We start from the raw sequence: 115,343 nt of genomic DNA on the forward strand, positions 1-115,343 counted from the left end.
TGAAATTTCGGCTGCAGACAATGCTTCGTCATAAATTTTCAATTCATCATATTGAGCATTCAGCGGTACATCCCAGTAGTTAAGACCAAGGGTGATGATTGCGCCTTCAGGTCGTACAGTAAAAATATCCCTGACAGACGACGCTGTTCCCACCAGCGTGCCATCATAGAAAATGCTGACGAAGCCCTGCTCTACCGAGAATGCCACGTGATGCCATTCATTAAGCGGGAAGGCAACGCCTGAGAGTCCGTCAAACCAGCTGACAGCCCCTTCATCATCCACGTAGTTAGCCCAGACCATAAGCTCTGCATTCCAGCTGACAGGCAGGAAGCTGATCCAGCGATCGGTTTGATTTGCCGCGAAAAAGGCAGGGCTAAAGAACTGCGTTTGTGCGGTATTCAGCCAGAAAGAGACAGTGTACTGATAACTGTCAATGAGGTTGTCCGGCAATAATATGCCGTAAGAACCGTCCAGGTTAACGGCGCGACCCTGTGCACCATCCGAGAATACAGCACTGGCACTGGTGAACGAATTGACGTCCGTAACAGACTGCGCATCGTCATAATTCATCAGTGAGTCTTCCAGGCTGTCTTCAAAGGAGTACCATGCCGTGCGGTTGTACGTAGAACGGGCAATTACTTTGACGTCTTTTGTTACAGACAGCATTTGTCCGTTGATGTCAACGTTGGCTGTAAGCGTAACGACCTGATCGCCCTCATCCACGTTAGGCCGGGTGACTGCACCTGAAGCAGATATAAATTGCGGGTGGCTGGACTCCCAGGAGATAACAGCTCCCCGTGCACCAGTGCTTTGCAAAGACAGGTCGTTTTTCACCTCCAGCATGGCATCAGGGTTTGCCGGATTAGCAAATGCAACATCAATGGCGTTGCTGATATCATCAACCACATCAGCGACGGACCGTTCAGGCAGTTTCGCCGCCAACAGACTCTCACCGGCACCGCTTAATGCAGAGATGACTACTTCAAAACGGGCGTCTTCCACGTTCCACTGCCATTTGGCGACACCTTCATAAACCGTGTCATCATCGATGGTAAGGCGGATCCGCGACGGGTCGTCACTGTATAGTTTATATGTACCGGTCAGCTGCCCCTGAATACTGCGCCCCTGCGAATTTAAGGTAACGTAAACAGATTCGTGTTCGTCGCCATTGCTGTCGTTGCTTTGCAGAATAAGACGGTAATCTCCTGTAACATCCTCTGCATCAGTGACATTCTCTCCGTCAACCGGCGCGTAGCGATGTGGCGAAACGACTAACCAGCCATCGTTGTTAATCCACATCTCATGCACCCGCACGGCATGCGCTTCCGGATTGTCGTAGCGACCTTCTTCATCAGGAAAACGGGTATGGGTGAAGAGCAAATATTTATCCAGCTCTTCATCATATAAGGCTGAATTATGGCCCGGCGCGTTGTAACCGTACTGACTTGAGGTTTCCCCGAAGGCCGATGACCACAGATGACTGCCAAGGAGTTTATTACCGTAATTGTTTGCAACAGTCGCACCGGTCATGTCATTACCTGCAGCATCCAGGTAAGGGCCGTCCGGCGTTCTTGAGCGGGCAACACGGATGTTATAGCCGTCACCGGCTGCAAATCCGGCGTTTGACCAGAACAAATAGTAATAATCGCTGTCAGGGCTGTAGATGACAAACGCACCTTCAATGGCGTTGTAGTTGCCGCCCACAAGGTGTTTACCGTAACCTTGCCCGGCTTCCGGCATACCTGTTTGCTCATCCATCGCCAGTACAAAAATACCGCCGGAGTAAGAGCCGTATACCATCCACAGATTGCCGTCTTTATCGTAAAACGCTGCAGGGTCTATTGCATTGGGATGTACAGCCGGATTATAGGTTTCCACGCCGTCTACGGGGTAGGCGGCCAGTTCGGCTTCATCACGATAGCCCGATCTGAGGAAAACACCTTTATCAACGTAAGGACCCTCTACAGAGTCGGATGTTGCCAGACCCAGATATGAGCGGTGCCAGCAAACTTCGTCACGTTCGGGTGTGTCAGGATTATCCTGTGCACAGTGATTATAATAAAACCAGAACTTACCATCAGGGGCTTGTATAACATCAGATGCCCAACTGCCGGTAAAATCATCGGTCCACGCGATACCTTCCGCAAACTCCGTGGAATAAGTGTTAAATAACGGAGATTCATCCACCATATTATTGGCGCTTAATGACGAGATATATTCCCACGTCTGAAGATCTGTTGTTTTCGCGGCCGCCAGATGTGAACCGAATATGTAGTAAGTACCATCTGCCTTCACAACAGACGGGTCATGTACGCCAATATCCATATATGCACTGCTATCAGTAATAGCAGCCTCAGGATTGGCCAGCGTCTGGTTTTCAACAACCGTGATGGTTTCGGGGGGAGTGCTGTCTTCCCCTGAACCGCCACACCCTGTGACACAGAGGATGCTGCTCACAATGAGCGCCGATCTAGGTTTCATTCTCGTTTTCCCTCAGGATTATTATTGTGCCCTTTACGATGAAGAGCGTTGTCATACGACGAATGGCAAAGTAAAGTGACCAACATCGCAATAAAGTAATACAATAGTATTTTTAAAATATTTACATCTTCTACATTAATATTACAATACTATTAAACAGTTTTTTTACATCTATCCTAATAACTAATAGCTGTTCTAGACGGTCAGCTTTGAGGAAAACTAAAAAATATCAACTTAATATCAACATGTTATACGTAAATAATCGCCACGCCCGATATTGTTAAAAATTTGGTATGGTGAATTCAGGTCACAACAAGGAATTTACATGAAAAGCGTATTGTTATCGTCTGCGGCTCTGCTTCTTAGTGGACAAGTATTCGCACAGAATCCGATCATTACCGATGTGTTCACTGCCGATCCGGCGGCCATGGTGCATGATGGTACGGTATACCTTTACACCGGCCACGATGAGGCGCCCAACAACGATGTCTTTTTCGAAATGCACGACTGGCTGGCGTTTTCTTCCACCGATATGGTGAACTGGAAGTCACATGGTCCCATTATGAAAGCCACTGATTTCAGCTGGGCGAAAGGCGATGCCTGGGCGTCACATATGATTGAAAAGGATGGCAAATTTTACTTTTTCACCACCGTCCGTCACAAAGACGACAAACCCGGCTTTGCCATTGGGGTAGCGGTATCAGACTCTCCGACAGGTCCTTTTAAAGACGCCATTGGCCATGCCCTTGTCACAGATGATATGACCAGACAGACCCCGAATGACTGGGATGACATTGACCCGGCAATTTATGTTGAAGAAAACGGTGATACCTACATGTTCTTCGGAAATCTGGTACCGAAATACGTCAAATTATCAGACAACTTGCTGGAACTGGATGGCGAGATAAAAGTTATCGATGTCCCCGACTATACAGAAGCGTCCTGGGTTCATAAAAAAGGCGATAACTACTACTTCTCCTACGCTTGCGAGTTTCCGGAAAAGATTTGCTATGCGATGAGTAAAAGTATTCACGGCCCGTGGGAGTATAAGGGCATTTTGAATGAAGTGGCGGGCAATACCGAGACGAATCACCAGTCTATTATCGAATTTAAGGGCCGGGATTACTTCATTTATCACACCGGTGCTCTGCCACCAAAAGGCGATAAGCCAAGTGGCGGCCGGTTCCGCCGCTCAGTTGCAGTGGAGCCGCTTCACTACAATAAAGACGGCTCGCTGCAGCGGGTCATTATGACAACAGAAGGTGTTACTCAACCAGCCAGGGAAGATTAATATGCAACGTAATCTACTGAAAATTTCACTGTTAACTGCGTCGATATTGACGGGCAACGCATTTGCTGCCAATCATGAAGTAACAATCAGCGCGAACCTGCAAGACCGTGGTGCTGTCATTAATAAGGATATTTACGGCCAGTTTGCCGAGCATCTCGGCCACGGTATTTATGAAGGATTATGGGTCGGTGAAGACTCGGAAATCCCAAACACAAAAGGGTTCCGGAATGATGTTGTCGGGGCCCTGAAAGACATTAAAGTACCGCTGATCCGCTGGCCGGGTGGCTGTTTCGCCGATGAATACCATTGGCGCGAAGGGATTGGCCCCAAAGATGAACGCCCGGTAAAAGTTAACACGCACTGGGGTGGCGTTGAAGAAACCAATGCTGTGGGTACTCACGAATTCTTCGATTTAGCAGAGCTCATTGGTGCAGATGTCTACATTAATGGGAATCTGGGTAGTGGTACCGTGCAGGAAATGGCGGAATGGGTTGAATACATGACGTCTGATAAAAACTCAACCCTGGCCAATGAGCGACGCGCTAACGGACGCGAAGAACCCTGGGACATTAAATACTTCGGCATTGGCAATGAATCATGGGGTTGTGGTGGTCACATGGACCCTGATTACTATGTAAATCTGTATCGTCAGTACGCCACATTCATCAAAACCCCTAAGGGCAAGAGGCCTCTCCTGGTGGGTAGCGGTGGTGACACTGATAATACGGAATGGACGGACGTTCTGAGTGCAAACATAGACCGTAATATGGATGGTATCAGTTACCATTTCTACACCCTTCCCACCAGCGACTGGCAGAAAAAAGGACATGCTACCGAGTTTGATAACGCCATGTGGTTCAAAACCATGGAGCGTACTTATCGGATGGAAACTTACCTGAAGAATAATATCGACATCATGGATAAGAATGATCCTGACGGTAAGCTGGGCTTTTATGTGGATGAATGGGGTACGTGGTACGACGCTGAAGAAGGACGGGAGCCCGGTTTCCTGTATCAGCAAAATACCCTTCGTGATGCAGTGGTCACCGCGGTAAACCTGAACCTGTTCCACGAATACGCCAGACGTGTTCATATGACGAATATCGCGCAGATGGTGAATGTATTACAAGCGATGATCCTAACGGATGGCGCAAAGATGGTGAAAACGCCTACCTATCATGTTTATAGTATGTACACAGTGTTTCAGGACGCCACGTCCATTCCTTTCAAACTGGATACATCGCGCTATTCAATGAACGGGGAAGATTTACCGGCTGTGACAGGTTCACTGGCAATGGGCACGGATGGCCATATGTATCTGGCCTTAGTTAATATGGACCCGACAGAAGATGCCGACATTGACCTGAACATTGATGGCAAGGTAAACAAAACCTTGTCCGGCAGTATTCTCACCGCCGGTAACATTACCGCAAAAAACACTTTTGACGATCAACATAACTTAGAGCCTAAGCCCTTTAAAGCGAGTGCTGATAAGTTGGTGCTTCCGGCGAAATCGGTGGTTGTACTGACGTTAAACTGATGAGACAGCACAACTAAATAAAAACGGGCTGGTGTGTATTCACCAGCCCGTTTTTTGCTCCTGTACGGCCATAAAAAAAGAGAAGGCACTGCCCTACAACCGGATACCTTCTCTTCAACAAAAAACCTGCGACAATGCGTCTAAGGCGTTATTGCGGCTCCCGCAAATGAAACACCTGACACTTTGTGCCTAAATCAGGTTGCTGGGCTATATTAGTTCCGTCAGCTAACCCGCAGTCACTTACACCCATGGCTTGTTTGGTGTAGCGGTTGAATAACATCACACCGCCGCCATCTGCAGGGCTGATACGCCACTGTGCAGTGGGCTCACCGCAACTCACCATAGACAAATTCGCACCGGGAACGACGGCATTGTCATCTGTACCAATGCACAGCGCATCGTTACCTGCCGTTTTTAAACTAACGTAGCCGGTATCTGTGGGCACAAACTGCCAGAATTGCGCAGGTGTTTTATTGAAGCCCCGCTGCTCTACATTCGCACCATCCGACAGCGCATCATTGTGCACAGACAACGCTTTACCGCTTTGCTCACTCAGGATCACCACGTCACCGGTGGGCCGGAGTTGCCATTGTGAACAGGCGCTGTCTTCATTTTGTTGAAGTACCGCCTGATTTTCTGAAGCAGAACATCCCGCCACCGCAAGAGGCTTACCAGAGTAGCGGTTCGTCAATGTTACATTGCCGTCGATACCACTCTCTACTTTAAACTCCTGACAGAAGTTATTCCGCCACGCAGCTGACTGCACCCGGGCATTCTCACTGATACTGCAGTTCGCCACTTCAAGGAATTTACTGTCTTCACGGTTAGCAAGGCGCACGAAACCGTCAGAAGTAGCATCCAGGATCCACTGTCCGTTAGTTGCTGCACACTGACGCTGCACCGCCCGGTTATCTTGCGGATCGGAAGAAATATCCAGACATAAATCGCTCGTTGCATTAACTAACTGATAGCGCTGTCCCTGTACTCTTGTTACTAACGGACCGTTTTCTCCTGAAGGAGGAGGCACAACGACTCCTGGGGTTAACGGCTCACCGAAATCCGGTAATCCGTCCTTTTGCCATTCAAATTTTTGCGCCCGCAAAGAGCGGGTTGCTGAGCAACCATGCTCAACGGAATCATTACCGTGATAAACCAGCCAGTCTTCCCCGCCATCCGGAGAGGTGAAAAAGCCATTGTGGCCGGGACCGAACACTTTATCTGTCTGCACAAATACCGGATCATCAAATTTCTTCCATGCTGCGGCATCCATCGGATCATCACCAACCAGCTCAAGCATACCCAGTTTGTAATCCGGGGTATTACAGAAGCTGGCAGAGTAAGTCATAAATGTACGACCATCGTGCTGCAGAATTTCAGCGCCTTCAGTTACCTTGCGTCCGCTGATTTCCCAGTCCAGTTCAGGCCGGGTAAGCACAGTGTGAGGCTGGTCAGCCTTGAGCGTCCACGGGTTTTCCAGTTCAGCAATGATGTTCATTTGCTGATCACCGCGCCATTGCGAATAAATCACATACAATTTCCCTTTATGTTCAAGGTAATTGCCGTCGATATTCCACACATCGGGCATCAGCGCGCCTTTATACTGGTATGGTCCCATCGGATCATCGCCGGCACTTTCCAGCACGTTCAAATGCTGAAAGTCCAGCGTACCGTCTCTGCCTGCGGTGTACATCATATACCAGCGATAACCGTCTGGCCCTCTAAGACGGTGAAACTCAAAAGCCCAAAAGTTACAGCAGCGATCAGACTCGGTAGCCGACCACACATTCACCGGCTTTGCATCGGCAAGACCAGCAAGTGTCGGTGACTTGCGCATCACTAATTCAGACGTCCAGGTTGTGGTAGTAAGGTAGTAATTACCATCCCAGTATTCCAACCACGGATCCGCACCATTAGGGAAAAGTGGATTTGTGAACGTACCACTTTTTCGAATATCATTTTTATCTGCAGTTTCACCGGTCGGCGTAGCCGGCGTCGATGAGCATGCAGTCATACCGAAAGCCACCAGCATTGACGCCGCCAGCGTTCTTAACTTCATAGATTTCATTGAGTCACTCATTCCCTTCTACTTCGTACCAAACTCATAAACAATGCGCGTGGAGTACACTTCACCCGGATTGAGTACAGTGCTGGCAAAGTCAGGTTGATTGGGTGAATCAGGGTTGTGCTGAGGCTCCAGGCAGAAGCCGGAACGCAGTGTATGGGTCATGCCTTCCTGCTGAGTGCTGCCATCAAGGAAGTTACCTGAATAAAACTGTACTGCAGGTTCCACGGTGTAGACTTTTAAAGTACGACCTGTTTGTGGCTCATAGACATTTGCCGCTTCAATTAACTCATCGCCCGGCGCGTCTTTAATCACAAAGTTATGATCGAAGCCCTGACCAAGAGCCAGCTGTTTGTCTTTAACGTTAATGTCTTTTCCAATCGCTTTCGGCTGTGTGAAATCAAACGGCGTTCCCTTTACAGATGCAACTTCACCGGTGGGGATCAAACCGCCGTCAACCGGCGTGTACCGGTCGCCGTTAATTTGCAGTTGGTGATCGAGAATGTCGCCTTTACCCTGCAAATTAAAATAAGAATGCTGAGTAAGGTTCACAATGGTGGGCTTATCTGTGGTTGCAGTGAATGCCATATCCAGCGTATTGCTGTTGGTCAGAGTGTAAGTCACCTGCGTGTCCAACTTCCCGGGGTAACCCTGATCGCCATCCGGACTGATAAGCGTCAGTACAACTCCGGCACTGTTTGCTGTGGCAAAGGGAGCCATCTGCCACACCTTCTTGTCAAAACCCTGTACGCCGCCATGCAGATGGTTATCACCATCGTTGGTTGCCAGCTGATATTCCGTGCCATTCAGAGTAAATTTTCCATCAGCAATACGGTTACCGTAGCGGCCAATGATAGCGCCAAAGTAATAACCGGCAGACAGGTAGTCTTCCAGCTTGTCGAAGCCCAACACGATATTGCCGGACTGGCCGCTTTTATCTGGTGTGGCCAAACGGGTAATAGTACCGCCGTAACTGATGACGTCAGCTTCAACGCCGTTGCTGTTCTTTAAAGTAACCTTATAGACCGGCGTGCTGTCTGGCATCGTACCGTACCAGGTTGTAGTAGCAGAAGGTAGATTGTTCACGTTGTCGACTTCCTGTGCCTGTGAAGGGCTGAGCACCAGGCTGGTCATGAGCAACACGGCCATTTTCACGCTGGTTTTAAAACTGCCCTGAAAAAAAGAAGAAATAGTTTGATGTTGATATTCGGATACAGACATGACACACAGTTCCCTAACTAATTTTATACTTTTATATTACAAATAAGATAAGGAAAGCAAGGGGTGATTCTGAATCCGTTTAAAAAAATGTTAAATCCGGACTTTGCCGTCTTTGACCAGGATACAGTCCATTCCCGCCCGTTGAGCGGCTTCCAGACCAATCTCAGTGTCTTCAAAAACGACACACTTCTCAGGCGCAACACCCATTAACTCAGCGACTTTCAAAAACGTCTCCGGGTGCGGCTTACCATGTGTCACGTCTGTTGCTGTAACCAGTGCGTCTAACTTATCTAACAGACCATGATGGTCTAACAGATGCAACGCGTGATTTCTCTCTGAGCCGGTGCCAATGCCGACCTTCATATCCGGCCGGTAGTGGTGAAAGATATCGACCGTTTCTGCAATGAGTTCCGGCATTAAATCCATAGCTTCCCACACGTTACGTTTGTACAAAGCAACCGTATCAGGGTTGTGCGTAAGCCCGTGCTTTTCATTCAGGATCTCTACGGTTTTGCGTGTCGGCACACCGCCCAACCCGTGCATGTATTGCAAATCGAAAGGAATACCAAACTCTTCACAGGTCATTCGCCATGCTTCCATGTGAGCACCCATCGAATCGATTAGCGTGCCATCCATATCAAACACGATGCCTTCGTAGGCACTTAAATCCACCATTTCAAATCCTCAGTTAGTACGCTGTCAGACCCGGACACAGGAAAAAGAAACTGACGCACAGGGCGTCAGTTTCGATAAGGGAGACGGCTCCACCAGCATCATACCAGGGCACGGTATATAATGCAGTATCGCCGCCTTGGAGCTTTTACTTAAATGCCTTGCTTAAGCATGTAGTATGCAGCATTCGAGCGTAATTCAGACTTAAACGAGCGAATCGTTGTGTCAGCGTCGATAACCACAGTTTCCACACCAGCCATTTCTGCATAATCAATGATCATGTCTGTCGTCACAGCCTGGCTATAGGCGGTATGGTGCGCACCGCCTGCATGGATCCATGCAGCAGCAGCTACTGACAGGTTAGGTTTAGGCTCCCACAGTGCTGAAGCAACTGGCAAGTGAGGCGTTTCTGCAGGCTGTTTAACCGTATCCACTTCATTAATCAGAATGCGGAACCTGTTACCCATATCAATCGGAGATACGTTGATCGCCGGCCCTTGTTTGGCTTCAAATAACAAGCGGCCAACGTCACATTTAACACCAATAGTGTGGCGATGAACTTCCAGGCGGGGCTTCGCTGCAGCGATTGACGGACAAACCTCCAGCATGTGTGCACCTAACGCCTGATCTTTTGCGCCAAAATTATAGGTATAGTCTTCCATGAACGAGCAACCACCTTCACGGCCTTGTCCCATTACCTTCATAATGCGAACCATCGCAGAGGTTTTCCAGTCACCTTCGCCACCATAGCCATATCCGTTAGCCATCAGACGCTGTGTCGCCAGTCCCGGCAAGCCGGTTAAACCGGACAAGTTTTCAAAGCAGTTAGTAAAGGCTTTGTAGTTTCCGCCATCCAGAAAACGCTGCATACCTAATTCCAGACGAGCTTCGTTTTTCAGCATGTCAACGTTATAGCTTTCTTTCCACGTGGCGTCGGAGATCACGTAATCCTGATGATATAAATCTAACTGTGAAGCAATATCTGCATCAGATACAGCGTTAACAACATCAGACAACTCACCTAATCCGTGAGCATGCACTTCATAGCCAAACTGAATCTGTGCTGCTACTTTGTCGCCCTCAGTTACCGCAACCTGACGCATGTTGTCACCAAAGCGGGCAACTTTCAGACTCTGACTTTCAGCCCAGCCCAGCGCCGCACGACACCAATCATCAATCTGATCCTGTACTTCCGGGCGCTGCCAGTGTCCAACTACCACCTTGCGCTCTTTACGCATGCGTGTACCGATGAAGCCAAATTCGCGGTCACCGTGTGCACTCTGGTGCGTATTCATGTAGTTCATATTAATGTCGTCCCATGGCAGGGCGGCATTAAACTGAGTGTGTAAGTGCAACCAAGGCTTTCTTAATTCATTTAAACCGGCGATCCACATTTTGGCCGGAGAAAACGTATGCATCCACAAAACCAAACCAACGCAGTCAGCACTCGCATTTGCCTGCTGGCACACCGCATGAATTTCATCCGGTGACTTTACAGTTGGTTTGAATACCATTTTAACAGGCAACTTGCCGCTCTCATTCAAACCGGCAACAATGGCCTGGCTGTTTGCTGCAACATTCTCCAGTACTTTCGGGCCATACAGGTCCTGAGAACCTGTGACAAACCAAACTTCTTTCGTCATCGTCGTCATATTTAAATCCTCTCTATCGTCACGGTGCTTATCAGCTTTGGCCGTAATAGGCATTTTTGCCGTGTTTGCGTAAATAATGTTTGTCCATAACCGCCCGTTTTAACGGCGCTGCATTTTGATCCAGCGTGCGCGTTAAGTAGGCCATTCTGGCAATCTCTTCGAGTAATGCGGCGTGATACACCGACTGGGCAGCACTTTTTCCCCATGTAAAGGGGGCGTGACCAGCGACAATCACCATGGGTGCTTCAGCGGGATCTCTGTCTGCATAGGCATCGGTAATCTGCACGCCGGTTTCTTCTTCGTAATCACCGTTTACCTGCTCATCCGTAAGTTCACGGGTACAGGTAATATCGCCATATACATAATCAGCGTGGGTAGTCCCCAGGCACGGAATGCTCTGTTTAGCCTGAGCCCACGCAGTGGCATAGGTGCTGTGGGTATGAGTAACACCACCAATGCTGTCAAAAGCACGGTATAAATGCGTATGGGTTTTGGTGTCAGATGAAGGCCGCATCGTGCCCTCAACAATGTTGTTTTCCAAATCAACCACAACGATGTCTTCAGGCTTCATGTCTTCATAAGCCACACCGCTGGGTTTAATCGCTACAACCCCTTTATCGCGGTCGATTTGTGACACGTTACCGAAGGTGTAAATCACAAGATTGCGGCGTTGAAGCTCCATATTGGCTTCAAACACTTCACGTTTCAGTTCCTTGTAACTCATGGATTTCCTCCGTCTACATAGGCACCCAGGGTTTGATATTTCCGGTACAGTTCATCGTAAATTCCTGCACGCTCCGGATTGGGTAAGTACTGTTTACATACTGGAGACGCCATCACTGCCTGCGCGGCTTCCACTGTTTCGTAAGCACCAGCGGCAACAGCAGCCATAATGGCAGCGCCAAGGGCACAGCTTTGCTCGCTTTCCAGCACGTCAATCGGGCAATTCCAGACATCTGCACAGGTTTGCATTACGTAGTCTGATTTTTTCGAGATACCGCCGATAACAACAACGGATTCAATGGGCACACCCTCGTTACGGAAACGTTCGGTGATGGCGCGCGCGCCGAATGCTGTGGCTTCTACCAGCGCTTTGAATAATTGCGGAGCGTCGGTACCCATCTTGATACCGGTAATGGCCATAGACACGCTTTGATCTGCATCGGGAGTACGGCGACCATTCACCCAATCTAATGCGGTCACGTCTGTGGCTTTCACTGGCAGTTGTGCAGCGGCCGAAGAAAGACGTATCAGCGCACTGTCTTCAATACGTTTAACCAGATCAATCTGACCGGAGTCAGTCAGTTCAGAGAGCAACTGTCGTGTTGGCCACAATACGACGTTTTTAAACCATGCATAAAGATCACCGAAAGCAGACTGACCGGCTTCAAGACCAATCATGTCCGGAATCACTGAACCGTCTACCTGACCGCAAATACCTTTCACACAGGTATCGCCCAGGTGTGCTTTTGATGTCACCGTGATATCGCACGTAGACGTACCCATGACTTTGGTCAGAACGCCCTGCCGCACATTGGCTGCAACCGCCCCCATGTGGCAGTCAAATGCACCAAACCCCACCGCGATACCAGCAGGCAAGCCTAATTTATCAGCCCACTCGGTTGTTAACTGTCCAGCCACTTCGTCGCTGGCGCGGGTAGCGGGGTTGATATTGTTCACCATGCCATCCAGCAACGGATCGATGCCGGTAAAAAATGCATTCGGCGGAAAACCATCCCACGCTTCGTTCCACATCATCTTATGGCCGGTTGCACAGCGTCCCAGCGTTAGCTTGTCGGGATGCGTTGTGCCGCACATTAAAGCCGTCATCCAGTCGCAATGTTCAACCCATGCGTAAGTTGCTTCTTTCACGGCCTGATCTTGTCTGAAAATATGCAGTGCTTTCGCCCAGTACCACTCCGATGAATAAATGCCACCCATGTGAGACAAATAGTTCACATCGTTATTGTTCGCTGCCTCAGTAATTTCCTTGGCTTCCTTGATTGCTGTGTGGTCTTTCCACAGCACGAACATGGCATTCGGGTTTTCTTTGAATGAGTCAGTCAGCGCCAGAGGCACGCCCTGCTCATTAATCGCAACGGGCGTTGAGCCTGTCGTGTCGAAACTCATGCCAATGACTTTTTCAGCTGTACCGGCAGGCACCTGTTCCCATAACCCGCGAACAACCGCGATCAGACTATCGATGTAGTCCTGAGGATGCTGACGATATTGGTCTCTGGAGGGTTCGCAATAACGCCCTTCAGCCCAACGTGGATAATTGATTAGATGACTGGCTAATTCGGCGCCGGTTGTCACATCAACAAGTAATGCGCGAACCGAGTCAGAGCCGTAATCCAGTCCCAACGTATAGCGAGACATAATTACCTTTCAATGATTGTTAACAACGATAGTCATTGCATTTATTTGTATGATAATATCAACAATGTCGGGTTGTAAAGGTAATATAAAAATAATATTAACAGGCCGGTTTAGCTCTCACCTGCTTATAAAGGCTAAATTTCATACTAAAAAGAGGGTTTACGGGAGCAAAGGACAGAAATTTCAGATTTATTTATCATTTAATATGTTAAGGAAGGTCATGACAAGTCAGTTAGAACAACTTAAAACGATGACAACAGTAGTTGCCGATACCGGAGATTTTGAGGCGCTGAAGAAATATCAGCCTCAGGATGCGACAACCAACCCGTCTCTGTTACTCAAAGCCATGAAGCTGGAAAAATACCGTTCCCTCGGATTAGAAGCCATTGAGTGGGCAAAGCAACAGAATACGACCGGTGATATGGTTAAAATCGCAGCCGATAAACTGGCTGTTCTGATAGGCGAAAAGCTGTTATCTCAGGTACCGGGTCTGGTATCTACAGAGGTAGATGCACGCTTGTCTTTCAACACCATGGAAACTGTTGAAAAAGCGAAAACACTCATTAGCCTGTATGAAGAACAGGGCGTAGATACCTCCCGCATACTGATAAAAATTGCAGCCACCTGGGAAGGCATTCAGGCTGCACGGATTCTGGAATCACAAGGCATTCATTGCAATCTTACTCTTGTGTTCAGTTTCGCTCAGGCCAGAGCTTGTGCGGAAGCTTCCTCCTATTTAATTTCACCTTTCGTCGGGCGAATTCTTGACTGGTACAAAGCAAATCATCCTGAAGGTGATTTTGAAAAAGAAAAAGATCCCGGTGTGAAGTCTGTAAAAGCCATTTACGACTATTTTAAAAGCCATGGATTCAGCACTATTGTCATGGGTGCCAGCTTCAGAAACATTGATGAAATCACCGCTCTCGCCGGTTGCGACAGACTGACAATAAGTCCCGCCCTTCTTGACGAGCTGGCCGGCGTAGACACACCTCTTGTACGACAACTATCGCCTGCTACAGATGTAGTGCCTCAGGACAAGGCGCTGACAGAACACGATTTTCGCTGGCAAATGAACGAAGACAGAATGGCAAGTGAAAAACTAAGTGAAGGGATTCGTCAGTTCGCCCTGGACCAGGAAGAACTTGAGTCTTTGCTCAGCCACCTCGCAAATTAGAAGTAGTTACCCTTTCTGCAGACATGCAGAACCCAACCTTTAGCCCTTTTTTAAGGGCTTTTTTTATGCCACAAAAAAGCGCCCTCAGGTTTCCCTGAAGACGCTTTACCGGATAGAAATGGTTTAAACTAGTAACGCTTTCGCTTTCTCAGCGATATTTTCAGCGGTAAAGCCGAAGTGCTTTAACAACACACCGCCCGGCGCAGACTCACCAAAGGTAGTCATACCAACTACATCTCCTGTGTGTCCTACATATTTGTACCAGTAATCAGCATGGGCTGCTTCCACAGCCAGTTTAGGCACAGACGCCGGTAATACTGCTTCACGATATGCTTTATCCTGTGCATCAAAGTACGATGTGGAAGGCATAGACACCACGCGTGCTGACAGACCTTCACTTTCTAATACTGCGGCCGCTTCCATAGTGACTCCCACTTCAGACCCTGTGGCAATCAGTATGATTTGAGGATCGGCAGCATCTTTCAGAACATAACCGCCTTTGGCGATGTCACCAACTTGCCCTTCGTTCCGTGGCATAGCTGTGGTGCCCTGACGGGAGAACACAAGCGCAGAGGGTCCGTTCTTTTTCAATGCCTGACGCCATGCTTCAGCGGTCTCTGTGGCATCGCACGGACGCCAGGTAGACAAGTTCGGCGTCATCCGTAAGTTTGCCATCTGTTCAACGGGCTGGTGAGTCGGCCCATCTTCTCCCTGGCCGATAGAATCGTGGGTGTACACAAAGATGTCTTTTGCATTCATCAATGACGCCATGCGTACGGCATTTCGCGCATACTCCATAAACATCAGGAATGTCGCCCCGTAAGGAACAAAACCGCCATGTAGTGCAATACCATTCATAATTGCACTCATGCCGAATTCCCGCACACCGTAATAGATGTAGTTACCGGCAGGATCATCCTGCAAGCCTTTTGCATCGGGCCACAAGGTTAAGTTCGAACCCGCCAGATCGGCAGAACCACCAAGTAACTCAGGTAGTTGCCCGGCGAAAAAGCCAATAGCATTTTGTGACGCTTTACGGGTAGCAATCCCTTCCGATGCTTCCTGACACGACATCACGAACTCATCTGCATGCTTATCAAAATCAGCAGGCAGGGATTTTTCAATGACGCGACGTGTAAACTCTTTTCCTTCCTCAGGGTACGCTTCGCAGTAACGGGCAAACAATGACTGCCACGCCTCTTCTTTTTGAGCGCCAGAGGCTTTTGCATCCCATTCTTTATACACCGCGTCAGGGATTTCAAACGGGGCATGTTCCCATTTCAGGAAAGTACGCATTTGCGCAATTTCGTCATCACCTAAAGGGGCGCCGTGACAATCATGGCTGCCAGACTTGTTAGGCGAGCCGAAACCAATCACGGTTTTACAGCATATAAGCGTCGGCTTAGTCGTTTCGCTTTGAGCCTGCTCAATAGCTGCACTGATAGCGGCAGCATCGTGACCATCGACATTAGCAATAACATGCCAGCCATAGGCTTCAAAACGCTTCACCGTATCATCGGTAAACCAGCCTTCCACATGACCATCAATGGAAATGCCGTTGTCGTCGTAAAATGCTATGAGTTTCCCAAGCCCTAATGTACCTGCCAGTGAGCAGGCCTCGTGAGAAATCCCTTCCATCAGACAACCATCACCTAAGAAACAGTAGGTATAGTGGCTCACCAGGTCATATTCCGGCTTATTAAATTGCGCAGCAAGAGTTTTCTCAGCGATTGCCATGCCTACGGCATTAGCAATACCGGCTCCTAGCGGCCCAGTGGTTGTTTCTACGCCCGGCGTATAACCGAATTCGGGGTGACCCGGTGTTTTTGAATGCAACTGACGGAATTGCTTCAGCTCTTCTATAGGTAAATCGTAGCCGCTTAAATGCAACAATGCATATTGCAGCATAGAGCCGTGGCCGTTGGACAACACAAAACGGTCACGGTTTGCCCATTCAGGATTGGCAGGGTTATGATTGTAAAATTGCTGCCAGAGCACGGTGGCAATGTCTGCCATACCCATGGGCGCGCCGGGGTGTCCTGATTTTGCTTTTTGAACTGCGTCTACAGCCAGTGCACGGATGGCATTGGCTGAAGGGGTGCCGGTAAAGGTCATATTTCTCTTCACTTTGTTACTATTATATTATAATTAATATGACAAAGTTAATGTGTAAATACAACCTTTAAAAAGCGTAAAAAGACTTAACAGCGCATCTGTTAAGCCTCTTTATTCAGTGCTGATAAATGATTAGCGCACCGCCTTCTGCATTCAACTCCAGGTTGATTTTTCCGGAGGCGGGGATCTCTGTTTTACTCAGCCCTGCACGGTTGTCAGGTTTATCGTAAATAACCTGCACCGGCTTTCCTTTAAGCATCGGTAGTGAAACTTCCAGCGTTTTCGCTTCCGGTTCTCCATTTACAGCAGCGACATACCATTTATCTTTATGGCGTCTGGCCAGGACTGCATGCTTACCGGGTTCACCGGAGACAAACTTTGTCTCATCCCACACTGTAGGCATGCTTTTTAACGCATCAATGACAAAGTCAGGTTGTTCCTCAAGGTTATTGGGCGTGACCCCGAAATGCTGAACCGGAGAGAAATACAGCACACCCGTTGCCAGTTCAAAAGCATCGGTGGTTGAACGTTTCGTGCCGGCTTTTTGATCTCTGGAGAGACGCTTATTAAAGAACACAGGTGCAAAATCCATCGCCGCGACCGGATTTCGGGTAAACGGCAAAATGGTGGCATTGTAGGCATGTTGATCCAGCGAGGTTTGATGAAACACCAGGTTTTCCGATGCCAGTACCGCTTCCGATGTCACGAAATTCGGATACATCCGCTCCCAACCACGGGGCAACGTACTGCCATGCACCGTAATGGTCAGCCCGTAATCATTCGCATCAGTAATGATATCCTCGTACAGCTTGATGGTTTCCTGCTTGTCACCACCAAAGAAATCAACCTTCAACCCTTTTACGCCGATGGATTGCAGCCATTGCATTTCCTCTCTGCGGGCAGGCGCTGTATTCATTCTGTTTTGCGGTGTTTGGGGTGCATCATTCCACCAGCCATTGGAGTTGTACCACAGCAGAACACCCACGTTTTTTTTTGCTGCATACTTCACCAGACTTTCCATACGGTCCCGTCCGATACGCTGATCCCACCAGTTATCAATGAGTACGTATTCAAACTGAAGTGACGCGGCAAGGTCGATGAACGCTATCTGGTCGTCATAGTTGATGCTGTCGTCCTGCCAGACTATCCAGCTCCACGTCGCTCTGCCCATCTGATAAGGCATCGACGGTTCGTAGTAAGGCTTCACTAAATCAAAAGACGCGGTTGTCTCGACAACAGGGGCAAGGGTGTCACCCAGAGTAATTGTTCGCCAGGGCGTTTGGGCCGGCATTGCCATCGCGGCATAAGTCCCGCCGATACCAGCGTTTTCACCCTCCTGAGGAAAGGCAAGGGGATACACACCCTGCTTGCTACCTTCAGCCAATTTGGCACCTACATACCGGCTATCAACGCCAGTTTCTGATATCAATATCCAACCTTTATCTGCGTTTTTAAACAAAGCAGGAAAGGTGTACCCCACGCCGTTGGCAGAGGGTGTGCCAACAGGTTCATCGAAGGTATATGGTTCTTCATAACTTGGCTTGGTTTGCATCCAGCCAGTTTCCGGCAATGCCTGCGGCGTAATAAACGTGGTGGCATCATCAGGCAAATTGAACGTAGTGGCTTCGCTTAACACTTTCACCCGTGTGAAATCTTCCGGCCCGGATAAACGATACCTGAATGCCACATCGCGATTTGAAACACGGTATTCCACATCCAGCGCGAGATCATGTTGAGCAGCAAACCGCACCGTCATACCATTTGCCACATAATGCACATCACTTACTTTTGAATTATGCATCGTGTATTGCTCATCGTACTTCGCGGTTTCATGACTAAGATAAGTCAGATCCTTTGAGATATCTCCCAGTGAGGTTTTCAGTCCCAGTTCTGATGTTTCAAGAAAGGACTTATCCTGATATGAAACGGAATAAACAGGCTTGTTATCTTTACTGTCTACCGTCACCGATATCCGGCCATCGGGACTTTTCAACGTGACGGGCAGCGCAGCCAGCGCATTTACCGAAAAACATGCGAGTAATATCCCTGCGTAATGTTTGTTCATTATATTCCTTGCTCTACACACAATTAATAATATTGTATTACGATTATTCAAGAATATATCAATGTCAAAACATTTATTTTACAAATGCAGGTTCAGAGTAAAAATGCGCATCCGGTAGTTACGTGACAGAAAGTATCACCCGGCTTTCCTTAATCGCGCCAAAACGCCGGTAGTCAACGCCACCCCAAAGAGGATGAGCACACCACCTGTCATGGTTTGCAGGGACAGGGTTTCGTTGAGGAATAATATCCCCCAGATGATGCCGAATAAGGGGACCAGATAGCCGACAGATATGGCTTTGGCCGGACCGGCACTGGCGATGAGATGGAAATACAGGAGGTACGCAATGCCGGTACCGCCTGCTGCCAGTGCCAGCGCATTCACCCAGGCAATGGCAGATGGCATGGCTTCGGGCAGAGTTGCCAGGGAAAACGGTAGCAGGAAGAGGGATGCCCATATCTGACTGCCGGTGGCAACGACCAGAGGCCGCACACCGCTTAACCATTTTTTCATGGCGCAGGCTGCCACACCGTAGCAGGCAGTAGCGGAACAGGCAGCCAGAATTGGCACAATACTTACGTCACCGCTGCCGGTTTTATGTGCGCTTAATACCACCACGCCGGTAAATCCGGTGAGCAGTCCGGCCAGAGAAGACAGGCGCAATTTATCTCCCAGCCACAACAGTGCCACCAGAGCACCGAACATAGGCGCAGTGGCATTCAAAATGGCATTAATTCCGGCTTCCAGATACAGGCTGCTATAGTTGAACAGCACGAAGGGTATTGCCGTATTGGTTAAACCGATAAAAGCAATTTTCCAGCCGTGAGCCCGGATATCCCGCCATCCTCCTGCGGCCAGCAAAAACGGTAACATGATCAGCGTGGCCATTACGGTTCTGACTTCCACCAGTGCAAATACACCAAACTCAGGTGCAGCCACCCGCATAAAGATAAATGAACCACCCCAAATCGCCCCCAGTATTACCAGGGCGAACGTATCTCTGGCTGACATGCGTTACAGCGCTCCTTCTAAAGCTAATAGTTGTTGTTTTCTGTTCAGTCCGCCGGCATAGCCGGTAAGTTTACCGTTAGCACCTATCACACGATGGCAGGGCACAACGATGGCCAGCGGGTTTTTGCCATTGGCCAGCCCCACAGCTCTCACACCTTTGGGATTTCCGATTGCTCTGGCAATATCACCGTAGCTGCAGGTTTTGCCATAGGGAATGTTGACTAATGCCTGCCAGACCTGTTGCTGAAAGGTGGTACCGGCTGCGGCAAGGGGTAAATCAAAGGTTGTCCGTTTACCGGCAAAGTATTCCTGTAACTGGGCACAAGCCTGCGATGTCATTGCAGACGGTGTTTCTGCGATGTCGTCAGACTCTGTGAAGCGGATAGCGGTTATCCCCTTTTCGCTGGCTATAACCTCTACCACTCCGCAAGGGCTGTGTATTGATTCAATATACATCCGGGTTTCATTATACATCCGGTTTTTCCTGTTTTAGCTGATCGGCCATGTGCCAAAGTTGTAACGTCAGGTAACTGCGCCAGGGCGCTGCTTTTTGCGGTTCGGGATTGAGCTTGTCTGCCACCTTACGGACAATCAGATCACCACTCAGATAGCGGTCGGGATCACTCACGCCCCGCATCATCAAATAGTCAATGGTCCAGGGACCAATCCCTTTCAATGCCAGTAAGGTACTTTCCTTGTCACCCTGAGCGTCGGTTAAGCGGTCCTCCTGAGCATAAAAGCCGGCCAGATTACGCAGCGCCTGCTTTCGGGCACCGGGCATCCGCAAAAAAGTAAGCTCGCTACTGGCTACCGCTTGCGGTAAAGGAAAAGCTCTGCCTTCTCCGGCAGTCTCTCCGAGCTCATTCACCACTAGTGCCACGTTGTTGACTGCCGCCTTAACCGATACCTGCTGCCCCAGAACTGCACGGCAACCGGCTTCGAACTCACTCCACACGCCGGGCAGCCGTAACCCCTGAACAATGTCGCCTGGCGGGATCCCGGCCGCTGTCAGCGCCTGATTAATCAGGTGAGGATCGGCATGTAAATCCAGCACACGACTAAGGTTATCCAGAACGGCTCTGGCTCCCTGCAGAAAATCAGTGACCAGCGTAACAGCAAAGGCAGAGTGCTGCGGCTGATGCTCTGCCACCACGGTTCCTTTGCCATCAGGGCCGCTGAATACACGCCGGTAAGTATTATCAGTCACCGATTCCGTACCGGCTATGGCACGGCCGGAAAGAAAATGCTGAACATGCTCCCAGTTGTAAGGCGGACGATAATACAACATAACCTTTATTACCGGCGTGACATCCCGGCCTGACGCTTTGCTTCCCCGTATCTGGCCGGGTGACATAGACCAGGTTTGTTTCATAGCAGCCTGCAAGCGTCTGGCAGAACCAAAACCGGCGGCAGCGGCAACAGACTCCACAGACATATCAGACTGCTGTAACAGCCGTTTAGCGAACAGGAGTTGCTGATATTTCTGCCACTGTGCCGGCGGCATGCCAAGCCGTGAACTGATAAGTTTGCGAAGGTAACGTTCTGAAATACCCAGCCGTTCAGCAATTGTCGTTACCGGTTGCGGGGGAATGGCACTCAGCAGGGTTTCTGCACGTTTTACGGTAGTATTCACACCATTCCATGCACCCGATAACGGCGCACTGTCGGGGCGGCAACGTAAACAGGGGCGGAATCCGGCGTGCATTGCCTGTGCGGCGTGATAATAGTAATCCACATTTTCTTCTTTAGGCAGCCGCGCGGGACATACCGGGCGGCAGAAAATACCGGTGGATTTCACCGCAACGAAAAACTGGCCGTCAAAGCGGCTGTCCCGTGACAGGCGGGCCTGACGGAAACGTTCAGTATCTTCGGGTTGTATCGGTGTAACGGTCAAAGCCGGTGCTCCTGCCAATATCTTCAATAGCAGGCAGTGTATAGTATTTTCATCATCCGGGTGCGACGAAACCGGCACTCACTGATAAACGGTGTGGCGCCGGGTTTACAACTCAGCGGTACAGCATCTGACCCCGCATCTTTGCCAGTTCAGCCAGCAGACGGTTTTGCAGGGGGTGAGGGACGCCGGATTTGTCCATGGCGTTAATCAGCAAATCAACGGTGTGATTGAAATGGGTTTCGGTAATGTTCATACCGGCATGAACCTGCTCCATGGTGTCACCGGTGTAACTGCAACCACCGCCGCTGACCATACAAATCTGCTCCTCCAGTTTGGCGCGGAAGCGGTCAATATCACTGCCTTCAAAATAAGGAAGAATAACGGGGTCATATTCAATCTCAGTCACGAAGTTATTTACAATCTCCTCAACTTTCTGTTTCCCCCCAAGCTCTGAATACAGTGTCTGACTGTGACTGGCGCACCCGTTCAAAAGCAGCAGGGTACAAATACCGGTTAGCAACTTCACCATAACTGGCCTCCGAGAGATAAGTAAATGCCATTCTGATCCGGTGCGCCGGCGATACTGCCAAGTTCTGCCCACGCCAGGGTGACATTGAAAGATTTAGAAGGAATATAGGTAACGAATACGTCCCACCAGTCTTCTTCTCCCAATCCCAGGTTATCCGGTTTCTGCCGGTATTCGGCTCCCACGGCAACATGGCGGTTAAGCAGCACCCCTACCGAACCTTCCATCATCACTTCATAGTCGTCATCCGCTGTGTGACCGAAGCCCAGCAACCCCATCTGGTTCGCATTTGTCATTCTGGCGGTGAGATTCCACACCAGGTTGTAACCCGCCACAGCGCCAAGGTGCACTTTAGTAGCCGACACATAAAAGTCGGTACCACTGTTGTCGGCACTGCCGAGGGCGTAGGCAATATCATCATCCTGCAATTCTTTGAACTGCACACCGGCACTGATTTGCGGTAAATCAGAATACACCACATCACCCCACAGCCTGACTTTTGCGCCGTAGATGTTCTGCGAAATATCTCCGCCGATGGTGGTCAGGTCGAAGGTTTGTCTGGCAACAGATAACTCAACGCGGTCATACAGTGACACACTGGCGCCGGCAACCTGTAACCGGTAATCGTCCAGATTCACGCGGGTGAGAAAGGCATTGACTGACACTTCGCTGTCGGTGTCGTAGCCGGACAAGGTGGCCCAGGGCACAATACCGCCCCCGCCACTGCCCTCAACCTGATTCAGACCGGCAGTACCGGTAAGCTTGCCGGAACCGGCCAGCGCCGGCAGTGACACACTCAATAACAAAACACAAACCCGTTGCAGCAATGTCATGTTGTCTCCGTTCGTTGTATACCATAGTGCGTGGAACCCAGCCATTCGTACATAGCGGGTACAGTCAGTGGCCGGCTGATGAAGTAGCCCTGTGCAATGTCACAGCCACCGTCTTTTAAAATTTGCAATGAGCGTTCATCCTCTACCCCTTCTGCCACCACACAAAGATGAAACACAGCTGCCAGATTCAGCACGGTACGTACAATTTGCTGATCGCTGTCGTCGCTGGCCAGTTTGAGCACGAAGCTCTTATCAATTTTGATGGTCTGCACCGGTAAGGTTTTTAAATAAGCCAGTGACGAATATCCCGTGCCGAAATCATCAATAGCAAAATGAAAACCCATGGCTTTAAGTGTATTCAGATTCCTGATTGCCAGCGCCGCATCTTCCACTAAATCACTTTCCGTAATTTCCAGTTCCACATCAGAAGGAGTAAGCCCTTTAGCGGCAATCTTTTCAGCCAGACTCTGCATCAACTCAGGGCGCTGAATATCCTGAGTGGATAAATTAATCGCCACAGAAAAAACATAGCCCTGCTGCCGGAATCCCGCAAGGTCGTCTAAAGTGCGCTCCAGTACCCAGGTGGTCACCTGCTCAATCAGACCGGCCTGTTCGGCGATGCCGATAAATTCATCCGGGGGCACAAATCCTAAACTTGCACTGTTCCAGCGGATGAGTGCTTCCACGCTGCACACCCGGTTCGTTTGTAAATGGACTTTGGGTTGATAAACCATAGACAGCTCTGTCTGGTCGCCGGTAAGCACCTTTTTCAGTTCGGTGATGATAGTAAGACGCCGCAGGTACTTGGTTTGCATTTCTTCTTTAAATGCAATGAGCCAGTGATCGTGTTGCTTACTTTCATCCGACAGGATATTAATTTTCCTGAAGACCTCTTCGGTGGTATCTCCGTCTGACGGGCAACTTAAATGAGCAAAAAAGACTTTCATGGGGATCACCAGACCATCGAACTCCACCGGTGCTTCCAGTTGCTGACGAAAGGCATCGATAGCAGTTTCATCCAGCGGCACGTCGGGGACGAAGAGAAAATCACCGCCGGCGAGTCTGGCCGCCATGCCGGGCCATGACAGGGTTCTCTGCGCCATGGTTTTTATGCAGAAGTCTCCGGTGGTATAACCATACAAATCGTTGATGGTACGGATCCCCATAATATTGATACCAAGGATTTGCAGCGTTTCGCCGGCATCCAGGCGCTGGTTGAGCTTTTCTTCAACAAAATGCCGGTTATAGAGCCCGGACAACATGTCGTGCTGAGCCTGGAACAGAATGTGATCTTCCCGTGAACGGATACGGGCTTGCATGGTGTTAAATGCACGGGCAAGTTCGCCGATTTCTGACACTCTGTCGTCCGACTTTACCGGCTCCTGATAATGGCCCTCTGCAATTTCATTTACAGCAGTCACCAGCTGGTTGACCGGCGTGCTGACCCGCCTGGCCAGCACCATTGAAATAGCCAGCGACAACACGATGATGCCCAGAGCAATGACAATCACCACCGTTTGCAGATCCAGCACACTCAGGTACTGCTCACTGACATCCAGCGCGATACGAATTTTGACCGGAATATGGTCGATCCCCGGCAATTCCAGTTCTCTGACTTCATACAGGCTTTCATCCTGCGCCATGATCCGGAACCAGTTAATTTCCCGGTCGCTGCGCACGATAAGCCTTGCCGCAAAATCATGGGGAAGGCTGCTGTTCAGCACACGGGCACTGTTGTCATCTGACGTAATGATCACTTCGGCCTGCACAACCTCGCTTAACAGGGCGAGAAAATTGTCGTCCAGTGCAAACGCCGCCCCCAGATATCCGATAACTCTGGGTGCCGCCACCGGCGCTACCACGGCGTGGTACAAGGTGTCATTCATAAACACGTAATCACGGGTTATTTCACTAGGGTCTATATTGCGGTAGCGTTCGCCAAAGGAGCGATCACCTGACACCAGAATATTATCCGGAAAGGAAGTAATCGTTTCATCCTGAAGATTCAGCATCACCAGAAAATCAAAGTCCTGTCTGGCATCCATGGTCTGCAGGGCACTGTTGATGGTGGGCGGATCGTAACTGGCAAATGCGGCTCTGAATTCATAGGCCGTGGATAACGCTTTGGTTGATGCGTAAAGGGCCTTTGTGCGTTCCTCGACAATGTGCTGCAAAATATTAGTGTCGATGGCGAGCTCTTTTTCCAGATTCTGCTGAACCAGGTCGTCAGTGGCATTCCAGACGGACAGCAGAATCAACCCTGCGGTCAGCACGGTGCTGCCAAGCAGAATGCGAAACAGACTGTGCCGCAGAGACAACGATCTCATCATCAGTTTCCGAACTTCTTACTACCGAAAGTGCGTGACTTTTTCACAGGCTCAGCCGGAATGGTAGCTTTAAGTGTCAGGGTAACAATTTCACTTCCGGCAGACTCATCCAGACTGACCGTTTCCTGCCGGCTTTGCACAATATCCAGTTCCGGGTGCCATAACGTGACGGACTGAACGCCGTCGGGGATCACAACACTGCCATCGTTTCCAGTGATAAACACCCGGGCATTTTCATAAACATAGACGTACCCAATCATCTGGTCATGAATATTGCATCCCAGCGCGACGATACCGGGTTTATCAAATTCCACAGGATCCGCTGACAACCCGCTATACAGCTTAATTTCGAAAGGTTTCGCCTGTGAAAAGCTGTATACATGGTGGCGGATATTGTCGCTGTTTGGAAACGTAACAGACGTACCGGCAGGTACGGCCAGCACGTGAGGCACGAACTGTTTGTCGACCTGATCCATGACCGCTGTGCCTGCTGCAGGAGTGCTGTCAGAAGTCACACTGACCACGGCATTGACCACCGGCTTGCCAGCCGGGTCGACGATGGTCAGGTTTTTCGCCTGCACGCCGCAGGTAATCAATGACAGATAAGCGGCTAAGGTAAGCGCGAAGGTTTTAAACTGCATAAACACGGCACCGGGCATCAGGGCATGGGTTATCTTTTAAACATAATCCATGGGGTCAAAGCGCGCAAACTGTGGCAGGGTATTTTGTCAAAGTTGATAAAATCTTTGCCCGTACGCATAATACTGCGCAAATAATAGCGCAGTTTCACGGAACGAAATTGTCATATAAAACGACGGAGTTTTACTTGTCTACAGGCCTGTCAAAATTGGTTATCCGCGCATGCATGGCATTGATGCTGGCGTGTTCATGTGTTGTCGCCGTGGCTGCAAATGAAGCCTGGCTGGACGACTATGCCCGCTATGTGAAGCGGGAAGCCATTAAATACAACGTGCCGGGCTATGCCTTTGTGTATTATCAGCAAGGGGAAACGCCCAAGGTCTACGTGTTCGGCCGCACAAAGAAAAACGGTGAGATGATTGACGGCGATACGGTATTCCGGCTCGCATCTGTATCGAAATCTTTTACCGCCCTGCTCACTGCAAAGCTGGTACAGCAGGGGAAGATGCGCTGGGACATGCCGGTAAGCGAACTGGTACCGGATATTCCTTTCACCGGACAGGGCATGGATACGCTGCAACTACAGCACATTGTCAGTCAGTCCAGCGGCTTTATGCCCAACGCCTATGATAATTTAATAGAGGCCGACTACTCACTGGAGCGGGTGTTGCAACAACTCGCCATTCTCGACCCGTTGTGTGCTCCGGGTGCCTGCTATACCTACCAGAACGCCATGTTCGGAGCGATTGCCTATTATCTCGGTATGCAAAATACGTCTTATCACCGTCAGTTGGATGAACAGGTGTTTATTCCCCTCGGAATGAAAACGGCCAGTGCCGGCAAAGCTGCACTCATGGCATCAGAAAGCTGGGCCAGACCGCACATTGCCATTGCCCGCGATAAGTGGCGTGAGGGCATGGTTGAAAGCAATTACTACCGGTTCGCACCGGCAGCAGGTGTTAACGCCAGTATTAAAGACATGACCATCTATCTGCAGGCTATGCTGGGGGAATTCCCCACTGTTGTGCCGCCGGAGCTGATTGAAGAAATAACCACGCCGGTGGTGAAAACCACCCGCGAAGTTTACCGTCGCGGCTGGCGGGAGCATCTTAACAGCGCATGGTACGGAAAAGGCTGGCGAATTTACGACTTTGACGGCAAACGCCTGAATTATCACAGTGGCTGGGTAAAAGGTTACCGCGCTGATGTGGCGTTCTCACCGGAATACAAAGCCGGCTATGTAATGCTGATGAACGCCGAGTCCAACATGATTAACTCCACCACAGCGGAGTTCTGGGACCGCTACTTTGAGCAGGCTGATGAGAAGAGAGCGCTCGCACAGACAGAAGAAGCCAGGCCGGCAGCCGGCCAGTAACACTAAGAAAAAAGAAATATTCACAAAAAAGGCAATGTTCACCGGAACATTGCCTTTTCTTTATCTACTTAAAATGCCCCGCTGTTTACGAGCGGGTTTTCATGTACGTGTAACCACTTAAACAATTTTCGTAGAAGTCAGTCCATTTCACCGCTTCACGGGGGTTTAAGTTGCCGCTTGAAATCTGACGGTCAATCATACGTTTCACATCAGACGCCATGGCGCGGGGGTTGTACTGCATGATTTCCAGAACATCCTGCACCGACGATCCTTTTACCACTTCCTCGATGTAGAAGTCTTGCGGATCATCGTCGTAGCTGAAGATATGCACTTCGTTCAGACGACCGAACAGATTGTGCATGTCGCCCATTACGTCCTGGTACGCTCCGGTCAGGAACAGACCAACGTAATAAGGCTCGTCTTTCTTCAGCTTGTGCATAGGCAGAATATCGGTGATTTCGCGGCCTGCCGTGAACTGGTCAATCTTACCGTCACTGTCACAGGTAATATCCACCAGCGAACAGTTAACCTCCGGCTTCTCGTCCATGCGTGTTACCGGCACGACAGGCAACAGCTGATCGATCGCCCATGTATCCGCCGCTGACTGAAATACCGAGAAGTTAGCCAGATACTGGGAAGACAAGCTGTAATCCAGACCCTGAATTTCCTCCGGTACGTACTCCGCAGTGGAATAGTGAGCCTTCAGGCGCGTCATAATGCGCCAGTACAGGGTTTCGATTTTACCCAGTTCGTCCAGAGTCAGTACGCGCAATTTAAACGCATCCATTGCCTGCTCTTTCCACTGGGAAGCATCGTTAAACACTTCCTGCATGTTCTTCTGTTCATCGAAGGTTTCTGACAGCTCACGGATATTGCTGACAAATACATGCTCACCTTCTACCGGAGTCACATCCACTTCTGCCATATCTGAACGGATTTCACCCACGATTTCAGTAATTACGCAGCTGTGGTGCGCAGTAATCGCCCGGCCACTTTCGCTTACCAGGTTCGGATGCGGCACGCCTTCCAGGTCGCACACTTCTTTCATGCCGTATACAACATCAGAAACATATTCCTGCATGTTGTAGTTACGGGATGATTCATTGGTTGATGCACTGCCATCGTAATCGATACCTAAGCCACCACCCACATCAACATAATCCAGCGGGAATCCTAACTTGTGCAGTTCAGCGTATATCCGTGCGCCTTCGGTCATGGCTTCTTTTACAGAACGGATGTCTGTTAACTGGCTGCCGATATGGAAATGCAGCAGCTTGAAGCAATGCTCCATACCTTCATCCCGCAGGAAGCGGGCTGCTTTTAAGATTTCAGCGATGGTCAGGCCGAATTTGGCTCTTTCACCACCGGAGCTTTCCCACTTGCCCCGGCCTTTAACGGTCATTTTTGAGCGCATACCGATTATCGGGTCGATATTCAGCTCTTTAGCTGTTTTAACCAGCAACGTGAGTTCTGAATACTTCTCAATCACCACAACAATTCGACGACCCAGCTTACGGCCAAGCAGAGCAAGCTTCATGAACTCTTCGTCTTTATAGCCGTTCAGTACGGTCAGTGAATCTTCGTTAGTATTCAGCGCCAGTACGGTGATTAACTCGGCTTTAGAGCCGGCTTCCAGGCCGTAATTAAAAGGTTCGCCGGCATCAACGATTTCCTCTACAACTTCGCGCATCTGGTTTACTTTTACCGGATAAACGCCCTGGTATTCACCGTTATATTCCGCCTCGGCAATGGTATTGCGGAAGATAGTGTTTAAATTCGCAACCTGCGAACGCAGCACATCGTGGAATCGTACAACCACAGGAAACTGCACGCCTTCTTCGCGGATTTCGTCAATTACCGCTTTAAAATCAATTCGAATACTGGGATCAGAGGGGACAGGAGTAACATGCACGTTACCGTTGTCACCAATGGTAAAGTAACCGCCGCCCCAACGTGAGACGCCGTACAATTTTTCCGCTTCTTCGATGCTCCACTCAGCCAATTGTTTTCACCTTAAAAAATCAAACGCCCTGTCTCAGATACTGGACAAGGCGAGTTGTGGATTATTCGTCATATTTTGGAGCGCCATTATAATCGTCTTGTAAGTCAGTGCTATGAAAATCGTCATAATTTTATGTCACAAAAAACGAATATCTATTCACTGGCATTATGAGGCAATGCACGCTGGCTGCAGACCAAAAAACAAACTGCCGGTCTCTCACCATACCGACATTTCTCTGAAGCGCAAATGTTAAGAAAAATCGCTTTCCCGTTCTCATCCGTAAGCTATTGTTATAGAAAAGGCTCAGCGTAAGCCTGTCAGACATAACAAGAGGAAAGTAGCATGAGTGCCCCTGCAGATAATCCGCAACGCCCCGCCATTTTAACCATTGATCAGGGCACCACATCCACCCGCACAATCGTGTTTGACGGGCAATTTTCACCGGTCTTCACAGCGCAGGAAGAATACCCCCAGCATTATCCGAAACCCGGTTGGGTCGAGCACAATCCGGAAGATATCTGGCAAACCACGCTGAATACTGTGAAAGAAGCCCTGACGTTCAGTGACAAGAAAGGCTATCACGTTGCCGGTATTGGCCTGGTGAATCAGCGGGAAACTACCGTGGTTTGGGACAGACAGTCCGGAGAAGCGATATATCCGGCCATTGTATGGCAGGACCGGCGCACAGCATCCCAATGCAACAAAATGAAAGACAAAGAAGAATGGCTGCATAAGCGCACGGGCCTTCGCTGCGACCCCTATTTTTCTGCCACTAAAATCCGCTGGATTCTGGATAACGTGGAGGGTGCACAGGAAAAAGCAGATAAGGGCGAACTGGCTTTTGGTACCATAGACAGCTTCCTTATCTGGCGTTTAACCGGCGGAAAACACCACCTTACCGACACTACTAACGCCAGTCGCACAAACCTTTTTAATATCAATACTCTGGCCTGGGATGACGAGTTACTGGATGTATTCGGTGTGCCCGCTTCAATGCTTCCCGAAGTGAAAGACTGCGCCGGTGATTTTGGCTGTATTGATGAAAGCGAGTTCGGCTGCGCGTTGCCGGTTTATGGCGTGGCAGGCGATCAGCAGGCTGCGCTGATTGGTCAGGGGTGTTTTCAGTCCGGAGAAGCAAAGACAACCTTCGGTACCGGATGTTTCGCGCTGGTGAATTCCGGCGACTCACCGGTATTTTCCGGCCAGAATTTACTGACTACCGTAGCCTACACCATTAACGGTCAAGCCTGTTATGCCATGGAAGGATCAATCTTTGTGGCTGGCGCGGCGGTGCAATGGCTCCGGGACAGTCTCTGTATTCTTAAGCATGCGGCAGACTCAGAAGCACTAGCCAGTCAGGTAGAAGATGACCATCAGGTTGTGGTGGTACCGGCGTTTACCGGTCTGGGCGCACCTTACTGGGAGCCGATGGCGCGGGGCGCGATTTACGGTTTAACCCGTGGTTCCACTGATGCCCATATTGTTCGCGCGACGCTGGAATCCGTGGCTTACCAGACACAGGATCTGGTTGACGCGATACACAGTGACGGCATATGCACGACGGCAATAAACGTGGATGGGGGCATGGTACAAAACAGCTGGTTCTGTCAGTTTCTTGCCGACACGCTGGACATTCCGGTGAACCGGCCCGAAATCATGGAGACCACCGCGCTGGGTGCTGCATTTCTGGCCGCTCTGCAAGCCGGATGGCAATCAGATTTACATGCATTTGCAGGTATGAACCCCTGCGATTCTGCATTTACGCCTGCGGCAAACAATGCCTTAAGAGTAAAACGTAAAGCCCGCTGGCAGGCAGCGGTGAAAGCCACGCTGATGATGGCAGAAGCAGAGAGTCTGTTAACGGAATAAATTAGCATTTGTCTATACCATTGCTCCGTTAGCCTGTTCCTGCTTGTACAAAACAGGGGATTTGCGTAGTGTTGGTCTCCTCTTATAAAGACAATATTTCCCGGAATCATGTTAAAACAGCTCTTTTTCGGCAGTGCACTTCTTACTGCCACCGGCGCTTTTGGCGCCACACCGGTTTCTCCTGTGGGTGAAGCGGTGAATCTGAATAAATATCGTGAAGATGTAAAAATTCTGGCCAGTGATGCCTTTGAAGGCCGCGCCCCACTTTCTGACGGTGAGCAGAAAACCATCGACTATCTGGTCACACAGTTTAAGAATATCGGGCTCGCTCCGGCATTCGGCGACAGTTACATCCAGAAGGTCCCGCTGGCGAAAATCAGTGCTGACCAGGATATGACACTGACCATCGGCGATCAGGCTTTCGAAAACGGGGCTGAGTTTGTGGCCCGTACCGAGCGCATATCTGCTGATATCACGCTGAATGACGACGTTGTGTTTGTGGGATACGGTATTAACGCGCCGGAATACCACTGGAATGACTACGCGGACGTTGATGTAAAAGGTAAAACCGTTATCGTGCTGGTTAATGACCCCGGTTTCGCCTCACAACGCAAAGACTTCTTTAACGGTAATGCCATGACCTACTATGGCCGCTGGACTTACAAATACGAAGAAGCTGCCCGTCAGGGTGCTGAAGCCGTATTCATTGTGCATGAAACCATGCCGGCGGGTTACGGCTGGGGAGTCGTACAGGCTGGCGGCACCACCACCAAATACTCGTTAATTGATGACAATAATAACCAGTCAAAAGTCGGTGTGATGGGCTGGATGCATCTGCGCGCTGCACAAAAAGTATTTGAAGCAGCGGGACTTAACTACCGGGAAATGAAAGCAAAAGCCTCAGCACCGGGTTTCAAAGCCATAGACTTAAATGCTAAAGCCACACTTAAACTGCACAGCACATTCGAAATGGCGGAGTCGCAGAATGTTGCCGGTATCCTGCCAGGGCACACTGCCCCGGATGAGTGGGTTGCCCTGCACGCACACTGGGATGGTTTAGGAAAAGGCACTGAAAATGGCAAGGAAGTGATCTTAAACGGTGCCGTAGACAATGCTTCAGGTGTTGCCGGCGTATTGAGCCTGGCCCGCGTAATGAAAGGAATGAGCGAGAAGCGTCCCAATGGCAGAACCATGATGTTCGGCGCGTTTACTGCCGAAGAAACCGGCCTGATTGGGGCTGAGCACTTTTCACTGAACCCGCCGGTGCCGGCTGAAAATATAGTGGCCTTTCTGAACATTGACGGCATGAACGTGAATAAAGCCACCGACTATATTCTTCAGTACGGCGAAGGGTTGTCGGAACTGGAAGATTATGTGGCGAAAGTAGCCAAATCACAGGGCCGTTTCGTGAAACCGGATCCCCGCCCGCAAAATGGTTTGTTCTTCCGTTCAGATCACTTTGCAGCGGCAAAACAGGGTATTCCGTCTTACCTGTTCATGAGCCTGGGAGACACTGACCCGTCGTTTATTGCACAGCGCTATCACAAAGCAGCCGACGACTACCTGCCGGAATGGGATTTAGGTGGCGTAGAGCAGGATTTGGATCTGATTGGTCAAATTATGGCGCAACTGGCGAATAACGGCGACTGGCCGGAATGGACCGGTGAGTCCGACTTTAAAGCGGCCCGGGAAGCGTCTAAACAATAACCCGCCTTATCACAGGCGCTTACGGTGATACCTGAGCGCCTGTCTATCTTCCCTAATCCACGCTTAACTACCTCCTGCCGGTAATTTTTGCCGGATAAAGTCTTTCACTAAAAGCCTTTCACTGCAAAGAGTTCACATTCACTACCTTTCAACTCATTAGATTATTTTAATGAAATCCCCATTCAGCATGAGAGCAACAAAATTGCGCTTTTTTCATTCAAAACACAACATTGAAAGCAAAGAAACGCAAAGATACGTAAAAATACTAGACTAAAAGCGAATAATAATGTTTCGCATTCATATAATCCCTTTGGTAGACTCCGTCCCGATTTTTATATTACGGATTATTTATTTACCGCCAATCGGGATATGACTCAATGAAACCTGGAACTGTAAAAACACGTTATACCATGCTCGCCTCTGCCATCATTGCCTCTCTTTTTCATACCGCTTCTTTTGCACAGGATGAAGCGCCGGCAACACCGGACGGCAGCGATATCGAACACATTGTTATTTCAGCGACCGGCTTCGAACAAAAACTGACAGAAGCACCGGCCAGTATTTCTGTTATTTCTCAGGAAGACTTACAGTCACGTCAGTTCATTACGCTGCTGGATGCCGTGCAATTTCAGGAAGGTATTGATATCGGAACTACCCGCGACAAAACCGGTCAGGGCACGGTCAGTATGCGTGGTCTTACCGGCGAATATACGCTGCTGTTGATTGACGGCGTTCGAATGAACAACCACGGTGATATCTACCCGAATAACTTCGGCGGTAACGCGTTCGGACACGTACCACCAATGGAAGCAATTGAGCGGATCGAAGTGATCCGTGGTCCGGCTTCTACTCTTTACGGTGCCGATGCACTGGGCGGCGTAATCAACGTCATCACCAAAAAACGATCTGAAGACTGGACCGGCTCTATCAACTTTGGCCGCAGCATTCAGACTGACGACCAGTTCGGTGACGACATCACCACTGACTTTTTTGCACAAGGCCCGCTGATCAAAGATTTGCTGACACTGGGTGTTCGGGGCAGCATGTACGAGCGTCAGGCATCCAACCCTGAATTTGCACCTGATGTGGACCCCAACGGCGATATCCATATCCGTGAACTGGGCTTCGGCAGCGGCGGTAAAACCGTAGACAGCGACAGCAAACAGTTTGGTTTTACACTTTTCTTCACACCGTTTGAAAACCAGAGCTTCAAGTTTGATTACGACAACTCGAATCAAACCTACGACAACACCCCGACTTACAACATCGATACCGGTGAAATTTCTTACCCGCTGGGTACCAAAGATAACATTGAGTCTATCTGGGCAGATCGTCGTGGTGTGGTTAATCCCCGCGCCGGTTACGCTGCGGATCAGGAGTTCAACCGTGAGTGGTGGTCGGTGACTCACCAGGGCCAGTTTGACGGCTTCTCATCAATGGTGGCCTTGTCTCACGTAGACACGACAAACGATGGCCGTACGTTACCGTTGAGCGTAGCAGAACGTTTATTACTGCAGGAAATGTATGACGGTACAGGTGCTTACGAAGGCATGACAGAAGAAGAGCGTAAAGCACTGGCAGAAGATACTTTCCTGCCGCGTCCGGAGCGTCCGCTGGAAAGCAGCCAGTATACGCTTGATGTGCGCGTCGATATTCCTGTGACAGATGTTATGGGCGACCACAATATCGTGCTTGGCGGTCAGGTAATCGACGGGGAACTGCTGGACGGCGTATTCGGCCTGGAAGACAGCAATGCCGGTGGTGTTCAGGAACAAAAAATGTGGTCGTTGTTTGCAGAAGACAACTGGAGCCCGAATGACTATCTGACACTGACGGCCGGTGCCCGTTATGACGAGCATGACGTCTTTGGCAGTCAGGTTTCTCCGCGTATTTATGCGGTTTACACATTCAATGATAACTGGACCGTTAAAGGTGGTGTGAGCACCGGTTATAAAACGCCGAACACCACAGATCTTTACGACGGTATCACCGGTTTCGGTGGCCAGGGTACCTCACCGTTCGCAGGTAACCCTGACTTACAACCTGAAACCAGTGTAAACAGTGAAATTGCTGTTTACTGGAACAGCGATGCAGGCCATAACTTCAACCTGACTTACTTCAATACACAGTTTGAAGACAAAATTGCCAGCGGTGATACGGTTTACAGTTGTGAAGTCACCGGCGGCGTGCGCCCTTGTGTTAACTTAGGTGATTACGACCAGCTGGGTTATCAGACTTACAGCCAGAAAATCAACATTGATAAAGTTGATTTGCAAGGTATTGAAATGGCCGGCCGCGTACAGATCAGCCCGGAGTGGTTCGTTACCGCTAACTACACCTGGACGGACAGCGAACAGAAAAGTGGTCCTGAAGCCGGACAGCCTCTGACCAACACTGCAGAGCACATGGCGAACATTACCGTAAACTGGGATATGACCGAAGACTTCAGTGTTTATCTGCAGTCGCAAATCCGTTCAGACCGCTACCGTGGCTGGGACAGCACGCTGGATAAACCGCTGTACTACAAAAACTATCAGCTGATGACACTGGGTGCCCGCTACCGTATTACTGAATACGTGTCGGTTAATGCCCGTATCAACAACCTGCTGGACGAAGATTTCACTTCTTACACCACTGAATACAACGATTTGAATGGTGACGGCAGTTACGAGTATCTCACCGGTCGTGGTGTGGTAAGTGAAGTCGTATTCCTCGACGACTACAACATCAAAGACCGCGCCCGTAACCTGTGGGTAGGCGTTAACGTGAAGTTCTGATGTAAAACATCACTAACGTAAAACAAAATGGCCGGTATCCTTCAATACCGGCCATTCTTTTTTAAACGGCTTCTAAACCGCGCAGCGTAAATTCATCTGCCGGCACCCGAACCTTCTCAGGCACCACAGCATCTTCAAGGCGGTAACCGGCCGCGCATATGACACAGGCATTCAGTCCGCGCTCAGTGAGCCCCAGTGCCTTGTTAATTCCGGCAGGACTAAATCCTGTCATCGGGCAGGTGTCCACACCACGAAGTGCTCCTTCAGCAATCAGCGAACCCAGTGCAATGAAAGCTTGCTGCTGCGCTACCTGTACTTTTTGCTCAGGTGTCTGACCCGCATAGTAAGACTTAATGTAATCGGCGTAGCCCGCCTGACTACCTGCTTCCGCACTGGTCTGAGAATAAATGCGGTCAAAGTATGCATCCACCGTTTTGTCAGTAATCTCAGTTTCGTTGGCAAAAATAAACAAATGAGAACAGCTTGGCAGCTGAGTCTGACCAAAGGTGTGCGCTGCCAGTGCATTCAGCGTGTCTCTGTCGTCAATCACAATAAGACGGTAAGGTTGCAGGCCAAAGGCAGACACCGACAGACGGGCCGCTTCAGTCATACCGTTGATGTCCTCATCACTGACTTTTTGTGACGAAAATTGTTTTAACGAAAAGCGTTGGGAAAGTGCAGGAATTAAGCTCACAGATATGTCTCCGTAAAGTAGATGATGGGGCTACTTTAACCGGTTAGCGACAAGATGAAATTAACATTAGTTAAAAACACGGAAATTTGTTTTGAATGGCAGCCGTGTTTATTTCGTTACACTTAACACCGGTTAATTTCATCATCTGAAAGATACCTTAGAGTACGGCTTACTCTCTTTAAACAGGTACTTCACAATGTTCGATGTCTATCTTTCACAACTCAGTTTAACCCCGCCGGAAACACCGGATGTTGATTTCCTCATTAAACTGATTGAACGTCACGTCGCCACTTATTCGTTCAACAATACCGGTGTTTTGCTCCGTGAGACTCTGTCACTGGAGCTCAGCGCCATTCTCCACAAACTGGTGACACGTAAAGCCGGCGGCTTCTGCTTTGAGCACAATAAACTGGTTATGCATTGTCTGGATTCGCTGGGTTACGACACCCGGCTGGTGATGGGGCGCGTCTTCAATAATCATATCCGCGATGTACCCCGTACTCACCGGGTAACACTGGTAACCCTCGACGGTGAAGACTATCTGATTGACTGCGGATTCGGAGCGTCCGTTCCTCAGGCGCCACTTAAATTGAGTGAACAGGGTATTCAGCAGGCCGGAAACAGGCAATACACAATTAAACCACTCCCCAACGGAGAATACGACGTGGTGTTGATTAAAGAAGGCTGCCCCTTCGTGCTCTACCGTATTGACTCCGCCGTCTATTCGGAAGCGGATTGCACCGCTGGCCACTTATATTCCATCGCCCATCCGCAGGCTGTTTTTGTCAATAATTTAGTGGTCAGTATCAACAAACCTGATCAAACTCATGCGCTGATTAATCATACCCTGACCAGCACATTTCAGGGGCGACAAGAAGAAACCCGGGTGACATCAGCAGAGCAACTCACCCACATTCTGCAGCGTGTTTTCATACTGCCGGTGGATACCGCAATATGCCACTTTTTATTTGAGCGCTATGTGCAACCGCATTTACATCAGGACGGGCAACCCGCTGCACCGGAGCAATCCTGATGAAGTCTCCGTTGCTTCCGGCTATTCTCTGGTCGTGGTTGATGGCATCCTCTTTTGTTGTCTCTGCACAGGTGACCGCTTATGCCTCACCACTACCGGTGACATTTCTGCGGTTTCTGCTGGCCTTACTCATAATGACCCCGTTTTATATTGCCGGCCGCAGAAGTCACCCCGCCCCGTTAATCTCGTCAATGAAAGCGGGTGCGCAACTAGCCATAGTCAGCGGGAGTCTGACCGGATTCTTTGTTTGCCTGTTTACCGCTCTGAAGACCACAACATCCTTGAATACATCGGTGATGTACACCTTCGTTCCGTTTCTCGGCGCACTTACCGGACTCATTTTTTCCATCCGTACCACCTCCCGTCAGTGGTTCGGCTACCTGTGCGGCGCAGCCGGCGCTATTATCGTGTTGCTGGCTACACGCAACGGCGGGCTGGTATGGCATTCAGGGGATGCGATTTATCTGGCAGGATGTATTCTGCTCGCAATACATGTTGTATCTGTACAGCGTTGGTTTGGTCAGTACACCGCATTTGGCGGCGCATACCGTATCATGTTCGCCGGCACCTTATGGTTGTTACCCTTCACACTGCTTGCCGGAGGCTTGTCTCAGGTGCAATGGCTAGCCGTCCCCTTCTGGCAGATGACCGGTTACCTTACGATCGGTACCACACTCTTAACGTTTGTACTGCAACAGCGTATTGTGGCGCAGGGCGGTGCGCGGTGTCTGCTCGGGATCAGTTATACCATTCCGGTCTGGGTGGCCTGCTATGAAAATATCAACGCACCGGTAGCGTTATTGTTATCGCCCGGGTTTGTTGCTGGCAGTAGCCTGGTTGTCATTGCGTTAGTGCTGATCGACAACGGTTTTAATCATAAGGGAGCCGCAAATGGACAAAGCTTGCCTGAGAAAACAGCTTGAGGATTTCTTCGGACATTATCAGTCCGGCATAGACTGGTCGGGCTTAAACTTAACGCCGGAAGTACATGTACTTCCCAAAGGTGAAACCTTATTCAGACAAGGTGACTGTTCAACCAGAGTTTATTTTCTTAACACCGGTCTGGTGCGGTATTACAGTGTGTCAGAGGAGGGAAAGGAGTATACCCAGACGCTGGCTAAAGCCCCCAGAATCGTTGGTTCGACCCGCGCAATGACAATGGGTTTACCGGCTCAATTTTCCATAGAAGCACTGCAGGACTCAGTGGCCATTTCGTTTCACTGGCCATCTTTCTTTGAAAGTATGAAAAATAACCTGGCGTTTATGCAGGCTTATGCGCTGTTCCTTACCGATATTTTTATCAGTAAGGAAGAAAAAGAAAGCATGATGGTGAAGCACTCAGCAACACACCGCTACGTGTCTTTTTGCAGTGATTTCCCCGAGCTGAACAACGTACTCACCAAACAACAAATTGCGTCTTATCTGGGAATAACGCCGGTAGCATTAAGCCGCATCCGCGCCAGATTGAATGACAGTGAATCCCGTGAGAAAACCATCTGACAGCGGTGAAGTGGTCACCTGCTGACCTTCACCGTTACGCTCTCTTTGCACGCTTTTCGGACAAGAGGATAAGATCACACCGTTTTCATGGCGGCGATGAAATCTGCAAGGCGCGCCACTGCGCTCAGCGACTCTTCAGGATCGATATTAGCTGCCGGATTACCAAAGTCATGGTCACCACCCGCCTGCACCAGTAAGCCGTCGCGCCGTGGATAAACGGAAACATGCTTATTGAAATACTGAATGCCGTACTTCACTTCCGGCTGCGGGATGAGCTTACAGGTTTGTCCCCGGACCGGCGTGATACTGTCATCACCCAATAAGGCCCTGGCACCGTAACCTGTGCAATTTACCAGCGTATTCTCATCGAAGTTGGCAAAGTCAGACGGGCTGGTCAGTTCCCGCGTCACAATTTCACCGCCATTTTGAATAAATTCGCTCATCAGTACCCGTGAATACTCGCTGATATTAAACATCAGTAACGGGTAACGACGAACGTAACGTACCGGGAACGGATTCATGTGAGCCGGGATATCCCACGAGCGTGGCGTAATATCACCAATGAGATCCCGTTCAAAAGTCGGATACGCAGGCTCTCCTTTCGCCTCGTAGTGCCCCGTTTCTGAAAATGGCGTATCTGAAGCACGGAATATAGTCGTCCATTCCACCGGCGTACCGGTGAGCCCTAACAGAGTCTGGTACCGGCGAAAGGAAATTCTTGCCATCATTTCCCATTTTTGTGCAAACGAATCCGCATGCGCCAAATCTACAATACGGGAGTCCGGCGACCAGATCCCCGTTGCAAATGACGAGCGCACATAAGGCGGACGTTCTTTGGCGTAGATTTTAACCTTGTAGCCCGCACGCTGACATTGGATCGCGGTGGTTAAGCCAATTGCACCACAGCCGATAACCGCAACCTCCTTGTTCATTGCCTCAGCGACCAGTGATTCCGCCAGTACAGCGGTCCCCCAGGACAGTGACCAGCCACTGCCGCCGTGCCCGTAGTTATGAACAATCGACTTTGCACCCGCCTTTTCAAGTTCAATTCTCGGCCCCTGAGCGCGAAATGGCCGTGTGCACACATTCATAGTGATAATGCGGTCAGGACGGGCTTCAATGCGCTTAAGTGGTGGCATCTGTACCGTTAAACCGGTGTGTAATTTACCTGATGAAGATTGGGAGGACGACACACATGCGCCAAGTGCAACACTTGATGCTAAACCTGCAGATCCCTGTAGAAAACGTCTTCTTTGCATAGCTGCTCCAAATTAACGTGTCCCGGGAATAGATTGATAATGAATTGAAATATATCTGAAATTTAGAGCATGCTGTTCTTTGCCAGCTTAAATGCCAGCATATCTCTTTGATTAAATAACATGCAATACTTTTGCCCTGAATTTCCGGTAAATGACGATAATCAGAGCATTAAACCGCGTCTCCGCCAGACGCAATGACTGCGAACCTCAAGCTTATTGCCGGCAGTGGAAATCAAAACCGGTAACCGTTCAATACGATTTCCCGCGAAAATACATGCTCAATCAAGGCCTTCTGTTTGTCCGTATATATCTCCCGGTAATCCGGTTTGCTCTGCCGGACTATCCTGCCGGCGTTAGTAATCACGCCCCTTCTGAAAGGCACACCCAGAGCGGCAAACAGATCCGCCAGTTCATCTTCCAGGTTTTCATAATGCAACACCCTGTCGACCAGCACATTCCCGGAACGGTCACAGTAGCTAGGGTAGTTAAAACAGTATTCTGCCCGTGACAAGTAATCTTCAAAGTCGCCCGGCGGATTCCGGTAATGCCTGCAGGTATTGTAGTGCGATACCGTTTTCTCCCATGGATTTCTGTCTACACAGAACGTCGTGTAATCCCGCCAGATTTCCGGATTGACCCTGGCTTTAATCTCCGCTGCCGTAGAGTGATTCCGGAAAGGACGCTTCCCAAGCCAGTCCAGCACAGCCTGTACTTTGCCGGCGTACCCGGCAGCTCCCAACTCAGACCGGATATCCCAGCGACGCTTATAATTACGCGGCCGGTGGCCCGGTTCAGGCGGGAAAACCGGCGTAAACACATCCCGGCAATCACACAAAGAGGATAAATAAGTTTCAATACTTCTCCCCGCCGTCTTACGGGTTTTGATAAAGATAAAGCGGTACTTGTGAGAAATGATCATCTCGCCCCCTGCCAGTTCTGAACAATGTCACGGTGTTATTTCATTGACCGCCATCCAGCACAGGAGTCTCAGGACTTACGCGTTTCTTACAATATTCACAGGAAGTTGATGGGAAAAGTGAGACTGGGATGGGCTTGAAGTGTGTTCTGGTGGCTGCAAGACAAAGTGTGCCCCGACAGCGGTTAAGTCCTCTTCCGTTTCCAAACCGTCAGCCGCAGGAACGCGGCTGTCGAGCTCCCAGGGATGGGTTTACAGCGTGTTTGAAAACACAGCTCCACTCCCATCCCGGAGGGCTCACCTTCGAACGAAAGCGTTTAGTCGTCGCCGAATTCGCGGATGATGGTGTTGATGGTGTCTTTGGCGTCACCCAGTACCATTCTTGTGTTGTCTTTGAAGAACAGCGGGTTATCGACGCCGGCAAAGCCTGCGTTCGCTGAGCGCTTCAGTACAAACACAGTTTTTGCACGATAAGCTTCGATTACCGGCATGCCGTAAATCGGGCTGCCTTTCATCTCTTTCGCAGCAGGGTTTACTACGTCATTAGCACCAATAACAATCGCTACGTCGTAGTTTTCCATACGCGGATTCACATCATCCATTTCATACAGCTGATCGTAAGGCACATCCGCTTCTGCCAGCAGTACGTTCATGTGACCAGGCATCCGGCCCGCTACAGGGTGAATAGCGTATTCCACCGTACAGCCGTTTTCTTCCAGCAAGGTTTGCAGTTCACGCACCGCGTGTTGCGCCTGAGCAACCGCCATACCATAGCCCGGGATCACCAGCACAGCCTGAGCCGCTTCTAATACATAGAATGCATCCTGCGCCGCCATGATTTTCACTTCGCCTTCGATTTTCTCTGCCGCTTCCACAGGCTTAGAGAAGCCTGACAGCAGTACATTCATCAGCGAGCGGTTCATCGCCTTACACATGATGTTAGTGAGGATCAAACCCGATGCACCAACCAGCAGACCAGTAACAATCAGAATCGTGTTGCCCACCGCCAGACCAGCCGCAGATGCTGCCACACCCGAGTAACTGTTTAACAGTGCAATCACTACCGGCATGTCGGCACCACCAATTGAAATGGTCGCCAGTACACCGAAGCTGAGCGCCAGTGCGATAGTCACGTACAACCACATCAGATTCGTCGGATCGGTAACGAACAAATAACCTACCACCACAAAACCAATCAGATGAGCAATACTAAGTTCACGCAAACCGGTGAAAATAACCGCTTTGGCCCCCATACGGCCAGACAGCTTGCCCCAGGCAATCACCGAGCCAGAGAACGTAACACCACCGATCAGAATCGTGAGAATCACCGTGATCAGCACAAAGTGCGTGGCCCCCATGAAGCCAAACGTGGCCAGCTGACTGATAGTCGCCCAGCCCAGCAACAGCGATGCCAGACCACCGAAGCCGTTAAATAACGACACCATTTCCGGCATTTGCGTCATTTCCACCGACTTAGCTTTCCAGGCACCGTAAGCGCCGCCAATTACAAAGCCCAGTAATATCCAGTGGTAGGAAATGATTTGATGATCAAGCAGTGTCACCACCACCGCCACCAGCATACCCACCGCAGACACCAGGTTACCTTTTCTGGCAGTAGAAGGATGACTCAGTAATTTAAGTCCGGTAATAAACAGTCCGGCAGCCAGTACGTAAGCCAGATTGATAATCAATGCTACAGATTCCATCTTCCTGACCCCTTACTTCTTGTCTTTCTTTTTAAACATGCCAAGCATGCGGTCGGTTACCAGGTAACCCCCCACCACGTTAATGCTTGCCAGTGCCACCGCAGCGGTACCCAGTACAGTGGTAAGCACGTCGTTGTCAGCACCGGATGCCACCAGCGCGCCAACAAGGGTAATGCCAGAAATCGCGTTAGAGCCCGACATCAGCGGCGTGTGCAATGTGGCAGGGACTTTACGGATAAGCTCGAAGCCTAAAAATGCCGCCAGCAGCACAATAAAAATCAAATAGATATTTTCCATGATCAGGCCCCCTGATAAGCGTTTGTAAGCATGTCGTTGGTGATTTGCCCGTCGTGGGTGATCACGCAGCCTGCCAGGATCTCATCCTCAAGATTAAGGTTGAATTGCTTCGATTCATCATCAAAAAATTCATCCAGCAGGTTGTACACGTTGTTGGCATACATGTCGGTGGCGTCTTTCGCCACAGCCTGACTCCAGTTGCCGGTACCAATAACAGTGACACCGTTCACGGTAACCACTTTGCCGGCTTCAGAGCCTTCCACGTTGCCACCGGATGTGGCAGCCATATCGACAACCACACTACCCGGACGCATCAGCGCAAGGGTATCTTTGCTGATCAACTGCGGCGGACGGCGTCCGAACAACTGCGCTGTGGTAATCACAATGTCAGAATCAGCAATGGCATCGCGCTGGGCATCCTGCTGCTTCTGCTTTTGTTCTTCAGTGAGCTCTTTGGCATAGCCGTCTTTCGTCTGGCCGGTTTCACCCAAATCAATTTTCAGGAACTTACCGCCCAGCGACTCAACCTGCTCGGCTACCACCGGGCGCGTATCGTATGCCAGTACGTTGGCACCTAAGCGCTTTGCAGTTGCAATGGCCTGCAGACCGGCAACGCCAGCACCGATAATGTAAACTTTCGCCGGCTTGATGGTGCCCGAAGGTGTCATCATCATTGGCAGAATGCCCGGCAGATGCGTAGCTGCCTGCATCACCATGACATAGCCAGCCAGGCTCGCCTGCGAACTCAGCGCATCCATTTTCTGGGCGCGGGAAGAGCGCGGGATCATTTCTACCGACAATGTGGTCAGTTTCTTCGCCGCCAGTGATTCCACTAATTCCTGCTGGAAAAAGGGGTCAATGTGTCCAATCACCAGGGCAGCCGGTTTCAGACGGGCATACACCGCTTCTGCAGGACGATTCACGCACAATAACGCATCCGTTTCCTCAAGCGCAGCGCCGGCATCTTCAACCACCATGGCACCAGCTTCAGTAAACTCTGTGTCCGCATAACCTGACAGAACACCAGCGCCCTGTTGCATGACCACGGTCATACCTCGCTTCACCATTCGCTTCACACTGGATGGCGAAACCGCACATCGCTTCTCTGTGTGACCTTGTTGTTCGAGTCCTTCATTTAATATCAGTACTTTCAATGTGTTCTCCTCAGGCACGGGATACTGAGACTCATGATCCGAACACATGCGTGCTCGCATTGTTAATTTATAATTTTTATTGTTAACCAAATCTAATATCTATTGCCACCGGTGGCAATATGCATATTTATATCAAAAAAGAATATACAAGGGGTCAGTTAGCGCTGAATGTTTAGCCAAACTTCCCTGTATATTTAGAAATTTTAAACACACTAACGAATGAAAAATTTGAGATTAAAGAACGGAAAATTATTAAATACAACAAGTTATGCTATATAAAAATTTGACTATATCTAAGTCTATGATGTGAACAAACTATTTATGATTACGCTAATAAGTGAAATGATTGACGAGATAATGCTCATTCACAGAATCAATAAAAGCATTCAATTGTGGAACTTTTAGATAGGGAAAATGACACGAAACAGATCAGAGGAGAACAAAAAACAACCAACTGTCAAACAAAATGCACACCTGTGGTTCAGCATTTTGCTCATGAATGGTGCGTCTGCACTTATTATGTGATAGCCGCCTGAGAGAATAGACAATCTTCCCGTTCGGGAAGACCCTGAATTGTAATCAGCTGCGGTACAAGGTTTTGATCAGGTGATAGCCGAACTTTGTTTTTACCGGTCCGTGCACTTTAAGCACTTCTTTTTTAAACACTACGTCATCAAATTGTTTCACCATCTGTCCGCGGCGAAATTCACCTAAATCTCCGCCCCGCTTTCCCGACGGACACGTTGAATGTTTCTTTGCCAGTGTGGCAAAGTCTTTGCCTTTCTTCAGTTGTTCAAGAATGGAAAGGGCTTCTTTTTCGGTCTTAACCAGAATATGAAGAGCAGATGCGGTAGCCATAACAGATGTTCTTATAAAAAGTGATGCAGAGAATTATAACGAAAGCCGGGCGAAAAAGGCATTTCTGCACACAATGCCCTATCATCATATTTTGTTATAGAATTACAGAAAGACGATGGTGATGACGGCACGAGTTGACGTTACGGGGCGGGAGAAGAAAAAACATGTCTGAATTGTTGAGCAGGCGGGTCGTTGGAATTTTATTAATGCTCATATCACATTCCGCTGCTGCTGAGTCCTTTTCTGTGGGCATTGTTCCGCAGCACTCGCCGAAAAAGCTCGCTGAGGCGTGGCAACCTTTGCTCAGCTATATCGGGTCTGAGACCGGACACACTTTTCACTTTGAAACCGCGAAAGATATTCCGACATTTGAAAAAGCACTGTCAGAAGGCAAATACGACATTGCTTACATGAACCCTTATCACTTTGTCGTTTTTCAGAAAAATCCCGGTTACCGCGCGCTGGTCCGCCAGAAAGACCAAACCATTCAGGGCATCATCGTTGTAACCCGTGACAGTCCTTTTACAGAATTGTCTGATCTTAATGGCACCAAAATCGCCTTTCCGGCCCCGGCCGCCTTTGCCGCCAGTATTATCCCCCGTGCGACCATGCAAAAAGAAGGCATTAACTTTACACCCGTTTATGTGCATTCCCACGATTCCGTATATCTGAATGTAAAGAGGGGATTCTTTAAGGCCGGAGGCGGGATTTACCGGTCTCTGCAAGCCACAGACGACGACGTTAAAAAGAACCTGAAAGTGCTCTGGGCAAGCCCTGCTTATACGCCACACGCCATAGCAACGCATCCCCGGCTGTCAGAGGAAGTTCGCGGACAACTACTGAATGTTCTCACAACCATGAATCCCGGAGGAAAAGGCAGTGACGCATTAAACAGTCTCAAAATGAAAGGATTCTCGGAAGCATTTTCTGCAGACTGGGATGACATCCGGGTGCTGAACATAGACTTACTGCAGCAAGAGAACCCGTAGTTCCTATGCGAATATCATTAAAATTAAAAACAATACTGGGTGTGGCTTTAATAGAGGCCACATTGCTTGCACTGCTGCTGACAACAACCTTTAACCTGCTGACCAACCTGGTTAACGATGCGGTGGTAAAGCGTGCGAATACAACGGCTAACCTGTTTTATTCAACGACTAAAAACGCATTTTTGTCCTTCGATCTGGCCGGCATTGAGGCTGATGTCAACGAACTGCTTACCGATTCAGATATTCATTACGTCAAAATAACTGATACCTCCGGCAGAGTCTTCGCATCAGGTGGCAACGAACAATCACTGAACTCAGACTTTCAGGCCGATACGTCTGTCAGCCTGGCCAGTGACGGGATTTACGACATCCGCCGCCCGATCATGGTTGATGATACCTTGTACGGTTATATTGACCTTGGAATTGATATTGCAGCGGTGAAAGCGTCGCTGAGCGACATTCAGCAGTGGGCTTATACCATCGCAGTCATTGAAATGGTTCTCGTTGCGCTGTTTTCCTATTTTCTCGGAAGTTATCTGACTAAGCAGATCAACATTCTTCAGCAGGGTGCCCGCAGGCTCATTCAGGCTTCAAAAGAAAACAAATATGAAGATATTAAGGTAAATGTGCGTACCAATGACGAACTCGAAGAGTTAGCAACGGTATTCAATCATTTAATCTCGCATCTTGAAGAAGAGCATATCCGCAGAGCCGAAGCGGAAAATGCCATACATAACCTGAATCAGTCTCTGGAATACAGAGTCCGCGAACGCACCAATGAATTAAACAGAAAAAATGAAGAGCTGTCGCAGTCAAACAAATCGCTGAAAGAAACCCAGCAGCAATTACTTCAGGCAGAAAAGATGTCGTCAGTGGGCCAGCTTGCTGCCGGCGTCGCTCACGAAATCAATAACCCTGTGGGCTTTGTCAGCAGTAACCTCGACACGCTGAAAGAGTATTTAGCCAGCTTTGAAATACTGTACAGAGATCTAATGGAAGTCACACAAGCACCTACCAATGAAGTTGCGCTGGAAAAATTAGCTGCATTGAAGAATTCTCAGGCTTACCAGTCACTGGACTTCATAAGTAATGACGTTTCTCATCTCATCAAAGAATCTGAACACGGTTTACAGAGAGTGGAAGAAATTGTCAGCAGCCTTAAACAATTTTCCAGAATCGACACAGATCAGAAGCAACTTTTTGATTTGAATAACTGTGTGAAAACCACATTAGCGCTGGTGAACAACAAGCTAAAATATGCCTGCGATGTAGACATTAACTACGACGAATTGCCCCGCGTTATGATGAACGTTGGCAAAATTTCTCAGGTTATTACTAACCTGCTGATTAACGCCGCGCAGGCGATTGAAGAAACGGGACGGCGGGGTAAGCTGGAAGTGCGCACCAGAGCAAACAGTAACGGAACCGTAGAACTTATCGTCCGTGACAATGGCTGCGGGATTTCAGACGAAAACCTGCAGAAGATATTCAATCCTTTCTTCACCACCAAAGACGAAGATACAGGCACTGGCCTGGGCCTTTCCATTTCGTATGAAATAGCAAGAGAACACGAAGGAATGCTCAGCGTTGAAAGTGAGCTCTATACCGGTACCGAATTTACGCTGACCTTACCTGTTTACGGCGCAGCATAAAGCAGGAGCGCTCCGGCAGGGTTCGCGGAATAACCGTGGCAACTTCCTCACTGCCGGGATGATCTGAACTCAGGTGAAAACAGGTAACTGAATTCACCCGAGCGCCCTCATCAATCAGTGGATCAAGTACATCCCTGCTGACGTACCAAGCATAACTTCTAAATCGCCGGATTCGGAGCGTCGGGCACGCAGTGCCCCTTTGCCTGCTCTGCCGTTCAACTTCGGACCGGACCAGACAATATTGCCATTGGTTGCAATGCTGCGCAGAACAGAATGAGAGCTGTACCAACTGCTGTCATCACCGGTTACTACCAGAATGTTAGACGTGGTAACAGGGTCCACAATCATACCGGTGATCTCAAACGGGAAGTTGTATTCCGCCACCAGTTCCACACCACTGTCAGAAAATGCCAGCATGTTCATTTCCTCGTCGTTACCACCGGAACAAACAAACTGACGGCTGTTTTCACCGCCGGTAAACAGTACCTGCGGACATTCAATGTCATACGAGCTGCCGGTGATAAATGCATTACTTCCCAGCGTCAGTAACTGTACCTTTTGGTAACCGCTGGTCACGACCAGATTCAGTACATCATCAATAAATACCACGTCAAAATCACTGACTCCCTGAGGGCTCGTATACGATGCCACCAGCAGCTGATTCTGAATGTCGACAACCTTAATCGCCGAGCCGTCCTGATAGACCGCATCCTCATAGCCGTCGCCGTTGACATCTATGGCCATAATCTTGCCGATAGTGCTGTCATAGTCACCGTCCACGGAATACTGAACAGACATATCGCTTAACTGCACTGCACCGAATGCGCCGTCATACAGGGAAGTCAGTGGCAGGAAAATATCCCCTGCTCCATCGTTATTGAAATCAGTTGTCACCGCCTGAGTACTGTGGTCCCAGTTGGTAGAAAGCTCTTCACCCACTGTTATAGTGCCATCGCCGGTAAGCGTAACGATAACGGAGCCGTCATAACCGCTTTCAGTGCTGGGCACAAAGAACACGGCGCGCTCATCACCGGAAGTGATTTCAGACCAGCCCGCAGCATAGAAATGGTCAAGCTGAACACCGGTGGTATTTTCTTTTACCGTTGCACCACCGGCAGTGTAGTCCGCAGTGATCAGGCGGTCTGCACCGGAACTGCTGGTGCCTGACCCCCATAAAATTTCCGCACTGCCGTCGTTGTCGATATCACCCATAGTCAGCGATGAGGAACCGTGATCCTGCAGCCCGACCTGCCATACTGTATCCAGCTGATTACTGCCGTTCAGAGAATACGCAGTTACATTGCCCCACTGACAATCACTCACCACGATCTCATCTGTCGCATCATCGTAGAGATTGTATGCATGCATATCGCAGGTATCGTCAAGGGACAATGACGCCAGCTGAGACTTATCAACAGCGGAATACACGTAAAGCGCATCCCAGGCACCGGCACCAATGATCTCATCGATACCATTCCCGTTGAGGTCGCCAACTGTAACAAACGAACTACCAAATCCGGAGCCGAAAAACCATTCATTCGCACCAGTGGTCAGGTCGTACACCAGACCGGTGTTCATAATCAGCTCCATACTACTATCGGCATCTACATTACCGGCAGCAATTGTCTGAAAATTGTTCGTACTGAAACTGAGCGTTGTGACCAGCTCACTTCCCAATTCACTCACAAAAATGGTTGTTTCACTGGCGTCGTAATTAGCATTCTTAACAGAATAAATCAGTTCATTGACGCCGTCGTTGTCAGTATCAGCCAGTAACGCTTCACTGAAATAATCGTCGGTTTCCAGTAAAACCCGTGCATCTTTAGTTAAATCATCAATCAGCCAGAAGGTTTTTTCAGTGATAACTAAAATTTCAGGTGTACCGTCCTGGTCCATATCTGCGGGCAATACCTGCTGAATATTCTGTTCATCCGACAGCGCATAGGGATATGCCCATTTCTGTTGATATTTACCATCAACCAACGTCAGTAAAAATACCCGTGAGCCATTGTCTGTTCCCAACAATTCATTGCTACCGTCGCCATCAAAATCGGCCACCCACTGGGAATTATTCCGGTGAGGCACTTCCATGCCGGAACGGAACAACGGCTGCGCTTCATCAGCGCTCACCGTCACATCAAAGTATTCCTCGATAGTATTGTTCGGGTTCTGACTGTTGCTCACACCGAAGGTGTACACCATCTGACTGAAAAGCTGATTGTCCGGTACAACCCACGTTACAGTACCATTCGAAGCTAACGTTGCTCCCTCCGGTGCGCTCGCCAGTGCTGCCAGGTTTTCATTGCCCGGTACATCTGCATCTGTCAGTGATAATGAAAAAGTAATGGTATCGCCGGCACGGACATTTTCTGGCACATTGCTTACCGTAACAACGGCAGGTGTATCTTCCACAAAGATGCTGATGGGATAGGATTCCACCGTGTTGATTGAGTCAGACACTACCATTGATACTTCAATCCACTGATCAACAGTCACTGAGTATGCAGGCAGCGTGTTGCCGTGAACGCCTTCAAGTAACCTGCCGTTCAGATACCAGTTGTAACTGACCGTCAGATCTTCATCCGGAGTATCGAGGTCGTAATAATTTCCGGGCAGCACAACAATTTCCTGTGCCACAGACAGCCCTTCAGAATTTTGCAGATAAGGCGACTCAACATAAGGTGTCAGAGAGATTTCAGCGAGATTATATAAATCAGTATCACTCACCGGTGTTGTGACGAAGCCGTATACACTTTCGAAGTACTTACCGGCATCCGCCTCGCCGTCATTGTCGAGATCCTGCGTGTACATCACCATACCCTGCAAGAACTTCAGCTGTGCTTCACCGTCGTTATACACAACGGTACTGCCGTAAAAATACGGCATATCCAGCTCGTCAGTATCCAGCGACACATCTACATAACCTTCAGACCCCACACTGACACGGCCTTCAATCCGGAGTTCTGGCGACTCCCAGTCATCTTTGGTGGTCATGCTGGCATCAATCAGATAGCTTTCATCGCCAATCGTAGCACTTACGTATTGCTCACTGACCGACGTCGTCACACCGGTTTGCATTGAAAATGAATCACTAAAGGTAATCAGGCCTGACATAGACACCGGAACGTCGTCTTCCCAGTTAAGATTGGAGAAATACAGGGTGTATTCCATTTTGCTGTCAGTGACAACATCAATAGAAACCGCCGCTACACCGGACAACGCAAAGCTGTTGTAGTAAGACTGGCAATCGCTGAAATCCATGGACAACTTACCGGTACCGTTATCATCAAACTTACCGGTATATTTCACAGTGCCGCTCTCATCACACTGAAGGGTGCTGTTAATTGAACCGTCGCTACCGAGTTCATTTTCAATATCGTGTTCACCGATATCAGGCACAGTTAGAATATTGTCGTCAAACAATACACTGTACACATGCTGGGCCAGGGCAATATCTATCTCTGCCTTGCCGGACTCACCACTATAAAGTGTATTAGCCTGCGTTTTCGCAGCTGTGGTTAACTGTGCTTTGGAATGAGATTGCGCGTCAGAAATGATCTGCACAGGTGTTTTTGAAGGCGTTTGTGTGCCGCCGCCGGAAGAACTGTCAGAGCCACCGCCACCACATGCAGACACAGCGAGGGCCAACGCAGAAAGAGAAAAGACACGTACAACGTTATTCATGTTTTCATCCTTGAACTTTAGATACCACAACTACAAAGTTCGGCTAATTTAGCGACTTTTTCATTTCCGGTCGAGTTAAATGTAAAGATTTTGTCAAGGAGGATTTATTAGGGGGATTGCATGATTCAGCGGACAATCCCGGGGATAAATAAGGTGATCTTGAGCCCGCCTGAAAAGCTAAGTTTTAAGATTCGGATTGTTGTTCGAGGAATGCCGCGACATCTTCATTTTTTACGCGAAGATAAATGTCTTCTACCCGGATAGTAAAATCTATCGATTCGAAGTGGATTTCTTCACCTAAAAAATAGTGGGTGGAGCGCCAGTCATCGCTTCTTCTGTAAACGGTAACGTCTGCTACATCCTGTTCAATCAGCACGTACTCTTTAAGTGTAGGAATATTGATGTACTCGAGTAACTTTTGCTTCTCATCCATTTTACGAGTAGAGCGTGAAATCACTTCCACAATGATCACCGGCGTTGATGTAAAATATGGCTCTGACTCATCAAAACCACAATCGACCAACACATCTGGATAATAAAAATTATCACGAACGCGCACTTTCATATCTGAGCTGAATGGCTCACAGGGAGTCGCTTTTAAGTGATTTCTCAATTCACTATAAATATTCCCCGCTATTCTCTCATGGTTAGCGCTTGCTCCGGCCATCGCATAAATCTGACCATCAATGAGCTCACGCTTAACAGGTGCTTCAAGCTCTTCCTGCAAGTATTCGTCGGGTGTCAACACATTGTGTTTTTGGGCAACTGGCATTGCGCACTCCTGAATAGCAACCAAATATGAATCCATGATTCTGACATTGCTAATATATCAATCATGGCGTTTACCTTTGCATAGTAACCAAAAATGTTTTGGATGTACTAACCTTCTTTAACTTAGCTAAGGCCTTCAGCTCTTTTTTAAACCTGAACTTAATGTGTGCTTATAAGAAGCAGGAATGTATTGGCAGAGAGAAATGAGATGGCATTGCTGGGTGCATGGAAACAAAAAAGGCGCTCCGGAGAGCGCCTTTCTTAAAGCGTTAAGCTTATGGGTAGATTACATCATTCCACCCATGCCGCCCATTCCGCCCATGCCACCCATATCAGGTGCACCAGCTTCTTCTTTAGGCAGTTCAGCAACCATCGCTTCTGTGGTGATCATCAGAGAGGCGATAGAAGAAGCGAATTGCAGTGCAGAACGGGTCACTTTAGTCGGGTCAAGGATACCCATTTCCAGCATGTCGCCGTAAGTGTCGTTACCTGCATTGTAACCGTAGTTACCTTCGCCGTTCTTGATTTCGTTAACAACAACCGATGCTTCTGCACCAGAGTTGATAGAAATTTGACGCAGAGGTGCTTCCATCGCGCGCAGAGCCAGCTTGATACCGTGAGTCTGGTCTTCGTTTTCACCAGTCAGGTCAGCCAGTTTAGCGGCTGCACGAACCAGAGCAACACCACCACCAGGTACTACGCCTTCCTGTACCGCAGCGCGGGTAGCGTGCAGTGCATCTTCAACGCGGTCTTTCTTCTCTTTCATTTCAACTTCAGTAGCAGCACCAACTTTGATTACCGCAACACCGCCAGACAGTTTAGCCAGACGTTCCTGCAGCTTCTCTTTGTCGTACTCAGAAGTAGAATCTTCGATTTGACCACGGATTTGTGCGCAACGACCTTCGATAGCCGCTTCATCACCTGCACCGTCAACAACAGTTGTGTTGTCTTTATTGATAACTACGCGCTTCGCAGTACCTAAGTCTTCCAGCTGAACTTTTTCCAGCTCCAGACCAATCTCTTCAGAGATTACAGTACCGCCAGTCAGGATTGCGATATCCTGCAGCATAGCTTTACGACGGTCACCGAAACCAGGTGCTTTAACAGCAGCTACTTTCACGATACCGCGCATGTTGTTAACAACCAGAGTTGCCAGCGCTTCGCCTTCAACATCTTCAGCGATGATCAGCAGAGGCTTGCCTGCTTTCGCCACGCCTTCCAGCGTAGACAGCAGTTCACGGATGTTAGAAACTTTTTTGTCAACCAGCAGGATGAACGGGTTGTCTAATTCAACAGTGCCGTTTTCCTGGTTGTTGATGAAGTAAGGAGACAGGTAACCACGGTCGAACTGCATACCTTCAACCACGTCCAGCTCGTTTTGCAGAGCCTGACCTTCTTCAACAGTGATAACGCCTTCTTTGCCTACTTTTTCCATTGCTTCAGCAATGATTTGACCCACTTCTGAGTCAGAGTTAGCAGAGATAGTACCTACCTGAGCGATAGACTTGCTGTCTGCACAATCAGTAGACAGTGCTTTTAATTCTTCAACAGCTGCAGCAACGGCTTTATCGATACCGCGCTTCAGATCCATCGGATTCATACCCGCAGCAACAGATTTCAGACCTTCAGTTACGATAGCCTGTGCCAGAACAGTTGCAGTAGTAGTACCGTCACCGGCTTCGTCGTTTGCTTTAGACGCTACTTCTTTAACCATCTGCGCGCCCATGTTCTCGAACTTGTCTTCCAGCTCGATTTCTTTGGCTACAGATACACCATCTTTAGTGATGGTAGGGGCACCGAATGACTTATCCAGTACTACGTTACGGCCTTTAGGACCCAATGTTACTTTTACTGCGTTTGCAAGGATGTTAACGCCTTTCAGCATCTTCGTGCGGGCGTCATCACCAAAACGTACTTCTTTAGCTGCCATGTTTAAATTCCTCTAAATACGGTTAAAACGTTAAACGTCTATTACTCAACGATTGCCAGAATGTCGCTTTCGCTAACGATAAGCACTTCTTCACCTTCCAGCTTCTCGGTTTTTACACCGTAACCGTCGTTGAAAATAACGGTGTCGCCAACTTTTACGTCAAGAGCTTTAACTTCACCGTTATCAAGGATACGGCCGTTACCCACAGCGATAACTTTCGCACGGGTAGATTTTTCTGCAGCAGAACCGGTAAGCACGATGCCGCCGGCAGATTTGGTTTCTTGCTCAGCGCGCTTAAGGATTACGCGGTCGTGTAAAGGACGAATTGCCATTTTCAAGTCTCCTGAAAATTCCAACTATCTAAATGTTAGTTAACAAGGACGTACGGTCTTGTGTACGCCATTTACTGTATAGAGAAAGCAGTCTCCTGCCTTCAAATCGTGTTCTGCGTGGATAGATGGGGGAGTCACCCTACAACTTCAAGGGGATTTGGTGAAAAAAATGCAAATTTTTTTACTTTTCTTGCGGGAGCGGAATAAATAATTGAAGAATAAAGTGATCAGGCCACACGACGGTGCGTGCGGCCGCAGAAGCTTATTTAAGGCGGGGCTTATCTTCACCGGCTGATTTGTCGGTGTACTGACCTTCAAATACATCGCCGTCAGCATTGTACTGGCCTCCCTGAGGACGCTGACCGAATGGATCGGCGCCACCGGCAAAAGGTCCCTGTTGCTGGAACGAGCCTGCCGTGACTACACGCATCTTCATATGCTTGCTGACAAATCCGGCGATAAGGTGACGGGTACCGGGCAACACCAGCAAAATACCGAAAATATCCGTGATAAAGCCCGGCGTTACCATTAACACACCTGCCACGGCCAGCATCAGGCCCTCTACCATTTCTTTGCCCGGCATTTCACCGCGCTGCATTTTTTCCTGCGCTATCTGTAAGGTGTGAATACCTTCCCGCTTCACAAAGTAAGCGCCGATAAAGGCGGTTAATAACACAATTCCAATGGTGTTCCATCCGCCGATGATGCCGCCAACTTTTACCAGTAAGGCAATTTCGATAATGGGCATTATGGCGAACAGCAAAAATAAAAGTCGCAAAACTAAACCTCGTTGCTTAAGTTTAATGCCGGCTGCAGCACAAATTTTCGTAGACTGTTACCAGCAAACTGAAAGGGTAAAGTGGGGTTGCTCACTTTAAACACAAGTTATTTCTTATGAGTACGACAGTTTTCACGTTAAGGGATTCGTTCTGAACAGAAAAATCTGAAAGAATACCGCTACTGTCACGGTCAGTTATGGGAAATGTCCGTTGCACCCTGATAATTCAGTATCCGGAGCGGGACGGCTGAGCCACCATCCGCGATATTGCGCTTTTTCTGAAGGATAAGCTTGTTATGAAGTATTTTTCGTCTCTGCTGTTTATTTGCCTGTGTTTATTGCTACCCGCACAGGCTTCAGCACAAATTCCGGATTTCAATCAGGGAGACGCCTTCCCGCAACAGGAAGAGCCTGACTTTCTGCCTGTTGACGACGCATTCGTGTTTGATTTTCAACAAAACGACGATGAACTCACCCTTAACTTTACCATTGCAGATGATTACTACCTTTATAAGCACCAGTTCAAACTGGTGGGGAAAGACGTCGAATTAGGTGAGCCGGTATTTCCTGAAGGCAAAGAAAAAGAAGATGAGTTTTTTGGACTCACCGAAGTGTACTACCACAATGTTTCCTTTACCGTACCGGTAAACCAAGCCAAAGAAGATGGCGTGGTGAAGGTCCGTTTCCAGGGGTGTGCCGACGCAGGCCTGTGTTATCCCCCGACCGTAAAAGTGATTTACCTGTCTGCTGTGGGTGATACGGAACCCGCTGTGCAGGACAGCGCGCCTTCAGAAGCCACCGGCGAAGCGGTAAAATCTGAGCAGTTCGGGCTGGCTGAAAGGCTGGCTGACAAAGACAATCTGCCTGTGACCTTATTGCTGTTTCTGGCGCTGGGCATTGGCCTTGCCTTCACACCATGCGTATTCCCCATGTACCCTATTTTATCCGGCATCGTGCTGGGTCAGGGTAAAGGCATGAGCTTAAGCCGCGCCTTCACCTTAAGCCTTGTGTACGTGCAGGGCATGGCGATCACCTACTCCATTTTAGGTCTTGTGGTTGCTTCGGCGGGCGTACAGTTCCAGGCAGCCCTTCAGCACCCGGCCATTCTGGGCGTGTTTATTGTACTGTTTATTGCGCTAGCCATGGCCATGTTCGGTGTGTATGAAATTCAGTTGCCATCGTCCTGGCAGAGTAAACTTAACGATGTAAGCAATAATCAGAAACGCGGCAATTTTGCCGGTGTGTTTGTGATGGGTGTACTGTCCGGTCTGGTGGCTTCTCCCTGCACCACCGCACCGCTTACCGGTATTTTATTGTTTATCGCACAAACCGGCGACATGACATTAGGCTTCATTTCACTGTACGTACTTAGCCTGGGAATGGGTATTCCTCTTATTCTGTTTGGTATGACTGGCGGAAAACTGCTTCCTAAAGCCGGTAACTGGATGAACGTGGTGAAGGTGAGCTTCGGCTTTATGATGCTGGCCGTTGCGATTCTGTTTATCGAGCGCCTGTGGTCTTCGTCCTGGACTAATCTGCTATGGGCATTAACGGGTCTTGCTACCTTCTCGTACTACAGCGTAGTCAATCAGCCCACACAGCCCTCTTTCATGAAGGGTGTACGCACCTTGCTTATTTCACTGGGCTTATTCGCCAGTGCAATGACCGGTTATGTCACGCTATTTGGCGGAACGTCATCGCCGGTTGCGCAGCAAAGTGGTCAGCACGGGAATGATGCGGACCATCCGGAATTCATGGTTGTTAAAAACCTGGATGACTTTGAGCAGAAGCTGGCTGCTGCAAATGCCGAAGGCAAAACGGTGATGGTCGACCTGTACGCCGACTGGTGTGTGGCCTGTAAAGAGTTTGAGAAGTACACCTTTCCCGATGAGGCGGTCATCTCTGCGCTTTCAAACACGGTATGGATGCAAATCGATCTCACAGAGAATACGCCGGTGAATCTGGCTTTCCAGGACGAGTTTGATGTACTGGGATTGCCCACCATTTTGTTTTTCAATACTGCCGGTGAAGAAATCAATCAGTCCAGGGTAACGGGGTTTATGAGAGCAGACGCATTTGCTGACCACGTGAACCGTGCACTGGGCAATCAATAGCGGACCTGCCTAAACCGCAGGCATAAAAAAAGCCCCTTGGGAGAAGGGGCTTCGGGTCCAGGTGAGACGTTATTTTAGTAACGCGCCTCGAACGTTAATCTTACTGAGCGAGGAGCCTGCCAGCTGTAAGCTGCGCCATACCACTGGTTAACTGTACCTTCACTACTTTCGTAATGTTCATTCAGCGCCAGCGCTTCCTGTGTATTTAACACATTGAAGATGTTGATGGACGTACGCATATCGACACCCTCGTAAGAGAATGCGTAAGCTGCTGACAAGTCAACTTTGAAGGTCCACGGTGTACGACCTGCACTGCCACGTGGTGCATAGCGGTACAGCTTGTCTTCCTGTGCACAGGTATCACCCTCTACAGCACAGCCCTGATAGATGTAGAACGTATCGCCGTAGCTGCCGTATACATTCGGATCTGTATCCGGGTAGCCCTGACCAAACGCAGACAGCGGACGACCGCTTGAAAGCGTAGAGTTAAAGCCCACAGTGAAGTCTTCAGTGACGTCATATGAGCCATACATCTTGAACACGTGACGACGGTCATTAGGCTGATAGCCACTTGAACCATCCATGACTGCAGGGAAGTCGAAGTCTTGTGTTACACCCGCATCTGCCTGACCGATATCAGATTTAACCGCACCTTCAAAGTTACCCCAGCTGCGAGACCAGGTGTAAATGAAGTTCACACGGTAGTCTTCTGCACGGTAGTCAATTTTAGCCTGCCATGACAGATACTTGTTCTCTGCTTCAGGCAGCATCAGCGTTTCTGCAGTGTGCGTTGTCAGAGAACCGGGATCAGCCACGCCGTCGAAAGTCTCGTGATCAGGCATCAGCTCCTGTGTGCCATCCCAGTAGTAACCATCTTTGTACCAACTCATGTCTTCGCCCGGATTAACCATAACGCAGAACGGGTAAGCGTAACGGCCACAGTAGTCATCCAGTGCACTGGTCACTTCACGGTACGTACCGATCACTTCCATGGAGAGATCCTCGGAAATCGCACGCTGGTAACCTAAGATATATTCATCTTTCGCGAACGGGTCAGCTTCCTGAGCCTGGAAAATATCCTTTTCAGGAATAGCCGGTAATGAACTCGCGTACTGAGAATTCTCTACAGTACCATTCACAGGGTTCAGGCCGGTAGGTACGCCGGTTGCAGCGTCGATACCGTCAAAGGTGTAGTAAGTGGTTGTATCACTTACGCCGGCAGCTGCACGGTAAATAGTGTTGTTCGCAATTGGCAGATAGTAACGGCCATAGTTACCGTACAACTTAGACTCGCCATCGCCTTCCACATCCCAGGTAAAGCCTAAGCGCGGAGCAATGTCGGTATCGAAATCAAACAGTTCCTTACCTGTGGTACCTTCACCGGAGAAGATGTCTTTACGGATACCGATAGATAACATCAGAGTGTCTGTTACCTGCCATTTATCTTCAATGTAGTAAGCAGTCAGGTCAGACTCAAAGCTGCCACCACCGGAGAAGATGCGGTCTGAAACCAGATCCTGTGCAGCACCGGTATTGTTCACGTACAGCGAACCGGAGTCACCCTGAATGTTACCGCCGGCGGCCAGCGTTTCATACGTCCATGAGTGACCGGCAATCGGCTGAGTGACACGGATGGATTCACGGGTTTGTTTATCCAGACCGGCGTTGATTTTGTGATCGCCCCAGTAGTATTCGATATCGAAACGATACTGGGTATTTTCATCTTCGTTAGCGCCGAATGAGCCGCCGGGACCACATGAAGAAACACGCTCTGCATCGGTAATGCCGTCACGTGCATCAGTTACGCTTGAACAATCCAGGTTACTGGGGTCAGAGCTGTAATCAGTCTGGATGTTACCCCACATTGCGCTGACAGACAGATCGTCATTCAGGTAACCGGTATAGGTCACACTTTTCGCTTCACCGCCGCGCTTACGCAGGAATGAACCTGAGTAGTCACCAATTGTTCCGGTTTCAGCATCGTAATCGTATACGGTACGGGTTGTTTCGTTCTTGTCTGAATAACCGAAAAAACTCAGGCGGTGATCTTCAGTGATATCCCAGTCAATTTTAGCGCCCCAGAACAGATTATCTGAACCGGAAGACTCATCAACGTTCATGATGTTTGCACCGGCAAAACGCCCGGTACCGTTGGTATCACCAAACTGGTTGTGCACATCCCGCGGATTGATCAGCGCGTAGAAGAAAAGCTTATCTTCAATAATCGGACCTGATGCAGAAACGGTATAATCAAAGGAATTGTCGAAATCGTTTGTGGTATCACGGAAAATAGCGCCGGTGCCCTGACGGCCACGGGATACGCTGCCTTCTTCCTGCAAGCCATTCGGCGTCCAGTTGGCTGTGAAGTCAAATTCCCATTCGTTAGTACCGCTTTTGGTTACCGAGTTAATTACACCGCCGGTTGTACGGCCGAACTCTGCAGAATAACCACCGGTTTTAACCTGAAACTCTTTGTAGAATTCAAAAGGTACGGAACCGCAACCCAGACCCTGACGGGTATTCGTTACTTCCAGACCGTTGATGTAGCAAGAGTTTTCAGCAACCGATGCACCACCGAAAGAGGCGGTATTACCGAATGCCGAATCACCGGCTACTGCGCCAGGTGCCAGCAATGCAACCGATGTAAGGTCACGGGCAATAGGCATACGGTCAATTTCGGTTTCGCCCATTACAAGGCCGGAATCCATAGAGGTTAAATCGATGGCTGAAACGCGGGCGCCGGTGACTTCAATACGCTCTGCGGTTAATTCATCGAGGTTGAAGTCAGCTTCTTTGTTAGAACCAAGGGACACGCGCAGCTCGTCTTCAGCTAACACTTTGCCATTGGCAATGATCTGGATGTTATATGTACCGGTATCCAGTTTTGCGAAGCGGTATGAACCATCTTCACCTACTTCTACCGTTCTGCTGTATCCCGTTTGAGGATTACTGATAACGATGGCTACTTGCTGGCCTGACATGGCCTCAACAGTACCATAAACACTTGATGTACTACCTGCAGCGGCGCTTGCATTAAAACTCACGCCCATAGCAGTACCTATCGCCAGCGCGATAAGACTCTGTCTAATCATTTTTTACTCCCTGGAATTATTATATTTATATTTTCCTGTTTGAACGACTCAAACGAAAAACAGCGGGATATAATTACCTGAGAGAAAATAATTCAAGCAAAGGACGTTGAAATGATAATTTTAAAAGACAAGATAATTTAAAATTATTTACATGGTGAATTATTAAACTAAAACAAATAAATTTAAAACACAATTAAGCTATTCACCAATAAGCTTTAAAATCAAACGCTTAGTTCAAATATGAAATAGCTAATATTGAAATAAATCAAAATTCATTTATATCTACAAATATTCATTTATTGCTTTTAATATTTCTGAATAATCATTTAAATTATCATTATTCATTTTGTCTATTAAACCAGCAAATACTTCCGGGGAATTTTGCTGCCCCAATCTCAACCGACTGTCTATTTTTTCAACATAAAAAGTAAACCCTTTAATTCCTGTTGCGATTTTATTTATATATTCTTGCGCATTTTCTGATTTCCAGGCATTTCTTGATGCTTCTTTGTTATTACTGAGTGCAGTAACAATATTGATAGTTTCTTCAGCACTAACAAAATTAACCGTACCGGCAAGATGCGCAGAAACAAATAACCAGGCCCGAATTCAGATAATAAGTGCACCACTCATGGTTAACGGGTGATAGATGATCAACTGCCTGTTGGTGGTATTCTAAAGTCGCCAAACAATTAGAGTATTACCATGAGTTACAAGCAGTTGATCGAGGGACAACGATACCAGATTGAGGCCTACTTACGCGAGGGTTTCAGTTACAGGGAGATCGGAAAACGTCTGAGCGTGAGTCACAGCACAATCAGTCGGGAAGTAAATCGCAATAGAATTCGGGATAACCACTATTTGCCGGAAGTGGCTCAGGCGAAGGCATTGAAGCGACGTAGCCAAGCCGCAAAGTTCAGGATGTCTGAACTGACGATTACCTTTGTTGAGTTCGGGCTGAACGAAAAATGGAGCCCTGAGCAAATTGCTGGTGTAGGTAAAATCATCGGTCATCATGTCAGTCACGAATGGATTTATCGCTACGTCCAGCGTGATAAATTGAGTGGCGGTAGGTTGTACAAACAGCTGCGCCAGAGTCACAGAAGGTATCGTAAAGGTGACCGTGCGAAGCGGATAATTATTCCGAATCGCGTTGGCATTGAGCATCGTCCCGCTATTGTGAACAAGAAAAAACGGTTCGGTGACTGGGAAGCTGACACGGTTCTGGGCAAGCAAGGAACGGGCGCGATTGTTAGTCTAGTCGAGCGCAAAAGTAAGCTATACCTGATACGCAAAGTGCCAGCGAAAAGCGCAGCAGACGTGGCCCGAGCCATAGTTGGCATGCTGTGGAAATATCGAGGTCATGTCCGAACAATCACAGCGGACAACGGCAGCGAATTCTGTGACCACGAGCTGGTCGCTGAGAAGCTCAAAACCAATATCTACTTCGCGAATCCGTACTCATCCTGGGAACGCGGACTGAATGAGAACTTCAACGGTTTACTGCGCCAGTACATCAGGAAAGGCACCGATTTACGGACGGTATCGGATAGGCAAATTAGTGAAATAGAGCGGGCATTAAATGCCAGACCGAGAAAGAGCCTCGGCTTCAGGCAACCTGTTGCGGTATTCAATGAATTACGCAAGGCTGCCTAATTTAGCGAGTGGTGCACTTCGGAGTTGAATTCGCGGGTAGGTACACGTGGCTGCCGGGAATAAAGTGCCGGTGACGACATTAAGTGCAAACAAATGTTCGCGGAAGAATGGAAAAGCGACTAGCTGGTATAGAGAGTGTTAAAAAACCATAGATTATCATCTAATCTTGCGTCTATTTCCCCTGATTAGACCAGTATTTTGCTGCGAAAACTGTCTCATCCTCTATAATCTGCCGTTAACCTGGTGGAAATCCACAATTCGTGGTTCAAAATTCGTGCAAGCAGAGTTATTTTCTGTTGAAATGCGTTGTAAGCAATCATTTTAAGAAAGATAGCAGCAAGTTTATGGAAATTTTGTTACTTAATGGCCCCAACCTGAATATGTTGGGCAAGCGTGAACCGGAAACCTACGGTTACCAGACGCTTCAGGACATTGTCGATAATCTGGTTGAAAAAGCCAGCGCGGCAGGTGCGTCGGTGAGCCATTTCCAGTCTAACGCAGAACACGAATTGATCAACCGCATTCATGATGCCATGGGAAAGGTCGATGCTATCATCATCAATCCTGCGGCATTTACACATACCAGTGTCGCCCTTCGTGATGCACTGTTAAGTGTAAACATCCCTTTCATTGAAGTGCATTTGTCTAATGTGCATGCAAGGGAACCTTTCCGCCATCATTCATATCTATCTGACGTTGCTGCAGGTGTCATCCTTGGCTTAGGTGCCATTGGCTATGAACTCGCATTGACGGCAGCCCTGAACCTGAAAAACTGAATTAAAAACGAGAAATGACAATGGATATCAGAAAAATTAAAAAACTCATCGAACTGGTTGAAGAATCCGGTATTGCCGAACTGGAAATCACTGAAGGTGAGGAATCTGTACGCATCCACCGTGGTCCTACCGGTGCTGCTGCACCAATGGCTTACAACTATGCTGCACCGGCGCCTGCTCCTGTAGCTGCACCTGTTGCTGCCGCTGCGCCTGTTGCTGAAGCTCCGGCTGCCGAGCAAGGTCCTACTGGCCATCAGGTTAAATCTCCGATGGTTGGTACGTTCTACCGCGCTTCTTCTCCTACTGCCAAGTCATTCGTTGAAGTCGGTCAGTCTGTAAACGTTGGCGATACCCTTTGTATCATCGAAGCAATGAAGATGATGAACCAGATTGAAGCTGACAAAGCGGGTGTTGTTAAAGCTATTCTGGTTGAAAACCAGGAACCGGTAGAGTTCGATCAGCCTCTGTTCATCATCGAATAATCAGGCGGCCGATATGTTAGATAAAGTACTCATAGCTAACCGCGGAGAAATCGCGTTACGTATTTTGCGTGCCTGTAAAGAACTGGGCATCAAAACCGTAGCCGTGCACTCTACCGCGGACAGAAACTTAAAACACGTACTGCTGGCAGATGAATCCATCTGTATTGGTGGTGCTTCTGCAACTGAAAGTTACCTGAACATTCCGCGCATTATTGCTGCGGCAGAGGTAACCAATTCAATTGCAATCCACCCCGGCTACGGCTTCCTGGCGGAAAACGCTGCGTTTGCTGAAGCGGTCGAGAAAAGCGGTTTTATCTTTGTTGGTCCGAAAGCGGACACCATCAACCTGATGGGCGACAAAGTGTCAGCGATTAACGCCATGAAAAAAGCCGGTGTTCCTTGTGTACCTGGTTCCGATGGCCCGCTGACCGACGATGAAGAACGCAACAAAGCCATTGCTAAACGCATCGGTTATCCAATCATCGTTAAAGCTGCCGGTGGTGGTGGTGGTCGTGGTATGCGTGTTGTACGCAGCGAAAGCGAACTGATCCAATCTATCGCAACCACACAGGCAGAAGCCGGTGCCGCGTTCGGTAACCCGGTTGTGTACATGGAAAAGTTCCTTGAGAATCCCCGTCACGTGGAGATTCAGGTACTGTCAGACGGTCAGGGCAATGCGATTCACTTAGGTGAACGTGACTGTTCAATGCAACGTCGTCACCAGAAAGTTGTGGAAGAAGCGCCGGCGCCGGGTATTTCCGAGCAAATGCGTAACAAAATTGGCGAGCGCTGCTGTAAAGCTTGTGTAGAAATTGGTTACCGCGGTGCAGGTACGTTCGAATTCCTGTACGAGAACGGCGAATTCTATTTCATCGAAATGAACACCCGTATTCAGGTAGAGCACCCGGTTTCTGAAATGATCACCGGCGTTGACCTGATTAAAGAACAGCTTCGCATTGCTGGCGGTCAGCCACTGTCTGTTGACCAGTCACAGGTACAAATTCGTGGCCACGCCATTGAATGCCGTATCAATGCGGAAGACCCGGACACGTTCATTCCAAGCCCCGGCACAATCAACACTTTCCACTCTCCGGGTGGTCTGGGTGTACGCTGGGAATCACATATTTACAGCGGCTACACCGTACCGCCGTATTATGATTCCATGATTGGTAAACTCATCACTTACGGTGAAAGCCGTGATGAAGCCATTGCCCGCATGCGCCACGCGCTGGACGAACTGGTAGTAGACGGGATCAAAACCAACATCCCGTTACAGCGCCGTATCATGGCCGATGAAAACTTCTTTGCCGGTGGTACTAACATCCACTATCTTGAGAAGAAACTCGGTATGGCGTAAACGTCAAAAATCGATAAAACACCCGCTTTTGCGGGTGTTTTTGTTTGTGCTGTTTTTACCGTCCTGAGAGTATGAAACGAAGAAAAGGAGAAAACTGTGCGAAAATTTCTGTTACTCACGCTCATCATTAGCACCGCTGGATGTTCCAGTCAGGACTGGCGCAGTGCGTCCAGAGAGCCTGCGGGCATTGCTTATGCGCCGGAAAACTTTTCAGACGCGGTTATCGAAGTCTATGCGGCTGATGCATACAGCTGGCGTGGCTGGTTCGCCGTGCATACCTGGATTGCGGTAAAGCCGCAGGATGCACCGGAGTACACAGTGTATGAAGTCACAGGCTGGCGGGTAAAAAGTGGCCTGCCTGCATTGAGGGAGTACACCACGCCGACGCCGGATCGCTACTGGTATGGAGCAAAACCGGAGAAAGTCCTTTCAGTTACCGGTGAAAAAGCCAGAGCTTTGTTACCTAAGGTGCAGGAAGCCGTTGCCCGCTATCCCTGGGCAAATGAATATACCCTTTTTCCGGGTCCGAACAGCAATACCTTTCCGGCCTGGGTAGGCCTTCAGGTTCCTGAGCTGGAACTGGATATGCCTTTTACCGCAATTGGTTCAGGTTACGCCAGGTAATGTTTGGTTACACTTCGCGGGTGGCTTAACAACGCATCAGCATCTACCTTATGAGTGCACCGGACGGACTGGTGCATCAGATACCCGCTCTTTACAGGTGTGTCTGACGATTCATTAAGGAGTTGTTTTATGTCGCCTTTTTTCAAAGCTGCCCCGCTGTTAGCTTCTGCAGTTGCCGCCGGCTTGTTTGCTCCCTCTGCTTTGGCTGATGAAGACAGTGGTCTTTACGCCGGAGCCGGTTTTTTCACAACAACGTCTGAAGATTGCAGTAGTTGCGGCTACTCCGGTCAGTATGTGGAAGCCGGATACGATTTCAATGAAATTACCTCTGTAGAATTCAAATATGGCCGTGAAAAAGGGATGATTACCATTGCCTACGCCGGGTTAAATTTGGGTCACGATTTCAATACAGACTGGTTTCGTTTCTATGGGAAGCTGGGGGTATCGCGGATAGATGAAGACAACGCAGTGATAGACTCCGTTATCTGTAATGAATTTGAATGCATTCCGAGCTACTACTCCAGTACCTATCGCAGAAATGAGTTTACTGCCGGAATAGGCGCGAGATTCACCTTTTCAGGTAAAGCGCAGGGCTTTTATGCCAAGCTCGAATCAACAGCAGTATCAGACTCTGGCGATGACGTTTCTGCGGCATTGATGGCGGGTATTGGTTACCGCTTTTGATTTCGCGTGCAGGGAGGTGGTGCTTCCGCCTCTCTCCTATGCCTCGTAAAATCATTCGCAAGATCATTCGTAAAATACGATTTCACTCATCGCTTTTTCCCGATATCCGGACCAGCTGGTCAGCGCTATTATAATCTCAACTTCAAACGGGAAGGCCTCTTCCTGAACATCTCTCCCGATGTGTTTGAGTTCCCAATCTCATTGCGTTCCACTTCTATGCCAGCCCCGTGCTGGCTTTTTTTTGCCCTGAATATTTGTCGCCTGAGCTAATGTAATAAATTCATCGTATTGTGTTTGGTTCATTTGTGTCCGGTATATGGAAAGCAGTGTTATGTGGCGGTATTTTTCAGGTTTGTGTGTTGCTCTTTTTATCAGCACCAGTGCTTCGGGTCAGAGTGAATGGACTTTTAACGACAAGCTGGATTTACAGGTTCGTTCAGATGCCCGCTCAGACAGAGATCACCGCACTCAATACCGGATCCGCTATTATCCTCAACTCGCTATGGGGGAAAGCTGGAGCCTGAACAGTTTTATTGTCACCGGAAATGACTTCTCCTCAAGTCATAACACCTTGTTTGACGGTAGCAGCCAGCAGTTTCATGTCCGTCGTTTATATGTCAGACATACATCACCGGCAGGCAAGACGGAGATTGGTATTATTCCCACCTACAAAGGGCGGGTATCTTCCACCGGCTTGTCGAAAGACGGGTGGATTGAAGGTATTCGCCATGTGGTTAATCTGAACAGTCATCACGCTGTAGAACTGGTTGCCGGACAACTGGATAACCAGGATCCCTCAAATGCTCTGCAACTACCGGCGAAACTGGATTATGCTGAGCTTGAGTATTCGGGTCGCTTTTCAGATAAAGCCGGCTTTGAGATCAGTCTGGAGCGCATGACAGGCGGTAATTTTGTCCGCAGTGAATACCGCTATGCCTGGCACCCGCAGCATGAAATATTTATTGAGTGGATCCAGCGCCTTGACCAGTCACGCAATAAAGCCATTATTGGCGTTGCCGGCGAAGGTGCCATTAAAAACTATCCGCTGTCTTACTTTGTCTACGCTTCCCGGGTTGATGAAGGGCTGGGTTCCCGTGCGGAACTCACCGAGGACTTTCTCGGATACGGTCATGGCTTTTCCGGCGAAATAGGCGGCAGTGCGCTGTTCGCAGAAGATGCTGAATGGTTTATCCGGCTGGACGTGGTGGACAACGTGGAGCGTGTTCTCACCGGTTTGAAAATGAAGTTATAAAAAAGGCCTTCCCGGAGAGAAGGCCAAACAGCAAGAACGCGTACACACTTCAACAGTGCATAATAAAATACGCAGGAGAAAACCCGCGGGTTCAGCAACGATGCATTAAGCATTTTTAATCCTGTTGCTGCGTCATCACCAGCAGTTCGCCTGACGCCCTTGCATCAGACAATGCCCGGTGATGCTGTTCCATATCAATGCCGAAGTGTTTTGTCAGCGCCGCCAGTGAATATGAGGCAAGTCCGGGAAAGGCTTTTCTGGACTCTCTGACAGTACATAACTTGGGCCGCCGGAAAGGCTGCTCAAGACGGGCAAATTCCTGTTTGATAAATCCATAGTCGAAATTGACGTTATGGGCGACAAACACACAGTCACGGGTAAAAGCATCAATGGATTCAGCTACGTCGGCAAATACCGGCGCACCGGCAACCATATCGTTACTGATCCCGGTCAGTCTGGTAATAGACGAAGGAATGTGTCGCTGCGGATTGATTAAAGACTGCCACTCATCCACCACTACCCCGTTGATGATTTTCACAATGCCGACTTCGGTGATCCGGTGATACTGGCTGTTACCGCCTGTGGTTTCGATATCGACAACAGCGTAGGGCTGCTCCGGGTCACGGTACCAGCTTACCTGCGTTATTTGCACATCAAATCCGGCCTGCTGCAGCTTCTGAATACTGACAAGCTGGTTGCGGCGAAGCTGATCGCCGGGCGCCTTAATTTCTTCAAACCGCAGCGCCCCGTTTTCCACCACCATAATATCGGGGAACCCGTCACGCAGACTGGCAAAATCCTGCGCCATCATTTTCAGCATGGCGGTTACCTGTGTAACCGGCGCATGTGTCAGCAAGCCTTTGACCGGGTCCAGCAATTTTGCTCCCCACAGGAACAGGCTGTTCGATTCTCCATAATGGGCAGCGGCCATGGCCGTTACATGCTTCATCAGTGCGTCTGCAGTAGTAAAACTTGCCAGCAGTTCATCAATTTTTACCGCAAATGAATCGTATAAAGCATTATTCTTCAGGCTTTGGGGACGCCGGTCGAAGGCAGTTACCGGCGCATCCTCTTCAAACAATAATGTCCAGAACGTGAGGGCAAACAGACTCCGCCACAAGCGATTCTCAGTTCGCCAGGCTTCAGCGCCGTGACGCTGATACCAGGCAATGACGCCCCGTTCAACAGACTGATTCTGACTCTCGTCCAGTTGCAGCGTACGGGACGCGTTGCGCAACATATCAGTCACGATACTGGTGCGCTTCTTATGATATTTACGCTGATAAAAATCTTCTGCGAAAGCCAGCAATGTATCTGAGGGCGGGGTATCGATAATGCTTTCCAGACTTTGCTTTACCTCGTCTTTTAATCCCTCTTTGTAAGCTTCCCGAATCCATTTTTCTTTTGCTGTGTCGCCGGGAGACTGTTCAAGAAAAGTCAGTGCAGCCTGCCGGTCGACAGAAAGTAGCTTTGACCCCAGTTTTGCGTGGTATTTTTCCGCCAGCACCGCTGAGATGGTGGAGAAGGTTTCCGGCACGGGGGCTTTCGCTGCTGCCAGACAGGCCTCATCATCAAGAAAATCCAGTTCGCCGGTGCGTGAGGCATAGTAAAAAGCAGCGCCGGCATCCTCCGGCAATTCGAAGCGGGCCTGATCAGACACAGCCTGGCCCCGCGTACGCATGATGCCGAGATCACGCATGGAAAACTGATTCAGCCGCCCTTTAGTGTTTCCGAAGAACAGAAACAGTAAATAACGCATAGTGGCATCGAAGCGGCAAAACAATAAATGCTCCACCGACAATGACGCCGGCCAGCCGTGACGTTTTATGCCATCGAATAAGTCTGCCATCAGCACACTCTTTTTTGCTGAAGCAGGCTGACCGCTGATCCCGAGATCATGCAGATATTGCAGAATGTCGGCCTTGGTCAGCATACCGGCCAGTTCCTGCAGCGGCGCTTCTGTTACACACCCGAACCAGCCGGAGGCGGAAAGCGCATCTATTTGCTGCTGCGGATGCGGTATTTCTTCGTAGTAGAAATGCTCACGGTTGATGATGGCGTATTTGCGGTTTGCTGCACGGGCGATGATGCATTGCTGCGGTTCCGGCAGTGCATTGAAATCCTCAATAAAACGCCGCGCACTGTCGTCCAGCAATGCGCCACTGGCACCGTCGAAAAAGGACAAAAACTCGCGGAAGTGATCAAGATAATATTTTTCAGGCAACGTTTTACGCATCATCTGCACCGGACACTGTACACCTGACCAAGTGTATATTTATACAGCCACCTTAATCAACCCGCCGGATGCAGTTTCCTTACAATCCGGATATCTGTTTTCTGCGTATATCAAAGGTTAACAACATCATTTAATCAGTTATCCGGAGTGGTTATGAGTCTGACGACCCCTAAGTTATTTCACTGCCCCTATTGCATGGAGCCGAATGAAGTAGAAATTGATGAACAGAACGATATCAATGTTATGCAGGTACTGGATTGCCAGGTCTGCTGCCAGCCTATTGAAATGACAGTGTACAGCGACGGCGATAACCTGACCGTGCAGGTTGAGCAGGAGAATGCCTGATATGACTGACCCGTCCATGCGGCATTTTTCCTCTGCTGCTATCAATGAGCTGGAAAAACAGACCCGAACGAACCTGATCAACTGTTTGTCCGGCTACAAAGGGGCCAACCTTGTGGGCACCACTGACGGTAAACGGGATAACCTGGCCATTATCAGCTCTGTATTTCACGTGGGGGCACATCCTCCTCTTCAGGGCATGTTGTTACGTCCGCATACTGTGCCACGGCAAACGCTGGAAAATATTCGTGAAACAGGTGTGTACACCATTAATGCAGTCAGCGCCGGCTGGACAGATAAAGCTCATCAGACTTCCGCCCGCTATGATGAACACACCAGTGAGTTTGATGCCACAGGCTTAACACCGCTGAAAGAAGACGGATTCGCCGCGCCATTTGTCGCCCAAAGTCCTTTGCGTATGGCCATGGCGGCAAAAGAAATATCCACGCTGCAATGTAATCAGACAGTACTGGTCATTGGCAGGGTGCTTGATATTTACGTGATGGAAGGGGCCACCGGTGAGGACGGACAACTGGATTTGGAGAAAATGAATCTTGCCTGTATCAGCGGGCTGGATACTTACCACCGTGCGGAACCCATCGCCCGTTATGCCTATGCGAAACCGGACAAACCCGTCACGCTGGCAGGTAAAAACGCATAAATGCACAGGTCCTGCGGTGAAGAAAAGTTAATCTACATCAAATATGTGACGGAACGATTTGGCAGTCCCGTAAATGTGTCGTATAACTATTGTCATAGTAAACCTGTCATCGCGGCAGGTTTTTTACGTTACAAGACCAAATAAAAACAAATCATTCTCGTTTAAGCTTTATGGGAGCAAATTATGAGTAATGTGAACCGTCGTGATTTCCTAAAACTGTCAGGCACCACACTGATCGGTTTGACGTTAGGTGGCACTGCACTTCGCGCACAGGCACAGGAGCAACTGCAGACCGACGACCCCACAGCACAGGCATTGAAATATACCCCGAAATCAACGGTGGAAGGGTCTCAGTGCGGCAATTGCATGTACATTCAGGGCGAGGACGGACAAGCTCACCGTCCATGCGCCATTTTCCCGGGTAAACTGGTTAACACCAACGGCTGGTGCAGTGCCTGGGTAAAACGTCCGGGCTAAATTTGAACCCGGACAGTTGGATCAGCGGGGTAATACCCGCTGAAGCCAGCCTCCCGGCACACACCAGCGCCATACAAACCCCAGCGCATCCTGCTGATAAGTAAACAACAAAGACACCAGTACCGCTGCCACATGCAGCAATCCGCACCACACCACCAGTCCGATTTCAGTTTGCCAGCCGGCGATCGCCGGAAACGTTGCAACAGTCAGAAAACACACTGCCAGAGTCTGAAATATCAGTCTGCCCCCGGGTACGTTTTCAATCTCATCACCGGTGACCGCACGGAAATGTTTCGGGTTCGCCATAGAAAAGTGCAGGAAACCGGCAATGCACAACAGTAAACACAAAAATGTCATCATGCTGTCTGCTCCCCGGTGCTGCCCGCTTCCGGTGCAGGCCGTCTCCGGCGGGCAGGGCTGTCTTTGCGGCCTGACGGCGCGCGTTTAGATTTAGGTTCAGCTTTGAGTTTACTCACCGCATACCAGGCCAGAGCGGCCAGGATAAGACAGGCTGCATCGAATATGATCCTCAACGTATCAGGCATCAGAACAGGTGATGTAGCGACATCCAGCAACGGAATAAAGGTGAAGAGCACTGCTGCTGCCAGCGTTTGCCAGAGCCAGCCTTTCCGGTCGCGTCTGAACAGTCCGGCTACCACACAAAGCCCCCATACAATGAAAAAGCTGCGTATTTCCCAATCACTGCGTGTCGCCAATTCTGCAGGCAACAGGCGGTTCGCCCAGAAATAAGCACCGGTAGCCACCATCAGCCCGGCGATAGCACCAATGTTTGTGCCTCTCACCAGTTCGAAGCCTCTGCGTCCCATTTGCTTCTTGGCGCGCTTCTCTACCCAAAGGACAGAACCGGTCCCCACCATTAACGTGCCCAGGATACCGGCAAAAAAGAGCAGCCAGCGGGTAACACTGTCGGCAAAACGGGCCTGATGCAGCATGTCCATATAGTTATAAATTGCCTGGCTGGTATTCGGTGCAGAAGACGCCTCTTCTACTTTCAGAATTTCACCTTCAGAGTTAAAAACCAGCCCGCTGTTCCCGCCACGACCGGCGGATAACTCAACACGGTTGGGACCGGATACAGAAAATGTCGCTTTATCTGTGCCCGGATTTTTAATGGTGATGCGGTCAGCAGGTACGCCCCATTCAGCAGAAGCACTGGCCATAACCTGTGCCAGCAGGGCGCTATTGTCCACAACTGGCGCTGCCGGCTTATGTTGTATTGCCCGCGCTTGCGGTGCGCCCCGTTGCGGCCCGCCCTGTCCCTGCGGACCTCCGCCACCCGGAGGACCACCATGACCACCACCACTGCCGTTCCACGGAAGCAAAGTGCCTCCTAACAGTAACAAGCCGGAGAATGTGATCATCAGATGAAATGGCAGCGCCAGTACGGATGCCAGAACGTGCCCGTCTATCCAGGAAAGCAGCTTCTTCTTTGGCCTGAACATGAAAAAATCTGCAAAGATTTTACGGTGCATGATCACGCCGCTGACAATACCAATCAGCATCATCATGCTGACAATGCCGACAAAGGTCTCACCTGCAGCACGCGGTACGCCGTATAGTTCAAAGTGGAAGCGGTACAGAAAATTGCCACCGGCGGTTTCTCTCGGGGTCAGCTCCTCACCGGTAGACGCATTCAGAACGGCACGCTGCGAACGCATTTGCTGGCGATCTTCCCCGCCATTGCGCCAGCTTGCACCGACCGTTTCTTCTCTGGGTCCCGGTAAAGAAATTTGCCATTCCTGAGCCCCCGGGGCCTTACCCTGCAGATAGCGGTACGCCACTTCAGCGCTGTTCTCAGCCGGCACAGACACGTGCAATTCAGGCTGCATCCAGTGAGTAATTTCACTTCTGAAAAATGCCAGCGTACCGGTGAAAAATATCGCGAACAGGAGCCAGCCCGCGGTGATGCTGCTCCATGTGTGCAGCCAGGTCATCGACTGTCTGAGTGAACCTTTCATTGCCGTCTCCCCTTCATGACGCTACACCGGACCACACCAGCCCCCACGCCACGGCGTTAATTGCCAGCGCGGTGATGAAGGCTTTTACATGGTTATTGATGGCGAATATCCAGATGATATAAACCGTCCAGGCAAGGAAAAACACCATACGGATAAAAGCAATTTCCTGGCGGCCGGATACATCTGACCCGGCCGCCAGCAACAAACTGACTGCTGTGGCCGCCGCATAGCCACCCGCCACCGCCAGAATGACTCTGACAGTTACCGTAAAGGCAGGTGCTGAATAGAAAGGGAGATGTTGTGTTGTCATTATGATGCGTTCTTCACAATATTTTCCAGAGACTGAATGTTGCTCAGTAAATCACTGCGCCCCGGATTCGATTTGTACACCTGACGAAGCAACGTCAGCGCATCAGCGTAAGCGTTCTGATTAATGGCGACCTGTGCCCGTCCCAGCATGGCCCGTTCTTTATATTCGGGGAGTGCTTCGGCACGCAGGTAATACATTTTTGCACGTTCGTCTTTCTTCTCTTTACGCAGAAGTGCTGCCAGCGTCATCAGCGCATCACCGTTCGCCGGCGCGGCTTTAATAGCAGTCAGCAGGTAGTCCTGTGCTTTACTGTTCTGATCCTTCGCAATGGCGAGGTTCGCCTTCATAACGTTCAGCATTGCTGTGTTACTGCTATCAAGGCGTTTAGCGTTTTTATCCAGTGTACTGACCAGAGCACCCAGGTTTTGCCAGTCCTGACTGGCCGCCAGCCAGTTGGCAATACTTAACATGGTCTCTGCGCCATCACTGTTGCCGGCCAGCAACGTACTGACGTTATCGTTAAGCAGCGCAACCGCACGATGCGGACTGCCGGACTTCACATGAAGTTTTGCCAGAGTCGTGAGATTTTCCGCACGCTTTTCCCCCAGAGACAGCGCCGTTTCCAGACTGCTGATAGCAGTGAGATCATCCTGGCTTTTCATCGCAATCTGACTGCGTTGCAGCCATAACCTTGCACTGTCAGGTTTTTCACTGAGCATTTCACCCACCAGTGAAGACGCCTGTGGAAGTGCGTCACTGGCAATCAGCGCAAACAGCAGACCCTGCGCCCACTGGGCATTGCCGGGTTCCAGCATCATGGCATTCTGATAGGCTGCGGTAGCACTGCGGGGTTTCTCCAGTTGCAGATTAAGGTATCCGAGCTGGCCATACACCTGACTGTCAGACACCCCGAGTGCCAGCGAAGCCACCACATGTTCACGGGCCTTTTCGTAAGCTTCATCAAGCATATAAATCATGCTCAGGCCACGGTGCGAAGTTGACGATGAAGGATCTTCCTTTAACGCCAGTTCGAAGTGTTTTTTCGCTTCACTGTTTTTCTTTAAGCTTAAAAACACCTGGCCCATCATTTCATGCAGCATGGCACTGACTTTTTCGTGTTCCTGACGGTAGGTGTTCCAGGCTTGCTCTACACCTTTGAAATCCTGCTTTTGCAGCAAAGGCTGTACGTTATGAAAGAACTCACCTTCGTCACGGTTTACTCTGTTCCTGTGGGCATCGCTTTTACCGGCGCGGTAACTGAATTCCCAGACCGGCTCTTCCAGCGATACTTTAACCTCTGCCTGCACGCCCGCTGTGAAAGCGAGTAGTAACGCACAGCATCCTAATCGTCTAAACGTGAATTTTTTCATTATGCTTCAATCTCCACAGGCCAGATAAATCTTGCTCTGACAGCGTGATCGGCTTTGTGCGGAGCAGTGAATTTACTGCCTTTCACAAAGCGCTGAATTTCCTTATTAAGTTCGTGATGCGGGTTGTCGACGATATCAATCAGGGTGACGTCACCCTTCTCATCAATCATTACATCCAGTTTCACCACAACCCGTTCAATACCGCGATGTTTCAGTTTTTTCGGGAACCGGATTTTTACCGGAGTCAGCAAGGTAGGCTTGCCGTCCAGTTCACTGAGAGCGTAAGCCTCCCAGTCTATTTCCGGTGCAGCCCAGTCAGGTTGCGCCATTGCCACGTCCGGCCGCTCCGGTTTATCAATTTCAATTTCCGGATCCACCTGAATATCGGCCATTGATACCGGCGCACCGGCACCTTCCACCTGCATATTCACATCTGCCTGCTCAGTCACCTGCTGACTTTGCGGGGGCGGCGGCGGGGGCGGCTGTGCAATGGCGATATCAAGCTGTCTGACTTCAAGCTCAGGGCCGTCTTCACTGTTGAGGTAATAGCCCAGAGTCAGTATTCCCAGCGACACCACCATGACACCGCCGCTGAGTAAAAATGCTGAAAGTTGCTTTTTCATTCTGCATCCTCACAATTTTGCGGTGGCAATGTTGACGTCAACAGCGCCGGCCATTTTGGCGGCGTCAATCACCTCCACCAGCAGATCTGTCGACACGGTTTTATCTACCTGCAGTACCACCGGACGCACTTCCTGCACCATCAGTTGCTCTACCGTTCCCCGTACCCCGGCAACACCGATGTTGGTACTGTCGTACATCACCTCACCATTTGCAGTGATGGCAATAAGAATGGACATCTGATCAAGCTTTTGTGCCGAGATGGCCTGAGGCTTATCTACTTCGACCCCGGTTTCTTTAACGAACACCGTGGAAACGATGAAGAAAATCAACAGAATAAACACCACGTCCAGCAGTGGTGACATATCAATAGACTGAATGGGTTGTGCTTCCAGCCGGCGTTGTAATCGACTAGCCATGTTTCACCTCACCTTCCTGCGTATCGTGCAGATGTCCTTTCACATATGACAAACATAACCAGCCCGGGATAGCCATCACCAGCCCCAGCTGAGTTGTAAATAACGCATCGGCAATACCTGCAGACACGATTTGACTGTCAGCCCCGTCGGTCATCATGCCGGTGAAACTGCCCTGCAATCCCATGATGGTGCCAAGCAGCCCCATCAGCGGCAACGCCCCTACCAGCACGGATGGCGTCATCAACGGGTCGCTGTCTTTACTGCGAACGTCCTTATCGAACCGGTTCAGGTACAGCATCCAGATTTGCTGAAAGGCAAACCAGCCGGTCAGTACCATGACCCAGCACAAGGGGTTGCCGGTGAATAATTCAATCATCAGCTTGCTCCGGATGGATGTCCGGATCCTAACAATTCAGTGTCAGTATCCCGCGCCTGCGCATCAAGCTCTTCCTGATGACTGTTGCCCTCGTCGCCACTTAAAATAAGTGCAAAGTTCTCCAGTTCCGTGTAGTACTGACGCGCTTTGCGGCTAAGGAGAGCATTAAGGATCAGTGCAGGAATAGCGACGATCAAACCCAGCTCCGTCGTCACCAGTGCTTTGGCGATACCGCCGGAAATCACTTCAGGGTCGCTTGAGCCGAATGATGTCATCATGCGGAAGGTTTCGATCATGCCGCTTACCGTTCCCAGCAGTCCCAGCAGAGGAGCCACAGCGGCAGTAACAGCCACAGCATTGATCCACTTATCGAGGGTCTGCCGGTCTTGTTGCAGTTGTACAAACAGCTGATCATCACGGTCACGGAACGTTACCGCCTGCTCAGCAATTTTAAGTAAGTCTTCCTGCATGCCTTTAAATTGGGCACGGGCCGCGCCACCCGACTGCAGAATCTTATCCAGCATCGCCTGGGACCGCACCGGAATCACTTTAGGCAGACGAAGCAGTTGCACCACTTTAAGCAGACCGATAACAGTAGCAATTAGCGCGAACAGTAAAATAGGGACTACCCAGATACCGCCTTTCACCACGTGCTCAATCACACCTTCGTTTGCAGACTCACGGGTAAGTGCACGGCCAAGGGTCGGGTCCAGGACAACGGTGCCCGCCTGCTCCTGCATAGTTGCCGCCAGCCCTGAGGGCAACATCCCTTTGGTTTGCAGTCTGCCGGATACGGTTTCAGCCAGTCCTACCGCATCATTGTGTTTAAACCAGGTAACCGGTCCTACCGACAGTGACGGTACGCTGGCCAGTTCACCGTTTTCCAGTACCAGCGTACGGGACTGCCAGCCGGGCAGAGAGGCGGTTTTCACTGTAGCGTCAGACACAGCAGCCATTTTAGCAGCGGTGTCCATGGCGTTTACTTCATTAAACGGTAAGCCCTGCTGTTGCAGGAAACGGTTGAGCAGGTTCTGTTGATAGGTTTGCTGCTCTTTCCATTCAGATAAGCGTTCTTCCAGCTTGCTCAGACTCAGTGTTTTTTCATCTGCGAGACGGCGGGCGACCGCAGTTTTGTCCCGTAAAGACATCACGTCTTTTTCTAACTGACTGAGGGTAGATGACAACGAAACCCGCTCTTTTACGATGCGTGATTCAGCGCTGCTCAGACTGCGCTTTGCGCTTTCAATTTTGTTCAGCATGTCCTGCTGCTGTGCACCGGCACCTGCAGAGGCCCACGCCAGCATAGTAAGGAGTAAAATTCTTTTCATCTTAACGACCTCCGCCATTTACCGGATTTTGCGCAGTAAAAGGTAAAGGCAGCGCAATAAATTCGGGTTGCTGACGGCGCTCGAAAACCGCCAGTGCGCGGCTGATGGCTTCACCATCAACACTGTCGTCGAAGTGCCATGTCCATTGTCCGTTCTCCGGGTAGCCGGAACCGGCCACACTTCCGTCGTTGTTTGCAAACCAGGCCAGCTGTGACCCCAGATATAACTGTTTCACCACCACTTCTTTACCGTCAGGCGCCGTGAGCACGTCTTCGTTTACCGTGAGCTTGCTGTCGAATTGTTCCAGCCGGGATAATTTAGCCAGTGCGACCTGCAAAATTTGCGAAGGATTGTCGCCACCATCACCGGCCAGCGCGGCATCTTCCTTGTCCCAGTTAAACTTCAGAGGCGGTGGCAAGCTTTCGTATAAACTATTGATGCGGGTAACCAGAGAAGATAGTGCACCTGTTACATCAGCCTGCTGACTTTCAAGGGTGTTTTGTTCGGCCAGCAGAGCATTCCGGCGGGCATCCACGTCATCCTGTGAATCATTACTGGTCGCAAGAATTTTCTGCAACTGCGATTTCTCGGCTTTCAGCAGGTCTATCCGCTGACGGACCACCGGTTCCTGTTCCTGCCAGTCCATGACCAGCTTGCGCTCCTGCGCCTCAATTTGCAGCCACTGGCGGGTCAGTCCGTCCATATCATCTGTCACGGCAGCCATGGCGTTACCGGTCAATAGTGATGCAGTAAGCAAAATACCGGCACTGCATGTAGCCGGTATTCTCAGACGCCCCATTTGCATTGTCTTCATTCCCGTTCCCTTCATTACAAAAAACCGGTAACACAAAGACTGTGTTACCGGCTGGTATCATCAAAAGTGGTAAGTTGCCGACAGCAGCCAGTTACGGCCCGGCTCATTATAGGTATTCGCCCCTGCGTTGGTTTGGGTACCTTCACGTAAAATCGTTTTATCAAACAGGTTCTTCACTGAAATGGTAAAATCGATGTTTTTGTAGGTATACACACTGTTCAGGTTAACGATGGTGTAAGGGTCACGCGGTTCAGGATTTTCAATATCTGCACCGCTGGTCGTGCTGGTTGTCGGGCTTTCTGTTTCGCCGTAATGCTGGGCGCTGGCAACCAGTTCCCAGTTTTCTGTAACAGTCCATGCTACCTGCGTATTGATTGTGTAATCAGGCACGATTGACAACGGCTGACCGGTTTCTTTGTCTTCCGATTCAATCATCACTGTGGCATTCACAGACCATTCGATGTCGTCAGTAAACGGCACAAGCAGGTTACCTTCCAGACCTTCAATAACGGCTTCCGGTGTGTTGTACCACTGGAAAATTTGCACGTAAGTGTCAGCATTACCACCGTCCAGTACGTAAATCGGTGCGGTATTTCCGGTCACGATTTTGTTCTTATAATCGTTGTGGAAATACGTTAAACCGGCATTGATGCCGTTATCATTACCGGCGTAGTTAATACCGATTTCTTTGTTCACCGACGTTTCATGTTCCAGATCCGGGTTACCCAGAATTGAACAACCGCTTCCCTGGCTGGGGTAATCCACCGGACAACCGTTACCACGGGTGGTATAGACATAGTTAGGGTTCAGCTGATACAGGTTAGGGGCTTTAAACGCACGGCTGATACCGGCCTGGAATGAAATTTCAGACGTTGACTGCCAGCTCATGTTCAGGCTGGGAGATACGTTGTTGCCAGCTTCACTGTGGTGATCTAAACGTACGCCCGGCGTCAGCATAATGTCATCAGTAAGAACGATGTTGTCCTCGACGTACAGGCCGAACAATTCTGAGCTCATGTGAGGGTCGCGGTCGGCTGCGTCAATGTCAGTACCATCAATAACCACGCCGTCAGCCACATTAATACCGGCCTGATTAGACGACGCATCATCCTGACGCTCACCACGGAATTCGGCACCCACTGTCATAGTCTGGGCTTTTCCGAACAGATCCAGCGGAATGTTCCACTCAGATTTGGCAGTCAGATTGCGCAGCATGATGGTCACGGTTTCACCGGTCTCGGTGTTGAAACGGCCTTCCGTACCACCTGCAAGCCCTTCGCTCAAACGTGTGTTATCTGTTTCTTCAAACTGGATGTAAGAGAAAGAGTCGCCAAAATCGAACGTACCGCGATGGGTACCGGAAAGTGTTTTACGTCTTACAACATTGGTTTCCTGACCAATGTATAACTGACTTTGCGCGTTATCTACGCCCTGGAATGCGTTTTCACCGGCGTATTCATTACCCTGACGGCTGTATGCCGCTTCTACTTCCCAGGTATTGGTTTCGTCCTGGTCAAAGCGCACCAGCGTACGGAAATCAATGTTCTCAACACCTTCTGAGCCGGCGGCTACGTTGCTGTCCTCAACGGTGGCATCGCGGTTAATATCCGGAGAATCACCTTCCTGTTTATTGTAGTTCAGCACGGTACGGTGAGAGAAGCGCTCAGATAACGGGCCGCTGACCACGACATCTGCGCGTTTGTTACCACCTTCCAGCGAATTTTCAGGAATTTCGGTTTGTACTGTAATGCTGCCTGCGGCTACATCCGGTTTTTTGGTAATGATGTTAATGACACCACCGGATGCGCCTGAACCGTAACGGGCCGCTGCCGGACCACGAATAACTTCGATACTTTCAATAGCTTCAGGCGGCACCCAGTTACTGTCGCCACGGGTGTTCCGTTCACCTGAACGGCCCATTTTTACACTGTTGCGGGACAATACAGGCTTACCGTCGATAAGAATCAGGGTATTTTCCGGGCCCATGCCGCGAATGTCGATCTGGCGGTTGTTGCCGTATTGGCCTGTACTTGTGTTGCCGGTCAGATTAATACCCGGCATGGTTTTCACCAGTTCGGAGATGTCATTGGTAACCGGACGACGTTTGAAATCTTCCGCTGTAATAACCGACACACCCTGGGCTTGCTTAAGCTCTTCTGAAGCGGCTTGAACAACAGTGGTGTCGAGGGTTTCTAATTCTTCATTTTCTTGCGCGAAAACAGCGGCTGATAAGCCGGGAAATAATGACGTGAGCAGTACTATCTTACCTAATTTAGGCATTACTTTTTCCTTGAAACTCAGAGTGTTTTTATGTGGATGAAAAATAACTTACGAGAACACGGGAATACCGGCGGGTGAAAACGCTCTTCTAATCTTTTAACTATACTTCCGTTCAATGCGTATTAAAACATATATACCAATGAGAATCATTATCATTTGTTATTAAAATAATTAAAGATATTTTTTAATCGATTTTAATAGTCGGATGTGTGTTCGAGATGTGTCAGGAAGGGGTATTGGATATAGCTGTCGAGTAAATTGATCAGCGAGAACTCGTTGGCCAGGGCCTGATAGTCACCGCTTTCACGGAATTTCGCTAACTCAAGATTGAATTTGTCCCGGAGCTGCTTATTTGGAATGACGGCATGATAAGGGCTGACATCAAAGAGTTCGTGCACAGTCACTTCCACATCCTGTCCCTTAGGATGTTTACTGCGTATCGCTTCGAAAATATTCCGGTCCAGTACAATAGCATCCACACTGCCAAGCAGCAGCATACTGACCTGACGGTGTTGGTCGGCCATTTCAAGATAGCCCTTGTGCTTTGCTACTGCTTGCGAAAATTGGGGACCGAGAGCTTCTGACGCAGTCTGAAATGCCACAACGGTGTGGTTTTTAAGATCTTCCACCCGCTCAATAGACAAATTACGGTTCTTCAGTGTCACCACAACATTCTGGTATACAACATACACGTCACTGAACCAGGCTTCGGGAATGTCGTTCCGGCGGCTCACTGAAAGGGCCACATCCACATCACGCTCTTTGACGAGTCTGACTGAGCGGCCCATGGGCACATACATCATGTTGGGTTCGTAACCGGCATTTTGAAGAACAGATTTAACCAGCTCGATCTCAAAACCGGTATCACCCTGTGCGATCACATAGGGTGGCTTGTCCCAGCCGGAAACCACATCCACACTGCGCACCACAGCGCCGGATGCCGGAGCGGCCAGAAAAGCTAACATTACCAGTTTGGCCAACAGTCTCATTGGTTTTCCTGTCTCAATACCTCTTATAAAAGTAGCACCTGCCAGTGAGAAACGAAATCAGACATAAGGATACTTCTTATCGGGGTATTCAAAATTCGGCTTAAATGGTGCTGCGGGGTGCGTTTTGCAGGCAGTAACTGATAAAATATCTGCTGATTAACGTTTTCCCTTGAAAGAGTACCCATGTCCTGGATCCAGTTACGAATCGATTCTGACTCTGAACACGCAGAGCAAATTGGCAATATGTTGAGTGCCAATGGCGCGCAGGCTGTTACATTTGTTGATGCCAAAGACACGCCTATGTACGAACCCAAGCCCGGCGAGACCATGCTGTGGCCGGATACGCAGGTAGTCGGGTTATTCAGTGCAGCCGACGACATGAAAGCGGTGATTCAGAGACTTGAACAATCGAAGGTGCTGGGAAAAGGCTTTAAACATAAACTTGATCAGTTAGAAGATAAAGACTGGGAACGGGAGTGGATGGATAACTTTCACCCCATGCAGTTCGGTAAGCGTTTGTGGATTTGTCCCAGCTGGCGCGATGTGCCGGACCCTGATGCGGTAAACGTTATGCTCGACCCGGGTCTGGCTTTCGGTACCGGCACGCACCCTACCACAGCACTCTGTCTGCGTTGGCTCGACAGCCTCGACCTGGAAGGCAAAACCGTGGTCGATTTCGGTTGTGGTTCAGGTATTCTGGCGCTGGCGGCACTGAAACTGGGAGCAAAAGAAGTGATCGGTATTGATATCGACCCTCAGGCCCTGCAGGCATCCATGGAAAATGCCCGCCGCAACGGTGTGGAAGACCGCTTAAGTGTGTATCTGCCTGAAGATCAACCCCAACTGGAAGCCGATGTGGTCATGGCCAATATTCTCAGCGGGCCCCTCATTGAACTGCAATCCGTTATCACTGCCTACTGCAAAACCGGTGGAAAGCTCGTTTTATCAGGCATTCTGGAAGAGCAGGTGGAAAAAATTGAAGCGGCTTACCAGGTCAGTTTTTCCCTGGAACCCAGTGCTGTAGAAGGCGACTGGGCAAGAGTCAGCGGCATAAGAACCCACTGAATCTATTCATAAAACTGTCAGAAATCTGTCAAATACACCGGCCGTGGCCTTTTTCAACGAAAGGCTAACGGGCTATTTCACACGCAAAACTCGCCAGCACTGTCAATAGCCCGGCTTGAAATTTTGTGTGATTTTTAGCCTTTTCAAGGCTTGCGAAAACACGTAAACTTAGCGCCCCGTTTTGGCCTGGTGTATAAATTCTGCGCAACAGTTGGCTGTAAAGTATGCGAATCGGACCTCACACACTCCAGAACAATTTGATGCTCGCGCCTATGGCTGGCGTGACAGACAGGCCCTTCCGGCAGATGTGCAGGAGAATGGGGGCAGGGTTAGTTGTATCTGAAATGTTGTCCAGCAACCCCAAGGTCTGGAAAACCGCAAAATCCATGCATCGTATGGATCATACCGGTGAAGACGGGATCCGCTCGGTACAGATTGCCGGCGCAGATCCTGACCTGATGGCGCAGGCGGCACAATTTAACGTTGAGAACGGTGCGCAAATCATCGATATCAACATGGGTTGTCCGGCCAAAAAGGTGAATAAGAAATTAGCTGGTTCAGCGCTCTTGCAGTACCCGGAGCTTGTAGAAAGCATTGTCCGGGCAGTGGTAGACGCTGTTGACGTACCAGTCACTCTGAAAATCCGTACAGGGTGGGACACAGATAACCGCAACGGGGCAGACATTGCCCGGATTGCGGAGCAGAACGGCATACAATCGCTGGCAGTTCACGGCAGAACGCGGGCTTGTATGTACCGGGGAAATGCAGAATACGACACCATTCGTGCCATTAAACAGGCGGTGTCTATTCCTGTAATCGCAAATGGCGATATTACTTCTCCGGAAAAAGCACGTTTCGTACTTGAGTATACCGGTGCTGACGGCGTAATGATTGGGCGCGGTGCGCAAGGTAATCCGTGGATTTTTAAACAAATCCAACATTACCTGCAAACAGGTGAAAACTTGCCGCCTCCTTCGTTGTCAGAACAGCAAGCGGTATTACATGAGCACGTTGTAAATGTACACGACTTCTACGGCGGCATTATGGGTGTGAGAATAGCCCGGAAGCACGTAGGGTGGTATCTCGCGGAGCACGACACGGAAAATCAGTTTCGCCGGACATTCAATGGTCTTGAGGAAGCTGACGCTCAACTCAACGCCCTTGATGCGTATTTTCAATCGCTGCAAACGAGAGATAAGCGACAGATCTCTCCTGCGGCATAGTAATGACTAACTAATAGAGCAAGAAAGTATTATGTTCGATCAAAATGTGACTTCACCTTTTACTACAACAGTAACTACTCCTTCACAAACTCAGGCACAGAAGCCTCTGCGTGACTCAGTAAAGCAAGCGGTAAACAAATACCTGAAGCAACTGGACAACGCTAACATCGATAATCTGTACGAACTTGTTCTGGCTGAAGTTGAAGCGCCGTTACTGGAAGAAGTAATGACTTACACCCGCGGCAACCAGACACGCGCCGCCATCATGATGGGCATCAACCGTGGCACACTGCGCAAAAAGCTGAAGCAGTACGGCATGAACTAAGATTAAAGGGCTTAGCCCGACTTTAAGAGCACCAAACGGTGCTCTTTTTTGTTCCACTCGTTAACTTACGCAAAGAGCTCAACACCACTATGCAAACACCTAAACCTATCAAGCGCGCCCTGTTAAGTGTTTCTGACAAAACCGGCATCGTTGAATTTGCCACGTCATTACACAACAAAGGCGTTGAACTGCTATCTACCGGCGGTACGGCAAAATTACTGGCGGAAGCCGGTTTGCCGGTTAAAGAGGTTTCAGAACACACTGGCCACCCTGAAATCATGGACGGTCGTGTGAAAACTCTGCACCCGAAAATCCACGGCGGCATTCTGGGTCGTCGCGGTCAGGACGAAGGTGTAATGGCTGAGAACAATATCGCGCCAATCGATCTGGTTGTAGTGAACCTTTACCCGTTCGCTGCCACTGTCGCAAAAGACGATTGCACGTTGGAAGACGCGATTGAGAACATCGATATCGGTGGCCCTACGATGGTTCGCGCTGCAGCGAAAAACCACAAAGATGTGACAATTGTGGTTAAAGCAGCGGATTACAGCCGCGTGCTTGCTGAAATGGAAGAAAATGCAGGTTCACTGACGTACCAGACACGTTTCGACCTGGCCATTAAAGCTTTCGAACATACCGCAGAATATGACGGCATGATTGCCAACTACTTCGGCGCCCGCATTGATTCTGTTGAGTGCGCAGACGACTGTGAGCACGAGCACAGTGAATTCCCCCGTACGTTCAACGTGCAGATGAGCAAAAAGCAGGATCTGCGTTACGGTGAGAACAGCCACCAGTCTGCGGCTTTCTATGTTGAGAACAACATTCAGGAAGCGTCTGTTGCTACTGCTGAGCAGCTTCAGGGTAAAGAACTGTCTTTCAATAACATTGCAGATACCGACGCCGCGCTGGAATGCGTGAAAGAATTCGACGTACCGGCTTGTGTCATTGTTAAGCACGCAAACCCTTGTGGTGTGGCACTGGGTGACAACATCCTTGAAGCCTATGACCGCGCTTTCAAAACTGACCCGACGTCTGCTTTCGGCGGTATCATCGCGTTTAACCGTGAACTGGATGGCGACACGGCGAAAGCCATTGTTGACCGTCAGTTTGTTGAAGTCATCATTGCCCCTACCGTCAGCGAAGAAGCGAAAGCCATCGTTGCTGAAAAGAAAAACGTACGTCTGCTGGCGTGTGGTGACTGGCAGGGTCAGCTTACCGACGGTTTCGACTTCAAACGTGTTAACGGCGGCCTGTTAATTCAGGAACGTGATTTTGGCATGGTGGATATGGAAGATCTGAAAGTCGTTTCTAAGGTACAACCTTCAGAAGAGCAATTACGCGATCTGATGTTCTGCTGGAAAGTAGCAAAATACGTGAAATCTAACGCTATCGTTTATGCTAAAGACAGCATGACCATCGGTGTGGGTGCAGGCCAGATGAGCCGTGTGTATTCTGCGAAAATCGCCGGTATTAAAGCGGCCGATGAGAACCTGGAAGTGGCAGGTTCAGTAATGGCATCTGATGCATTCTTCCCGTTCCGCGACGGTATTGATGCAGCCGCGGCTGCCGGTATCAAGGCGGTAATCCAGCCGGGCGGTTCAATGCGTGACGATGAAGTTATCGCAGCAGCTGATGAACATGGCATTGCTATGGTGTTCACCGGCATGCGTCACTTCCGCCATTAATTGAAAAAGTTGTTTACGGTAAAGGTTGTGGCTTTCGCCACAACCCTTTTGCGTTTTTACTGTCCTGCGTTAACCTAGGTTTTGCAGTATGAGTATTACCCAAGCTATGCACCGTTAAAACAATTAAGGATCAATTATGAAGACCACGATGCGTGTAATTGCCGCTTCTTTGCTTGCTGTATCTGCTTCACTCACATCAACACTGGCCAGCGCAGACGCTATTACCGATGCGGTAAAAAACGATAACCGCTCAGCGGATGCCAAAGCCCGTGACGAATACCGTCATCCTCAACAAACTCTGCGCTTTTTCGGTATTGAACCGGACATGACCGTTGTTGAGATCTGGCCCGGCGGTGGCTGGTATGCCGATATTCTTGTACCTTTATTAAAAGACGACGGCAATTATATTGCGGCGCACTTCTTTATGTTCGACGGTGCACCGGGTTATTACGCAGGTTCGCTCAACGGCTTCAAAGAAAAAGCCAAAGCGGGCGGCCCTTATGAGGGTGCCACGATTACGGCTTTCCATCCTTCAAAGAGCCCTGACATTGCCCCTGACGGCAGTGCAGACGCAGTGCTGACCTTCCGTAATGTCCATAACTGGTACATGGGCGGCGATAAAGAAGGCGTGACCAGCTCGTTTAAGTCGTTCTACAAAGCCCTGAAGCCCGGCGGCATCCTGGGCGTAGTTGATCATGAATTACCGGAATCCGCTGCTGACGAAGCAATGAAAAGCAGCGGTTATATGAAAAAGTCTTTTGTCATCGATGCTGCTGAAGCTGCCGGTTTCAAACTGGTTGCGGAAAGTGACGTAAATGCTAATCCTGCAGACAATGCCGATCACGCTAAAGGCGTGTGGACCTTGCCACCTTCACTGCGCTTAGGCGAAGAAGATCAGGCAAAGTATCTGTCTATTGGTGAAAGCAACCGGATGACACTTAAATTTATTAAACCTGAATAAGAGATAACGGAACGCTTTGATGAACGTACTAGTTATTGGCAGCGGTGGCCGTGAACACGCATTAGCGTGGAAAGCCGCACAATCTGACTCTGTCTCCACTGTTTATGTTGCGCCGGGTAATGCAGGCACAGCCACTGAACCTAAGCTGAAAAACGTGAACATTGGTGTAACAGACATCGAAGGTTTGCTGGCGTTAGCCAAAGACACCGCGATTGACTTAACCATTGTCGGCCCTGAAGCGCCGCTGGTTGAAGGTGTTGTTGACGCGTTTCAGGCTGCCGGTCAGATGATTTTCGGACCGACACAAGCTGCGGCACAACTGGAAGGTTCCAAAGCGTTTACTAAAGATTTCTTAGCCCGCCATGCCATTCCTACAGCGGAATACCAGAACTTCACTGAAATCGATCCTGCTATCGCCTATGTGCGTGAAAAAGGCGCACCGATTGTCGTGAAGGCTGACGGTCTGGCCGCCGGTAAAGGTGTAATCGTTGCGATGACGTTACAGGAAGCTGAAGATGCCATCCGTGACATGCTTGCAGGTAACGCATTTGGTGACGCCGGCAGCCGCGTGGTAATCGAAGAGTTTCTTGATGGTGAAGAAGCCTCTTTCATCGTGATGGTAGACGGTAAAAATGTTGTGCCTTTCGCCACCAGCCAGGATCACAAACGTGCAGGTAACGGCGACTCTGGTCTGAACACCGGCGGTATGGGTGCATACTCACCGGCTCCGGTTGTGACGCAGGAAATCCATAACCGCGTAATGAAGGAAGTCATCATGCCTACCGTTGAAGGTATGGCAAGTGAAGGGAATCCTTACACAGGCTTCCTGTATGCAGGCCTGATGATCATGGCAGACGGTACGCCAAAGGTTATCGAATACAACTGCCGTTTCGGCGATCCTGAAACCCAGCCTATCATGATGCGTTTGCAGTCTGATTTGGTGGCAATGTGCCAACTGGCCTGTAAAGGCGAACTGGCCGGCAAAACCATTGATTTTGATGAGCGCGCCGCGGTTGGTGTTGTACTGGCTGCAGGGGGTTACCCTGGCAGTTACGACAAAGGTGATGTCATTGAAGGGCTGGATAAAGCTGCTGCTCACGAAGGCAAGGTTTTCCATGCCGGCACGGCCATGAAAGACGGTAAGGTAGTGACTGCTGGCGGTCGTGTACTGTGTGCCACTGCACTGGGCAACAATGTTACCGAAGCACAACAGAAAGCCTATGAATTACTGAATACCATCAGTTGGAAAGATGTGTATTTCAGAACAGATATCGCATACCGCGCTATCGCCCGTGAAGCAAGCGGTCAGGCATAATCCGGTAAGGGCGCTGCGGCGCCCTTTCTTTTTATCTTTTCTTCCCGTTCCTCCAAAGAAAGACCTTATTCTCTGGTCGTAACCCGACAGTCCCGGAAATTTCCCCGTTATATACGACTAAAGCACGGTGTGCCCGCCGGCACTTTCCAATTAGTCTTACAGGTCTGTACAAAAACGCTTCAAGATAGTCAGATATGGCGAAATTTATCGAGCAAATTGAAAAACTGTTGCTGATCCTCATTATGCTGGCGACGCTGGTTGCAGTGGGCGATGAAATCATGCACATGTTTCATCAGCGTAAGGTTGAACTGTCAGATCTGCTGCTATTGTTTATCTACGCCGAAGTCATCGGCATGCTGGCCGCGTACTATAACAGCAGCCGGATTCCGGTTACGTTGCCACTGATCATCGCCATGACAGCGCTCAGCCGCATGATTATTTTGCAAAGCAAAGAGCTGGATAAAATTGTGCTTCTTTATGAGTCCAGCAGTATCTTGTTGCTCAGTATTGCCGCAGTGATCATGAGTCTGAAAGATAAAATCAGTTTGGAGAAACTGAAAAACCGGCATCTGAATCCTCCCGGTTAACGGCGTACAAAGCACGCCCGGCAATGGCCGGGCACTATAAATCAGGTGAATTTCGAACCCGTTGCGGACTTATTCTGCAACATAGTTCCCCTTGATTCTTCCGTGCTGCCAGCTTATAACAGAAGTCCGGTATTCCTATTCTGTGATTATGTCAGCTAAACATCCGATTATTGCCATCACCGGTTCTTCCGGCGCAGGCACCACAACAACGACAAATGCGATCACGCACATCTTCCGTAACCTGAATGTCAATGCGGCAGTGGTTGGCGGTGACAGCTTCCATCGTTTTACCCGTCCGGAAATGGAGGTGGAGATCCGCAAAGCGCAGGAACAGGGCCGCCATATCAGTTACTTCGGCCCCCGCGCCAACGATTTTGAGTTACTCGAAACCCTGTTTAAAGAATACGGACAAACCGGCACCGGCCAATTCCGCCAGTATCTGCACACCTTCGATGAAGCAGTACCCTTTAACCAGATGCCGGGCACATTCACGCCCTGGCAGGCGCTGCCGGAAAACACTGACTTACTGTTCTATGAAGGTCTGCACGGTGGTGTTGCCACCGAAGAAAATGACGTGGCGAGCCATGTGGATTTGCTGGTAGGCATGGTACCGATTGTAAATTTGGAGTGGATCCAGAAAATTGTCCGCGATACCACTGACCGGGGACATTCCCGTGAAGCGGTGATGAGCAGTATTGTGCGCGGACTGGACGATTATTTTCAGTACATCACACCGCAGTTTTCCCGCACTCACGTTAATTTCCAGCGTGTTCCCACTGTCGACACTTCTAATCCGTTCAGTGCCAGAGAGATCCCTACCCAGGATGAAAGTTTTGTCGTCGTACGATTCCGCCGTGAAATGAAAAACGTTGATTATCCGTATCTGCTGCAAATGATCGACGGCGCCTTTATGTCCCGCATTAACACCCTGGTGGTACCGGGTGGAAAAATGGGTCTGGCGATGGAATTAATCCTCACACCGCTGATTGAAGATATTCTTGATCAGAAGCGACGGGCAGGCAGTCAGATGGATTGGGTGAGCGAGCAGTAAGCAATTCGTACATAGCCGTTAACAGCCCGTTTTCATTGTGTTTTCATCATTCAAATGCATAACGGATATAACTGATTTTCCGCGGTTTACAACGCACCGGGCGTTCAGCCGCGGGCCCTGAAAACGTATAATTTACCCCTTACAATTTGGGGGTAAAAACCATGCTGGATTATGTACTCATCGGCATAGCTGTACTGGCGTTACTTGGCGTCGTTTTCGAAGAAGTCATTCACGTAAACAAAGCCAAAACGACGCTTTTTCTCGGAACACTTGCCTGGATCCTTCTTTTTATAAACGCTAACCGCGGGCCCGGTTTAGAAGAGCTCAACGAACACCTTACTGAAAACATCAGCGAAATCTCCACCCTGTGGCTGTTCCTCGTTGCTGCCATGACCTTTGTTGCTTACCTTAACCGTAAAGGCATGATTGAGAATATGCTCAATATCATCATGCCAGCCAAAATTACGCTGCGAAAGCTTATCTTCTTCACCGCCATCTTCAGTTTCTGTTTCTCTTCTCTGGCAGACAACATCACCGCCACTCTGGTGTCCATAGCCATGGTACTGTCACTGGGATTACCGTTTAACCAGACCATGCGCTTTGCGGTACTGGTGGTATTCGCGGTGAACTCCGGCGGCGTGTCACTCATCACCGGCGATGTAACCACTCTGATGATTTTCCTCGACGGCAAGGTTACTATCACGCAGTTGCTGCTGCTCATCATTCCGTCCCTTTCCGCCGTACTATTCCTGGCAATGATGCTGAGTATTGGTATGAACGGCACCGTAAAGATAAAGAAAACCCGTCATGATATGCGTTCCGTTGACTATGTCATTGCCGGTATATTCTTATCCACCATCATACTGACTCTGGTTGCCAACGTGCTGTTTGCCATTCCGCCGATGCTGTGTTTCCTGGCCGGTATGGCTGTCATGTTCCTGGTCGCGACCTTCATGGGTGAAGAGAAGTATCATGATCCGATCCTGGACTACATCCGCCTCATTGAGTTCGACACCCTGCTGTTTTTCCTCGGTGTATTGTTGCTGGTTGGTATGCTGGACCATATCCACGCACTGGGTGCATTGCTCGAGGTGTACAACATCTTCCCGTCAACCGGCGCAAACTTCATCATGGGCGTGCTGTCTTCAATGATTGATAACGTGCCACTGACAGCCGCACTGCTGAAAGCTGATATATCCATGTCTACCGCAGAGTGGATGGCGTTTACCTATGCCGTAGGCGTAGGGGGTTCACTGCTGATCATCGGCTCTTCGGCGGGGATTGTCACCATGAGTAAAGTGAAGGGTCTGACCTTCGCTAAGTACGGCAAATTCGTCTTGCTGTTGTTGCTGGCTTACTCTTTCGGTTTTGCCATGGTTCTGCTGATGGCGGACCTGGTACTCGGCTGACATCATTTGTAACATTCCACGGACATTCGCAACATCTCTGTGCTTTTGTCCGTTACCTGAAGTGGTTATAGTTAAGGTAACTTAAGACAGTACCCGCCGTTTTGCGCGGCGTACTGCTTTTTATTACCGGTTACACAGCCACTGTTCAGGAATAACAACCATGGGTCAGGAAACGTCCAAAATACTTGTTGTCGATGATGATATGCGCCTTCGCAGCCTGCTGGAGCGTTATCTTGTTGAACAGGGCTTCCAGGTGCGCAGCGCAGCTAATGCAGAGCAAATGGACCGCCTGCTTGAGCGCGAGAACTTCCATCTGATGGTTCTGGACCTGATGCTGCCGGGTGAAGATGGTTTATCTATCTGCCGGCGCATGCGACAGGCAGAGAACGACATGCCCATCATCATGCTGACAGCCAAGGGTGACGAAGTCGACCGCATTATCGGCCTTGAAATGGGCGCCGATGACTACCTGCCCAAGCCGTTTAATCCCCGCGAACTGCTGGCCCGTGCTAAAGCCGTATTACGACGCAAAACCACAGAAGCGCCCGGCGCACCGTCCAGAGACGAGCAGATTGTTGAGTTCGGTGATTACAGCCTGAACCTCGCTACCCGCGAAATGACAGCCGCAGGCAAGCCGCTGTCGTTAACCAGCGGCGAATTTGCCGTGCTTAAATCACTGGTCACCCACCCCAGAGAACCGCTTTCCAGAGACAAACTGATGAACCTGGCCCGTGGCCGTGATTACAGCGCGCTGGAACGGAGTATCGACGTGCAGGTTTCCCGTCTGCGCCGCATGCTGGAGAAAGACCCGGCAAGCCCGCGCTATATTCAGACAGTATGGGGCCTTGGCTACGTGTTTGTGCCGGATGGTGGCGCTGCATAAGATGATGTTCCTGGCGTGAGGCTGCTTCCTAAAAGTGCATTCGGACAAACCGTACTGCTGATCGGCGTACTGCTGCTGATCAATCAGGTGGTGTCCTATCTGTCAGTCACCTACTATTTCGTGCGTCCTACCACCCAGCAGATCAGCAGCTTGCTGGCAACGCAGGTACAAAGCGTGCAGTCGCAGGGGCTGATGAGCGCGCCTCTTGAGCAACGGCTGGCCTATGCAAAACAAACCAAAGTCGAAATTATGACCACGGAGCAGGCGCTGCAGCAGGGCCTGCGTGATGCCACCCACTATAATTTTATGTCTTCGCAGGTATCTTCCCAAATTGGTGTCAAAGCAGATGTGCGGATCAGTACAGCTGAAACCGCCGTTGGCAGCGAGCCTTACCGGGTGTGGATATCTCTCAGTACGCGACCGAACATCTGGGTCAGTATTCCTCTGATAGGCGGTAACGACGCCCATATTTCACCGCCCCCCACCATGTATCTGATGGTAATCGGTATTTTGAGTGTTACCGGCGGCTGGTGGTTTGTACGCCATCTTAACCGGCCGCTTCAGGCCCTGCAGCAGGCCGCATTGCAGGTCGGCAGAGGACAGTTTCCGCCCCCGCTGAAAGAACAGGGCAGCAGCGAAATGCGGGAAGTGACCCGCGCATTCAACCGCATGAATCAGGGTATAAAGCAGCTGGAGGATGAGCGGACATTAATGACTGCCGGTATTTCTCACGATTTACGTACCCCGCTTACCCGAATCAGGCTGGCTTCGGAAATGCTGCCGGAAGAAAGTGAGTGGGTGCGTGACGGCATCAATGAAGACATCGAAGATATGAATGCCATTATCGATCAGTTCATTGAATACGCCCGCTTTGACCGTACCGGCGAATGGGAAAATGCCAATCTGAATACGCTTATCGGTGATATGGTAAGGGTGCATGAGCGTTACGAAAGCCATCATATCACCCTGAAACTGACCTCTCTGCCGGATACGCCGGTACGCACGGTAGCCATCAAACGGGTACTGGATAACCTGATAGAAAATGCCTTCCGCTACGGCGGTGACAAAATTTCGATAAGTACCTTCTTTGACCGCACGAAACAACGGGTGTATTGCCGCATCCGCGACTTCGGCCCGGGCATCCCTGACAACGAGCTGGATAACGCTTTTATGCCGTTCAAACAGGGAGATAAAGCAAGGGGCAGTCTGGGCTCAGGTCTGGGACTGGCTATCACCCGTAAAATTATCAATATGCACTTCGGCAACATCACACTCAGGAATCACCCTGAAGGTGGCCTGGTAGCGGAATTCTGGCTACCCGGCGCTCACTAGCCTCCATTCAGGCATTACTGCTATACCTGCAGCTTAATCTGGCGGCTGTAATACCAGGTGGTGCTCCACAGCCATATGCTGGCAAGCGGGATGATCCAGAAGGCGATGTGAAGCCCCTGAAAACTGGCCCAGAATCCGGTGGCAAAAGAGGCTACCTGCACCCCGATAGCATTCCCAATCAACGAAATCCCTGACAAAACCGGACCTTTTGAAGGATCCACATTCATTGCCGCCGAAAGTACCAGAGGAAAGAGACCGCCTAATCCCAACCCGAGCAGGAAATTGAAGCTGCCAATAGTCACACTGCCTGCGGCAAGCTTAATACCGAAAGCACCGGTAAGGGTCATAGTAGCCAGAATCATCATTAACCGGTAAACACTGTAATAGCGCAGGAACCAGGAAAAAATCAGCCGGCTTAATGTCATACCGGCGGTGAAACACGCCAGGAGATTGCGGGCCTGTTCACCATCGTACCCATCGTTTTTTGCGTAACTGACAAACCAGTTCGCATTACCGAACTCCACCGCCCCGTAGCCGAAACTCACCAGACACAGCAGCAAAAACACAGGCTGCCTGAGCATATCCATGTACTTCAGTGACGATTTCTTTTCTGCCGGTTTGCCTTTGCTTAGTTTTCTGTGCTGTCCGGCAATCATGAATGTGTAGGCCGACACGCAAAGCAGAAGGAAAGTCAGAAATTGCAGCGGCTTCTGCCACTCGTGAGAAAAGGTGTAGATCAGGGTCACGTAGAAAGACGCAGCGAACGTACCGAGGCTGAACATAAAGTCCATCACGCCCATCATGGCGAACCGCTTCTCTGCGTACAACTGGGCTATGAGTGTGTGTCCGATGGTGATTACCGCAGAGCTCACCACACCGGTGAGAAACACCATCAGCAGCATCCCCTGCCAGACGGTCATCAGGGAGACCCCGAACACCAGCACCGCATCCACAGCACACAACCAGGCCAGCAGATAAAGAAAGTCGAATTTACTGACATATTTGCCGCCAAACAGAGCACCCAGCATCATGCCCAGTGAGAACAGCAGAAACAATGCTCCGCTGACGGTTTCACTCATTTCAAGATCGGCAGCAATCTCCGGCAGCAAAACGCCCCAGAGAATAAAAAGCATCCCGAACAGAAAAAATCCGCCAAATATGATCGCGGTAACCGGCCGGCGGCTCACAGGCACTCCTTAACGTCAGACGTCAGGGCTACCGTTTTCTGTAACGAACTTAGGAATATTAAACGCAATGGCCAGTACACCAAACACAAACAATAACATGGGGTACCAACAATACATGGAAACGGACAGCGGAGATAGCCCGCCTACAGCGGCGATTGTGAGGATTTGCGCACCATAGGGCACCAGCCCCTGAAAACTGCACGAGAACACGTCCAGAATACTGGCTGTACGACGGGGGTCAACGCCATATTGTTTATTCAGATCGCTGGCTATCGGACCGGCTGCCACGATAGAAATCGTGTTATTCGCCGTGGATAAATCCAGCAAACTGACAAGAGCCGCAATACTGTACTCTGCCCCCTGACGACTTTGCACACGCCGGGTTAGCACCTGAATCAGCCAGGTAATACCGCCGTAAGCATGCATCAGACTGACAATACCACCGATTGTCAGAGCGATAACCGACAGATTCTGCATCCATCCCAGGCCGGTTTGTATACTTTGCCACATCCCCATAGGTGCGAAACTACCGGTGATAAGGCCGATAACCCCTGCGGATCCGATACCGATAGCAAGCACCAGTACCACATTCAAACCTGCCAGTGCGCAGGCAATAATGAGCATGTAGGGCAGAATGCGGATGAGTTCGTAATCACCCTGCTGTAACGAACTGGTATCCGCCACGCTGACAAATGCCAGAATGATAATGGTGATCACAGAGGCCGGCAGGGTGATAAGCAGGTTAGCCTTAAATTTGTCGGTCAGCCTGACGCCCTGACTGCGGGTCGCCGCGATGGTGGTGTCTGACACAAAGGATAAGTTGTCACCAAACATGGCTCCGCCAACGACCACACCGGCCAGCAATGCCGGTGACACACCCAGGCCATCAGCCAGTCCGAGCCCGATAGGAGCCAGCGCCGTGATAGTGCCGGTAGAGGTCCCCATGGAAAAAGAAATAAAACAACAGATGATAAACAGACCCGGCAATATCATGGGCGTTGGTATTACGCTTAACGCCAGGTTGACGGTGGCATCCCGCGCGCCGATATCGATGGTCAGCGAATAGAATGCGCCGGCGAGCAGAAATATCAGCACCAGCAGAATAATGTTCTTGTTGCCCGCCCCCTCGCAGAATTGCGCAATCTTCTCATTCAGAGTGAGCTTCTGACCCTTCGGGTTCAGCAGCAGGGCATATCCGGCGGCCAGGAAAAGGGCTACCAGAACTGGCATAGCGGTAATGTCGTCGCTGATAATGCCGGCAATCAGCATAGTGACAACGAAAAACAATATAGGCGTTAGCCCCAGAAATTGGGCAGGTGCTGACTTTTGCACGGGACCTCGTTGATTGTGCAGATGAATCCGGAAAAGATTTTATCGTAAACACGCTATCCGGGTGAACGTTAAACAGCAGTAAAACAGATACTTTAGCCTATATTATTTCACGCTATCTTATGTAATCCTTCTGTATGACGATTTTCATCCGTCATACAGGCGAGCGGTAACCGGCATGGAGATACCCGGCTGGCACTGCACACAAGGAACAGAAGAAAAGGTGTAATATGAAGAAGTTAATCAGTGCTTTAATTATCAGCGCGTCGGCCCTGAGTGCCGCCCCCGCGATGTCGAACGAATTAGGCAGTTGTCTGATCGATTCCTTAAACGGCAAAGAAAGAAAATCGCTGGCAAAATGGATTTTCTTTTCCATGGCCGCTCATCCTGAAATAAAAAGCTATGCCGAAGTATCGGAAAAAGATCGCCTTGAGTCTGATAAGGAAATCGGCGACCTGGTCACCCGCCTGCTCGCAAGCGACTGCCCGGCGCAGTTTAAAGTTGCCTCTGAATCTGATCCCATGGCACTCCAGCGTGCTTTTGAACTGGTTGGTCAGGTCGCAATGGGCGAGTTAATGCAGGATCCGGTGGTTACTGACGCTATCGGTAATTATTCCCACTTCATGGATCCGCAAGCCATTCAAAGCGCACTGGCCGGCGGGCAGTAAGGGCCAGCCAGCAACTTCATTGCAAAAAAAAGCCCGCAGACACACTGCGGGCAATAAGTCGACTAACGTCGGATAGAAAGCTGTCAGAAGCCGGGGCCGGCTTTCACGATAGCATCACTGACATCATATTTTTCGAAATTGGCTTTGAATTCCTGCACCAGATTTTCAACATAGGTTTGGTAAGCCTGCTGGTCGGCCCAGGTTTCTGCCGGCACCAGCAATTTACTGTCGACACCCGGTACCGCTACCGGCACGTCCAGATTCAGACCATCAATATGGCGCGTTTCCACATTGGCCAGTTCACCGGAAACGATGGCGTCGATTACCGCACGGGTAACAGGTATATCGAAGCGCTTGCCGGTACCGTAGGGACCACCGGTCCAGCCGGTATTCACCAGGAACACTTTCGCGCCGAAACTCTTCACCCGTTTAATCAGTAATTCCGCATACACGCCGGCAGGACGCGGGAAAAACGGTGCGCCAAAGCAAGTTGAAAAAGTCGATTCAATATCAGCAGTGGAACCTATTTCTGTCGAGCCGACTTTTGCTGTGTAACCACTTAAGAAGTGATAGGCCGCAGCTTCTTCACTGAGCACAGAAACCGGTGGTAATACGCCGCTCACATCACAGGTGAGGAACACAACAGAGCGGGGCTCACCGCCCTTGTTCTCAGCCACACGCTTTTCGATGTGATCCAGCGGATAGGCGGCACGGGAGTTCTGTGTCAGGCTGACGTCGGCATAATCCGGGGTGCGTTTTTCATCCAGTACCACATTTTCCAAAATCGTACCGAAACGGATAGCATCCCAGATGACCGGTTCATTTTTCTGCGATAAATCGATGCACTTTGCATAACAACCACCTTCCAGGTTGAACACGCTTCCGGGCGCCCAGCCATGCTCATCATCACCAATCAGAAAGCGCTTGGGATCGGCAGACAATGTGGTTTTGCCGGTGCCGGACAGTCCGAAGAATAAGGTGACATCCCCTTGCTCTCCCACGTTGGCTGAGCAGTGCATGGGTAACACTTCTTCTGCCGGTAACAGGAAATTCTGTACACTGAACATGGCTTTTTTCATTTCACCGGCATAACGCATACCGGCGATAAGCACCTTTTTCTCAGCAAAATTCAGAATAACCACACCGTCACTGTTGGTGCCGTCACGCTCAGGATCGCAGATAAAACCGGGCACATTGAGGATCTGCCATGCCTCTTTGTTATCCGGATTCCACGTTGCGGGCTGAATAAACAGGTTGCGGGCAAAGATATGTTGCCATGCCGTTTGTGTTCGTACTTTTATTGGCAAAGCATGTGTAGGGTCAGAGCCAACCTGTAAATGAGAAAGGAAATGTTCCTGTGTATTTAAAAAAGCGTCTACGCGGTCCCACAATGCATCAAATTTATCTGCATCAAAGGGCTTGTTCACCTTACCCCAGTCAATGTCTGATTCCGTAGAGGGCTCTTTGACAATAAAGCGATCCGCAGGAGAACGACCTGTCCGGTGTCCGGTTTCTACTACTAGTGCACCATTGTCTGCAAGGCAACCTTCGCCACGTTTAAGTGCAATTTCTATTAACTCAGCTGACGTGAGATCAGTGAGCACGTTTACTGCTGTATCTGAATTTAAAAGTGGTGCCGCGGTCATTTTGGTAAGCCCTTTGGTAAGTTTACATTTTAACTTTCAAAAATCCTTTTCAATTCGATTGTATATAAAACAAGGGAAGAGACAACATCATAAATACAAATAGCGATTATTTTTTGATCTGAATGACGTTTTAAAGAAATAAACTTTCAGAATGAGTAAAGCATGAAAAAGTTGTAATGAAAAATAACTATTAATTTTCAATAAATTATGAAAATATCGAGGAGTTGTAACTTGATTGTAAAATCAAAAGACGGGTAACAAAATTTGGTTTACACACAATTAAACGTTGGTCGCCCTTTTCCGGAAGCAGGGCTTTGCGGCTGCGGCCTGAAAGCAGGACCTGCCGGGCTTAAGCGGCAGGCACTGTCGTATTTCCGTTTTTTTGCGAAGCGCTAACTCAGGTACTTCGCAGGGCTTTTACTGATCTTTACGGGTTTCCACAAACTGGCCATTGTGAATGGCTTCCACATCCACGCTGTCGAACAGATATTCAGAATGACAATACTGGCAGTGCATTTTAATGGCACCATCCTCTTCAATGATCTGCAGCAGCTCTTGTTTGTCCACGTTTCTCAGTGCGTCAGCACTGCGCTGTTTGGAGCAGGAACAGGAGAATGAAACCGGGTGAGCCGGATACACTTCAACTTCTTCCTGGTGGTACAGACGATACAGAATATCATTCACCGGCAGACCAAACATTTCATCCTCTTTCAGGGTTTCGGTCAGCTTGCACACATGCTCAAAATCAGTATCCTGCGCCACATCTGTAGCGGCAGCCTGACTGGGCAGTACCTGCAATAGCATACCCGCAGCACGGGCGCGGGTAGGTTCCTGCAAATCAGTCATCAGAATGATTTTCGTCGCCAGTTGTTCAGACTGAGTGAAATAGGCTTCCAGACATTCAGCAAGTGTTGGCTTGTCCAGCCCTACAACACCCTGATAACGTTCACCTTCTTCCGGCGTGATAGTAATCACCAGTACAGCGTCTTTTACCAGTTCACCAAAGCTCTCAGGCAAAACCGTCAGCGTTTCATCCCAACGGGCTACGCCACGAAGTTTGTATTCATGGGTGGCGTTGATTACCGCGTAGCTCACCGGCCCTTTACTCTGAATTTGCAAACCGATTTCGCCTTTGAATTTTAAAATTGCTGTCAGCAAACAGGTTGCCGCTGCCATTTCACTCAACAGGTGCTGGATTTGCACCGGATATTCCGTGCTGTGCACAATGGATTGCAGACTTTCTTCCAGCCTGACCAGCTCGCCGCGTACGTTTGCTGCATTCAACAAATAGCGATGTAATTCATCATAGTTGCTCATGAAATCTATCCTGTCTTAGCAGCTTACTGCTGCTTAAATTTAATAATCTGTCTGCGTTGTTTTTTGTCCGGTCTGTTGTCAGGACGCGGACTGTGAAACGCACTTAATTTGCGGGCCTGCTGATTGGATTCCCGCTGGGCAATACTTTCCGGTGTCTCCTCGTAAAGCGCTTCTGCGAGCGGTGCACTCAGGCGTTTATCACTCAGTCCCAGCACTTTTATTTCTTTTGTGTCCCATCCGGCCGGAACTTTTATCATGGCGCCGGGCTCTACGTTTCTGCCCGGCTTCGCACGCTGGTCGTTGTAATGCACTTTACCGGCCTGCACCATCTCCCGCGCCAGACCGCGGGTTTTGAACAGACGAACAGCCCAGAGCCACTTGTCCAGGCGGACATTTACGTCAGTATCGCTTTGATTACGATTGCTCATGTAATATTTTTGTCACTCTTTCGTTTTACTGTTGTGACCCCCGCCTCGACCGGGCTATGATGGGTCGGCTAGCTCTAAATCTATTATTAAAAAAGCAGTACCTTCGACAACGCATGACACTCGACAAATTGAATTCTCAGTCACTGGCACTTTTCTTCAGCCGGCATCAGAAACAAGTGCATCTCGCAATTGTTGTTTTGCTGAGCCTGTACCTGTTAGCGTTTGCTGCAAAACTCATCTGGCGAATTATACCCGAACCAGCCGGGCCTGCCACACCAGCCGGACTAACTTCACAGCCTGAACGCATTACCTCTGCGCAAAGTGGGGTCGATGTTGCCGGATTACAACAGTTGAACCTGTTCGGAACCGTCAACCGGACAGAACAGGCCGCAGACGAACAGCCGGTGACAGACGCGCCGGAAACAAAACTAAATTTAACGCTGACAGGCGTGGTAGTCAGTTCGCTCAAAGAAGAAGCCACGGCGATCATTGAAAACCGGGGCACCCAAAACGTATACGGTCTGGGCGAAAAAATAGAAGGGACTAACGCCACACTCGATCAGGTCATGAACGACCGCGTTATTATTAAAAACGGTATTCGCCGTGAAACCCTGATGCTTGACGGTGTGGATTACGACGAAGCAAACCGCCAGCGTACAGCGCGCGCTGATGACAAACCCCGTGCCGCAGCCCCCGCGCCTAAACGCCGCATTCCGCCTCCGCCGCAAAATCAGGTGGAGCTGGATGAAGACGTTGCCTCATCATTACGGGAAAGCCCGGCAGATTTCATGGATTTCATCGCTATTACGCCCAAAATCGGTGATGGCCAGCTGGTCGGCTACGAAATCAAACCGGGTAAAAAACCAGATCTGTTTCAATCAGCCGGCCTGCAGGCGGGCGATGTTGTCATCCAAATCAACGGATTGGATTTGACCGATACCCAGCAATCAAAGGAAGCCATGAGTGAACTTCGTCAGGCCGATACCATAGAGCTGACGCTGACACGTGATGGTGAGTACATTACCTTGTACCTGGAAATCCCGGAGGCGGGTAATGACTAATAAAAACAGGAAGACAGACTCATGAGGCAAGAGAGCCGGACTTTATTCTCCCGGATTACTGCAGCTATCTGTGCTGCCGCGCTGTGCGTCTCTGCCACAGCCGCAGAGTACATGCCGAATTTCAAAGATACCGACATCAATGAATTCATTTCCATTGTTGGTAAAAACCTCAAGAAAACCATTATTGTCGAGCCCAACGTCAGGGGCAAAATCAGTGTGCGTTCATACGACATGCTCACTGAAGAACAATACTACCAGTTCTTTTTAAACGTACTGCAAGTCTACGACTTCGCTGTGGTAGAAATGCCCAGCGGTGTGCTGAAAGTCGTGCGCTCAAAGGAGGCGAAGACCTCCAATATTCCGGTTGTTGAAGGTTCGGCAATGGACGGTGACGAAATGATCACCCGCGTTGTACCCGTTTACAACGTACCTGTGCGTGAATTAGCCCCAATCCTTCGCCAACTTAATGATCAGGCCGGTGGCGGCAACGTGGTTGCTCACGATCCGTCCAACGTGATGATGCTCACAGGCCGTGCGGCCGTGGTAAACCGCCTGGTGGAAATCATAGAGCGCGTGGACCGCGCGGGTGATGAAGAAGTGGAAATTGTTAAGCTGCGCTACGCATCGGCATCAGAGATGGTTCGTATTGTCGACAGCATCAATAAGTCTCAGGGCAAAGCCGCTAACACCGGCAAGTCAGAGCCCCGCGCTGTGGCAGATGACCGTACAAACTCAGTGATCGTCAGCGGTGATGCTAAAGCCCGTGCCCGCATTGTTAACCTGATCCAGCGTATGGACCAGGAGCTGGAATCAAGCGGCAATACCCGCGTTGTCTTCCTGAACTATGCCAAAGCAGAAGATCTGGTAAAAGTACTGCAGGGTGTATCTGCCAGCATTCAGGCTGAAGCACAGGGCGGCAACACACAAAGCCGTGGCAGTGCTAAGCGTGACATCAGCATTGATGCCCATGAAGACTCCAATGCCGTGGTTATCACAGCTGAGCCGGACATGATGCGTTCTTTAGAAGAAGTTATCCGCCAGTTAGATGTACGCCGTGCGCAGGTACAGGTTGAAGCCATTATTGTTGAAGTATTTGAAGGCGACGGCGCAACCCTGGGTGTGCAATGGGTTACTGAAGAAGGCGGTGGCACCCAGTTTAACAATGGTGTTGTACCGGTTGGTTCACTGGCTGTGGCGCTGAAACAGGCAGAAGACACCACCACCACAGAAGCCTACATCACCGATGAAGGCAACGTGGTACAAATCGATTCCACCGAAGAAGGCGATTATACCGCCCTTGCAAGCCTGCTGAGCGGCGCCAATGGCCTGCTTGCCGGTATCATCAAAGACGGCTGGGGAGCCGTCGTTCAGGCAGTCAGTAACGATACCAACTCAAACGTACTGGCAACGCCTCACCTGACTACCATGGATAACGAAGAAGCCTTCTTTATCGTGGGTCAGGAAGTGCCTATCATTACCGGCACCACCACCGGCGATAATAATTCAAATCCTTTCCAGACCGTTGATCGTCAGGAAGTGGGTATCAAGCTGAAAGTCACCCCGCAAATTAACGAAGGTGATGCCGTTCAGCTGACCATCGAGCAGGAAGTATCCAGCGTCAGTGGCGCAACGTCTGTAGACATTTCTATCAACAAACGCCAAATCAAAACCACGGTCATTGTTGATGACGGCGGCACCATTGTACTGGGCGGCCTGATTGATGAAGATGTTCAGGAAAGTGTGTCTAAAGTACCGCTGCTGGGTGATATCCCAATTTTAGGTCACCTGTTCAAGTCTACCTCTACCAGCAAGCGTAAGCGTAATCTGATGGTGTTCTTAAAGCCTACCATCGTTCGTGACGGTGTGCGTATGAATGAAATCAGTCACCGTAAGTACAACTATATCCGTGCCCAGCAACTGAAGCGCCACTCTGAAGGTGTGTCGCTGATGCCATCACAGGAACAGCCTTCCATGCCGGAATGGGATGATGCGCTGGCGCTGCCTCCCTCTTTTGAAGATTACATTCTGGAAAAAGAGAAGAACAAGGATAACGATTGATCATGGCTGCGAATGAAGACCCGCTAGAGCAGGCTATCGCAGCACAGGAAGAAGCTATGGATAGCCTGCCGGATGATGAACTGGCAGAAGCAGCAGGCCCCCGCCAGCTGAGTTTCAGCTTTGCCAAGCGGCATCATGTGTTGCTGGAGACAAATACGGATCCGGCCACCCTGTATTACACCGAAGCCACGCCATTTGCGGTATTTGCTGAAGTGCGCCGCTTTTTCGGTGAGCCGTTTACCTTAACAGAAATTCAGCAGGACAAATTCGAAGGCTTGCTGACACAGGCATTCCAGCGTGACTCCTCGGCTGCCAAACAATTGATGGAAGATTTGGGGAATGAGAGCGACTTGTTCTCATTAGCCGAAGAATTACCGGATACCGAAGATCTTCTCGACAGTGAAGACGATGCGCCAATCATTAAACTGATCAACGCTATGCTCGGTGAAGCTATTAAAGAAGGCGCCTCGGATATTCACATCGAAACCTTCGAGAACCAGCTCATAGTGCGTTTTCGCGTTGACGGGGTATTGCGGGAAATTTTACGTCCCAACCGCAAGCTGTCTTCCATGCTGGTTTCCCGTATTAAAGTTATGGCCAAGCTGGATATCGCCGAAAAGCGCGTCCCTCAGGATGGCCGTATAACCCTTCGAATAGCCGGCCGTGCTGTCGACGTGCGTGTATCGACCATGCCGTCCAATCACGGTGAACGGGTCGTACTGCGTTTATTAGATAAAAACAATGCCCGCCTGAATCTTGAAGATTTGGGCATGACCAAACGCAACCGCGATATCTTTTCATCGTTAATCCGTAAGCCTCACGGCATTATCCTGGTTACCGGTCCTACCGGTTCCGGTAAAAGTACTACCTTGTATGCGGGCTTAACGGAAATCAACTCGAAAGACCGCAACATCCTCACTGTTGAAGATCCTATCGAATTTGATTTACCCGGCATCGGCCAAACTCAGGTAAATCCCCGAGTAGATATGACTTTCGCCCGCGGCCTGCGTGCGATCCTGCGTCAGGATCCGGACGTGGTGATGGTGGGTGAAATCCGTGATATTGAAACCGCGCAAATTGCGGTTCAGGCCAGTTTAACCGGTCACTTAGTACTTTCAACACTGCACACCAATACCGCTGCCGGTGCCATTACCCGTCTTGAAGACATGGGCATCGAACCGTTTCTGATGTCTTCCAGTTTGCTTGCCGTGCTTTCCCAGCGCCTGGTCAGAACATTGTGTCCTGAATGCCGTATTCCGGTAAAGCCAAACGAACAGCAGGCGGAATTACTGAATCTGCCCGCCGGTGAGCCACTGCCGACCATTTATCAGCCCAAAGGCTGTGCCGCCTGTAATCAAACCGGTTATCGCGGCCGGACAGGTATTCACGAACTGCTGCTGGTTGATGAACCCATCCGCGGCATGATGCACGATGGTAAAGGTGAGCAGGCTATCGAAAAATACATTCGCCAGACCACCCCCAGTATTCGCGAAGACGGCTGCCATAAAGTGCTGGCCGGTAAAACGTCGCTGGAAGAAGTGTTGCGCGTGACCCGCGAGGACTAATCCATGGCAGCGTTTTCATACAAAGCGGTAAACGCCAGTGGTCGCAATAAACAGGGCGTACTTGAAGGCGATAATGCCAGACAGGTACGTCAGCAATTGCGTGAAAAAGGGCTTATCCCCTTAGAAGTTGAACTGGTAGCGGAAAAATCCGGCGGGAAATCACAGGGCTTTTCTCTGTTCCGTCCGCGTATTTCAGCCGCGGATCTGTCGTTGATCACCCGTCAGCTCTCTACCCTCATTGAATCTGCCCTGCCTATCGAAGAAGCGTTACTGGCGGTGGCGGAACAAAGTGAAAAACCCCGTCATAAAAATATGATGATGGCAGTTCGTAGTAAAGTAGTGGAAGGTCATGGTCTTGCAGATGCCATGAACCAGTTCCCCGGGGTGTTCGACGAACTCTACCGCGCTATGGTGGCAGCCGGTGAAAAATCCGGTCACCTTGACGTAGTATTAAACCGTCTTGCCGATTACACGGAACGAAGACAGCAAACCCGTAGTCAGATAACCCAGGCGCTGGTGTACCCGTCCATTATGCTGGTGTTTGCCATTGGTGTTATTTCACTGCTGCTGACCATAGTCGTGCCTAAAATTGTGGGTAACTTTACAAACATGGGGCAGGAGCTGCCGGCCATCACTCAGTTTCTTATCGATTTGAGTGAATGGATGCAGAGTTACGGTCTGATTGTTTTACTGCTGATTTTCATTCTGATTGCCGCAGGTAACCGGCTTGTGCAACAGCCTGCCATGAAGTTGAAATATCATCAGTTAATATTACGCTTACCCGTGGTCGGAAAAGTCAGTAAAAGCCTGAATACCGCGAGGTTTGCCCGCACATTGAGTATTTTGACATCCAGTGCGGTTCCGCTGCTTGAAGCCATGCGCATTTCAGCGGATGTGCTGCAAAATCAGCATATCAAGAATCAAATAAACGAAGCGGCGGTCAATGTAAAAGAAGGCAGCAGCTTACGGGCAGCGCTGGATAACACCAGGATGTTTCCTCCGATGATGATGCACATGATTGCATCCGGCGAGAAATCCGGTGAATTACAACAAATGCTGGGCCGCGCTGCGGATAACCAGGAACGGGAATTTGAGACACAGGTCAGTATTTCCCTGAAAATTTTTGAACCTATGTTGATTGTGGTGATGGCTCTTGTGGTGCTGTTCATTGTAATGGCCATCCTGCAACCGATTTTAGCTATGAACAAAATGGTGAATATCTAATGAGAAAAATGAGAAGACATGCCGGTTTTACCCTGATTGAAGTCATGATCGTACTGGTGATCATCGGCATCATCGCTTCAATGGTATTACCCAACGTTATCGGCAATCAGGAAATCGCTCAGAAGAAAAAAGCAGCGGTAGACATTCAGCAGCTTGAAGGTGCTATTGCCATGTATAAAATGCAGGCAAACCGCTTCCCGACCACGGAACAGGGCCTTGAAGCACTGGTTCAGGCTCCGACTATCGAACCCATTCCGAAAAACTATCCCAAAGGCGGCATCATTCAGCGCCTGCCGGAAGATCCCTGGGGCAATCCTTACCAGTTCATGAGCCCGGGCGAAATGGGCGACTACGACATTTACTCTAACGGTCCTGACGGCGAACCGGGTACAGATGATGACATCGGTACATGGAACGTAAACGAATACCTGTAACGACTACGTGCATGAAACAGCCCCGGCATACATTACAGCGGCATTTGCAGTGCGGGTTTACGTTACTCGAACTGATGCTGGTAATGGCATTAATGGGGCTGGCTGCCACTTATGTGGTATTCAATGTTTTTACTGTCAGTCAGTCTGATCAATTAAAAAAAGAAGCTCAGCGCCTGCAAGTGCTGGTTGATATGGCCAGCGACTATGCAGTACTGAACCAGCGCCAGTTGGGATTACGCATCGGGCAGGCGGATCATGAATACTATTTTGTGTTTCTGAACGACGAAGACGAATGGCAAAAAATCGATGATGAGAAGCTGTACGCGCCTCATACCCTCGCGGAACCTTTCACCTTTGCACTGAACCTGGACGATCTTCCCTGGGATACAGAAGATCAGTTATTCGACCGTGAAGTATTCGATGAAAATTTCTCACTGGATGACGCCGGTGTGGAAATCGGAAACGAGGAAGATAAAAAGTTGCCGCCTCCGCAGGTTCTGATTATGTCCAGTGGTGAAGTCACGCCGTTTACCCTGGTGTTCAGCTATGAACCCTCATTCAGCACCGACGCACCGGCGTATTTTCAGTTATTAAATCAGGATGTGCCGCCGCTTACGCTTAATGGTCCGCTGGAGCAGCCACCAGAATGATTACACCGGTAAAACAACGGGGTATGACCCTGTTTGAAGTTATGGCGGCGCTGGTGATTTTTGCACTGGCCGGTACTGCGGTAATGAAATCAGCAGCGGAACATCTGAGCAGCGTGAGCAGAGTGGAAGAAACCACTTTTGCTACCTGGGTGGCCAATAACCGCTTAAATGAAATGAAACTCACCGGCAAATGGCCGCCTGCGAATAACGCTAAAGGCACCATGGATATGGCGGATCGTACCTGGTACTGGCAGCAGAAAGTTACCAAAACCACTGATAACGATTTACGTGCCGTTGAAGTCACCGTCGGGCTGGACGATCAATACGAATTTTTTGAAACCTCGGTGACCACCTTTGTGGCAAAACCTGCTGAAATTGCAGCAACAGCCGGATCATCAAACTCCCGCGCCAACGGAACCAGCGGAACCAGCAGCGCCTCAGACGATGATAACGGGACACCATGATGCAACGGGGATTCACGCTGGTTGAAATACTCATTGCCATCGCTATCTTTGCCTTTATCGGCGTGGCGTCTACGGCAGTGCTGACCACGGTTATCGACAGCGATGAACTGTCTTCTGCCCGGTTCGAAAAGTTTCAGCGCCTGCAACGCGCTGTCACCACCATCGAGCGGGATATGCAGCAGGCTGTGCCGCGGGCAGTACGCACCGACGGTCAGGCAAACACCATTGTTATGCGTGGCGGTGAGTCAGATGAAAGCGATAATGACGGCCTCGCTTTTGTGCGCAGCGGCTGGCAAAACCCGCAAATGATGTTGCCGCGAAGCACTCTGCAGGCCGTGGCCTACCGTGTAAGAGACGGCAAACTGGAACGGCTGTACACCAATTACGTGGATAATGTAGTGGGCACAGAGCCGAAAGTGCGCGTGCTGCTGGAAGATATCAGCGAATTTAAAATTGAATTTATTGCCGATATTGATGAAGAAGAAAACTCCCTGTCAGACAACGACGAACTGAACTGGCGTGAGAGTTTTGTCGGAGCCACCCTGCCCAAAGCCATCGCGTTTGAATTTGTCAGCGATGATTTTGGCCGCATCCGCCGTGAATTTACCCTCAGCGGAGCCAGCTTATGAAGGGGCTTCAAAAGCAGCGTGGCGTAGCACTTATCATCGTATTTATGATTGTCGCTATCGTCGTGGTTATAGCTACAGACATGGGCTCCCGCCTGCAAATACAAATTCAGCGGGCTGCTAACTTAAAAGATAACAATCAGGCTTACTGGTATGCCATGGGAGCAGAAGCCTTTGCCCGCAAGTCGATTAAAACCATTTTTGATGAAACCGGCGATAAAATTGTCATTACCCAGCCCTGGTCGCAAAAATTTGCTTATCCGCTCGACAATGGCGGCATTGAGGCGCAGCTGGAGGACGCCCAAAGCTGCTTCAACCTGAATGCGCTGGGTGAAAGTGACGATAACAACAATCAGAGCAGTGCGACGCAAACAACTGAAGTCATGGAAGCTTTCGGTCGTATGCTCGAGGCCACCGGAGATAACATCGACAATTACACCGCAGAAACTGTCCGCGACAGTCTGGCTGACTGGCTCGACAGCGATTCACGCATGCGTACCTACGGTGCTGAAGACAGTGAATATGAAAGTCGTGAGCATCCTTATCTGGCTGCCAACAGCTTAATGACCAATCAATCGGAGCTGAGGCTTATAAACGGTGTCAGCCCGGTGTGGTTAAATGCTATTCTGCCTCTTGTGTGCGTGCTGCCGGAAGATACCGCTCTGGCTATCAATGTGAATACGCTCACAGAAGAGCGGGCGGCTATTCTGGCGGGACTCACCGGACTGGATATGTCTCAGGCCACCAGCCTTATCAGCAGCCGGCCACAGGATGGCTGGGCCGACGTTGACAGTTTTCTGGGTGAGCCCGTGCTGGCGGCACTGGATTTAAGTGATGAACAGCGGAGCTGGTTCACCGTGACCACCGGATATTTTATTTTGCATACGAAGACCAGCTACAATAAAGCCACTTTTTCGCTCAGTACGCTGTTTAAAGCTCAGGGTGGAGAGAACGTAAGCGTTATCCGACGTGAATTTGGAGGAGTAAAGTAATGGAACAATTACTGGTCAGGCTGGGCTCCCGGCATGAAGATCCGGTGCAGTGGCTGGTATGGTCGGGCGGTGAACAGGAGATCATTGCGTCCGGCGAATTACCTGATGCCTCGCAACTTACCACCCTGAAGGAACGCGCAGGCCAACGTGCCGTTATTGCTCTGGCACCTGCCAGTGACGTGTTATTGCGTTGGGTGACACTTCCTCCCCGCGCCAGCCGTAAAGTACTCACCGCAATCCCTTTCATGCTGGAAGATGAGCTGGCACAGGATATCCACAAACAGTTTTTTGCCATGGGTCCGAAAAAAGGTGACCAGCAGGCAGTTGCTGTTGTCAGCCGTGAGAAAATGGATGAATGGCAACAATGGCTGAGTGACGCAGGGTTATTTTGCGACAAACTCATTCCTGATGTTCTGGCTGTACCCCATACGCCGGGTGCCTGGAGCGTACTGACTATCGGTGATGCATTGCTGGTCCGTGAAGACGAATGGCAGGGGATGCAGGGGGAACTGAGCTGGTTGCTTCCGGCGTTCGCAAGCCAGTTACGTCGTTCAGATACCCTGGTGCCGGTGAAAAACTATTCCGACATCGATTTAGTCTCAGTACCAAATGCAGATATCCAGCAAACAGAGCTGGAATTGCCCATGCACATACTGGCAACGGAAGCCGTTAAGACAGACTTTAATCTGTTTCAGGGCGATTACCGCATTAAACGTAAAAAGGCCGGTCAGTGGCATCAGTGGCGGGTCGCCGCAGTACTGGCGGTTGTCGCTCTTACCACCAGCCTCATTGACAAAGGCGTGAGTATTTATCAGCTCAAGCAGGAAAATGCCCGCCTGAGTGCACAAATCGATCAGGTTGTTAAGGCCGGATTTCCCGGGCTGGGTCCTTACCGGGATCTCAGGCTGAAGATCCGCAGTGAAATGGCATCAATGGAACAGGGAGGCGGTGGCGCTTCCATGCTGGTGATGATGGATCAGCTCACTAATGCGTTCTCCTCATCACAAATCAAACCGCAAACGTTGCGTTTTGATGCCTCAAGAACGGAAATCCGTATGCAGGCACAGGGCAGAAATTTTGAGTCGCTGGAGCAGTTCCGCAGGCAGGCTGAGACCGCCGGATTCGAAATAGAGCAGGGTGCAATTAATAACCGCGATGATATGGTCATCGGTACAGTCGCGATACGGGGTTGATCATGAAGTTAATGGATAAATACCGTGCATTGAGTGAGCGTGAGCAGCGCCTGGTGATCATTACCGGTGTGGTCATGATTATCGCAATGTTCTACTGGCTGATCTGGCAACCCTTATCTGACGGATTAGCGCAGGAGAAAGCCCGTCTTGATAACCAGCAGGAGTTGCTGCTGTGGGTGCAGGAGAATGCAAACCGTGCACAACAACTTCGTCGCAGCGGCGGGATTAAAACCTTCAATGGCTCACTGCCACAGGCGGTCAATACTACCTCGGCCCGTTTTAAAATCGCCATAGCCCGTATGCAGCCCCAGGACGAACAGATTCAGGTGACGGTGGATGAAGCGCCGTTCAATGATGTGCTGGCATGGCTGCAGACCATGGAAGAAATGGGGATCCTCATTCTTCAGGCAGATCTGGCCGAAGGGAACGCCCCCGGCATGATCCGCATTCGTCGACTGCAATTGGGTAAATAATGAAATCGAAAATACTCTGGACCCTCGCCGCTGTTTTTGTGTTTCTTTTCTTTGTGGTGGCTTACATGCCCGCCGTCCACCTTATACAGAGTCAGACACTCCCTAAAGGCGTAAAGATTTATGGTGTCAGCGGTACTGTCTGGCACGGTAAAGCGCAGGCGGTGGTTGTAGAAGGCATTCCGGTAACCAACGTGGAATGGGATATTGCGGGCTTACCCATGCTGATTGGCAGCGTGCACGCCGATATTAAAGGCGGCAATTTACGTGATTCCGACGAAGTGTCGTTTAAAGGCGAACTGCGCACCAGCCTGCTGAATCCTGAAACCGTGGAGTCGGACGACTTTTTGCTGTTTCTGCCGGTAGACCGTGTGTTAGCGGAAGTGCAACTGCCACTGCCGGTTAACGCCGGCGGCCGGTTCAGAGCCAGAGTCGAAGCCTTATCGTTCGGCCCCGACTGCAATGAACTCACAGGCTTCGGCGACTGGCTGAATGCCACTGTAGCCGGCACCCGAGGCCCCATCGACTTTGGTAACTATTCCGCACAGCTACGCTGCGTAGGGAAAGGTATCGGTATTACCGTTAAAGAGCCCAACATGCTGGGTCTCTCTCTGGATGCGATCCTGGAACAGGGTTTTTCAAACTTCTCAATTAAAGGCAAGTTTAAACCCGACCCGTCATTACCTGAAGAAGTGCATCAGGCCGCAGCCATTTTCGGCGCGCCCGGTCCTGACGGGTATACTGAAATTCAGCTTTAAGCTGTTTAAAAAGCAAGGCCCCGGACGTCACATGACTCCGGGGCTAATTCATATTCAGGCCTGATTTTTGGCCGTCAAACTGGTCTATTCAGCGATGAATATCGTTTTTTCGTTAACGAATTCACGCATACCGAATCCGCCGTGTTCACGGCCGTAACCGCTGTCTTTCACACCGCCAAATGGCAGGTTAGGCTGTGCCAGTGAATAACCATTAATGTTCACCATACCCGTATCGAACTCTTCACGGGCCAACCGGATAGCTTTCTCTTTATCCGTGGTGAAGATACCGCCGCCCAGGCCGTAACGGGAGTCATTGGCAATGCGCATGGCATCCGCATCGTTTTTCGCACGGATAAATGATGCCACAGGGCCAAACAGTTCATCATCATACGCTGGCATGCCCGGTTTGATATTTTCCAGAATAGTGACGGGATAGAACCAACCCGTGGAGTCAGGGATTTCGCCGCCTAATGTGACCGTGGCACCGTTTTTCACTGACTCCTCAACCTGCTCGTGCAACTTGTCACGCAAATCTTCACGGGCCATTGGGCCAAGATCGGTTTCAGGATCGGTGGGGTCGCCCACTTTCAACGCTTTAAATGCAGCGACGAATTTCTCACGGAAATCGTCATAAACACTGTCGACAATGATAAAACGCTTAGCCGCCACACACGTCTCGCCGTTATTAACGATTCGCCCCTGAACACAGGCTTCCACCGCGGTATCGATATCAGCATCAGATAACACCACAAAGGCATCGTTACTACCCAGTTCCAGCACGGTTTTTTTCGACAGACCGGCTGCGGTTTCTGCAACAGTTTTACCTACGTTATCGCTGCCAGTGAAAGTCACGCCGCGCACCTTATCGTGCTCAATGAGCTTGCTGGCAGTTTTGCCGTCAATCAGTAATGACTGGTACACATTTTCCGGAAAACCGGCGTCCAGATACAGTTTCTCAATAAACTCTGCCATGCCAAACACATTGGCGGCATGCTTCATCACCGTTGTATTGCCCGCCATCACATTGGCTGCGCTGTAACGGATGACCTGATAAAGGGGGAAGTTCCAGGGCTGAATACCCAGAATAACGCCAATCGGCTGATAGGTAATAATGGCGCTGCCACCGTCATATACCCGGTTTTCATCTTCCAGCACCTTTTCGCCGTTTTCAGCGGTGTAGCGACAAATAGAAGCACAGAGCGCAATTTCCTGCTTACCGTGTTCAGTCACCTTACCCATTTCTTTGGTCATCAAATCAAGAATGGTGTCCGCGTTATTCTCAATCTGATCAGCGAGGTTATTCATCAATTTAGCCCGCTCGTCGAAACTGGTCTTCTTCCATGACAGAAAGGCTTCATGGGCATTATCAACGGCTTGATTCGCGTCCGCTTCGGACATCAGCGTATATTCGGCAACGGTTTCTTCTGTTGCAGGATTAATCGTTTGTACTTTATCAGACATGCTCTGTCTCCTGTTTTCAACATGGACAGAAGGCGGTGCAAAGGTGAGGCCAGGGAAAGATTAAATTATTAAATTGATTTATTTTCAGCCAGTTAGCGTTTAGGGAGAGGCAATCATCATCAAAGGCAAGTGATAAGCAATTATCAGATAAGGAATTTTTTTCACATCCGTTTAAGTAAACTTTCCAGCGGTTTATTACGCAGAAAACAAATCTGGGTAATTGAACTTCGCCATGGCCAGTGTGATAGCAAGTTCGTAAACACTCTGGCGGGTGGCGAGGTGGTTGGTGAGCAGACCGATTGCCCCGCCTTTCTGTTTAATGTTGTCCGTATCAAACAGCTTATCCATCAACGGGCCCAATTCTTCACCGGCCTCTAGTGCAGTGAAGACTGACGGAGGCAAAGGCAGGTTTGCACTGCGTCCCACAGACCAGATGCCCTGATGATAAATGGCAACAAAAGCAAACGTGGCCGGGCCGTCGTCAAACATATCGACACCGCCTTCAATGGCGATGAACCAGTCCTGCGCTTTTGACCGCTCGTCCGCTTCAGCGAGACAGGCTTTGACCCTGTTTACAGCACCGTCGCGGGTTTGCGCAGTATTTATGGGCTGGTCCGGCACACCACTTGGCACATTCACGCCAATAGCTTCAAGGGCAGGCAATTGCAGGGATAAACTCAACGCATTACGGGCTGCATTCAGTTTTACCGGATTTTTCGAACCCACAATGCAAACCGTCATGTTATTTCTCCACCGGAAACTGGCGAATTTCGTCCAGCAAGGTGCGGTAATCGGTTACGGCTGGGAATGCTTCAATGTCACGAACAGGTTGCTGACTGTCGGGATTACTCACGGCCAGCAGGTGGCTGATCCCGAACTTTTTCGCCGCCTGCAAAATAGTGATGCTGTCATCGACAAATAATGTGCGGGCGGGATCAAACTGTAATCTGGCCTGAAGCTGCTTCCATAAATTCTGAGACTCCTTCGTCACACCAAACTCATGGGTACTGATCAACGTATCAATGTGAGCATCCAGCCGCGTATGTTCCACCTTCAATGAAAGACTGTCCGGATGAGCATTGGTTACCAGCACCACATTCCGGCCGGTTTCATGAAGGGCATCAAGGAAAGGCAGTGTATCATCGCGCATGGAAATTAAGTGCTCAACTTCCCGTTTGGCAGCCATAATGTCCATGTTTAACTGCTCAGCCCAGTAATCCAGACAATACCATTGGATCTGCCCCATGACACGCTGATAATGCGCCATCATTGTGGCTTTGCACTCTTCAACGGGCTTTCCGCTCCGTTCAGCGATTTTCTTTGGTAAATGTTCGATCCAAAAGTGATTATCGAAGTGTAAATCCAGTAAGGTTCCGTCCATGTCGAGCAGAACTGTGTCGATTTCACTCCAGGGTAGAAATGGCAAGCGATTTTCCTTCAAATACATTAAGCTTAAGCATTGGTTGTCATCATAACGAAAGTTGTAACGGATAAACATGAGTAAAATCGATCCCGCCAAAACATTGCCGCAAATCAAACACCGGGAAATTGTTGCCCGCAGTCGTTTATTTAAAGTCGAAAGGCTGGATCTTACTTTCTCAAACGGTGCCGAGCGTCAGTTCGAGCGCATGGCTGGTAGCGGCCGTGGCGCTGTGATGATTGTGCCGATGTTAGATGACAATACTATGGTGCTTATCCGCGAATATGCTGCGGGCACACATACCTACGAGCTGGGTTTTCCGAAGGGTCTTATTGATCCGGGTGAAACCCCCGTTGAGGCAGCAAACCGTGAGCTCCAGGAAGAAGCAGGTTACGCCGCCCGCGACCTGAACGTAATTCATACCGTCAGCATGGCCCCTACATTTTTCAATGCAGAAATGACCATTGTTCTCGCCAGGGATTTATATCCGCAAACACTTGAAGGTGATGAACCGGAGCCGCTGGAGGTGGTCAACTGGCCTCTCAGCCAGGCAGATGAACTTCTCGGCCGGGAAGATTTCAAAGAAGCCCGCTGCGTCGCCGCCTTGTTCTTAGCTCAGAAGTGGTTAAAGGAGCAATAACATTATGCCAGACGACACCCGCGCCTCCTTACTGGAGATAGCCAAACGTATTGCCGTTGAAGCCGGCGAAGCGGTACTTAAAGTTTACGACAAAGGCGATTTCGACGCCTACACCAAAGATGATGAGTCACCGGTAACCAGTGCCGACTACCTCGCCAACGACATCATCAACAAGCGCCTGATTGAAGCTACCCCTGACATTCCGATCCTGTCTGAAGAAAACAAACACGCCAGCCTCGCTGAGCGCGAAACATGGCAGCGTTACTGGCTTATCGATCCCATTGACGGCACGCAGGAGTTTATCGCCCGGAGCGGTGACTTCGCCGTGAATATTGCCCTTATCGAGAACAATGAACCTACTATAGGTGTCATATTCTGGCCTCCCGGACAGTCGCTTTATTATGCCAGCAAAGATGCCGGCGCATTCAAGGAAAGTCCGGATGAGCACAAACAGATCCACGTCAGGAAGCTGGATGATCCCCATGAAAGTGTAGTGATGATTGCCATCA

99 protein-coding genes and 1 pseudogene (2 of these 100 running past the window's edge) are annotated in these 115,343 nt (G+C 49.8%); 49 read left to right on the forward strand and 51 right to left on the reverse strand.

Features of this window, described 5'->3' with window-relative positions; all coding sequences use genetic code 11:
- Nucleotides 1-2,481: the 5' portion of a LamG-like jellyroll fold domain-containing protein gene (locus DS731_RS20320; RefSeq protein WP_119503027.1), read on the reverse strand. The gene continues 954 nt to the left of window position 1, outside the view; the window shows 2,481 of its 3,435 coding nt (coding positions 1-2,481); the start codon lies at nucleotides 2,479-2,481; its stop codon lies beyond the left edge, outside the window.
- Between the two features lie 325 nt (nucleotides 2,482-2,806).
- Here DS731_RS20320 and DS731_RS20325 point away from each other — a divergent pair, with 325 nt between their 5' ends.
- Both DS731_RS20325 and DS731_RS20330 read left to right on the forward strand, forming a co-directional pair.
- Nucleotides 2,807-3,772, forward strand: coding sequence for a glycoside hydrolase family 43 protein (locus DS731_RS20325; RefSeq protein ID WP_119503028.1), 966 nt, complete (start codon nucleotides 2,807-2,809; stop codon nucleotides 3,770-3,772).
- A gap of 1 nt (nucleotide 3,773) precedes the next feature.
- Nucleotides 3,774-5,312, forward strand: coding sequence for an alpha-N-arabinofuranosidase (locus tag DS731_RS20330; protein WP_119503029.1), 1,539 nt, complete (start codon nucleotides 3,774-3,776; stop codon nucleotides 5,310-5,312).
- Nucleotides 5,313-5,460: 148 nt separating this feature from the next.
- Here DS731_RS20330 and DS731_RS20335 read toward each other — a convergent pair whose 3' ends face one another.
- The 6 genes from DS731_RS20335 to DS731_RS20360 all read right to left on the reverse strand — a co-directional run bounded on the left by DS731_RS20335 (nucleotide 5,461) and on the right by DS731_RS20360 (nucleotide 13,298).
- The gene (locus DS731_RS20335) at nucleotides 5,461-7,377 is read right to left on the reverse strand and encodes an RICIN domain-containing protein (protein WP_232373432.1); all 1,917 of its coding nucleotides are present in this window, start codon (nucleotides 7,375-7,377) and stop codon (nucleotides 5,461-5,463) included.
- Nucleotides 7,378-7,395: 18 nt separating this feature from the next.
- Complete coding sequence (locus DS731_RS20340) at nucleotides 7,396-8,595, reverse strand: aldose epimerase family protein (protein WP_119503031.1); 1,200 nt, start codon at nucleotides 8,593-8,595, stop codon at nucleotides 7,396-7,398.
- A 90-nt stretch (nucleotides 8,596-8,685) separates the two neighbouring features.
- Nucleotides 8,686-9,270 carry a beta-phosphoglucomutase family hydrolase gene (locus DS731_RS20345; protein WP_119503032.1) on the reverse strand — a complete coding sequence of 195 codons (585 nt, stop codon included), beginning with the start codon at nucleotides 9,268-9,270 and terminating at the stop codon, nucleotides 8,686-8,688.
- 149 nt (nucleotides 9,271-9,419) lie between these two features.
- Complete coding sequence (gene araA / locus DS731_RS20350; protein ID WP_119503540.1) at nucleotides 9,420-10,919, reverse strand: L-arabinose isomerase; 1,500 nt, start codon at nucleotides 10,917-10,919, stop codon at nucleotides 9,420-9,422.
- Between the two features lie 31 nt (nucleotides 10,920-10,950).
- Nucleotides 10,951-11,643 (reverse strand): L-ribulose-5-phosphate 4-epimerase, encoded by a 693-nt coding sequence (locus DS731_RS20355; RefSeq protein WP_119503033.1) that lies wholly within the window; start codon nucleotides 11,641-11,643, stop codon nucleotides 10,951-10,953.
- Nucleotides 11,640-13,298, reverse strand: coding sequence for a ribulokinase (locus DS731_RS20360; RefSeq protein WP_119503034.1), 1,659 nt, complete (start codon nucleotides 13,296-13,298; stop codon nucleotides 11,640-11,642). The genes DS731_RS20355 and DS731_RS20360 overlap by 4 nt, the downstream gene beginning before the upstream one ends.
- Before the next feature lie 220 nt (nucleotides 13,299-13,518).
- Here DS731_RS20360 and tal point away from each other — a divergent pair, with 220 nt between their 5' ends.
- Complete coding sequence (tal, locus tag DS731_RS20365; RefSeq protein WP_119503035.1) at nucleotides 13,519-14,472, forward strand: transaldolase; 954 nt, start codon at nucleotides 13,519-13,521, stop codon at nucleotides 14,470-14,472.
- Between the two features lie 123 nt (nucleotides 14,473-14,595).
- On the opposite strand, the gene tkt is transcribed toward tal, so the two are convergent.
- The 9 genes from tkt to DS731_RS20410 all read right to left on the reverse strand — a co-directional run bounded on the left by tkt (nucleotide 14,596) and on the right by DS731_RS20410 (nucleotide 25,884).
- On the reverse strand, nucleotides 14,596-16,587 hold the full coding sequence (tkt, locus tag DS731_RS20370) for a transketolase (RefSeq protein ID WP_119503036.1): 1,992 nt from the start codon (nucleotides 16,585-16,587) through the stop codon (nucleotides 14,596-14,598).
- Between the two features lie 115 nt (nucleotides 16,588-16,702).
- Nucleotides 16,703-18,652, reverse strand: a complete 1,950-nt coding sequence (locus tag DS731_RS20375; protein WP_119503037.1) for a glycoside hydrolase family 97 protein — start codon at nucleotides 18,650-18,652, stop codon at nucleotides 16,703-16,705.
- 135 nt (nucleotides 18,653-18,787) lie between these two features.
- On the reverse strand, nucleotides 18,788-19,663 hold the full coding sequence (locus tag DS731_RS20380; protein ID WP_119503038.1) for a DMT family transporter: 876 nt from the start codon (nucleotides 19,661-19,663) through the stop codon (nucleotides 18,788-18,790).
- Between the two features lie 3 nt (nucleotides 19,664-19,666).
- Nucleotides 19,667-20,137 carry a methylated-DNA--[protein]-cysteine S-methyltransferase gene (locus DS731_RS20385; RefSeq protein ID WP_232373433.1) on the reverse strand — a complete coding sequence of 157 codons (471 nt, stop codon included), beginning with the start codon at nucleotides 20,135-20,137 and terminating at the stop codon, nucleotides 19,667-19,669.
- The gene (locus DS731_RS20390; RefSeq protein ID WP_232373434.1) at nucleotides 20,130-21,557 is read right to left on the reverse strand and encodes an Ada metal-binding domain-containing protein; all 1,428 of its coding nucleotides are present in this window, start codon (nucleotides 21,555-21,557) and stop codon (nucleotides 20,130-20,132) included. The genes DS731_RS20385 and DS731_RS20390 overlap by 8 nt, the downstream gene beginning before the upstream one ends.
- Nucleotides 21,558-21,669: 112 nt before the next feature.
- Nucleotides 21,670-22,086, reverse strand: a complete 417-nt coding sequence (locus DS731_RS20395; protein WP_119503039.1) for a group I truncated hemoglobin — start codon at nucleotides 22,084-22,086, stop codon at nucleotides 21,670-21,672.
- On the reverse strand, nucleotides 22,080-22,916 hold the full coding sequence (locus DS731_RS20400) for a DUF3034 family protein (protein WP_119503040.1): 837 nt from the start codon (nucleotides 22,914-22,916) through the stop codon (nucleotides 22,080-22,082). The genes DS731_RS20395 and DS731_RS20400 overlap by 7 nt, the downstream gene beginning before the upstream one ends.
- Nucleotides 22,913-25,246: a putative bifunctional diguanylate cyclase/phosphodiesterase gene (locus DS731_RS20405; protein WP_119503041.1), complete on the reverse strand. Its 2,334-nt coding sequence runs from the start codon at nucleotides 25,244-25,246 to the stop codon at nucleotides 22,913-22,915. Before DS731_RS20405 ends, DS731_RS20400 begins: the two co-directional genes overlap by 4 nt.
- Entirely contained in the window at nucleotides 25,246-25,884 is a 639-nt protein-coding gene (locus DS731_RS20410) for a methylamine utilization protein (protein WP_150154339.1), read from the reverse strand. Before DS731_RS20410 ends, DS731_RS20405 begins: the two co-directional genes overlap by 1 nt.
- Before the next feature lie 224 nt (nucleotides 25,885-26,108).
- Here DS731_RS20410 and DS731_RS20415 point away from each other — a divergent pair, with 224 nt between their 5' ends.
- On the forward strand, nucleotides 26,109-27,257 hold the full coding sequence (locus tag DS731_RS20415; protein WP_119503543.1) for a serine hydrolase domain-containing protein: 1,149 nt from the start codon (nucleotides 26,109-26,111) through the stop codon (nucleotides 27,255-27,257).
- An 85-nt stretch (nucleotides 27,258-27,342) separates the two neighbouring features.
- On the opposite strand, the gene speA is transcribed toward DS731_RS20415, so the two are convergent.
- Nucleotides 27,343-29,259 carry a biosynthetic arginine decarboxylase gene (speA, locus tag DS731_RS20420; protein WP_119503043.1) on the reverse strand — a complete coding sequence of 639 codons (1,917 nt, stop codon included), beginning with the start codon at nucleotides 29,257-29,259 and terminating at the stop codon, nucleotides 27,343-27,345.
- 342 nt (nucleotides 29,260-29,601) lie between these two features.
- Between speA and glpK the strand changes: the two genes are divergently transcribed.
- From glpK to DS731_RS20435, 3 genes are all read left to right on the forward strand, one after another.
- Nucleotides 29,602-31,128 (forward strand): glycerol kinase GlpK, encoded by a 1,527-nt coding sequence (glpK, locus tag DS731_RS20425; protein ID WP_119503044.1) that lies wholly within the window; start codon nucleotides 29,602-29,604, stop codon nucleotides 31,126-31,128.
- A gap of 108 nt (nucleotides 31,129-31,236) precedes the next feature.
- Nucleotides 31,237-32,835 carry a M28 family metallopeptidase gene (locus DS731_RS20430; protein ID WP_119503045.1) on the forward strand — a complete coding sequence of 533 codons (1,599 nt, stop codon included), beginning with the start codon at nucleotides 31,237-31,239 and terminating at the stop codon, nucleotides 32,833-32,835.
- Between the two features lie 377 nt (nucleotides 32,836-33,212).
- The gene (locus tag DS731_RS20435; RefSeq protein ID WP_232373435.1) at nucleotides 33,213-35,612 is read left to right on the forward strand and encodes a TonB-dependent receptor domain-containing protein; all 2,400 of its coding nucleotides are present in this window, start codon (nucleotides 33,213-33,215) and stop codon (nucleotides 35,610-35,612) included.
- 61 nt (nucleotides 35,613-35,673) lie between these two features.
- Here the strand turns inward: DS731_RS20435 and DS731_RS20440 are convergent, their stop codons facing one another.
- Nucleotides 35,674-36,306 carry a nitroreductase family protein gene (locus tag DS731_RS20440; RefSeq protein WP_161599193.1) on the reverse strand — a complete coding sequence of 211 codons (633 nt, stop codon included), beginning with the start codon at nucleotides 36,304-36,306 and terminating at the stop codon, nucleotides 35,674-35,676.
- Nucleotides 36,307-36,502: 196 nt separating this feature from the next.
- Here DS731_RS20440 and DS731_RS20445 point away from each other — a divergent pair, with 196 nt between their 5' ends.
- Genes DS731_RS20445 through DS731_RS20455 form a run of 3 tightly spaced genes read left to right on the forward strand, consistent with a single transcriptional unit; the run spans nucleotide 36,503 to nucleotide 38,839 of the window.
- Nucleotides 36,503-37,339, forward strand: a complete 837-nt coding sequence (locus DS731_RS20445; RefSeq protein ID WP_119503047.1) for an arylamine N-acetyltransferase family protein — start codon at nucleotides 36,503-36,505, stop codon at nucleotides 37,337-37,339.
- Nucleotides 37,339-38,262 carry a DMT family transporter gene (locus DS731_RS20450; protein WP_119503048.1) on the forward strand — a complete coding sequence of 308 codons (924 nt, stop codon included), beginning with the start codon at nucleotides 37,339-37,341 and terminating at the stop codon, nucleotides 38,260-38,262. The genes DS731_RS20445 and DS731_RS20450 overlap by 1 nt, the downstream gene beginning before the upstream one ends.
- On the forward strand, nucleotides 38,231-38,839 hold the full coding sequence (locus DS731_RS20455) for a Crp/Fnr family transcriptional regulator (protein ID WP_119503049.1): 609 nt from the start codon (nucleotides 38,231-38,233) through the stop codon (nucleotides 38,837-38,839). The genes DS731_RS20450 and DS731_RS20455 overlap by 32 nt, the downstream gene beginning before the upstream one ends.
- Before the next feature lie 74 nt (nucleotides 38,840-38,913).
- Here DS731_RS20455 and DS731_RS20460 read toward each other — a convergent pair whose 3' ends face one another.
- From DS731_RS20460 to ppiC, 6 genes are all read right to left on the reverse strand, one after another.
- Entirely contained in the window at nucleotides 38,914-40,098 is a 1,185-nt protein-coding gene (locus DS731_RS20460; RefSeq protein WP_119503050.1) for an FAD-dependent oxidoreductase, read from the reverse strand.
- A gap of 232 nt (nucleotides 40,099-40,330) precedes the next feature.
- Nucleotides 40,331-41,017 carry a hypothetical protein gene (locus tag DS731_RS20465; RefSeq protein WP_119503051.1) on the reverse strand — a complete coding sequence of 229 codons (687 nt, stop codon included), beginning with the start codon at nucleotides 41,015-41,017 and terminating at the stop codon, nucleotides 40,331-40,333.
- A gap of 314 nt (nucleotides 41,018-41,331) precedes the next feature.
- Nucleotides 41,332-42,720, reverse strand: a complete 1,389-nt coding sequence (locus tag DS731_RS20470) for an NAD(P)(+) transhydrogenase (Re/Si-specific) subunit beta (protein WP_119503052.1) — start codon at nucleotides 42,718-42,720, stop codon at nucleotides 41,332-41,334.
- Between the two features lie 12 nt (nucleotides 42,721-42,732).
- The gene (locus DS731_RS20475; protein ID WP_119503053.1) at nucleotides 42,733-43,017 is read right to left on the reverse strand and encodes an NAD(P) transhydrogenase subunit alpha; all 285 of its coding nucleotides are present in this window, start codon (nucleotides 43,015-43,017) and stop codon (nucleotides 42,733-42,735) included.
- 2 nt (nucleotides 43,018-43,019) lie between these two features.
- Nucleotides 43,020-44,171 carry an NAD(P) transhydrogenase subunit alpha gene (locus DS731_RS20480; protein ID WP_119503054.1) on the reverse strand — a complete coding sequence of 384 codons (1,152 nt, stop codon included), beginning with the start codon at nucleotides 44,169-44,171 and terminating at the stop codon, nucleotides 43,020-43,022.
- A gap of 579 nt (nucleotides 44,172-44,750) precedes the next feature.
- Nucleotides 44,751-45,029, reverse strand: a complete 279-nt coding sequence (gene ppiC, locus DS731_RS20485) for a peptidylprolyl isomerase PpiC (RefSeq protein ID WP_070123477.1) — start codon at nucleotides 45,027-45,029, stop codon at nucleotides 44,751-44,753.
- Between the two features lie 206 nt (nucleotides 45,030-45,235).
- Between ppiC and DS731_RS20490 the strand changes: the two genes are divergently transcribed.
- Entirely contained in the window at nucleotides 45,236-46,018 is a 783-nt protein-coding gene (locus DS731_RS20490; protein WP_202980683.1) for a phosphate/phosphite/phosphonate ABC transporter substrate-binding protein, read from the forward strand.
- A 5-nt stretch (nucleotides 46,019-46,023) separates the two neighbouring features.
- Nucleotides 46,024-47,670 carry a sensor histidine kinase gene (locus DS731_RS20495; RefSeq protein WP_119503055.1) on the forward strand — a complete coding sequence of 549 codons (1,647 nt, stop codon included), beginning with the start codon at nucleotides 46,024-46,026 and terminating at the stop codon, nucleotides 47,668-47,670.
- A gap of 114 nt (nucleotides 47,671-47,784) precedes the next feature.
- On the opposite strand, the gene DS731_RS20500 is transcribed toward DS731_RS20495, so the two are convergent.
- The 5 genes from DS731_RS20500 to DS731_RS20520 form a co-directional block, all read right to left on the reverse strand.
- Entirely contained in the window at nucleotides 47,785-51,354 is a 3,570-nt protein-coding gene (locus DS731_RS20500; RefSeq protein WP_119503056.1) for an FG-GAP repeat domain-containing protein, read from the reverse strand.
- A gap of 184 nt (nucleotides 51,355-51,538) precedes the next feature.
- Complete coding sequence (locus DS731_RS20505; RefSeq protein WP_119503057.1) at nucleotides 51,539-52,126, reverse strand: Uma2 family endonuclease; 588 nt, start codon at nucleotides 52,124-52,126, stop codon at nucleotides 51,539-51,541.
- A gap of 285 nt (nucleotides 52,127-52,411) precedes the next feature.
- On the reverse strand, nucleotides 52,412-54,055 hold the full coding sequence (gene groL / locus DS731_RS20510; protein WP_119503058.1) for a chaperonin GroEL: 1,644 nt from the start codon (nucleotides 54,053-54,055) through the stop codon (nucleotides 52,412-52,414).
- 41 nt (nucleotides 54,056-54,096) lie between these two features.
- Complete coding sequence (locus DS731_RS20515) at nucleotides 54,097-54,387, reverse strand: co-chaperone GroES (RefSeq protein WP_119503059.1); 291 nt, start codon at nucleotides 54,385-54,387, stop codon at nucleotides 54,097-54,099.
- 262 nt (nucleotides 54,388-54,649) lie between these two features.
- Nucleotides 54,650-55,165, reverse strand: a complete 516-nt coding sequence (locus tag DS731_RS20520; protein WP_119503060.1) for an FxsA family protein — start codon at nucleotides 55,163-55,165, stop codon at nucleotides 54,650-54,652.
- Nucleotides 55,166-55,461: 296 nt separating this feature from the next.
- Between DS731_RS20520 and DS731_RS20525 the strand changes: the two genes are divergently transcribed.
- Nucleotides 55,462-57,279 (forward strand): protein-disulfide reductase DsbD, encoded by a 1,818-nt coding sequence (locus DS731_RS20525; protein WP_119503061.1) that lies wholly within the window; start codon nucleotides 55,462-55,464, stop codon nucleotides 57,277-57,279.
- Nucleotides 57,280-57,353: 74 nt separating this feature from the next.
- Here DS731_RS20525 and DS731_RS20530 read toward each other — a convergent pair whose 3' ends face one another.
- Entirely contained in the window at nucleotides 57,354-60,371 is a 3,018-nt protein-coding gene (locus DS731_RS20530) for a TonB-dependent receptor (protein WP_119503062.1), read from the reverse strand.
- A gap of 282 nt (nucleotides 60,372-60,653) precedes the next feature.
- On the reverse strand, nucleotides 60,654-60,980 hold the full coding sequence (locus DS731_RS22445; RefSeq protein ID WP_119503546.1) for an FMN-binding negative transcriptional regulator: 327 nt from the start codon (nucleotides 60,978-60,980) through the stop codon (nucleotides 60,654-60,656).
- Between the two features lie 96 nt (nucleotides 60,981-61,076).
- Between DS731_RS22445 and DS731_RS20540 the strand changes: the two genes are divergently transcribed.
- The 7 genes from DS731_RS20540 to DS731_RS20570 all read left to right on the forward strand — a co-directional run bounded on the left by DS731_RS20540 (nucleotide 61,077) and on the right by DS731_RS20570 (nucleotide 67,202).
- On the forward strand, nucleotides 61,077-62,027 hold the full coding sequence (locus DS731_RS20540) for an IS30 family transposase (protein ID WP_119501804.1): 951 nt from the start codon (nucleotides 61,077-61,079) through the stop codon (nucleotides 62,025-62,027).
- Between the two features lie 344 nt (nucleotides 62,028-62,371).
- A complete protein-coding gene (aroQ, locus tag DS731_RS20545; protein ID WP_119503063.1) occupies nucleotides 62,372-62,803 on the forward strand; it encodes a type II 3-dehydroquinate dehydratase in 432 nt (143 codons plus the stop codon).
- A gap of 20 nt (nucleotides 62,804-62,823) precedes the next feature.
- Entirely contained in the window at nucleotides 62,824-63,285 is a 462-nt protein-coding gene (gene accB, locus DS731_RS20550) for an acetyl-CoA carboxylase biotin carboxyl carrier protein (RefSeq protein ID WP_119503064.1), read from the forward strand.
- Nucleotides 63,286-63,298: 13 nt separating this feature from the next.
- Nucleotides 63,299-64,642: an acetyl-CoA carboxylase biotin carboxylase subunit gene (accC, locus tag DS731_RS20555; protein ID WP_119503065.1), complete on the forward strand. Its 1,344-nt coding sequence runs from the start codon at nucleotides 63,299-63,301 to the stop codon at nucleotides 64,640-64,642.
- 96 nt (nucleotides 64,643-64,738) lie between these two features.
- The gene (locus DS731_RS20560) at nucleotides 64,739-65,266 is read left to right on the forward strand and encodes a DUF3750 domain-containing protein (RefSeq protein WP_119503066.1); all 528 of its coding nucleotides are present in this window, start codon (nucleotides 64,739-64,741) and stop codon (nucleotides 65,264-65,266) included.
- Nucleotides 65,267-65,395: 129 nt separating this feature from the next.
- The gene (locus DS731_RS20565) at nucleotides 65,396-65,950 is read left to right on the forward strand and encodes an outer membrane beta-barrel protein (protein WP_119503067.1); all 555 of its coding nucleotides are present in this window, start codon (nucleotides 65,396-65,398) and stop codon (nucleotides 65,948-65,950) included.
- A 331-nt stretch (nucleotides 65,951-66,281) separates the two neighbouring features.
- Complete coding sequence (locus DS731_RS20570) at nucleotides 66,282-67,202, forward strand: hypothetical protein (protein ID WP_119503547.1); 921 nt, start codon at nucleotides 66,282-66,284, stop codon at nucleotides 67,200-67,202.
- Nucleotides 67,203-67,317: 115 nt separating this feature from the next.
- Here the strand turns inward: DS731_RS20570 and DS731_RS20575 are convergent, their stop codons facing one another.
- A complete protein-coding gene (locus DS731_RS20575; RefSeq protein WP_332311120.1) occupies nucleotides 67,318-69,441 on the reverse strand; it encodes an exonuclease domain-containing protein in 2,124 nt (707 codons plus the stop codon).
- Between the two features lie 150 nt (nucleotides 69,442-69,591).
- On the opposite strand from DS731_RS20575, the gene DS731_RS20580 reads away from it, so the two are divergent.
- The 3 genes from DS731_RS20580 (at nucleotide 69,592) to DS731_RS20590 (ending at nucleotide 70,918) form a co-directional block, all read left to right on the forward strand.
- Nucleotides 69,592-69,783, forward strand: coding sequence for a CPXCG motif-containing cysteine-rich protein (locus tag DS731_RS20580; protein WP_119503069.1), 192 nt, complete (start codon nucleotides 69,592-69,594; stop codon nucleotides 69,781-69,783).
- A gap of 1 nt (nucleotide 69,784) precedes the next feature.
- Nucleotides 69,785-70,441, forward strand: a complete 657-nt coding sequence (locus DS731_RS20585) for a flavin reductase family protein (protein ID WP_119503548.1) — start codon at nucleotides 69,785-69,787, stop codon at nucleotides 70,439-70,441.
- 183 nt (nucleotides 70,442-70,624) lie between these two features.
- A complete protein-coding gene (locus tag DS731_RS20590; protein ID WP_119503070.1) occupies nucleotides 70,625-70,918 on the forward strand; it encodes a high-potential iron-sulfur protein in 294 nt (97 codons plus the stop codon).
- Nucleotides 70,919-70,939: 21 nt separating this feature from the next.
- Here the strand turns inward: DS731_RS20590 and DS731_RS20595 are convergent, their stop codons facing one another.
- The 11 genes from DS731_RS20595 to DS731_RS20645 form a co-directional block, all read right to left on the reverse strand.
- Nucleotides 70,940-71,278: a DUF3325 domain-containing protein gene (locus tag DS731_RS20595; protein WP_119503071.1), complete on the reverse strand. Its 339-nt coding sequence runs from the start codon at nucleotides 71,276-71,278 to the stop codon at nucleotides 70,940-70,942.
- Nucleotides 71,275-72,897 carry a PepSY-associated TM helix domain-containing protein gene (locus tag DS731_RS20600; RefSeq protein WP_232373436.1) on the reverse strand — a complete coding sequence of 541 codons (1,623 nt, stop codon included), beginning with the start codon at nucleotides 72,895-72,897 and terminating at the stop codon, nucleotides 71,275-71,277. Before DS731_RS20600 ends, DS731_RS20595 begins: the two co-directional genes overlap by 4 nt.
- A 13-nt stretch (nucleotides 72,898-72,910) precedes the next feature.
- The gene (locus DS731_RS20605) at nucleotides 72,911-73,207 is read right to left on the reverse strand and encodes a hypothetical protein (RefSeq protein WP_119503072.1); all 297 of its coding nucleotides are present in this window, start codon (nucleotides 73,205-73,207) and stop codon (nucleotides 72,911-72,913) included.
- Nucleotides 73,207-74,577 (reverse strand): tetratricopeptide repeat protein, encoded by a 1,371-nt coding sequence (locus tag DS731_RS20610; RefSeq protein ID WP_119503073.1) that lies wholly within the window; start codon nucleotides 74,575-74,577, stop codon nucleotides 73,207-73,209. The genes DS731_RS20605 and DS731_RS20610 overlap by 1 nt, the downstream gene beginning before the upstream one ends.
- The gene (locus tag DS731_RS20615; RefSeq protein ID WP_119503074.1) at nucleotides 74,577-75,200 is read right to left on the reverse strand and encodes an energy transducer TonB; all 624 of its coding nucleotides are present in this window, start codon (nucleotides 75,198-75,200) and stop codon (nucleotides 74,577-74,579) included. Before DS731_RS20615 ends, DS731_RS20610 begins: the two co-directional genes overlap by 1 nt.
- A gap of 9 nt (nucleotides 75,201-75,209) precedes the next feature.
- Nucleotides 75,210-75,617 (reverse strand): ExbD/TolR family protein, encoded by a 408-nt coding sequence (locus tag DS731_RS20620; protein WP_119503075.1) that lies wholly within the window; start codon nucleotides 75,615-75,617, stop codon nucleotides 75,210-75,212.
- Complete coding sequence (locus tag DS731_RS20625) at nucleotides 75,610-75,993, reverse strand: MotA/TolQ/ExbB proton channel family protein (RefSeq protein WP_119503076.1); 384 nt, start codon at nucleotides 75,991-75,993, stop codon at nucleotides 75,610-75,612. Before DS731_RS20625 ends, DS731_RS20620 begins: the two co-directional genes overlap by 8 nt.
- Nucleotides 75,993-77,321, reverse strand: coding sequence for a MotA/TolQ/ExbB proton channel family protein (locus tag DS731_RS20630; protein WP_161599194.1), 1,329 nt, complete (start codon nucleotides 77,319-77,321; stop codon nucleotides 75,993-75,995). The genes DS731_RS20625 and DS731_RS20630 overlap by 1 nt, the downstream gene beginning before the upstream one ends.
- Nucleotide 77,322: 1 nt before the next feature.
- Nucleotides 77,323-78,135: a DUF3450 family protein gene (locus DS731_RS20635; RefSeq protein WP_161599195.1), complete on the reverse strand. Its 813-nt coding sequence runs from the start codon at nucleotides 78,133-78,135 to the stop codon at nucleotides 77,323-77,325.
- A gap of 60 nt (nucleotides 78,136-78,195) precedes the next feature.
- Nucleotides 78,196-80,415, reverse strand: coding sequence for a FepA family TonB-dependent siderophore receptor (locus DS731_RS20640; RefSeq protein ID WP_119503079.1), 2,220 nt, complete (start codon nucleotides 80,413-80,415; stop codon nucleotides 78,196-78,198).
- A 194-nt stretch (nucleotides 80,416-80,609) separates the two neighbouring features.
- Nucleotides 80,610-81,404, reverse strand: a complete 795-nt coding sequence (locus DS731_RS20645) for a substrate-binding periplasmic protein (RefSeq protein ID WP_119503080.1) — start codon at nucleotides 81,402-81,404, stop codon at nucleotides 80,610-80,612.
- A gap of 183 nt (nucleotides 81,405-81,587) precedes the next feature.
- Here DS731_RS20645 and prmA point away from each other — a divergent pair, with 183 nt between their 5' ends.
- The 11 genes from prmA to envZ all read left to right on the forward strand — a co-directional run bounded on the left by prmA (nucleotide 81,588) and on the right by envZ (nucleotide 93,243).
- A complete protein-coding gene (prmA, locus tag DS731_RS20650; RefSeq protein ID WP_119503081.1) occupies nucleotides 81,588-82,469 on the forward strand; it encodes a 50S ribosomal protein L11 methyltransferase in 882 nt (293 codons plus the stop codon).
- A 224-nt stretch (nucleotides 82,470-82,693) separates the two neighbouring features.
- Nucleotides 82,694-83,692 carry a tRNA dihydrouridine synthase DusB gene (gene dusB, locus DS731_RS20655; protein ID WP_119503082.1) on the forward strand — a complete coding sequence of 333 codons (999 nt, stop codon included), beginning with the start codon at nucleotides 82,694-82,696 and terminating at the stop codon, nucleotides 83,690-83,692.
- A gap of 31 nt (nucleotides 83,693-83,723) precedes the next feature.
- Nucleotides 83,724-84,017: a DNA-binding transcriptional regulator Fis gene (fis, locus tag DS731_RS20660; RefSeq protein ID WP_018982332.1), complete on the forward strand. Its 294-nt coding sequence runs from the start codon at nucleotides 83,724-83,726 to the stop codon at nucleotides 84,015-84,017.
- Between the two features lie 89 nt (nucleotides 84,018-84,106).
- The gene (gene purH / locus DS731_RS20665) at nucleotides 84,107-85,705 is read left to right on the forward strand and encodes a bifunctional phosphoribosylaminoimidazolecarboxamide formyltransferase/IMP cyclohydrolase (protein ID WP_119503083.1); all 1,599 of its coding nucleotides are present in this window, start codon (nucleotides 84,107-84,109) and stop codon (nucleotides 85,703-85,705) included.
- 148 nt (nucleotides 85,706-85,853) lie between these two features.
- A complete protein-coding gene (locus DS731_RS20670; RefSeq protein ID WP_181013680.1) occupies nucleotides 85,854-86,666 on the forward strand; it encodes a class I SAM-dependent methyltransferase in 813 nt (270 codons plus the stop codon).
- A 19-nt stretch (nucleotides 86,667-86,685) separates the two neighbouring features.
- Nucleotides 86,686-87,981: a phosphoribosylamine--glycine ligase gene (gene purD / locus DS731_RS20675; protein WP_119503085.1), complete on the forward strand. Its 1,296-nt coding sequence runs from the start codon at nucleotides 86,686-86,688 to the stop codon at nucleotides 87,979-87,981.
- 194 nt (nucleotides 87,982-88,175) lie between these two features.
- The gene (locus DS731_RS20680) at nucleotides 88,176-88,568 is read left to right on the forward strand and encodes a phosphate-starvation-inducible PsiE family protein (RefSeq protein ID WP_119503086.1); all 393 of its coding nucleotides are present in this window, start codon (nucleotides 88,176-88,178) and stop codon (nucleotides 88,566-88,568) included.
- A gap of 148 nt (nucleotides 88,569-88,716) precedes the next feature.
- On the forward strand, nucleotides 88,717-89,619 hold the full coding sequence (locus tag DS731_RS20685) for a phosphoribulokinase (RefSeq protein WP_119503087.1): 903 nt from the start codon (nucleotides 88,717-88,719) through the stop codon (nucleotides 89,617-89,619).
- A 161-nt stretch (nucleotides 89,620-89,780) separates the two neighbouring features.
- A complete protein-coding gene (gene nhaD / locus DS731_RS20690) occupies nucleotides 89,781-91,028 on the forward strand; it encodes a sodium:proton antiporter NhaD (RefSeq protein ID WP_119503550.1) in 1,248 nt (415 codons plus the stop codon).
- 160 nt (nucleotides 91,029-91,188) lie between these two features.
- Nucleotides 91,189-91,911: an osmolarity response regulator transcription factor OmpR gene (gene ompR / locus DS731_RS20695; protein WP_119503088.1), complete on the forward strand. Its 723-nt coding sequence runs from the start codon at nucleotides 91,189-91,191 to the stop codon at nucleotides 91,909-91,911.
- A gap of 15 nt (nucleotides 91,912-91,926) precedes the next feature.
- Nucleotides 91,927-93,243, forward strand: coding sequence for a two-component system sensor histidine kinase EnvZ (gene envZ, locus DS731_RS20700; RefSeq protein ID WP_119503089.1), 1,317 nt, complete (start codon nucleotides 91,927-91,929; stop codon nucleotides 93,241-93,243).
- Between the two features lie 20 nt (nucleotides 93,244-93,263).
- Here the strand turns inward: envZ and DS731_RS20705 are convergent, their stop codons facing one another.
- Both DS731_RS20705 and DS731_RS20710 read right to left on the reverse strand, forming a co-directional pair.
- Nucleotides 93,264-94,430, reverse strand: a complete 1,167-nt coding sequence (locus DS731_RS20705; protein WP_119503090.1) for an MFS transporter — start codon at nucleotides 94,428-94,430, stop codon at nucleotides 93,264-93,266.
- Between the two features lie 15 nt (nucleotides 94,431-94,445).
- Entirely contained in the window at nucleotides 94,446-95,762 is a 1,317-nt protein-coding gene (locus DS731_RS20710; protein ID WP_119503091.1) for a Na+/H+ antiporter NhaC family protein, read from the reverse strand.
- Nucleotides 95,763-95,989: 227 nt separating this feature from the next.
- Between DS731_RS20710 and DS731_RS20715 the strand changes: the two genes are divergently transcribed.
- Entirely contained in the window at nucleotides 95,990-96,427 is a 438-nt protein-coding gene (locus DS731_RS20715) for a hypothetical protein (protein WP_119503092.1), read from the forward strand.
- Between the two features lie 83 nt (nucleotides 96,428-96,510).
- Here the strand turns inward: DS731_RS20715 and DS731_RS20720 are convergent, their stop codons facing one another.
- The 3 genes from DS731_RS20720 to DS731_RS20730 form a co-directional block, all read right to left on the reverse strand.
- The gene (locus DS731_RS20720; RefSeq protein WP_119503093.1) at nucleotides 96,511-98,073 is read right to left on the reverse strand and encodes a phosphoenolpyruvate carboxykinase; all 1,563 of its coding nucleotides are present in this window, start codon (nucleotides 98,071-98,073) and stop codon (nucleotides 96,511-96,513) included.
- A gap of 417 nt (nucleotides 98,074-98,490) precedes the next feature.
- Nucleotides 98,491-99,390, reverse strand: coding sequence for an Hsp33 family molecular chaperone HslO (hslO, locus tag DS731_RS20725; RefSeq protein WP_119503094.1), 900 nt, complete (start codon nucleotides 99,388-99,390; stop codon nucleotides 98,491-98,493).
- A 23-nt stretch (nucleotides 99,391-99,413) separates the two neighbouring features.
- Nucleotides 99,414-99,818, reverse strand: a complete 405-nt coding sequence (locus DS731_RS20730; RefSeq protein WP_119503095.1) for an RNA-binding S4 domain-containing protein — start codon at nucleotides 99,816-99,818, stop codon at nucleotides 99,414-99,416.
- 113 nt (nucleotides 99,819-99,931) lie between these two features.
- Here DS731_RS20730 and gspC point away from each other — a divergent pair, with 113 nt between their 5' ends.
- The 12 genes and pseudogenes from gspC (at nucleotide 99,932) to DS731_RS20790 (ending at nucleotide 111,313) form a co-directional block, all read left to right on the forward strand.
- Entirely contained in the window at nucleotides 99,932-100,879 is a 948-nt protein-coding gene (gene gspC, locus DS731_RS20735) for a type II secretion system protein GspC (RefSeq protein WP_119503096.1), read from the forward strand.
- A 21-nt stretch (nucleotides 100,880-100,900) separates the two neighbouring features.
- Nucleotides 100,901-102,937: a type II secretion system secretin GspD gene (gene gspD, locus DS731_RS20740; RefSeq protein ID WP_119503097.1), complete on the forward strand. Its 2,037-nt coding sequence runs from the start codon at nucleotides 100,901-100,903 to the stop codon at nucleotides 102,935-102,937.
- 2 nt (nucleotides 102,938-102,939) lie between these two features.
- Nucleotides 102,940-104,502: a type II secretion system ATPase GspE gene (gspE, locus tag DS731_RS20745; protein ID WP_119503098.1), complete on the forward strand. Its 1,563-nt coding sequence runs from the start codon at nucleotides 102,940-102,942 to the stop codon at nucleotides 104,500-104,502.
- Between the two features lie 3 nt (nucleotides 104,503-104,505).
- The gene (gene gspF, locus DS731_RS20750) at nucleotides 104,506-105,726 is read left to right on the forward strand and encodes a type II secretion system inner membrane protein GspF (RefSeq protein ID WP_119503099.1); all 1,221 of its coding nucleotides are present in this window, start codon (nucleotides 104,506-104,508) and stop codon (nucleotides 105,724-105,726) included.
- Between the two features lie 8 nt (nucleotides 105,727-105,734).
- Nucleotides 105,735-106,160: a type II secretion system major pseudopilin GspG gene (gene gspG, locus DS731_RS20755; RefSeq protein ID WP_442858472.1), complete on the forward strand. Its 426-nt coding sequence runs from the start codon at nucleotides 105,735-105,737 to the stop codon at nucleotides 106,158-106,160.
- Between the two features lie 11 nt (nucleotides 106,161-106,171).
- The gene (gene gspH / locus DS731_RS20760) at nucleotides 106,172-106,810 is read left to right on the forward strand and encodes a type II secretion system minor pseudopilin GspH (protein WP_119503101.1); all 639 of its coding nucleotides are present in this window, start codon (nucleotides 106,172-106,174) and stop codon (nucleotides 106,808-106,810) included.
- Nucleotides 106,807-107,178: pseudogene (gene gspI, locus DS731_RS20765) on the forward strand (type II secretion system minor pseudopilin GspI); the annotation flags it as partial. The gene gspH and the pseudogene gspI, both read left to right, overlap by 4 nt.
- Before the next feature lie 95 nt (nucleotides 107,179-107,273).
- Nucleotides 107,274-107,903, forward strand: a complete 630-nt coding sequence (gene gspJ / locus DS731_RS20770; protein ID WP_119503102.1) for a type II secretion system minor pseudopilin GspJ — start codon at nucleotides 107,274-107,276, stop codon at nucleotides 107,901-107,903.
- Nucleotides 107,900-108,892: a type II secretion system minor pseudopilin GspK gene (gene gspK / locus DS731_RS20775; protein WP_119503103.1), complete on the forward strand. Its 993-nt coding sequence runs from the start codon at nucleotides 107,900-107,902 to the stop codon at nucleotides 108,890-108,892. The genes gspJ and gspK overlap by 4 nt, the downstream gene beginning before the upstream one ends.
- Nucleotides 108,892-110,085: a type II secretion system protein GspL gene (gspL, locus tag DS731_RS20780; protein ID WP_119503104.1), complete on the forward strand. Its 1,194-nt coding sequence runs from the start codon at nucleotides 108,892-108,894 to the stop codon at nucleotides 110,083-110,085. The genes gspK and gspL overlap by 1 nt, the downstream gene beginning before the upstream one ends.
- Nucleotides 110,085-110,558, forward strand: a complete 474-nt coding sequence (gspM, locus tag DS731_RS20785) for a type II secretion system protein GspM (RefSeq protein WP_119503552.1) — start codon at nucleotides 110,085-110,087, stop codon at nucleotides 110,556-110,558. Before gspL ends, gspM begins: the two co-directional genes overlap by 1 nt.
- Entirely contained in the window at nucleotides 110,558-111,313 is a 756-nt protein-coding gene (locus DS731_RS20790; RefSeq protein ID WP_119503105.1) for a type II secretion system protein N, read from the forward strand. The genes gspM and DS731_RS20790 overlap by 1 nt, the downstream gene beginning before the upstream one ends.
- Before the next feature lie 84 nt (nucleotides 111,314-111,397).
- On the opposite strand, the gene DS731_RS20795 is transcribed toward DS731_RS20790, so the two are convergent.
- The 3 genes from DS731_RS20795 to yrfG form a co-directional block, all read right to left on the reverse strand.
- Complete coding sequence (locus DS731_RS20795; RefSeq protein ID WP_119503106.1) at nucleotides 111,398-112,774, reverse strand: NAD-dependent succinate-semialdehyde dehydrogenase; 1,377 nt, start codon at nucleotides 112,772-112,774, stop codon at nucleotides 111,398-111,400.
- A 195-nt stretch (nucleotides 112,775-112,969) separates the two neighbouring features.
- On the reverse strand, nucleotides 112,970-113,515 hold the full coding sequence (gene yjjX / locus DS731_RS20800) for an inosine/xanthosine triphosphatase (protein WP_119503107.1): 546 nt from the start codon (nucleotides 113,513-113,515) through the stop codon (nucleotides 112,970-112,972).
- 1 nt (nucleotide 113,516) lies between these two features.
- Nucleotides 113,517-114,200, reverse strand: a complete 684-nt coding sequence (gene yrfG / locus DS731_RS20805) for a GMP/IMP nucleotidase (protein ID WP_119503553.1) — start codon at nucleotides 114,198-114,200, stop codon at nucleotides 113,517-113,519.
- Between the two features lie 70 nt (nucleotides 114,201-114,270).
- Between yrfG and nudE the strand changes: the two genes are divergently transcribed.
- Nucleotides 114,271-114,834 (forward strand): ADP compounds hydrolase NudE, encoded by a 564-nt coding sequence (gene nudE / locus DS731_RS20810; protein WP_119503108.1) that lies wholly within the window; start codon nucleotides 114,271-114,273, stop codon nucleotides 114,832-114,834.
- A gap of 4 nt (nucleotides 114,835-114,838) precedes the next feature.
- A protein-coding gene (gene cysQ / locus DS731_RS20815) for a 3'(2'),5'-bisphosphate nucleotidase CysQ (RefSeq protein ID WP_119503109.1) crosses the window boundary here: on the forward strand, nucleotides 114,839-115,343 show its 5' portion. It continues 332 nt past the right edge of the window; 505 of the gene's 837 nt are visible here — the first part of the coding sequence; its start codon is at nucleotides 114,839-114,841; the stop codon falls past the right edge of the window.

This window comes from Alteromonas sp. RKMC-009 (assembly GCF_003584565.2).
In the GTDB taxonomy this organism is placed as follows: domain Bacteria; phylum Pseudomonadota; class Gammaproteobacteria; order Enterobacterales; family Alteromonadaceae; genus Alteromonas.

What these genes read in the sequence shown, in the direction of transcription:
- DS731_RS20325 (WP_119503028.1), top strand. Translation starts at nt 2,807, where the DNA reads ATGAAAAGCGTATTGTTATCGTCTGCGGCTCTGCTTCTTAGTGGACAA.
- DS731_RS20330 (WP_119503029.1), top strand. Translation starts at nt 3,774, where the DNA reads ATGCAACGTAATCTACTGAAAATTTCACTGTTAACTGCGTCGATATTG.
- DS731_RS20335 (WP_232373432.1), bottom strand. Translation starts at nt 7,377, where the DNA reads ATGAAATCTATGAAGTTAAGAACGCTGGCGGCGTCAATGCTGGTGGCT.
- DS731_RS20340 (WP_119503031.1), bottom strand. Translation starts at nt 8,595, where the DNA reads ATGTCTGTATCCGAATATCAACATCAAACTATTTCTTCTTTTTTTCAG.
- DS731_RS20345 (WP_119503032.1), bottom strand. Translation starts at nt 9,270, where the DNA reads ATGGTGGATTTAAGTGCCTACGAAGGCATCGTGTTTGATATGGATGGC.
- araA (WP_119503540.1), bottom strand. Translation starts at nt 10,919, where the DNA reads ATGACGACGATGACGAAAGAAGTTTGGTTTGTCACAGGTTCTCAGGAC.
- DS731_RS20355 (WP_119503033.1), bottom strand. Translation starts at nt 11,643, where the DNA reads ATGAGTTACAAGGAACTGAAACGTGAAGTGTTTGAAGCCAATATGGAG.
- DS731_RS20360 (WP_119503034.1), bottom strand. Translation starts at nt 13,298, where the DNA reads ATGTCTCGCTATACGTTGGGACTGGATTACGGCTCTGACTCGGTTCGC.
- tal (WP_119503035.1), top strand. Translation starts at nt 13,519, where the DNA reads ATGACAAGTCAGTTAGAACAACTTAAAACGATGACAACAGTAGTTGCC.
- tkt (WP_119503036.1), bottom strand. Translation starts at nt 16,587, where the DNA reads ATGACCTTTACCGGCACCCCTTCAGCCAATGCCATCCGTGCACTGGCT.
- DS731_RS20375 (WP_119503037.1), bottom strand. Translation starts at nt 18,652, where the DNA reads ATGAACAAACATTACGCAGGGATATTACTCGCATGTTTTTCGGTAAAT.
- DS731_RS20380 (WP_119503038.1), bottom strand. Translation starts at nt 19,663, where the DNA reads ATGTCAGCCAGAGATACGTTCGCCCTGGTAATACTGGGGGCGATTTGG.
- DS731_RS20385 (WP_232373433.1), bottom strand. Translation starts at nt 20,137, where the DNA reads ATGTATAATGAAACCCGGATGTATATTGAATCAATACACAGCCCTTGC.
- DS731_RS20395 (WP_119503039.1), bottom strand. Translation starts at nt 22,086, where the DNA reads ATGGTGAAGTTGCTAACCGGTATTTGTACCCTGCTGCTTTTGAACGGG.
- DS731_RS20400 (WP_119503040.1), bottom strand. Translation starts at nt 22,916, where the DNA reads ATGACATTGCTGCAACGGGTTTGTGTTTTGTTATTGAGTGTGTCACTG.
- DS731_RS20405 (WP_119503041.1), bottom strand. Translation starts at nt 25,246, where the DNA reads ATGATGAGATCGTTGTCTCTGCGGCACAGTCTGTTTCGCATTCTGCTT.
- DS731_RS20410 (WP_150154339.1), bottom strand. Translation starts at nt 25,884, where the DNA reads ATGCAGTTTAAAACCTTCGCGCTTACCTTAGCCGCTTATCTGTCATTG.
- DS731_RS20415 (WP_119503543.1), top strand. Translation starts at nt 26,109, where the DNA reads ATGGCATTGATGCTGGCGTGTTCATGTGTTGTCGCCGTGGCTGCAAAT.
- glpK (WP_119503044.1), top strand. Translation starts at nt 29,602, where the DNA reads ATGAGTGCCCCTGCAGATAATCCGCAACGCCCCGCCATTTTAACCATT.
- DS731_RS20430 (WP_119503045.1), top strand. Translation starts at nt 31,237, where the DNA reads ATGTTAAAACAGCTCTTTTTCGGCAGTGCACTTCTTACTGCCACCGGC.
- DS731_RS20435 (WP_232373435.1), top strand. Translation starts at nt 33,213, where the DNA reads ATGAAACCTGGAACTGTAAAAACACGTTATACCATGCTCGCCTCTGCC.
- DS731_RS20445 (WP_119503047.1), top strand. Translation starts at nt 36,503, where the DNA reads ATGTTCGATGTCTATCTTTCACAACTCAGTTTAACCCCGCCGGAAACA.
- DS731_RS20450 (WP_119503048.1), top strand. Translation starts at nt 37,339, where the DNA reads ATGAAGTCTCCGTTGCTTCCGGCTATTCTCTGGTCGTGGTTGATGGCA.
- DS731_RS20455 (WP_119503049.1), top strand. Translation starts at nt 38,231, where the DNA reads ATGGACAAAGCTTGCCTGAGAAAACAGCTTGAGGATTTCTTCGGACAT.
- DS731_RS20460 (WP_119503050.1), bottom strand. Translation starts at nt 40,098, where the DNA reads ATGCAAAGAAGACGTTTTCTACAGGGATCTGCAGGTTTAGCATCAAGT.
- DS731_RS20465 (WP_119503051.1), bottom strand. Translation starts at nt 41,017, where the DNA reads ATGATCATTTCTCACAAGTACCGCTTTATCTTTATCAAAACCCGTAAG.
- DS731_RS20470 (WP_119503052.1), bottom strand. Translation starts at nt 42,720, where the DNA reads ATGGAATCTGTAGCATTGATTATCAATCTGGCTTACGTACTGGCTGCC.
- DS731_RS20475 (WP_119503053.1), bottom strand. Translation starts at nt 43,017, where the DNA reads ATGGAAAATATCTATTTGATTTTTATTGTGCTGCTGGCGGCATTTTTA.
- ppiC (WP_070123477.1), bottom strand. Translation starts at nt 45,029, where the DNA reads ATGGCTACCGCATCTGCTCTTCATATTCTGGTTAAGACCGAAAAAGAA.
- DS731_RS20490 (WP_202980683.1), top strand. Translation starts at nt 45,236, where the DNA reads ATGCTCATATCACATTCCGCTGCTGCTGAGTCCTTTTCTGTGGGCATT.
- DS731_RS20495 (WP_119503055.1), top strand. Translation starts at nt 46,024, where the DNA reads ATGCGAATATCATTAAAATTAAAAACAATACTGGGTGTGGCTTTAATA.
- DS731_RS20500 (WP_119503056.1), bottom strand. Translation starts at nt 51,354, where the DNA reads ATGAATAACGTTGTACGTGTCTTTTCTCTTTCTGCGTTGGCCCTCGCT.
- DS731_RS20505 (WP_119503057.1), bottom strand. Translation starts at nt 52,126, where the DNA reads ATGCCAGTTGCCCAAAAACACAATGTGTTGACACCCGACGAATACTTG.
- groL (WP_119503058.1), bottom strand. Translation starts at nt 54,055, where the DNA reads ATGGCAGCTAAAGAAGTACGTTTTGGTGATGACGCCCGCACGAAGATG.
- DS731_RS20515 (WP_119503059.1), bottom strand. Translation starts at nt 54,387, where the DNA reads ATGGCAATTCGTCCTTTACACGACCGCGTAATCCTTAAGCGCGCTGAG.
- DS731_RS20525 (WP_119503061.1), top strand. Translation starts at nt 55,462, where the DNA reads ATGAAGTATTTTTCGTCTCTGCTGTTTATTTGCCTGTGTTTATTGCTA.
- DS731_RS20530 (WP_119503062.1), bottom strand. Translation starts at nt 60,371, where the DNA reads ATGATTAGACAGAGTCTTATCGCGCTGGCGATAGGTACTGCTATGGGC.
- DS731_RS20540 (WP_119501804.1), top strand. Translation starts at nt 61,077, where the DNA reads ATGAGTTACAAGCAGTTGATCGAGGGACAACGATACCAGATTGAGGCC.
- aroQ (WP_119503063.1), top strand. Translation starts at nt 62,372, where the DNA reads ATGGAAATTTTGTTACTTAATGGCCCCAACCTGAATATGTTGGGCAAG.
- accB (WP_119503064.1), top strand. Translation starts at nt 62,824, where the DNA reads ATGGATATCAGAAAAATTAAAAAACTCATCGAACTGGTTGAAGAATCC.
- accC (WP_119503065.1), top strand. Translation starts at nt 63,299, where the DNA reads ATGTTAGATAAAGTACTCATAGCTAACCGCGGAGAAATCGCGTTACGT.
- DS731_RS20565 (WP_119503067.1), top strand. Translation starts at nt 65,396, where the DNA reads ATGTCGCCTTTTTTCAAAGCTGCCCCGCTGTTAGCTTCTGCAGTTGCC.
- DS731_RS20570 (WP_119503547.1), top strand. Translation starts at nt 66,282, where the DNA reads ATGTGGCGGTATTTTTCAGGTTTGTGTGTTGCTCTTTTTATCAGCACC.
- DS731_RS20575 (WP_332311120.1), bottom strand. Translation starts at nt 69,441, where the DNA reads ATGATGCGTAAAACGTTGCCTGAAAAATATTATCTTGATCACTTCCGC.
- DS731_RS20580 (WP_119503069.1), top strand. Translation starts at nt 69,592, where the DNA reads ATGAGTCTGACGACCCCTAAGTTATTTCACTGCCCCTATTGCATGGAG.
- DS731_RS20585 (WP_119503548.1), top strand. Translation starts at nt 69,785, where the DNA reads ATGACTGACCCGTCCATGCGGCATTTTTCCTCTGCTGCTATCAATGAG.
- DS731_RS20590 (WP_119503070.1), top strand. Translation starts at nt 70,625, where the DNA reads ATGAGTAATGTGAACCGTCGTGATTTCCTAAAACTGTCAGGCACCACA.
- DS731_RS20595 (WP_119503071.1), bottom strand. Translation starts at nt 71,278, where the DNA reads ATGATGACATTTTTGTGTTTACTGTTGTGCATTGCCGGTTTCCTGCAC.
- DS731_RS20600 (WP_232373436.1), bottom strand. Translation starts at nt 72,897, where the DNA reads ATGAAAGGTTCACTCAGACAGTCGATGACCTGGCTGCACACATGGAGC.
- DS731_RS20605 (WP_119503072.1), bottom strand. Translation starts at nt 73,207, where the DNA reads ATGACAACACAACATCTCCCTTTCTATTCAGCACCTGCCTTTACGGTA.
- DS731_RS20610 (WP_119503073.1), bottom strand. Translation starts at nt 74,577, where the DNA reads ATGAAAAAATTCACGTTTAGACGATTAGGATGCTGTGCGTTACTACTC.
- DS731_RS20615 (WP_119503074.1), bottom strand. Translation starts at nt 75,200, where the DNA reads ATGAAAAAGCAACTTTCAGCATTTTTACTCAGCGGCGGTGTCATGGTG.
- DS731_RS20620 (WP_119503075.1), bottom strand. Translation starts at nt 75,617, where the DNA reads ATGGCTAGTCGATTACAACGCCGGCTGGAAGCACAACCCATTCAGTCT.
- DS731_RS20625 (WP_119503076.1), bottom strand. Translation starts at nt 75,993, where the DNA reads ATGATTGAATTATTCACCGGCAACCCCTTGTGCTGGGTCATGGTACTG.
- DS731_RS20630 (WP_161599194.1), bottom strand. Translation starts at nt 77,321, where the DNA reads ATGAAAAGAATTTTACTCCTTACTATGCTGGCGTGGGCCTCTGCAGGT.
- DS731_RS20635 (WP_161599195.1), bottom strand. Translation starts at nt 78,135, where the DNA reads ATGAAGACAATGCAAATGGGGCGTCTGAGAATACCGGCTACATGCAGT.
- DS731_RS20640 (WP_119503079.1), bottom strand. Translation starts at nt 80,415, where the DNA reads ATGCCTAAATTAGGTAAGATAGTACTGCTCACGTCATTATTTCCCGGC.
- DS731_RS20645 (WP_119503080.1), bottom strand. Translation starts at nt 81,404, where the DNA reads ATGAGACTGTTGGCCAAACTGGTAATGTTAGCTTTTCTGGCCGCTCCG.
- prmA (WP_119503081.1), top strand. Translation starts at nt 81,588, where the DNA reads ATGTCCTGGATCCAGTTACGAATCGATTCTGACTCTGAACACGCAGAG.
- dusB (WP_119503082.1), top strand. Translation starts at nt 82,694, where the DNA reads ATGCGAATCGGACCTCACACACTCCAGAACAATTTGATGCTCGCGCCT.
- fis (WP_018982332.1), top strand. Translation starts at nt 83,724, where the DNA reads ATGTTCGATCAAAATGTGACTTCACCTTTTACTACAACAGTAACTACT.
- purH (WP_119503083.1), top strand. Translation starts at nt 84,107, where the DNA reads ATGCAAACACCTAAACCTATCAAGCGCGCCCTGTTAAGTGTTTCTGAC.
- DS731_RS20670 (WP_181013680.1), top strand. Translation starts at nt 85,854, where the DNA reads ATGCGTGTAATTGCCGCTTCTTTGCTTGCTGTATCTGCTTCACTCACA.
- purD (WP_119503085.1), top strand. Translation starts at nt 86,686, where the DNA reads ATGAACGTACTAGTTATTGGCAGCGGTGGCCGTGAACACGCATTAGCG.
- DS731_RS20680 (WP_119503086.1), top strand. Translation starts at nt 88,176, where the DNA reads ATGGCGAAATTTATCGAGCAAATTGAAAAACTGTTGCTGATCCTCATT.
- DS731_RS20685 (WP_119503087.1), top strand. Translation starts at nt 88,717, where the DNA reads ATGTCAGCTAAACATCCGATTATTGCCATCACCGGTTCTTCCGGCGCA.
- nhaD (WP_119503550.1), top strand. Translation starts at nt 89,781, where the DNA reads ATGCTGGATTATGTACTCATCGGCATAGCTGTACTGGCGTTACTTGGC.
- ompR (WP_119503088.1), top strand. Translation starts at nt 91,189, where the DNA reads ATGGGTCAGGAAACGTCCAAAATACTTGTTGTCGATGATGATATGCGC.
- DS731_RS20715 (WP_119503092.1), top strand. Translation starts at nt 95,990, where the DNA reads ATGAAGAAGTTAATCAGTGCTTTAATTATCAGCGCGTCGGCCCTGAGT.
- DS731_RS20720 (WP_119503093.1), bottom strand. Translation starts at nt 98,073, where the DNA reads ATGACCGCGGCACCACTTTTAAATTCAGATACAGCAGTAAACGTGCTC.
- hslO (WP_119503094.1), bottom strand. Translation starts at nt 99,390, where the DNA reads ATGAGCAACTATGATGAATTACATCGCTATTTGTTGAATGCAGCAAAC.
- DS731_RS20730 (WP_119503095.1), bottom strand. Translation starts at nt 99,818, where the DNA reads ATGAGCAATCGTAATCAAAGCGATACTGACGTAAATGTCCGCCTGGAC.
- gspC (WP_119503096.1), top strand. Translation starts at nt 99,932, where the DNA reads ATGACACTCGACAAATTGAATTCTCAGTCACTGGCACTTTTCTTCAGC.
- gspD (WP_119503097.1), top strand. Translation starts at nt 100,901, where the DNA reads ATGAGGCAAGAGAGCCGGACTTTATTCTCCCGGATTACTGCAGCTATC.
- gspE (WP_119503098.1), top strand. Translation starts at nt 102,940, where the DNA reads ATGGCTGCGAATGAAGACCCGCTAGAGCAGGCTATCGCAGCACAGGAA.
- gspF (WP_119503099.1), top strand. Translation starts at nt 104,506, where the DNA reads ATGGCAGCGTTTTCATACAAAGCGGTAAACGCCAGTGGTCGCAATAAA.
- gspG (WP_442858472.1), top strand. Translation starts at nt 105,735, where the DNA reads ATGAGAAGACATGCCGGTTTTACCCTGATTGAAGTCATGATCGTACTG.
- gspH (WP_119503101.1), top strand. Translation starts at nt 106,172, where the DNA reads ATGAAACAGCCCCGGCATACATTACAGCGGCATTTGCAGTGCGGGTTT.
- gspJ (WP_119503102.1), top strand. Translation starts at nt 107,274, where the DNA reads ATGCAACGGGGATTCACGCTGGTTGAAATACTCATTGCCATCGCTATC.
- gspK (WP_119503103.1), top strand. Translation starts at nt 107,900, where the DNA reads ATGAAGGGGCTTCAAAAGCAGCGTGGCGTAGCACTTATCATCGTATTT.
- gspL (WP_119503104.1), top strand. Translation starts at nt 108,892, where the DNA reads ATGGAACAATTACTGGTCAGGCTGGGCTCCCGGCATGAAGATCCGGTG.
- DS731_RS20790 (WP_119503105.1), top strand. Translation starts at nt 110,558, where the DNA reads ATGAAATCGAAAATACTCTGGACCCTCGCCGCTGTTTTTGTGTTTCTT.
- DS731_RS20795 (WP_119503106.1), bottom strand. Translation starts at nt 112,774, where the DNA reads ATGTCTGATAAAGTACAAACGATTAATCCTGCAACAGAAGAAACCGTT.
- yjjX (WP_119503107.1), bottom strand. Translation starts at nt 113,515, where the DNA reads ATGACGGTTTGCATTGTGGGTTCGAAAAATCCGGTAAAACTGAATGCA.
- nudE (WP_119503108.1), top strand. Translation starts at nt 114,271, where the DNA reads ATGAGTAAAATCGATCCCGCCAAAACATTGCCGCAAATCAAACACCGG.